This window comes from Citrobacter sp. W9, assembly GCF_026719375.1.
GTDB classification, from domain to species: Bacteria; Pseudomonadota; Gammaproteobacteria; order Enterobacterales; family Enterobacteriaceae; genus Citrobacter; species Citrobacter werkmanii.
Window position 1 is genome coordinate 57,672 of sequence record NZ_JAPPTE010000003.1, and the last position, 115,343, is coordinate 173,014.

General features: G+C 52.4%; 104 protein-coding genes, 1 tRNA gene, 1 other RNA gene and 2 pseudogenes (2 of these 108 cut by a window edge). 55 read left to right on the forward strand and 53 right to left on the reverse strand.

The features are described 5' to 3' along the window. The 6 genes in view from rfaQ to rfaD are tightly spaced (at most 16 nt apart) and all read right to left on the reverse strand, a layout consistent with a single transcriptional unit that may run on beyond the window. On the reverse strand, positions 1 to 789 hold the 5' portion of the coding sequence (gene rfaQ / locus OOJ59_RS06725; RefSeq protein WP_160956537.1) for a lipopolysaccharide core heptosyltransferase RfaQ. Its footprint begins 267 nt before the window's first position; 789 of the gene's 1,056 nt are visible here — the first part of the coding sequence; it begins with the start codon at positions 787 to 789; the stop codon falls past the left edge of the window. A gap of 1 nt (position 790) precedes the next feature. Then, positions 791 to 1,804, reverse strand: a complete 1,014-nt coding sequence (locus OOJ59_RS06730) for a glycosyltransferase family 2 protein (protein ID WP_159121616.1) — start codon at positions 1,802 to 1,804, stop codon at positions 791 to 793. After that, positions 1,801 to 3,081, reverse strand: coding sequence for an O-antigen ligase family protein (locus OOJ59_RS06735; protein WP_159121617.1), 1,281 nt, complete (start codon positions 3,079 to 3,081; stop codon positions 1,801 to 1,803). Before OOJ59_RS06735 ends, OOJ59_RS06730 begins: the two co-directional genes overlap by 4 nt. A gap of 16 nt (positions 3,082 to 3,097) precedes the next feature. Next, positions 3,098 to 4,066, reverse strand: coding sequence for a lipopolysaccharide heptosyltransferase RfaC (gene rfaC, locus OOJ59_RS06740; protein ID WP_137351238.1), 969 nt, complete (start codon positions 4,064 to 4,066; stop codon positions 3,098 to 3,100). Positions 4,067 to 4,069: 3 nt separating this feature from the next. Next, complete coding sequence (gene rfaF / locus OOJ59_RS06745) at positions 4,070 to 5,116, reverse strand: ADP-heptose--LPS heptosyltransferase RfaF (RefSeq protein ID WP_160955370.1); 1,047 nt, start codon at positions 5,114 to 5,116, stop codon at positions 4,070 to 4,072. Positions 5,117 to 5,125: 9 nt separating this feature from the next. Further along, positions 5,126 to 6,058 (reverse strand): ADP-glyceromanno-heptose 6-epimerase, encoded by a 933-nt coding sequence (gene rfaD, locus OOJ59_RS06750; RefSeq protein WP_160955369.1) that lies wholly within the window; start codon positions 6,056 to 6,058, stop codon positions 5,126 to 5,128. A gap of 214 nt (positions 6,059 to 6,272) precedes the next feature. Between rfaD and kbl the strand changes: the two genes are divergently transcribed. The 3 genes from kbl to OOJ59_RS06765 all read left to right on the forward strand — a co-directional run bounded on the left by kbl (position 6,273) and on the right by OOJ59_RS06765 (position 9,735). Further along, positions 6,273 to 7,469: a glycine C-acetyltransferase gene (gene kbl / locus OOJ59_RS06755; protein WP_160955368.1), complete on the forward strand. Its 1,197-nt coding sequence runs from the start codon at positions 6,273 to 6,275 to the stop codon at positions 7,467 to 7,469. A 9-nt stretch (positions 7,470 to 7,478) separates the two neighbouring features. Next, on the forward strand, positions 7,479 to 8,504 hold the full coding sequence (gene tdh, locus OOJ59_RS06760) for an L-threonine 3-dehydrogenase (RefSeq protein ID WP_110496513.1): 1,026 nt from the start codon (positions 7,479 to 7,481) through the stop codon (positions 8,502 to 8,504). Positions 8,505 to 8,697: 193 nt separating this feature from the next. Further along, positions 8,698 to 9,735, forward strand: coding sequence for a glycosyltransferase (locus tag OOJ59_RS06765; RefSeq protein ID WP_160955367.1), 1,038 nt, complete (start codon positions 8,698 to 8,700; stop codon positions 9,733 to 9,735). On the opposite strand, the gene OOJ59_RS06770 is transcribed toward OOJ59_RS06765, so the two are convergent. The 3 genes from OOJ59_RS06770 to gpmM are packed head-to-tail and all read right to left on the reverse strand — an operon-like array spanning position 9,736 to position 13,500. After that, entirely contained in the window at positions 9,736 to 10,659 is a 924-nt protein-coding gene (locus OOJ59_RS06770) for a divergent polysaccharide deacetylase family protein (protein WP_160955366.1), read from the reverse strand. Positions 10,660 to 10,662: 3 nt separating this feature from the next. After that, positions 10,663 to 11,922 (reverse strand): murein hydrolase activator EnvC, encoded by a 1,260-nt coding sequence (envC, locus tag OOJ59_RS06775; protein ID WP_233638112.1) that lies wholly within the window; start codon positions 11,920 to 11,922, stop codon positions 10,663 to 10,665. Between the two features lie 33 nt (positions 11,923 to 11,955). Next, complete coding sequence (gene gpmM, locus OOJ59_RS06780) at positions 11,956 to 13,500, reverse strand: 2,3-bisphosphoglycerate-independent phosphoglycerate mutase (protein WP_069323718.1); 1,545 nt, start codon at positions 13,498 to 13,500, stop codon at positions 11,956 to 11,958. Between the two features lie 247 nt (positions 13,501 to 13,747). On the opposite strand from gpmM, the gene OOJ59_RS06785 reads away from it, so the two are divergent. The 5 genes from OOJ59_RS06785 (at position 13,748) to cysE (ending at position 16,915) form a co-directional block, all read left to right on the forward strand. Continuing rightward, positions 13,748 to 14,179, forward strand: coding sequence for a rhodanese-like domain-containing protein (locus tag OOJ59_RS06785; RefSeq protein WP_003024148.1), 432 nt, complete (start codon positions 13,748 to 13,750; stop codon positions 14,177 to 14,179). A gap of 52 nt (positions 14,180 to 14,231) precedes the next feature. Continuing rightward, entirely contained in the window at positions 14,232 to 14,483 is a 252-nt protein-coding gene (gene grxC, locus OOJ59_RS06790) for a glutaredoxin 3 (RefSeq protein WP_003024152.1), read from the forward strand. Positions 14,484 to 14,529: 46 nt separating this feature from the next. Continuing rightward, positions 14,530 to 14,997: a protein-export chaperone SecB gene (gene secB, locus OOJ59_RS06795; RefSeq protein ID WP_038635313.1), complete on the forward strand. Its 468-nt coding sequence runs from the start codon at positions 14,530 to 14,532 to the stop codon at positions 14,995 to 14,997. Continuing rightward, positions 14,997 to 16,016 carry an NAD(P)H-dependent glycerol-3-phosphate dehydrogenase gene (gene gpsA, locus OOJ59_RS06800; protein ID WP_008786462.1) on the forward strand — a complete coding sequence of 340 codons (1,020 nt, stop codon included), beginning with the start codon at positions 14,997 to 14,999 and terminating at the stop codon, positions 16,014 to 16,016. The genes secB and gpsA overlap by 1 nt, the downstream gene beginning before the upstream one ends. A 77-nt stretch (positions 16,017 to 16,093) precedes the next feature. Next, positions 16,094 to 16,915: a serine O-acetyltransferase gene (gene cysE / locus OOJ59_RS06805; protein ID WP_016154965.1), complete on the forward strand. Its 822-nt coding sequence runs from the start codon at positions 16,094 to 16,096 to the stop codon at positions 16,913 to 16,915. 88 nt (positions 16,916 to 17,003) lie between these two features. Here cysE and trmL read toward each other — a convergent pair whose 3' ends face one another. From trmL to OOJ59_RS06835, 6 genes are all read right to left on the reverse strand, one after another. Continuing rightward, positions 17,004 to 17,477, reverse strand: a complete 474-nt coding sequence (trmL, locus tag OOJ59_RS06810; RefSeq protein ID WP_085049096.1) for a tRNA (uridine(34)/cytosine(34)/5-carboxymethylaminomethyluridine(34)-2'-O)-methyltransferase TrmL — start codon at positions 17,475 to 17,477, stop codon at positions 17,004 to 17,006. Positions 17,478 to 17,522: 45 nt separating this feature from the next. Then, positions 17,523 to 18,863, reverse strand: a complete 1,341-nt coding sequence (locus OOJ59_RS06815) for an MFS transporter (RefSeq protein ID WP_137351232.1) — start codon at positions 18,861 to 18,863, stop codon at positions 17,523 to 17,525. Positions 18,864 to 19,183: 320 nt separating this feature from the next. Then, entirely contained in the window at positions 19,184 to 20,374 is a 1,191-nt protein-coding gene (gene lldD / locus OOJ59_RS06820) for an FMN-dependent L-lactate dehydrogenase LldD (RefSeq protein WP_061380913.1), read from the reverse strand. Then, entirely contained in the window at positions 20,371 to 21,147 is a 777-nt protein-coding gene (lldR, locus tag OOJ59_RS06825; RefSeq protein WP_006687599.1) for a transcriptional regulator LldR, read from the reverse strand. The genes lldD and lldR overlap by 4 nt, the downstream gene beginning before the upstream one ends. Beyond that, positions 21,144 to 22,799, reverse strand: a complete 1,656-nt coding sequence (gene lldP, locus OOJ59_RS06830; protein WP_038635296.1) for an L-lactate permease — start codon at positions 22,797 to 22,799, stop codon at positions 21,144 to 21,146. The genes lldR and lldP overlap by 4 nt, the downstream gene beginning before the upstream one ends. A gap of 260 nt (positions 22,800 to 23,059) precedes the next feature. Continuing rightward, the gene (locus OOJ59_RS06835; RefSeq protein WP_038635293.1) at positions 23,060 to 23,422 is read right to left on the reverse strand and encodes a YibL family ribosome-associated protein; all 363 of its coding nucleotides are present in this window, start codon (positions 23,420 to 23,422) and stop codon (positions 23,060 to 23,062) included. A gap of 293 nt (positions 23,423 to 23,715) precedes the next feature. On the opposite strand from OOJ59_RS06835, the gene OOJ59_RS06840 reads away from it, so the two are divergent. Continuing rightward, positions 23,716 to 23,922 (forward strand): hypothetical protein, encoded by a 207-nt coding sequence (locus tag OOJ59_RS06840; RefSeq protein WP_003827334.1) that lies wholly within the window; start codon positions 23,716 to 23,718, stop codon positions 23,920 to 23,922. A 12-nt stretch (positions 23,923 to 23,934) separates the two neighbouring features. Here the strand turns inward: OOJ59_RS06840 and mtlR are convergent, their stop codons facing one another. The 3 genes from mtlR to mtlA form a co-directional block, all read right to left on the reverse strand. Beyond that, positions 23,935 to 24,525 (reverse strand): mannitol operon repressor MtlR, encoded by a 591-nt coding sequence (gene mtlR, locus OOJ59_RS06845; protein ID WP_005120486.1) that lies wholly within the window; start codon positions 24,523 to 24,525, stop codon positions 23,935 to 23,937. Beyond that, positions 24,522 to 25,670 (reverse strand): mannitol-1-phosphate 5-dehydrogenase, encoded by a 1,149-nt coding sequence (gene mtlD / locus OOJ59_RS06850; protein ID WP_121529697.1) that lies wholly within the window; start codon positions 25,668 to 25,670, stop codon positions 24,522 to 24,524. The genes mtlR and mtlD overlap by 4 nt, the downstream gene beginning before the upstream one ends. 138 nt (positions 25,671 to 25,808) lie before the next feature. Continuing rightward, the gene (gene mtlA, locus OOJ59_RS06855) at positions 25,809 to 27,722 is read right to left on the reverse strand and encodes a PTS mannitol transporter subunit IICBA (protein WP_079225822.1); all 1,914 of its coding nucleotides are present in this window, start codon (positions 27,720 to 27,722) and stop codon (positions 25,809 to 25,811) included. 530 nt (positions 27,723 to 28,252) lie between these two features. On the opposite strand from mtlA, the gene OOJ59_RS06860 reads away from it, so the two are divergent. The 9 genes from OOJ59_RS06860 (at position 28,253) to OOJ59_RS06900 (ending at position 38,560) form a co-directional block, all read left to right on the forward strand. Next, a complete protein-coding gene (locus OOJ59_RS06860; protein ID WP_069323722.1) occupies positions 28,253 to 28,615 on the forward strand; it encodes a DUF3302 domain-containing protein in 363 nt (120 codons plus the stop codon). 2 nt (positions 28,616 to 28,617) lie between these two features. Next, complete coding sequence (locus tag OOJ59_RS06865) at positions 28,618 to 29,754, forward strand: HlyD family secretion protein (RefSeq protein ID WP_038635278.1); 1,137 nt, start codon at positions 28,618 to 28,620, stop codon at positions 29,752 to 29,754. Between the two features lie 96 nt (positions 29,755 to 29,850). Next, positions 29,851 to 30,459, forward strand: a complete 609-nt coding sequence (locus tag OOJ59_RS06870) for a glutathione S-transferase (RefSeq protein ID WP_085049093.1) — start codon at positions 29,851 to 29,853, stop codon at positions 30,457 to 30,459. A gap of 98 nt (positions 30,460 to 30,557) precedes the next feature. Further along, positions 30,558 to 31,949, forward strand: a complete 1,392-nt coding sequence (gene selA, locus OOJ59_RS06875; RefSeq protein WP_159121622.1) for an L-seryl-tRNA(Sec) selenium transferase — start codon at positions 30,558 to 30,560, stop codon at positions 31,947 to 31,949. Then, positions 31,946 to 33,793, forward strand: a complete 1,848-nt coding sequence (gene selB / locus OOJ59_RS06880; RefSeq protein WP_085049091.1) for a selenocysteine-specific translation elongation factor — start codon at positions 31,946 to 31,948, stop codon at positions 33,791 to 33,793. The genes selA and selB overlap by 4 nt, the downstream gene beginning before the upstream one ends. Positions 33,794 to 33,978: 185 nt before the next feature. Continuing rightward, positions 33,979 to 35,130 (forward strand): L-threonine dehydrogenase, encoded by a 1,152-nt coding sequence (yiaY, locus tag OOJ59_RS06885; RefSeq protein ID WP_038635267.1) that lies wholly within the window; start codon positions 33,979 to 33,981, stop codon positions 35,128 to 35,130. A 92-nt stretch (positions 35,131 to 35,222) separates the two neighbouring features. Next, the gene (gene aldB / locus OOJ59_RS06890) at positions 35,223 to 36,761 is read left to right on the forward strand and encodes an aldehyde dehydrogenase AldB (protein ID WP_038635264.1); all 1,539 of its coding nucleotides are present in this window, start codon (positions 35,223 to 35,225) and stop codon (positions 36,759 to 36,761) included. A gap of 333 nt (positions 36,762 to 37,094) precedes the next feature. Then, positions 37,095 to 37,418, forward strand: a complete 324-nt coding sequence (locus tag OOJ59_RS06895; RefSeq protein ID WP_042311625.1) for a DUF3302 domain-containing protein — start codon at positions 37,095 to 37,097, stop codon at positions 37,416 to 37,418. A gap of 5 nt (positions 37,419 to 37,423) precedes the next feature. After that, positions 37,424 to 38,560: an HlyD family secretion protein gene (locus tag OOJ59_RS06900; RefSeq protein WP_038635258.1), complete on the forward strand. Its 1,137-nt coding sequence runs from the start codon at positions 37,424 to 37,426 to the stop codon at positions 38,558 to 38,560. 16 nt (positions 38,561 to 38,576) lie between these two features. Here the strand turns inward: OOJ59_RS06900 and OOJ59_RS06905 are convergent, their stop codons facing one another. Continuing rightward, positions 38,577 to 39,527 (reverse strand): LysR family transcriptional regulator, encoded by a 951-nt coding sequence (locus OOJ59_RS06905; protein WP_038635255.1) that lies wholly within the window; start codon positions 39,525 to 39,527, stop codon positions 38,577 to 38,579. A 121-nt stretch (positions 39,528 to 39,648) separates the two neighbouring features. Here OOJ59_RS06905 and OOJ59_RS06910 point away from each other — a divergent pair, with 121 nt between their 5' ends. Then, entirely contained in the window at positions 39,649 to 40,389 is a 741-nt protein-coding gene (locus OOJ59_RS06910) for a MipA/OmpV family protein (RefSeq protein WP_038635252.1), read from the forward strand. Positions 40,390 to 40,476: 87 nt separating this feature from the next. Here the strand turns inward: OOJ59_RS06910 and OOJ59_RS28190 are convergent. The 9 genes and pseudogenes from OOJ59_RS28190 to yiaK all read right to left on the reverse strand — a co-directional run. After that, positions 40,477 to 40,563, reverse strand: a pseudogene (locus OOJ59_RS28190) (hypothetical protein); the annotation flags it as partial. Between the two features lie 5 nt (positions 40,564 to 40,568). Continuing rightward, complete coding sequence (araD, locus tag OOJ59_RS06915) at positions 40,569 to 41,264, reverse strand: L-ribulose-5-phosphate 4-epimerase (RefSeq protein WP_160955365.1); 696 nt, start codon at positions 41,262 to 41,264, stop codon at positions 40,569 to 40,571. Beyond that, positions 41,258 to 42,118, reverse strand: a complete 861-nt coding sequence (locus OOJ59_RS06920) for an L-ribulose-5-phosphate 3-epimerase (protein WP_085049087.1) — start codon at positions 42,116 to 42,118, stop codon at positions 41,258 to 41,260. The genes araD and OOJ59_RS06920 overlap by 7 nt, the downstream gene beginning before the upstream one ends. After that, positions 42,111 to 42,773 carry a 3-keto-L-gulonate-6-phosphate decarboxylase UlaD gene (gene ulaD / locus OOJ59_RS06925; RefSeq protein WP_069323730.1) on the reverse strand — a complete coding sequence of 221 codons (663 nt, stop codon included), beginning with the start codon at positions 42,771 to 42,773 and terminating at the stop codon, positions 42,111 to 42,113. Before ulaD ends, OOJ59_RS06920 begins: the two co-directional genes overlap by 8 nt. After that, entirely contained in the window at positions 42,773 to 44,275 is a 1,503-nt protein-coding gene (locus OOJ59_RS06930) for an FGGY-family carbohydrate kinase (protein ID WP_160955364.1), read from the reverse strand. The genes ulaD and OOJ59_RS06930 overlap by 1 nt, the downstream gene beginning before the upstream one ends. A gap of 100 nt (positions 44,276 to 44,375) precedes the next feature. After that, positions 44,376 to 45,695 (reverse strand): MFS transporter, encoded by a 1,320-nt coding sequence (locus OOJ59_RS06935; protein ID WP_038635232.1) that lies wholly within the window; start codon positions 45,693 to 45,695, stop codon positions 44,376 to 44,378. Positions 45,696 to 45,726: 31 nt separating this feature from the next. Further along, positions 45,727 to 46,659, reverse strand: a complete 933-nt coding sequence (locus OOJ59_RS06940) for a DUF4862 family protein (protein ID WP_160955363.1) — start codon at positions 46,657 to 46,659, stop codon at positions 45,727 to 45,729. Between the two features lie 13 nt (positions 46,660 to 46,672). Next, positions 46,673 to 47,137: a YhcH/YjgK/YiaL family protein gene (locus tag OOJ59_RS06945; RefSeq protein ID WP_160955362.1), complete on the reverse strand. Its 465-nt coding sequence runs from the start codon at positions 47,135 to 47,137 to the stop codon at positions 46,673 to 46,675. Positions 47,138 to 47,148: 11 nt separating this feature from the next. Further along, the gene (gene yiaK, locus OOJ59_RS06950) at positions 47,149 to 48,147 is read right to left on the reverse strand and encodes a 3-dehydro-L-gulonate 2-dehydrogenase (protein WP_160955361.1); all 999 of its coding nucleotides are present in this window, start codon (positions 48,145 to 48,147) and stop codon (positions 47,149 to 47,151) included. 217 nt (positions 48,148 to 48,364) lie between these two features. Between yiaK and yiaJ the strand changes: the two genes are divergently transcribed. Together yiaJ and OOJ59_RS06960 are read left to right on the forward strand one after the other, a co-directional pair. Beyond that, complete coding sequence (yiaJ, locus tag OOJ59_RS06955; protein ID WP_038642923.1) at positions 48,365 to 49,180, forward strand: IclR family transcriptional regulator YiaJ; 816 nt, start codon at positions 48,365 to 48,367, stop codon at positions 49,178 to 49,180. 117 nt (positions 49,181 to 49,297) lie between these two features. After that, a complete protein-coding gene (locus tag OOJ59_RS06960) occupies positions 49,298 to 49,771 on the forward strand; it encodes a 4Fe-4S dicluster domain-containing protein (protein ID WP_160955360.1) in 474 nt (157 codons plus the stop codon). Positions 49,772 to 49,805: 34 nt separating this feature from the next. On the opposite strand, the gene avtA is transcribed toward OOJ59_RS06960, so the two are convergent. After that, positions 49,806 to 51,056 (reverse strand): valine--pyruvate transaminase, encoded by a 1,251-nt coding sequence (gene avtA / locus OOJ59_RS06965; protein ID WP_069323735.1) that lies wholly within the window; start codon positions 51,054 to 51,056, stop codon positions 49,806 to 49,808. A 176-nt stretch (positions 51,057 to 51,232) separates the two neighbouring features. Next, positions 51,233 to 53,263, reverse strand: a complete 2,031-nt coding sequence (gene malS, locus OOJ59_RS06970; RefSeq protein WP_087857198.1) for an alpha-amylase — start codon at positions 53,261 to 53,263, stop codon at positions 51,233 to 51,235. Between the two features lie 316 nt (positions 53,264 to 53,579). Between malS and OOJ59_RS06975 the strand changes: the two genes are divergently transcribed. Then, positions 53,580 to 54,404, forward strand: coding sequence for a protein bax (locus OOJ59_RS06975; protein WP_038635213.1), 825 nt, complete (start codon positions 53,580 to 53,582; stop codon positions 54,402 to 54,404). Between the two features lie 70 nt (positions 54,405 to 54,474). Here the strand turns inward: OOJ59_RS06975 and xylR are convergent, their stop codons facing one another. Further along, positions 54,475 to 55,653, reverse strand: coding sequence for a D-xylose utilization transcriptional activator XylR (gene xylR, locus OOJ59_RS06980; RefSeq protein WP_038635210.1), 1,179 nt, complete (start codon positions 55,651 to 55,653; stop codon positions 54,475 to 54,477). A 358-nt stretch (positions 55,654 to 56,011) separates the two neighbouring features. On the opposite strand from xylR, the gene xylA reads away from it, so the two are divergent. From xylA to yiaB, 3 genes are all read left to right on the forward strand, one after another. Next, a complete protein-coding gene (gene xylA, locus OOJ59_RS06985) occupies positions 56,012 to 57,334 on the forward strand; it encodes a xylose isomerase (RefSeq protein ID WP_038635208.1) in 1,323 nt (440 codons plus the stop codon). A 72-nt stretch (positions 57,335 to 57,406) separates the two neighbouring features. Beyond that, positions 57,407 to 58,861 (forward strand): xylulokinase, encoded by a 1,455-nt coding sequence (xylB, locus tag OOJ59_RS06990; RefSeq protein ID WP_137346668.1) that lies wholly within the window; start codon positions 57,407 to 57,409, stop codon positions 58,859 to 58,861. A gap of 166 nt (positions 58,862 to 59,027) precedes the next feature. Next, on the forward strand, positions 59,028 to 59,393 hold the full coding sequence (gene yiaB / locus OOJ59_RS06995) for an inner membrane protein YiaB (protein ID WP_087857195.1): 366 nt from the start codon (positions 59,028 to 59,030) through the stop codon (positions 59,391 to 59,393). Here yiaB and OOJ59_RS07000 read toward each other — a convergent pair. Continuing rightward, complete coding sequence (locus OOJ59_RS07000; RefSeq protein ID WP_069323830.1) at positions 59,390 to 60,385, reverse strand: acyltransferase; 996 nt, start codon at positions 60,383 to 60,385, stop codon at positions 59,390 to 59,392. The genes yiaB and OOJ59_RS07000 overlap by 4 nt on opposite strands. A gap of 172 nt (positions 60,386 to 60,557) precedes the next feature. Here OOJ59_RS07000 and OOJ59_RS07005 point away from each other — a divergent pair, with 172 nt between their 5' ends. From OOJ59_RS07005 to glyS, 3 genes are all read left to right on the forward strand, one after another. Then, positions 60,558 to 60,860, forward strand: coding sequence for a YsaB family lipoprotein (locus OOJ59_RS07005; RefSeq protein WP_038635204.1), 303 nt, complete (start codon positions 60,558 to 60,560; stop codon positions 60,858 to 60,860). Between the two features lie 95 nt (positions 60,861 to 60,955). Next, positions 60,956 to 61,867 (forward strand): glycine--tRNA ligase subunit alpha, encoded by a 912-nt coding sequence (gene glyQ / locus OOJ59_RS07010; RefSeq protein ID WP_001168552.1) that lies wholly within the window; start codon positions 60,956 to 60,958, stop codon positions 61,865 to 61,867. A 9-nt stretch (positions 61,868 to 61,876) separates the two neighbouring features. Continuing rightward, positions 61,877 to 63,946: a glycine--tRNA ligase subunit beta gene (gene glyS, locus OOJ59_RS07015; RefSeq protein ID WP_042311682.1), complete on the forward strand. Its 2,070-nt coding sequence runs from the start codon at positions 61,877 to 61,879 to the stop codon at positions 63,944 to 63,946. Between the two features lie 65 nt (positions 63,947 to 64,011). On the opposite strand, the gene cueP is transcribed toward glyS, so the two are convergent. From cueP to OOJ59_RS07030, 3 genes are all read right to left on the reverse strand, one after another. Beyond that, positions 64,012 to 64,551 (reverse strand): copper-binding periplasmic metallochaperone CueP, encoded by a 540-nt coding sequence (gene cueP, locus OOJ59_RS07020; RefSeq protein WP_001620860.1) that lies wholly within the window; start codon positions 64,549 to 64,551, stop codon positions 64,012 to 64,014. Positions 64,552 to 64,737: 186 nt separating this feature from the next. Beyond that, on the reverse strand, positions 64,738 to 64,950 hold the full coding sequence (gene cspE, locus OOJ59_RS07025) for a transcription antiterminator/RNA stability regulator CspE (protein WP_000014594.1): 213 nt from the start codon (positions 64,948 to 64,950) through the stop codon (positions 64,738 to 64,740). Positions 64,951 to 65,230: 280 nt separating this feature from the next. Further along, a complete protein-coding gene (locus tag OOJ59_RS07030) occupies positions 65,231 to 65,521 on the reverse strand; it encodes an HTH-type transcriptional regulator (RefSeq protein ID WP_003024273.1) in 291 nt (96 codons plus the stop codon). A gap of 380 nt (positions 65,522 to 65,901) precedes the next feature. Between OOJ59_RS07030 and OOJ59_RS07035 the strand changes: the two are divergent. Then, positions 65,902 to 66,611: pseudogene (locus tag OOJ59_RS07035) on the forward strand (DUF3053 domain-containing protein). Positions 66,612 to 66,668: 57 nt separating this feature from the next. Here the strand turns inward: OOJ59_RS07035 and ghrB are convergent. From ghrB to OOJ59_RS07065, 6 genes are all read right to left on the reverse strand, one after another. Then, complete coding sequence (ghrB, locus tag OOJ59_RS07040; protein WP_160955359.1) at positions 66,669 to 67,643, reverse strand: glyoxylate/hydroxypyruvate reductase GhrB; 975 nt, start codon at positions 67,641 to 67,643, stop codon at positions 66,669 to 66,671. A gap of 22 nt (positions 67,644 to 67,665) precedes the next feature. Continuing rightward, complete coding sequence (locus OOJ59_RS07045; RefSeq protein ID WP_137346670.1) at positions 67,666 to 68,946, reverse strand: MFS transporter; 1,281 nt, start codon at positions 68,944 to 68,946, stop codon at positions 67,666 to 67,668. A 64-nt stretch (positions 68,947 to 69,010) separates the two neighbouring features. Then, positions 69,011 to 69,949, reverse strand: coding sequence for a sugar kinase (locus tag OOJ59_RS07050; RefSeq protein WP_160955358.1), 939 nt, complete (start codon positions 69,947 to 69,949; stop codon positions 69,011 to 69,013). Between the two features lie 3 nt (positions 69,950 to 69,952). Then, entirely contained in the window at positions 69,953 to 70,702 is a 750-nt protein-coding gene (locus OOJ59_RS07055) for a sugar phosphate isomerase/epimerase family protein (RefSeq protein WP_160955357.1), read from the reverse strand. Between the two features lie 100 nt (positions 70,703 to 70,802). Further along, positions 70,803 to 71,819: a LacI family DNA-binding transcriptional regulator gene (locus OOJ59_RS07060; RefSeq protein ID WP_038635169.1), complete on the reverse strand. Its 1,017-nt coding sequence runs from the start codon at positions 71,817 to 71,819 to the stop codon at positions 70,803 to 70,805. 101 nt (positions 71,820 to 71,920) lie between these two features. Further along, positions 71,921 to 72,583 carry an OmpA family lipoprotein gene (locus tag OOJ59_RS07065; RefSeq protein ID WP_003827397.1) on the reverse strand — a complete coding sequence of 221 codons (663 nt, stop codon included), beginning with the start codon at positions 72,581 to 72,583 and terminating at the stop codon, positions 71,921 to 71,923. Positions 72,584 to 72,742: 159 nt separating this feature from the next. On the opposite strand from OOJ59_RS07065, the gene OOJ59_RS07070 reads away from it, so the two are divergent. Beyond that, the gene (locus tag OOJ59_RS07070; protein WP_160955356.1) at positions 72,743 to 75,076 is read left to right on the forward strand and encodes a molybdopterin guanine dinucleotide-containing S/N-oxide reductase; all 2,334 of its coding nucleotides are present in this window, start codon (positions 72,743 to 72,745) and stop codon (positions 75,074 to 75,076) included. On the opposite strand, the gene OOJ59_RS07075 is transcribed toward OOJ59_RS07070, so the two are convergent. Next, entirely contained in the window at positions 75,045 to 75,485 is a 441-nt protein-coding gene (locus OOJ59_RS07075; RefSeq protein WP_087857191.1) for an N-acetyltransferase, read from the reverse strand. The genes OOJ59_RS07070 and OOJ59_RS07075 overlap by 32 nt on opposite strands. Then, positions 75,475 to 76,044, reverse strand: coding sequence for a DNA-3-methyladenine glycosylase I (gene tag, locus OOJ59_RS07080; RefSeq protein WP_038635153.1), 570 nt, complete (start codon positions 76,042 to 76,044; stop codon positions 75,475 to 75,477). Before tag ends, OOJ59_RS07075 begins: the two co-directional genes overlap by 11 nt. A gap of 159 nt (positions 76,045 to 76,203) precedes the next feature. On the opposite strand from tag, the gene OOJ59_RS07085 reads away from it, so the two are divergent. Further along, the gene (locus tag OOJ59_RS07085; RefSeq protein ID WP_038635151.1) at positions 76,204 to 76,905 is read left to right on the forward strand and encodes an autotransporter outer membrane beta-barrel domain-containing protein; all 702 of its coding nucleotides are present in this window, start codon (positions 76,204 to 76,206) and stop codon (positions 76,903 to 76,905) included. Positions 76,906 to 76,981: 76 nt separating this feature from the next. On the opposite strand, the gene OOJ59_RS07090 is transcribed toward OOJ59_RS07085, so the two are convergent. Beyond that, the gene (locus tag OOJ59_RS07090; protein ID WP_159121630.1) at positions 76,982 to 77,158 is read right to left on the reverse strand and encodes a hypothetical protein; all 177 of its coding nucleotides are present in this window, start codon (positions 77,156 to 77,158) and stop codon (positions 76,982 to 76,984) included. On the opposite strand from OOJ59_RS07090, the gene OOJ59_RS07095 reads away from it, so the two are divergent. The 11 genes from OOJ59_RS07095 to OOJ59_RS07145 all read left to right on the forward strand — a co-directional run bounded on the left by OOJ59_RS07095 (position 77,157) and on the right by OOJ59_RS07145 (position 88,289). Then, positions 77,157 to 78,359, forward strand: a complete 1,203-nt coding sequence (locus OOJ59_RS07095; RefSeq protein ID WP_038635150.1) for an L-lactate MFS transporter — start codon at positions 77,157 to 77,159, stop codon at positions 78,357 to 78,359. The genes OOJ59_RS07090 and OOJ59_RS07095 overlap by 2 nt on opposite strands. A gap of 209 nt (positions 78,360 to 78,568) precedes the next feature. Then, positions 78,569 to 80,263, forward strand: coding sequence for a kdo(2)-lipid A phosphoethanolamine 7''-transferase (gene eptB, locus OOJ59_RS07100; RefSeq protein WP_085049073.1), 1,695 nt, complete (start codon positions 78,569 to 78,571; stop codon positions 80,261 to 80,263). 92 nt (positions 80,264 to 80,355) lie between these two features. Next, positions 80,356 to 80,432, forward strand: a tRNA-Pro gene (locus tag OOJ59_RS07105). Positions 80,433 to 80,464: 32 nt separating this feature from the next. After that, positions 80,465 to 80,598: non-coding RNA, RtT sRNA (locus tag OOJ59_RS07110), on the forward strand. A gap of 460 nt (positions 80,599 to 81,058) precedes the next feature. Then, positions 81,059 to 81,295 (forward strand): hypothetical protein, encoded by a 237-nt coding sequence (locus OOJ59_RS07115; protein ID WP_162267364.1) that lies wholly within the window; start codon positions 81,059 to 81,061, stop codon positions 81,293 to 81,295. After that, positions 81,210 to 82,817 (forward strand): dipeptide ABC transporter periplasmic-binding protein DppA, encoded by a 1,608-nt coding sequence (gene dppA, locus OOJ59_RS07120; protein ID WP_038635147.1) that lies wholly within the window; start codon positions 81,210 to 81,212, stop codon positions 82,815 to 82,817. Before OOJ59_RS07115 ends, dppA begins: the two co-directional genes overlap by 86 nt. A 166-nt stretch (positions 82,818 to 82,983) precedes the next feature. Further along, a complete protein-coding gene (gene dppB / locus OOJ59_RS07125; RefSeq protein ID WP_032940634.1) occupies positions 82,984 to 84,003 on the forward strand; it encodes a dipeptide ABC transporter permease DppB in 1,020 nt (339 codons plus the stop codon). Positions 84,004 to 84,012: 9 nt separating this feature from the next. Next, positions 84,013 to 84,915 (forward strand): dipeptide ABC transporter permease DppC, encoded by a 903-nt coding sequence (gene dppC / locus OOJ59_RS07130; protein WP_038635146.1) that lies wholly within the window; start codon positions 84,013 to 84,015, stop codon positions 84,913 to 84,915. A gap of 10 nt (positions 84,916 to 84,925) precedes the next feature. Next, positions 84,926 to 85,909, forward strand: a complete 984-nt coding sequence (gene dppD / locus OOJ59_RS07135) for a dipeptide ABC transporter ATP-binding protein (RefSeq protein WP_087857187.1) — start codon at positions 84,926 to 84,928, stop codon at positions 85,907 to 85,909. Next, positions 85,906 to 86,910 carry a dipeptide ABC transporter ATP-binding subunit DppF gene (gene dppF, locus OOJ59_RS07140; protein ID WP_038635143.1) on the forward strand — a complete coding sequence of 335 codons (1,005 nt, stop codon included), beginning with the start codon at positions 85,906 to 85,908 and terminating at the stop codon, positions 86,908 to 86,910. Before dppD ends, dppF begins: the two co-directional genes overlap by 4 nt. Before the next feature lie 176 nt (positions 86,911 to 87,086). Then, a complete protein-coding gene (locus OOJ59_RS07145; protein WP_085049071.1) occupies positions 87,087 to 88,289 on the forward strand; it encodes a sigma-54 interaction domain-containing protein in 1,203 nt (400 codons plus the stop codon). 33 nt (positions 88,290 to 88,322) lie between these two features. Here OOJ59_RS07145 and OOJ59_RS07150 read toward each other — a convergent pair whose 3' ends face one another. Together OOJ59_RS07150 and megL are read right to left on the reverse strand one after the other, a co-directional pair. Further along, entirely contained in the window at positions 88,323 to 89,621 is a 1,299-nt protein-coding gene (locus tag OOJ59_RS07150) for an aromatic amino acid transport family protein (protein WP_038635139.1), read from the reverse strand. Positions 89,622 to 89,738: 117 nt separating this feature from the next. Then, a complete protein-coding gene (gene megL / locus OOJ59_RS07155; protein WP_061380953.1) occupies positions 89,739 to 90,935 on the reverse strand; it encodes a methionine gamma-lyase in 1,197 nt (398 codons plus the stop codon). A 424-nt stretch (positions 90,936 to 91,359) separates the two neighbouring features. Here megL and OOJ59_RS07160 point away from each other — a divergent pair, with 424 nt between their 5' ends. The 4 genes from OOJ59_RS07160 to OOJ59_RS07175 all read left to right on the forward strand — a co-directional run bounded on the left by OOJ59_RS07160 (position 91,360) and on the right by OOJ59_RS07175 (position 96,859). Then, on the forward strand, positions 91,360 to 91,467 hold the full coding sequence (locus tag OOJ59_RS07160) for a type I toxin-antitoxin system toxin Ldr family protein (RefSeq protein ID WP_038635136.1): 108 nt from the start codon (positions 91,360 to 91,362) through the stop codon (positions 91,465 to 91,467). A gap of 225 nt (positions 91,468 to 91,692) precedes the next feature. Then, the gene (gene hmsP, locus OOJ59_RS07165) at positions 91,693 to 93,699 is read left to right on the forward strand and encodes a biofilm formation regulator HmsP (RefSeq protein ID WP_038635134.1); all 2,007 of its coding nucleotides are present in this window, start codon (positions 91,693 to 91,695) and stop codon (positions 93,697 to 93,699) included. Between the two features lie 157 nt (positions 93,700 to 93,856). Further along, positions 93,857 to 95,143: a C4-dicarboxylate transporter DctC gene (dctA, locus tag OOJ59_RS07170; protein WP_006687518.1), complete on the forward strand. Its 1,287-nt coding sequence runs from the start codon at positions 93,857 to 93,859 to the stop codon at positions 95,141 to 95,143. Between the two features lie 222 nt (positions 95,144 to 95,365). After that, positions 95,366 to 96,859, forward strand: coding sequence for a M16 family metallopeptidase (locus OOJ59_RS07175; RefSeq protein WP_038635132.1), 1,494 nt, complete (start codon positions 95,366 to 95,368; stop codon positions 96,857 to 96,859). A 92-nt stretch (positions 96,860 to 96,951) separates the two neighbouring features. On the opposite strand, the gene OOJ59_RS07180 is transcribed toward OOJ59_RS07175, so the two are convergent. Further along, on the reverse strand, positions 96,952 to 97,881 hold the full coding sequence (locus OOJ59_RS07180) for a sugar kinase (RefSeq protein ID WP_160955355.1): 930 nt from the start codon (positions 97,879 to 97,881) through the stop codon (positions 96,952 to 96,954). 230 nt (positions 97,882 to 98,111) lie between these two features. Between OOJ59_RS07180 and pdeH the strand changes: the two genes are divergently transcribed. Together pdeH and OOJ59_RS07190 are read left to right on the forward strand one after the other, a co-directional pair. Further along, the gene (gene pdeH, locus OOJ59_RS07185; protein ID WP_038635128.1) at positions 98,112 to 98,879 is read left to right on the forward strand and encodes a cyclic-guanylate-specific phosphodiesterase; all 768 of its coding nucleotides are present in this window, start codon (positions 98,112 to 98,114) and stop codon (positions 98,877 to 98,879) included. Between the two features lie 77 nt (positions 98,880 to 98,956). After that, a complete protein-coding gene (locus tag OOJ59_RS07190; protein ID WP_160955354.1) occupies positions 98,957 to 101,017 on the forward strand; it encodes an AsmA family protein in 2,061 nt (686 codons plus the stop codon). Positions 101,018 to 101,060: 43 nt separating this feature from the next. Here OOJ59_RS07190 and OOJ59_RS07195 read toward each other — a convergent pair whose 3' ends face one another. The 3 genes from OOJ59_RS07195 to OOJ59_RS07205 form a co-directional block, all read right to left on the reverse strand. Then, entirely contained in the window at positions 101,061 to 102,383 is a 1,323-nt protein-coding gene (locus OOJ59_RS07195; protein WP_069323751.1) for an MFS transporter, read from the reverse strand. A gap of 349 nt (positions 102,384 to 102,732) precedes the next feature. Beyond that, positions 102,733 to 103,758, reverse strand: coding sequence for an inner membrane protein YhjD (gene yhjD, locus OOJ59_RS07200; protein ID WP_121529674.1), 1,026 nt, complete (start codon positions 103,756 to 103,758; stop codon positions 102,733 to 102,735). 47 nt (positions 103,759 to 103,805) lie between these two features. Next, positions 103,806 to 104,705, reverse strand: coding sequence for a LysR family transcriptional regulator (locus OOJ59_RS07205; RefSeq protein ID WP_038635118.1), 900 nt, complete (start codon positions 104,703 to 104,705; stop codon positions 103,806 to 103,808). A gap of 119 nt (positions 104,706 to 104,824) precedes the next feature. Between OOJ59_RS07205 and OOJ59_RS07210 the strand changes: the two genes are divergently transcribed. After that, positions 104,825 to 105,583, forward strand: coding sequence for an SDR family NAD(P)-dependent oxidoreductase (locus tag OOJ59_RS07210; protein ID WP_159121634.1), 759 nt, complete (start codon positions 104,825 to 104,827; stop codon positions 105,581 to 105,583). A gap of 363 nt (positions 105,584 to 105,946) precedes the next feature. Next, positions 105,947 to 106,549 carry a helix-turn-helix transcriptional regulator gene (locus tag OOJ59_RS07215; RefSeq protein WP_160955353.1) on the forward strand — a complete coding sequence of 201 codons (603 nt, stop codon included), beginning with the start codon at positions 105,947 to 105,949 and terminating at the stop codon, positions 106,547 to 106,549. Positions 106,550 to 106,594: 45 nt separating this feature from the next. Here OOJ59_RS07215 and OOJ59_RS07220 read toward each other — a convergent pair whose 3' ends face one another. After that, positions 106,595 to 106,918 carry a glycoside hydrolase family protein gene (locus OOJ59_RS07220; RefSeq protein WP_069323754.1) on the reverse strand — a complete coding sequence of 108 codons (324 nt, stop codon included), beginning with the start codon at positions 106,916 to 106,918 and terminating at the stop codon, positions 106,595 to 106,597. Between the two features lie 86 nt (positions 106,919 to 107,004). Then, on the reverse strand, positions 107,005 to 107,544 hold the full coding sequence (locus OOJ59_RS07225; protein ID WP_121530041.1) for a GNAT family N-acetyltransferase: 540 nt from the start codon (positions 107,542 to 107,544) through the stop codon (positions 107,005 to 107,007). 167 nt (positions 107,545 to 107,711) lie between these two features. On the opposite strand from OOJ59_RS07225, the gene OOJ59_RS07230 reads away from it, so the two are divergent. After that, positions 107,712 to 109,301: an STY4199 family HEPN domain-containing protein gene (locus OOJ59_RS07230; protein WP_160955372.1), complete on the forward strand. Its 1,590-nt coding sequence runs from the start codon at positions 107,712 to 107,714 to the stop codon at positions 109,299 to 109,301. 27 nt (positions 109,302 to 109,328) lie between these two features. On the opposite strand, the gene OOJ59_RS07235 is transcribed toward OOJ59_RS07230, so the two are convergent. Continuing rightward, a complete protein-coding gene (locus tag OOJ59_RS07235) occupies positions 109,329 to 110,978 on the reverse strand; it encodes an alpha,alpha-trehalase (RefSeq protein ID WP_032940627.1) in 1,650 nt (549 codons plus the stop codon). A 428-nt stretch (positions 110,979 to 111,406) separates the two neighbouring features. On the opposite strand from OOJ59_RS07235, the gene OOJ59_RS07240 reads away from it, so the two are divergent. The 4 genes from OOJ59_RS07240 to OOJ59_RS07255 all read left to right on the forward strand — a co-directional run. Further along, positions 111,407 to 112,804: a cytochrome-c peroxidase gene (locus OOJ59_RS07240; RefSeq protein ID WP_085049061.1), complete on the forward strand. Its 1,398-nt coding sequence runs from the start codon at positions 111,407 to 111,409 to the stop codon at positions 112,802 to 112,804. 124 nt (positions 112,805 to 112,928) lie between these two features. After that, entirely contained in the window at positions 112,929 to 113,648 is a 720-nt protein-coding gene (locus tag OOJ59_RS07245; protein WP_087857176.1) for a GntR family transcriptional regulator, read from the forward strand. A gap of 176 nt (positions 113,649 to 113,824) precedes the next feature. Then, positions 113,825 to 114,802, forward strand: coding sequence for a 6-phosphofructose-aspartate deglycase (gene fraB / locus OOJ59_RS07250; protein ID WP_087857266.1), 978 nt, complete (start codon positions 113,825 to 113,827; stop codon positions 114,800 to 114,802). A gap of 63 nt (positions 114,803 to 114,865) precedes the next feature. Further along, a protein-coding gene (locus OOJ59_RS07255; RefSeq protein WP_038635106.1) for a fructoselysine 6-kinase crosses the window boundary here: on the forward strand, positions 114,866 to 115,343 show its 5' portion. 362 nt of this gene lie beyond the right edge of the window; the window shows 478 of its 840 coding nt (coding positions 1-478); the start codon lies at positions 114,866 to 114,868; its stop codon lies off the right edge, out of view.

Here is a 115,343-nt window from a genome sequence, read left to right on the forward strand (position 1 = left end):
GATGTAAAGAACCGCATGGTCGATCAACGCGGCCAATTGCAGGAAGGTTGTTTTGCCTGCCAGTGTCAGGTCAGGTGATGATTGACACTGTTCAGCAATACGCTGGACTTGCTGTTGTTCACTCAATGCTGGCCCACAGGTTAGGTAAACATGCAGGCCACGCTGATGCAGATAGTCAATCACATGGGCAAATTTATCATCATCCCAACATTTGAATTCTTGTCTGGCAGTAGGTTGAATAACGACATATTTTTGTGAAGGTAATGCCGGAAGTTGGGAAACCAAATAGTGGTAATCATCCCGGCGGTAGTGCAGTGACATCTCTCTTTTCAGATCGGTCTCGCTAAACCCAACACCTTTTAGAATGGAGAGATTTTGTTCAACTATGTGCGTACCGGTCAGCGGTGTAACCCGTGAAAAAAGCTTGTTCCATTGTTTCTTATCACGCTCAAATGCAATTGAGGGGCGACGTAATGAGGCAATAAGAGCGCCAATCGGCCACTGCTCGGTTAAATTAACGATCAGGTCGTAGTGGTTTTTTTTCAGCTGTTGGCGCACTGAAAGATAATTTTTTACTGTATCTAAAAGGCCTTTCTTTTTCTCAATGAGATAAAACTCATTAATACTTTCATTTGCTGCCAAAATTGATTTTGTATCTTTATAAAGAAGCAGATCGATTTTAGCATGAGGATAACGAGCCTGAATGCTGGCAATGACAGGTGTTGTTAATAGAACATCACCATAAAATTTGAGCTTGCAAATAAGAACACGGTCGACTTTATCAAACATGTTAAAATCCCTTTCGAAAAAATAAATTTTTGCATGCAGATAGTATCTTGTATCTTATTTCAGAAATTGAACGGTCGATATGCGGATATTTCATCTTAAGGATTATTTTGTTTTTAACGATTTTGGTATCGCAGCATGCAAGTGCATTCTGAATGTCATTTAACATACTTTCGTTATAACGATAGTAGCCTTTCTTTTTACGTAAAAGTTTGCGGCCTTCCAGAAAACAATTGATGATCATTAATGTGGCGACAGTACGTTTTTCTTTATTTTTATTCACATAGTTATACATTTTTCGCATAGCAAAGAAGATGCTGTCCGCATCGCTATCAATAATATTTTCGGTAATACTTTTTTCATTTACCCGATAGTAATATAATTTATTTTCTATCTTTAATATGCAATGACACTTAAAGTATTGAAAGGGACAAAAAATCATGTCTTCATATCGACGATGTTCTTCGAATCGATCGTTGCCAATAATGTCGCGGTGAAAGATTTTTGTCATAAGATGCCATTGCCCGGCACGGAAAGTTGGCAACAGGGGAGCATAGTTATCATCAGCCAAAATAATTTCGTGTTCGGCTAAAGCATGCTTTGCACCAGGTTTGTTCTGATACAGATTGTTGATATCCCTGGTTAAGTTGAATTCCACGATATCATATTTTTCCTCCCTCAGTTTAGGGAGGAGAATAGTGAAATAATCCTTACAGACAAGGTCATCGCTGTCGATAAAACCAATATACTTTCCCGTTGCATGGGCAAGCCCAACGTTACGGGTGATTGCAACCCCTTGATTCTTATGATTTATATATTTAACGTTGTTGCAGCTATGCTCACTATAAAATGCCTTGATACGCTCTTCCGTTAAATCTGTTGAGCCATCATTCACAATTATTACCTCCACTTCATCAGTAATGCTCTGATGGATAGACGCCAACGTCGCTGTGATGAGTTCAGCATTGTTATAAGTGGGAATAATTATGCTCAGCAAATAACCTGAAGCGTTAATCATGGCATTGTTCTCTCGTCGGAATTCGAACTCAGCATTACTGCTACGCATAACGCCAGTACGCTGCTCAAGGCTTCACCTTTGGCATATAATAATAAATCACTCAGGCCATAGATAGCGATAGCGCCTGAAATGACAAACAACAGAGGACTACGTTGCCAGTAAGCTCTTAAAAACATAGCGGTATAGAGCAAGAGTAGCACAACAACTCCGGGTATGCCCTTTAGCGAAAAGGTATCAACGATTTCGTTATGCAGGTGAACGTTAAGGAACTCAAGCGCCCCTTGTAGCGAGGTATCTTGCACAGCAAGTTGCTGAATTTCTGCACCACGTTGTTCAAGTGATTGCCCCTGGAGATGTACTTTCCCTGACTCAATACCTGCTCGTTGCATTGCAAGCCGCGCGCCAATAGAGGTATTACTATTGTTCTGACTGTAGGAATGCAAATCGACCATCATGTTCTGGTAACGATTTTCAATAATTGATTTAAGCGGAATTGACGCTAACCCAACCAGTATCACGAAGCCCAATAATGCTTTGATCAACATCGCCCGGTTATGACGATAGCGCATGAGAAACAGGCCGATACTCAGAATCGGGTATACCAAAATAGCCGCCCGAGTTTGCGTGGTTATGATCACCGCCAGCGATATCAAAAAATGTAACAGATACAGTGAAACGGTATGTTTTATACGCAGGTTGATGATGGCCTGAGATGCCAATAAGCCAATCAATGTTAGTGCATAAGCTGTACCAGTTTGGTGTTCAAATCCGAGTGCCAAACGATAGCTTAATAAATCAGGCTGATTCACAAGTTCATATCCCGCGAAAAGATACAAACCGATTGCCGTAAGAATCACCCAGATACTGGTTATGCGGGTTTTATTGGCACACGGTGCTCGCGATGTTAGCGCGGTCATCACCAGCGCGGCAAACAGCATCACTTTGCCACCGTTCTGATATGAGCGGTAGGCTCCGGTAAAGGACGAGCCTGGTTGTTTAAATATTTCTACCCAAATAATCTGGAGCAAACCGAAGAGCAGCAACATAAAAGGCAAAACCAGATTCTTTTTCTCACTGCATACATACTTTAAGTTTTTACCTATAAGAGGCAGAGACAGAGCCGTGGAGAAAATAAATATCTTCAGCGCTTCATCTGGATTGACCAGCACCATCCCGAGAGTAGCAAGTATCCCGGCATAAAATAAGCAGTATACAAAATCGAATGGATTATTTTTTATACTATATATAAAGCGAGAAAACATGTGTTGGTGAAGCATGGTTCATCTCTTAAAGTTAAAGCAAATTATTATCAACCAGCGATGCGTTGACTAAACTAGCATGCAGATCCTGCAATTTTCCGGAATGACTCTGTTGTGTATATTGGTTTTTCCCATATCCCCCAATCAGTCCCGGATCCGTTGGGCCATACAGCGTAATATTTGGGCGATCCAATGCGGCGGTTAAATGGCTTAGGCCTGTATCAACCGATACTACAAATTTGGCCCCTGCGAGGACACGGGCGACCTCTTCCAGACTCATTCGTGGCAGGACATCAACGTAAGGGAACCCTTCCGCCAGTCGCCTGGCACGCGCTTCTTCATGCGCGGCTCCCCAGGGCAGTTTAATGCGTATGCCTGCATTGTTTAACAGGCCAATCAGCTCCCGCCAGTTGGCTTCCGGCCAGTGCTTATCATCACGGGTCGTGGCATGCAGAAACACCGCATATTGCCCTGCATCAGCATTTACTTCTGTCAAAAAATGCTGAGCGATAGCGTAATCACCCTGCGATTGCGGTTTGTTATATCCCAGACTTTTCGCAAACAATTCACGCGTGCGTTCTACGGCATGCTGTTGTTTGGCAATATGATGCTTGCGATTATAAAACAGGCTCGCCAGCGGTTCACGGACCGTGCTCCAGTCCATACCATGCTTGATCCCGTGAGCCAGACGAGTAACCAGCGCTGCGCTTTTTACCAACCCCTGCGCATCAATTATCGCGTCATACTGCAGTAAACGGACCGCATCGCGGAACGTTTTACGCTCAGCTTTAATCGGCGCTGAAAACCACGCTTTACGCCAGCGGCGGATCGCTACCGGAATCACGCGGTCAACGGCCGAATGCCAGGAGGGGATCTGAGCGAACCCTTCTTCCACCACCCAGTCAAAGTGAATATCCGGTATGGCCTGCTGCGCATCGGTTAATGCGGGCAACGTATGCAGCACATCGCCCATAGACGATGTTTTAACGATCAGAACCCGCATCCGTCAGGCTTCCTCTTGTAACAACAGGTCATTAAGTTCTTCCAGTACGCGCTGAGGAGTAATGTCGATCAGGCTCTGATGATAGCCTTCTGCTGCATCGCCTTTACGCACTTTGTGGTAGCCCGTAATCAGGCGGACGACTCGCGCTTTGTGCGACAACGGCGGGGTAAAGTCCGGACTACTTGGGCCATATAATGCTACCAGAGGTCGATTCAACGCGGCGGCAACGTGCATTAATCCAGAATCATTGGTGACAACCGCTTTGCAGGCAGCGAGAAGAATGACTGCCTGCTCCAGCTGTGTCTCACCCGCCAGATTGCGGCACCAGGACTGCTGTTCAAGGCTCAGCGTAGCGAGGATCTCATTTCCGGCTTCGTGGTCTTTTGCAGAGCCAAACAACACAATCTGGTGGCCTTCATCGATTAATTGTTTCGCCAGTTCCGCATAGTGGTAATGCGGCCAGCGTTTCGCCGGACCAAATTCCGCACCAGGGCAAAAACCGATGATGGGGCGTTCGGCAGAAAGAGAGAACTGACTACAGGTCAGGGATTTTTCACCTTCGCTGACCTGCAACTGTGGCCATAGCAGAGGCTGCGGCAAATCTTTGGCCGTCAGCATCACACCTTTATCATAGGCCAGAGCCACATAGCGCTCGACCATCAACGGCCATGCTTCTTTATCCAGCACGCGCGCATCGTTTAGCAGGCCGTAGCGCATCTCGCCACGCCAGCCGGTACGATGGGGGATGCCAGCAAAAAACGGCACCAGAGCGGATTTAAAAGAATTCGGCAGCACCCAGGCGCGATCATAGCGTTTTTCACGCAGGCTATGACCGAGCTTACGGCGCTCGCCGATCTCCAGCGCGCCGTGTCCCAGCGGCATGGCGATGGCTTCGTTGACTTCAGGCATACGCGACAGCAGCGGACGGCACCACGCCGGTGCCATCACGTCGATTATCGCCTGGGGATAGCGCGCCTTGAGCGTGCGATAGAGACTTTGCGACATCATCATGTCGCCCACCCATGACGGGCCGATCACCAGTATTTTCATGCTAACTTCTTACGCGTCGCGGTTCAGCCAGGCCATATATTCCGTTACGCCTTCGGCAACGGTCTTAAACGGCTTGTCATAGCCCGCTGCGCGCAGGTTAGTCAGATCTGCCTGAGTAAATGCCTGGTAGCGGCCTTTCAGTTTTTCCGGGAATGGAATGTACTCAATGCTGCCTTTTTTATGGTACGCCAGCGTTGCATCGGCAACGGCCTGGAAAGATTCCGCGCGACCGGTGCCGAGGTTAAAGATGCCGGATACCCCGTTTTCGAGGAACCACAGATTTACCGCCGCCACATCACCAACGTAAACGAAATCACGTTTGAAGTTTTCACTGCCTTCGAACAGTTTTGGTGTTTCGCCATTGTTAAGCTGGGTATTGAGGTGGAAAGCGACGCTTGCCATGCTGCCTTTGTGGCCTTCACGCGGTCCGTAGACGTTGAAATAGCGGAAGCCAACAATCTGAGAGTTGGCTTCTGGCAGGAGCTGACGCACGTATTCGTCGAACAGGAATTTTGAGTAGCCATAGACGTTCAGCGGTTTCTCATATTCACGGGATTCGATGAAATCAGACGTACGACCGCCGTAAGTCGCGGCGGAAGAGGCGTACAGGAACGGAATTTCGCGCTCCAGGCAGTAGTGCAGCAGCTCTTTGGAGTATTGATAATTGTTATCCATCATATACTTGCCATCCCACTCGGTGGTGGAAGAGCATGCGCCTTCGTGGAAAATCGCTTCGATATCGCCGAAATCTTCGCCAGCCATAATCTGGATCAGGAAGTCTTCCTTATCCATGTAGTCAGCAATATTCAGGTCCACCAGGTTAACAAATTTAGTGCCGTCTTTCAGGTTGTCCACCACCAGAATATCGGTGATGCCTTTATCATTCAGGGACTTAACGATGTTGCTGCCGATAAAGCCCGCGCCGCCGGTAACGATGATCATAAATGTAACCTTCGAATTATGGAGTCAGAGACAATCTCAGACACGAATACTTCTATCATATCACTACATGGTCCAGGCTTCAGCCATTCACCGATAAGCTGTGCGGGTACGCGTGATTTATGCTTCATTTTGAAGAAGTGATGATGCGTCATCTCGTATCAATGTATAGCTTTGGGTAATATGTGCTGAAATTTGCCCAGTCTGGAGAATTGAAATGCGTGGGGATTTTTACAAACAGTTAACCAACGATCTCGAAACCGCACGTGCGGAAGGATTGTTTAAAGAAGAGCGCATTATTACATCTGCCCAGCAGGCGGATATCACCGTGGCAGATGGAAGCCACGTTATTAACTTTTGTGCGAACAACTATCTGGGACTGGCTAACCACCCGGAACTGATTGCCGCGGCAAAAGCGGGTATGGATTCTCACGGGTTTGGTATGGCTTCGGTACGCTTTATTTGCGGTACCCAGGCCAGCCATAAGCAACTGGAGCAAAAACTGGCGGCTTTCCTTGGTATGGAAGATGCCATCCTTTACTCTTCCTGCTTTGACGCCAACGGCGGTCTGTTTGAAACGCTGTTGGGCGCAGAAGACGCGATCATCTCCGATGCCCTGAACCATGCTTCAATCATTGATGGCGTTCGTCTGTGTAAAGCGAAGCGTTTCCGTTACGCCAACAACGACATGGTCGAGCTGGAAGCGCGTCTGAAAGAGGCGCGCGAAGCGGGGGCTCGTCATATCCTGATCGCCACCGATGGCGTGTTCTCTATGGATGGCGTGATTGCGAACCTGAAAGGCGTCTGCGATTTGGCGGACAAGTACGATGCGCTGGTCATGGTTGATGACTCCCATGCGGTCGGCTTTGTCGGCGAAAATGGTCGTGGCTCTCATGAATACTGTGACGTGATGGGCCGTGTGGACATCATTACCGGTACGCTGGGTAAAGCGCTCGGCGGCGCATCCGGTGGTTACACCGCGGCCCGTAAAGAGGTCGTTGAGTGGCTGCGTCAGCGTTCCCGCCCTTATCTGTTCTCCAACTCACTGGCTCCGGCGATTGTGGCTGCTTCCATTAAAGTGCTGGAAATGGTCGAGCAAGGTAGCGAACTACGCGATCGCCTGTGGGCGAACGCGCGCCAGTTCCGCGAGCAAATGTCTGCCGCAGGCTTTACCTTAGCCGGTGCGGACCACGCGATTATCCCGGTTATGCTGGGTGATGCGGTGGTGGCGCAGGAGTTTGCCCGTGAGCTGCAAAAAGAGGGGATTTACGTTACTGGATTCTTCTATCCAGTGGTTCCAAAAGGCCAGGCGCGTATCCGTACTCAGATGTCTGCAGCGCATACCCCTGAGCAGATTACGCGTGCTGTTGAGGCGTTCACACGCATTGGTAAACAACTGGGCGTTATTGCCTGAGGATGTGAAATGAAAGCGTTATCCAAACTGAAAGCGGAAGAGGGCATTTGGATGACCGACGTTCCTGAACCGGAAGTCGGCCATAACGATTTGCTGATTAAAATCCGTAAAACAGCCATCTGCGGGACTGACGTTCACATTTATAACTGGGATGACTGGTCGCAAAAAACCATCCCGGTTCCGATGGTCGTGGGGCATGAATATGTCGGCGAAGTTGTTGGCATTGGTCAGGAAGTTAAAGGCTTTAAAATCGGCGATCGCGTTTCTGGCGAAGGTCATATCACCTGCGGGCATTGCCGTAACTGCCGCGGTGGGCGTACACACCTGTGTCGCAATACGACCGGTGTCGGCGTAAATCGTCCTGGCTGCTTTGCAGAGTACCTGGTGATCCCGGCATTTAACGCGTTTAAAATCCCGGACAATATCTCCGATGATCTGGCGTCCATCTTCGATCCGTTCGGTAATGCGGTGCACACGGCGCTGTCGTTCGATCTGGTGGGAGAAGATGTGCTGGTATCCGGCGCGGGTCCAATCGGTATTATGGCGGCGGCGGTTGCGAAGCACGTTGGCGCACGCCACGTGGTGATCACCGACGTGAATGAGTATCGCCTTGAGCTGGCACGCAAAATGGGTATCACCCGCGCGGTCAACGTATCGAAAGAGAATCTGACCGACGTGATGGCTGAGCTGGGCATGACCGAAGGGTTTGATGTAGGCCTGGAGATGTCCGGTGCGCCGCCAGCGTTTCGCGCTATGCTGGATACCATGAACCACGGTGGCCGTATTGCTATGCTGGGTATTCCGCCATCTGATATGTCCATCGACTGGACTAAAGTTATCTTTAAGGGGCTGTTTATTAAAGGTATCTACGGTCGTGAGATGTTTGAAACCTGGTACAAAATGGCCGCTCTGATTCAGTCTGGTCTGGATTTGTCGCCAATTATCACCCATCGATTCTCCATCGATGAATTCCAGCAAGGCTTTGACGCGATGCGTTCAGGGCAGTCAGGGAAAGTGATCCTGAGCTGGGATTAACCGTATCCACGTAGTGGATTCTGCACGCCGTCCCCGGATGTTGACTATCGTTAACTCTCCGGGGATTTTTTTTGTTTGCTGCGCTCATTCGTCAGGCGCATTTTCCGCTAAAGGTTTGAGAAATTTTCTCTGAAGAATTACCGCTAAATATGTTAGAAATTGCCGTTAATTATACTGTTTGGCAGGATTTGATATGACCTATACCCCCGGCCTATTGAGCGTCATTATGCCGCTCTACAATACGGGTGAACCATTCATTGCGTGTATGGATTCGCTGATTGCGCAAACGTGGAAAAATCTGGAGATCATCATTGTTAATGATGGCTCTACGGATAACTCTGCGCAGCTCGCACAGGCGTATGCGGATCGTTATCCGCACGTTCATCTACTGCATCAGCAGAACGGGGGAGTCTCAGCGGCGCGTAATACCGGCATGGAAGTCGCCAGGGGCGAGTACATCGCTTATGTTGACGGTGATGATATTGCTTATCCGGAAATGTATGAAACGTTGATGAAGATGGCGTTGCAGGACAATCTGGATATTGCGCAATGCAACGCTGATTGGTGTATTGCCGAGACGGGTAAAACCTGGACATCTATTCCTACCGATCGAATTCGTTCTACCGGCGTGATGACCGGGCCAGATTGGTTACGCAAAGCGTTAGCCAGTCGTCGCTGGCGGCACGTTGTCTGGATGGGCGTTTACCGTCATCAGACCATCCGCGACGCAGGGCTGACCTTCCTGTCTGGCCTGCACCACCAGGATATCATCTGGACCACGGAATTTATGTTTAACGCCAAACGCGCGCGCTACACGGAAGTCCCGCTGTATAAATACTTTCTGCACGGCGCGTCCGTCAGCCGTCTGCCGCGTACCGGGCTGAAGAACCTCGCCTATCAGCGGCACTACATCAAGATTACCCGCCTGCTCGACAAAATGAATCATGAGTACGCCGGGCGCATTCCCATTTACCCGGAATTCAAACAGCAGGTGATTTACGAAGCGCTACGCGTTTGTCATTGCATACGTAAAGAGCCGGACGAAAAAATCCGCCAGCGTATGATTGCTGAAGTATTTGTGTCGGGTATGTTCAAACGGATGGTGAGTAATATCTGTAGCGTTAAGCTGGGTTATCAGGTGCTGCTGTGGGCCATCCGCTTTAGCCAGTGGCGCGATAAATCACTGACGCCGCGCCGCCTGGCCCATTTAACGTTGGATCTTAACGACTGATTATTGCCAGCCCTGCCACTGCAGGCGCATATATTGCACCAGCGTGCTTTGGGCGATGCTTTCACCGAGTACGGTGAAGTATCGACTGGCGTAAATGGGTTCTAACGGCTGTTTCGGTTTGCACAATTTCACACCGCGGAAAGGATTACGCGGTGCGCCGTTATTCGGTTGCGTGAGGTTAGGTCTGGAGGTATCGACCTGCGGTTCATTGAGCAGGCTGCTCGGACGAACCAGCGTAATATCGGCTGGCAGATTATAAAGCATCTGCTGTAATACTCGCACCGTGGAAGGATGAGGGTGTCCAATGGCGATCGCTGAGCCGTTGCGGCGCGCAAGATCGACGGCGCGAGTAAACTGACGACGAATGTCAGCTTCATTTTGCGTATCATCCAGGAAGACTTTGCGTTTGATGACCTTCACACCGGTTCCTGACGCTGCGCGCATGGCCTGGCTGTTGCCGATGGTCATGCTGTCCAGAAAGTAGAGATCGTAACGTTCCAGCGCCTGCATCACCTTCTGCATGCCAAACAAGCTGGAAGTCATCGCACTGCCCATATGGTTGTTCAGCCCCACGGCATTCGGCACTTTGCTTACCGCGTCGCGAATAATGCGTTCAATCTCTTCGCTGCTCATTTCCGGGCGCAAAGTATCTTTCTCTAACGGTTGTTTGCTCAGCGGCGCCATCGGCAGATGGATTAACACCTCATGTCCACTGTTATGCGCTTTAATCGCCATTTCTCGCGCATGTGGAGCATTGGGTAAAACGGCAACGGAGATAGTGGAAGGCATCGCCAGTACCTGATTTTCAGTTTGTGGACGATAGCCGAAATCATCAATAACGATGGCGAGTTTGCCAGCAAAAACAGGTGTTACGAAGGCCAGCACGCTGGCAAGAGAGAGTAATAGATGACGAAATTGAGGCAAAACTTATCTTCCCAACCACGGCTGTGGATTGACCGCCTGACCCTGGCGACGAATTTCGAAATAGAGTGCCGGCCTGCCCTGACCGCCGCTGCTACCCACAAGCGCAATAGGCTGCCCGGCGCGAACCTGCGTACCGACGCTGACCAACGCGCTCTGGTTATAACCGTACAGGCTCATATCGCCTTTACCGTGCTCAACCACGACGACCAGACCATAGCCCTGCAACCAGTCCGCCAGAATGACGCGACCATCGGCAATGGCTTTAACTTCGGTGCCTTCGGATGCGCCAATAACCATACCCTTCCAACGTAGCTCACCTTGCAGTTGTTCGCCATAACGATGCAGCGTTGGGCCGCGAACAGGCCAGAATGCCTGGCCGCGCGGCGATCCCAGGCCGCCGGTACGGGACATCAGTGATTTTTCACTTTCGGTCGGCTTGTAGGTCGAGCCTTTTCGTGACGCATCCTTCTGCTTATCACGTACGGCCTGCGCCTCGCGCGCTTCCCGTTCCGCGCGCGCTTTGGCCGCGGCTTCAGCGCGAGCAATGCTGTTGCGTAGACGGGATTCGTTAGCGCGCATTTCGCCCAGTTGCTGCTGGCCCTGTTGAATCGATGACTCCAGACCCGACAGTGTTTTCTGACGTTCGTTACGCGCCTGCTCCAGCTTAGCCTGCTGAGCGCGTTGTTCGTACAGCAGGGTCTGCTGTTCGCTCTGCTTATCTTCCAGCTCGGCTTTTTGTGAGTCGACCTCTTCGCGGGTTTGTTTCAACTGCGCGATAGTTTCTTGCCGCGCCTGGTTCAGGTAGCCGAAATAGGCCTGCAGACGCTGTCCGCGCTGGCTTTCTTCGCCGCTAAGGATGAGCTGAAGACCGGTGTGTTCACCCTGGCGAAACGCGGCGTCTAACTGGGCTGCCAGGCTGCGCTCTTGCGCTGCCCGCTGTTTTTCCAGCTTCGCGAGCGCGGCGTTCATCTCAGCGATTTGTGCGTTCAGCTGTGCCAGTGAGTTTTGCGTTTCGCGCAGTTGCCTTGCGGCAACGGCGATGGCCTGCTCCTGAGCTTTAAGCTGAGCGAGGAGAGTGGAACGTTGTTGTTGCTGTTGGCGTACCGCGCGTTCTTTTGCCGCGATATCAGCCTGAATAGATTTGAGCTGATCGCGTTCGTCCGCGTGGGCGGAAAAGGCGCACAGCAATACGCCAGCGCTAAGCGCGCTGGCGTAGAACAAGGGCCTGACTGAAAACTTTGGCAGTTTCACGGCCCGAGTGATGGTATTAATCGCCTTTCCCCTCATGGGGAGGGATTATTCCACGATGAACAGCGGCTTACCAGTCATCTCTTGCGGGATTTCCATACCCATCAGCGTCAGCATCGTTGGGGCGATATCTGAAAGTTTACCGCCTTCGACCGCTTTAACGTTTTTACCACCGACATAAATCAGCGGAACCGGCAGGTTGGTATGCGCGGTATGCGCCTGACCAGTAGATGGATCGCGCATTTGCTCTGCGTTACCGTGGTCTGCGGTGATCAGCAGCTGTCCGCCAACGGATTCAACGGCTTTCGCTACCTGCTCAACGCAATGGTCCAGCGCTTCAACCGCTTTAACCGCTGCTTCCATCACGCCGGTGTGGCCAACCATGTCGCCGTTCGGATAGTTACAAATGATGGTGTCGTATTTACCGCTCTCAATCGCTGCAACCAGCTTCTCGGTCAGTTCAGCAGAGCTCATTTCCGGCTGCAGATCGTAGGTCGCGACTTTCGGCGAGTTGATCAGAATACGGTCTTCGCCTGTGAACGGCTCTTCTACGCCGCCGTTGAAGAAGAAGGTTACGTGCGCATATTTTTCGGTTTCGGAAATACGCAGCTGCGTTTTTTCGTTCTTCGCCATCCACTCGCCGAAGGTGTTGGCCAAAGATGCTGGTGGGTAAGCCACCGCAGTTTTGATGTCGGCCGCGTATTCCGTCAGCATCACAAAGTTGAGGTTAACGACTTTCTTACGGGCGAAGCCATCGAAGTCAGCGTTAACGAATGCGCGAGTGATTTCACGCGCACGGTCAGCACGGAAGTTCATGAAAATCAGCGTATCGCCGTCTTCCATAGCAGCTTCTGCCTGACCTTCGGCACGGATCACGGTCGCTTTAACGAATTCGTCGTTCTCGTCGCGGGCATAAGCAGCCTGCAGGCCTTCAACCGCCGTAGCGAACTGGAACTCGCCCTTCGCCAGCGTCATCAGATCGTAAGCCTGTTCTACGCGATCCCAACGGTTGTCGCGGTCCATAGCGTAGTAACGACCGATGATGGAGGCTACGCGACCTTTGCCCAGCGCGGCAAATTTCTCTTCGAATTTCTGCAGTGAATGTTCAGCGCTGCGCGGCGGGGTATCACGACCATCAAGGAAAGCGTGCAGATAGATTTTTTCCGCACCGCGTTCAGCGGCCAGTTCTACCATCGCCATGATGTGATCTTCGTGGCTGTGAACGCCGCCAGCAGAAAGCAGACCCATGATGTGTACCGCTTTTCCGGCATTTTTTGCCTGGTCGACCGCGTGGGTCAGCACCGGGTTAGCGAAGAACGTACGCTCTTTGATTTCGACATCCAGACGGGTAAGGTCCTGATACACGATACGGCCCGCGCCCAGGTTGACGTGACCCACTTCGGAGTTGCCCATCTGGCGATCGGGCAGGCCGACTTCCAGACCAGACGCATCAATCAGGGTATGCGGACGTTTTGCCCACAGCGCATCCATTACCGGGGTTTTAGCAGTAAAAATGGCGTTATCCTGGCTGTCTTCGCGATAGCCGTAGCCATCCAGAATCACCAGTACCATAGGTTTTTTAGAAACCGACATTGCGACAACCTCACACTCATAGATAAAAAATAATTGCGTAATTTTACTACAGCTGAATCGATAAAGTAGCCCCCGAAGATCAAATAATGGGGGATCGCGTGCCAGGGGGAACACCGATTTACATTTTTTTTTCCGTAGCGCCCCGCAAAAATGCAATCCAATGCACGCTCTGGCTGTATTTGCGCCAACGCGCAGGTATACTCCTTTCCTGGTTTTTTTAATCACTAGTCGGGAGTTGTTACCCCCCATGCAAGAAATTATGCAATTTGTTAGTCGCCACCCTGTCTTGAGTATCGCCTGGATTGCGTTACTGGCGGCTGTATTATTTACCACGTTTAAGAGCCTGACCTCAAAAGTGAAGGTGATTACTCGCGGCGAAGCTACACGTCTCATCAATAAAGAAGACGCCGTTGTTGTGGATTTACGCCAGCGCGACGACTTCCGCAAAGGCCATATCGCAGGCTCCACTAACCTGCTGCCGAGCGAAATCAAAGCCAACAATTTTGGCGAGCTTGAAAAACACAAAAACAAACCTGTGATTGTGGTTGATGGTTCAGGCATGCAGTGCCAGGATTCAGCAACTGCGCTGATTAAAGCCGGTTTTGAGCAGGTATCCGTACTGAAAGACGGCGTAGCGGGCTGGAGTGGTGAGAATCTGCCACTGGTTCGCGGCAAGTAATTTACCCGTCTTCTTTCATGCCGCAGGGTAAAAAGAACACTGGAGATAAGTCATGGCCAATATTGAGATCTACACCAAAGCAACCTGCCCGTTTTGCCATCGCGCAAAAGCGCTGTTGAACAGCAAGGGTGTGAGTTTCCAGGAACTTCCGATTGACGGCGATGCCGTAAAGCGTGAAGAGATGATCAAACGCAGTGGCCGTACGACGGTTCCGCAGATTTTTATTGATGCACAGCACATTGGCGGTTGTGACGACTTGTATGCGTTGGATGCGCGTGGTGGACTGGATCCCCTGCTGCGATAAGGCGTACTGAAAGTATTTAAAGGACAACACTAAGGGTTTTCTAAACATGTCAGAACAAAATAACACTGAAATGGCTTTCCAGATCCAACGTATCTATACCAAGGATGTATCTTTCGAAGCGCCAAATGCACCACATGTTTTCCAGAAAGATTGGCAGCCAGAGGTTAAACTTGATCTTGATACCGCATCTACCCAACTGGCAGATGACGTGTATGAAGTCGTGCTGCGTGTCACCGTAACGGCTGCTCTTGGCGAAGAAACGGCGTTCCTGTGTGAAGTTCAGCAGGGCGGTATTTTCTCCATCAGCGGTATCGAAGGGACTCAGATGGCGCATTGCCTCGGCGCATACTGCCCGAACATTCTGTTCCCGTATGCCCGCGAATGCATCACTAGCCTGGTTTCACGCGGTACGTTCCCGCAACTGAACCTTGCGCCGGTCAACTTTGATGCGCTGTTCATGAACTATTTACAGCAGCAGGCTGGCGAAGGTACTGAAGAACATCAGGATGCCTGATGAACCAAAGTAATGCTTCAATGACTGTGATTGGTGCCGGCTCGTACGGCACCGCTCTTGCCATTACCCTGGCAAGAAATGGCCATCAGGTTGTCCTGTGGGGCCATGATCCAAAACATATCGCGACCCTTGAGCACGATCGCTGCAACGTCGCGTTCCTCCCTGATGTGCCTTTTCCCGACACGCTGCGCCTGGAAAGTGACTTAGCCACTGCGCTGGCCGCCAGCCGTAATATTCTGGTGGTGGTGCCGAGCCACGTCTTTGGCGAAGTGCTGCGTAACATCAAACCGCTGATGCGTCCTGATGCGCGTCTGGTCTGGGCGACAAAAGGTCTGGAAGCGGAAACGGGACGCCTGCTGCAGGATGTGGCGCGTGAAGCGCTGGGGGATTCTATTCCGCTGGCGGTCATCTCCGGCCCGACGTTCGCCAAAGAGCTGGCGGCGGGTATGCCGACGGCGATTTCTCTGGCCTCGACGGACGACACCTTTGCTGACGATCTCCAGCAGTTGCTGCACTGCGGCAAAAGCTTTCGCGTTTACAGCAACCCGGATTTCATTGGCGTGCAGCTTGGCGGCGCGGTGAAAAACGTCATTGCGATTGGCGCGGGGATGTCTGACGGCATCGGTTTTGGCGCCAATGCGCGAACCGCATTGATCACCCGTGGACTGACCGAAATGTCGCGTCTTGGCGCGGCGCTGGGTGCCGATCCTGCCACCTTTATGGGGATGGCGGGTTTAGGCGATCTGGTGCTGACCTGTACCGACAACCAGTCGCGCAACCGTCGATTTGGCATGATGCTCGGCCAGGGGATGGACGTGCAGGGTGCGCAGGACAAGATTGGTCAGGTGGTGGAAGGCTACCGCAATACGAAAGAAGTTCGTGAATTGGCGCACCGTTTTGGTGTTGAGATGCCAATAACCGAGGAAATTTATCAAGTATTGTATTGCGGAAAAAATGCGCGCGAGGCAGCATTAACGTTATTAGGCCGTGCACGCAAGGATGAGCTGAGCCGCCACTAGCTGTAAGGAACTGTTGAATATAACGACCCGACCCGCGAAGAACGGGTCGGTCGTTTTGCTACCTTCTGGAGTACGCAATGCCGTGTGAAGAACTGGATATCGTCTGGAAAAACATTAAAGCGGAAGCCCGGGCACTGGCGGAATGTGAGCCTATGCTGGCCAGTTTTTACCACGCAACGCTGCTCAAGCATGAAAACCTCGGTAGCGCGCTGAGCTATATGCTGGCGAATAAGCTCGCGTCTCCAATCATGCCTGCCATTGCGATTCGCGAAGTTGTGGAAGAGGCCTACGCGGCCGATCCCGAAATGATTGCTTCGGCGGCTTGTGATATCCAGGCGGTACGCACGCGCGACCCGGCCGTCGACAAATATTCCACCCCACTTCTGTATCTGAAGGGCTTTCATGCGCTTCAGGCCTACCGCATCGGCCACTGGCTATGGCATCAGGGGCGTCAGGCGCTGGCAATCTTCCTGCAAAATCAGGTATCTGTTTCTTTCCAGGTAGATATTCATCCGGCGGCAAAAATTGGCCGTGGGATTATGCTCGATCACGCCACCGGTATTGTGGTGGGTGAAACCGCCGTGATTGAAAATGACGTCTCTATTTTGCAATCCGTTACGCTTGGCGGGACCGGTAAAGCGGGCGGCGATCGTCATCCAAAAATTCGTGAAGGGGTGATGATTGGCGCGGGCGCGAAAATTCTCGGCAACATTGAAGTCGGGCGCGGCGCGAAGATTGGCGCGGGTTCCGTCGTTTTACAACCCGTACCGCCACATACTACCGCCGCAGGCGTCCCGGCACGCATCGTTGGCAAGCCTGACAGCGATAAGCCGTCCATGGATATGGATCAGCATTTCAACGGGATACATCATACGTTCGAATACGGCGATGGCATCTGATTTCGAGCCATGCCCGGTGGCGCTGCGTTTACCGGGCCTACGTGGTATTTGTAGGCCGGATAAGGCGTCAGCCGCCATCCGACACAAATTAACTGCGTAATACCGCGCCAGAATATCCCAGTTGGCGCCAGGCTTCATACACCACCACCGACACCGCATTTGACAGGTTCATGCTACGACTGTCCGGCATCATCGGAATACGAATTTTTTGTTCGGCCGGCAGAGCGTCGAGGATACTGGCTGGCAGACCGCGTGTTTCCGGGCCAAACATAAGATAATCCCCATCCTGATAACTTACTGCGCTGTGCGCTGGCGTACCTTTGGTGGTCAGGGCAAACAGACGCTGCGGGTTTTCTGCGGCGACGAAGGCGGCGTAATCAGGGTGGCGCAGCACGGCGGTAAATTCATGGTAATCCAGGCCTGCGCGACGCAGGCGCTTGTCGTCCCAGGTAAAGCCCATTGGCTCAATAATATGCAGACGAAAGCCGGTATTGGCGCAAAGACGGATAATATTGCCGGTATTTGGCGGGATTTCTGGTTCGAATAAAACGATGTTAAGCATACTGCCCCCTTAATAACGGGGGCAGAATAGCAGAAACAGCGGGTACTATGCGACGGTCAGCGCGCGCGGTTTATAGCGTTGCAGCTTGTAAATCGTGGCCGCAGCAGCCAGCAGCGCGGGAAGGCTAAGGAACATTAAGATACTATCAGCCTGCCATTGCAGGGAAAGCAACTGGGCGCTCATCATCGTTCCGGCCACACCGCCGAATCGACCCACGCCCTGCATCCACGCAATACCCGTCGCGCGGCAGTGGGTAGGATAGAACGTTGCGGCCAGCGTCTGCAGCCCGGACTGCGCACCGTTCATGGTAATCCCCATCAGGAAAATCAGTGCGCCGAACAGGATGATATGGTTATGCTCAAACCCGAGGGCGAGGGCAAACAGCATCGTCAGAATAAAGCCGAGTGATACCACTTTATGTGCTTCCCAGCGATCCATTAACCAACCGGCCAGCAGGATCCCGGCCGTACCGCCGAAGGTAAACAGCGAAGTTAACCAGGCCGATTCCGCCAGTGGATAGCCCATGCCCAACATCAGAGTGGGCATCCAGCTCAGCAGTACGTAATAGATAACCAGTCCCATAAAGTAGGTCAGCCACAGCATCAGCGTGCCAGGCAGCCAGGGCATACTGAACAACTGCGCTACGCTGCCTTTTTTGACCGTAACCTTGTCTTCATCCAGATAAAACTGGGTGACCTTTTCCAGACTGCCTGACATAAATCGTTGGGCAATACGTTTCACCTGCGCAACGCTTTTGCCACGGTGCACCAAATACTTAACCGACTCCGGCAGGAACAGCACCAACAGCACGGTGAGAGTCAGTGGGGCGATTGCGCCAGCGAGCAGCACGCTGTGCCAGCCGTAGTTGGGGATCAGCCAGGACGAGATGACGCCACCGCCCGCAGCCCCTAATGGAAAGCCGCAATACATGGTGTTTATTGCCATCGAACGGCAGCGTTTGGGCGCAAATTCTGACACCAGGGTAATGGCATTGGGCATTGCAGCGCCGAGTCCAAGCCCGGTGAGGAAGCGCCAGAACGTTAACATATTCAGCGTCTGTGCATAGGCGGTGCCGAGACTGGCGAGGCCAAAGAACAGGCAGGAAAAGACCAGTACGCGCTTACGGCCCATCCGATCGGAAATCGGTCCGGCCAATAATGCGCCAAATGAGAGACCCAATAATGCGGCGCTTAAAACAGGCCCGAGATCCTGCTTCTGGATGCCCCAGTCAGCAGAGAGCGTGGGCGCAATATAACCCATCGCCGCCGTATCGAAGCCGTCAATGGCTAACACCAGAAAGCCCAGGACAATAATCACCCAATGAAAGCGTGAAAAAGGACTGTCGTCTATCGCCTGCTGGATATTCACTTTACCGGAATAAGCCATGTCACCCTCGCCCGTTATGATGGTTGTTATCTACCCGTCATACTTCAAGCTGCATGTGCGTTGGCTTTCCTCGCTCACCCCGGTCACGTACTTATGTACGCTCCTGAGATTCGCTGCGTTGCCGCCTTCCTGCAGCTCGAATTATTTGGGTATCTGTATAAAATGCCCTTGTATTAGCTTGTATATACATTTGGCAGGTGGATAAAAAGTTGTCAAATATATTGGTTGCAAATGTTAACTAGTCGTTATTTTTGCATAAAAAATGGCCGGACTGAGAACAGGCCGACCATGCAGAAAACGCGATTTTACGGGGGAGAGTGTTACGCAGCGCTACCCTGGGCCAGAGGCGCTAATGCAGCAGGCAGGTTCTGACCCAGCTCCTGTACCAGCGAATCGCGGCTGATTTCGTTAATCGATTTCGCACCGGTCAGGGTCATCGCCACCTTCATCTCTTTCTCGATCAGGTTTAACAGGTTTGCCACACCGGCCTGGCCGTGGGTTGCGAGTGCGTACAGATAAGCACGCCCCAGCAGCACGCTATCCGCACCCAGTGCAATCATGCGCACAACGTCCAGACCGTTACGGATCCCGCTGTCTGCCAGAATGGTGATGTCGCCTTTCACCGCATCGGCAATGGCGGGTAGCGCGCGAGCAGAAGACAGCACGCCATCTAACTGGCGGCCACCGTGGTTAGAAACGACAATGCCATCCGCGCCGAAACGGACGGCATCGCGGGCATCTTCCGGATCGAGGATCCCTTTGATCACCATCGGGCCATCCCAGAATTCGCGGATCCACTCAAGGTCTTTCCACGAAATTGACGGATCGAAGTTATTCGCCAGCCAGCCAATGTAATCCTCAAGGCCGGTAGGTTTGCCAAGATAGGTTGAGATATTGCCTAAGTCATGTGGGCGACCATTCAGGCCCACGTCCCATGCCCACTGCGGATGCGTAACCGCTTGCCAGTAACGACGCAGCGCGGCGTTGGGACCGCTCATACCGGAATGGGCGTCACGGTAGCGTGCGCCCGGCGTAGGCATATCGACGGTAAAGACCAACGTGGAGCAGCCCGCCGCTTTGGCGCGTTCCAGCGCGTTGCGCATAAAACCACGATCGCGCAGAACATATAACTGGAACCACATCGGACGCTTGATGGTCGGAGCGACTTCTTCAATTGGACATACGGAAACCGTGGAAAGCGTAAACGGAATGCCTTTGGCGTCAGCGGCAGCGGCGGCCTGCACTTCTCCCCGACGCGCATACATTCCGCACAGGCCGACAGGCGCGAGGGCCACGGGCATGGAGAGCGTTTCGTTGAACAGCTTTGTCTCGAGGCTCAGATCGGACATATTCTTCAGCACACGCTGGCGCAGCGCCACTTCTGACAGGTCTTCGACGTTACGGCGCAGAGTGCGCTCGGCATATGCGCCGCCGTCAATGTAGTGGAACAAGAACGGGGGCAAAATACGTTGGGCGGCGGCGCGATAGTCGCTGGCGGCTGAAATAATCATGTGTTGTTCTCCCTGCTATTCTCACCAGGGTCACCGGGCAGGCGGGTGATACGCGCCTGGCGGGCCTGATCTTCATCAAATTGTTTAATCGTGGTGTGGACAAAGCTGAGGTGCGCCATCATGGCCTTACGTGCGCCATCGGCATCACCGGCGACAATGGCGTCCAGCACGGCCTGATGTTGTTCTGTAAGCTGTGAAAATACGGGCGGCACAAGGTACATACGTTGGCGGCTCTGTTTAACCGAAGACTGCAATACGTCGAAGAAACCGCGCATGGTCTGTAACAGCACCACGTTATGCGAGGCTTCCGCAATGGCGAGATGAAAGCGCACGTCCGCTTGCGAAGCGAGATCCGGATCTTCGCTCTGCGTGGCCTCGAAACAGAGTCTGATCTTCTCTTTGTCGGCGCTGGTGGCCCGCATGGCTGCGTGCCAGGCGGTACTGGCTTCAATGGCGTGGCGGGCTTCCAGAATATCGAAGCTGTAATCAGGATCGTCCGCCATCAAGGATTTCAGCGGCTGAACGATGTTTTGTTCAGACCAGGCTTCATGCTGCCAGCGAACAAACGTCCCGCCGCCGCGACGGCTGATTAACACGCCTTCACTCACCAGCTTTGCTAACGCCTCGCGCAGCGAGTTGCGCGATACGCCGAGCTGTACGGCCAACTGGCGCTCAGCGGGCAACTTCATGCCCGCCTCCAGCTGTTGTTCTTCAATCAGCGCCCGCACACGAGAAGCGACTTCGTCGGACAGGCGTCTGGGCATCACAATCATGGAATCATCCAGGTTAAGACATAGGCCTGCAGGGTGGTAATCACTCCCACCATGCAGGTGAAAATCAGGCTATGTTTCACGGTAAAGCGGAACAGATCAGACTCTTTCCCCACTAATCCCACTGCCGCGCAGGCGATAGCGATAGACTGTGGAGAGATCATCTTGCCGGTCACGCCGCCGGTGGTATTTGCCGCCACCATCAGCACATCCGAAACGCCGATTTGCTGAGCCGCGGTGGCCTGCAGGGCGGCAAACAGGGCGTTAGATGAGGTATCGGACCCGGTCAGGAATACCCCCAGCCAGCCGAGGAACGGCGAGAAGAAAGTAAACGCGCTGCCGGTGTGCGCCAGGGCCAACGCCAGGGTTGATGAAAGCCCCGAGTAGTTAGAGATAAATGCGAATGCCAGCACCATCCCGATGGAATAGATCGGTAGCGCCAGATCTTTCAGCGTGTTGCCAAAGGTCTGCAGCGCAGCGGACGGCTTCATCTTCAGCCAGACGATAGACAGCAGGGCGGCAAACAGAATCGCGGTACCGGTCGCGGAGAACCAGTCAAATTTGTACACTGCCGCGTAGGCTGTGGCTTCGTGTACGACTGGCGGCATGCGGGCTACCAGCTTGTCGAGGAACGGAACCGGAACATTCACTACCCAGTGGTACATTGCGCCACCCGGCGCAAACAGCGCTTTAAACGGTGGTATGCTCCACAGCGTGACGGTGGCTGTCAGGAACAGGAATGGGGACCAGGCGCGGATGATTTGCCCCGCAGTGTAGCGGGTGCGCGACAGGTCCATATCGACCTGCGAAGCGCCCATGTCGCCGAAGCGGAAGATACGTACCGGCTGCCAGCGTTTCAGGAACAGCGTCAGACACACCAGTGAGACCAGCGAAGAGATAATGTCCGGCAGTTCCGGCCCAATAAAGTTCGAGCTGAGGTATTGGGCGATAGCAAACGAGCCGCCAGCGACCATTACCGCAGGCCAGGTTTCTTTCACGCCGCGCCAGCCATCCATAATCGCCATAATCCAGAACAGCACGATAATCGTCAGGAACGGCAACTGACGACCGACCATCTGGCCAATCTCAAAGCTGTCCAGTCCGGTAACCTGGCCGGCAACCAGAATCGGAATGCCCATTGCGCCAAAGGCGACCGGCGCGGTATTCACGATCAGGCACAACCCCGCCGCATACAGCGGGTTAAAGCCAAGCCCCACCAGCAGCGCGGCGGTAATGGCGACCGGCGCGCCAAAGCCAGCTGCACCTTCAAGGAATGCCCCAAAGGAGAAACCAACGATCAGCATTTGCAGACGCTGGTCTGGGGTAATGGAGAGTATTGATGAACGGATGATGTCGAACTGCCCGGTTTTTACCGAGATTTTATAGACGAATACCGCTGCGATGATTATCCAGGCAATCGGCCACAGACCATAAAAGAAGCCGTACACCACCGAGGCCAGAGCGTGATCGACCGGCATTTTGTAGAACAGTAGGGCGACAGCCAGAGCAATCACCACCGTCCATGACGCCGCAACATAGCCTTTCAGCTTGAGCTTAATCAGGGCGAAGAAAAAGAACAGGATTGGGAGCGATGCGATCAGACTGGAAAGCCAGATGTTACCGGCTGGATCGTAGTTCTGTTGCCAGAGATTCATTGCAGGTCTCCTGGGGGCCTCAGACATAATGAAATGAGTCTTTGCTCATCTCTTCGTCACATTATGTGTAAAAGTGGCCCTGCCAATATTGTTGTGTAGGGGTAATGACAATGAATGGTTAATCAGATGTTATTTATTGGCAACGGTATTGTACGCGAATTTTAATGAAATGTGAGGTGATGGTAGGATCTGGTTATAATTGGTAGGGCCAATTGGCGGTGCGGGAAAGACCGGGCAAACGGATGTTGCCCGGCAGGAGATCAGAACTCGGTTTTTGCGAAGCCTGTCATCTCTTTCAGGCCCATTTCACGGCCAAGTTCGGTCATCGGGTGGACGACAATCAGACCACGCACGCTTTTCTTCAGCTTGCCCATGTCGGCCTGTTCTTTTTTGGTAATGGCGCGGCGAAAGGGAAGTTTCGTGAGCTTGTGCGCTTCTTTGCTCAGCTTCTGGCCGTGTACTTCACGCAGGCGCGCGATCTCGGCTTCCAGGGTTTCTTTCTCTTTTTCCAGCTCGGCATATTTGTCTGCGGCTTCAACCAGCGACAGGTCAGCCTGCTGGTGGCGGATAGCGTCCAGGCGATCGCTCAGGCGTTTAATTTCGTTTTTTTCGACTTCTTTCATAGGATAGCTTCTGATAAAAAATAGAATGTATATCCTATAGTATGCGCGCAGAGCGGGATTCTTCACAACAAATCGAAGATAAATAATCAAATGCCGCAAGTATTAATCAGCTAATGATAATATTACGCTTTTGATTAATAAGGAATTTTAAGCAATAAGATCGGCGATGGCGCTTTCTGTTGGCGGGTTGATAGCGAAGCACGTTTTCCTCAATATAATTGCCCAACCGATCCTAAACTTAAATGATCAACCGCGCAGGCTAAGCGTGGTTAATACATGGAGGAGGGAAGATTATGGCGAAAATAGGTGAGAATGTTTCGGTCCTTATTGATAAGACTGTTGATTTCATGGCCTCAAGCCAGGCTTTTCGTGAGTATCTGAATAAAACACCGCCGCGCAACGTTGTCCCTTCTGAAATACCGCAGGAGAATGCGCAGCTGTATCTGCAACGTCTGGCGTATTATCGACAGCTTTATCGACCGCAGCAGGAAGAGAAATAAGCCTGCATGGCCTTATTTTTGAAAGGCTTTTTTTAAGCTGATTTTAGAAATCAGCTCGGTCAGGGAAAGTACCATCGTGGAGCGTACCATTTGCTGGTAGCGCTGGATTTGCATGGCGTGCAAACCTGAGTCTGAGGTATCAAACTGTGGCGGTGGCGGGAGTGCCGTCACGCAGTGAAGCTCGCCAAACGGCCCAAGAATCTCGTCGTCGGTAAACGCATACTCATTGCCGTCGTGATTCAGCTCTTCCCGCAGCGCCATCAGAAGCTCCGCATCTTCATACTCCGGGCGGCTGAGTACGCCCAGACCGTAGATTAGCTTCAAACGAACCGAAAGATCGCCTAATGGACCGTCGCCGTCGAGCAACGGTTCTACGGCATATTTCACCGCATAGTCATCTTTGCGAAATACCTGAAGCACAAGGATATTCACCGCCTCGGTGAGCAGTTCTACGGCGGTGATGAGGAAGCTGCGTACGGTTTTGCCAGCATTCAGACGCTCAAGCACACGATTTTCAAAGGCCTGCGTTTGTTCCATTATTGCCTGCATATCTGACAATCTGTCATTCGGGCGCAGGCTGACCTGCGCCACATTCTCTATCATTTGGTCGCGTTATATGCGTTAACCGCCTCCGCCACCACATCACTGTTGGCATCCAGACCGGATACCTGCGCCAGCGCGGCCTGTGGACCTTTTTCGTCAATCAGCGCGGCCAGTTCCTGTGCCTGCGGATCTTCTTCACTGCGGTAATGCATTGCAGCAGCAATACCGGTAACCAGATTAACGTGCGGTAGACCATACTCCAGCGTGCCCAGCAGCGGTTTAATCAGACGGTCGCCTGCACTCAGTTTACGCAGCGGCTGACGTCCAACGCGCTCAACATCATCTTTCAGATACGGGTTTTCAAAACGACCGAGGATCTTCTGGATATAAGCCGCGTGTTTATCGGCATCAAAACCGTAGCGTTTGATCAGTACCGCGCCGCTCTCTTCCATTGCACCTTTTACCACTGCGCGGATTTTCTCGTCGAGAATCGCGTCACGGATGGTCTGATGACCGGTCAATTTTCCGAGGTACGCGGTTATAGCATGCCCGGTGTTCAGCGTGAAGAGTTTACGTTCGACAAATGCCATCAGGTTATCAGTTAATTCCATTCCCGGGATGTTTGGCAGCTCGCCTTTGAACTGCGTTTGGTCGACAATCCACTCGCTGAATGTTTCGACGGTAACTTCCAGCGGATCGTTGGTCGCAGAAGCAGATGGCGGCACGATGCGATCCACGGCGGAATCGACAAAGCCAACATGTTCTTCAACCCAGGCTTTGTCTTCATCTGCCAGCGCGTTCATGACGTGGCCTTTCAACTGCGTGGTTCCGCGCACCATGTTTTCACAGGCGATGATATTCAGCGGGGTAGAGATGCCCTGCGCTTTGCGTTTTACCAGCCCTTTAGCGATGGCCGGAGCGATACGCTCAAGCACAACCGGACCTACGGCAGTAGTGATTAAATCAACGTGGGCAATCAGATCGACGACATCATCGCCGATGCTGCTGACGGCGTTGACGCCGGAAACGGTATCAACCTGCTCGTTTTCACCCACAACATGAACCTGATAGCTATGACGGGCATTCAGGGCATCGAGCACGACCTGGTTTACATCTGCAAACGTCAGCTGTATCCCCGCGTCCGCCAGCAGTTTGCCGATAAAGCCACGACCGATATTACCTGCGCCAAAATGTAATGCTTTCATAGTATTAACCTTCATTAATGTTTTTACCCAAGAGGGCTGGGGTGAGGGACCGCATAGCTTTCCCCTCAACCTAACCCTCTCCACAAGGGAGAGGATTTTGTAGGCCCGGTAAGCGTGAGCGCCACCGGGCAATAACGCTTACTTACGACCTGCCAGCAGTTCCAGAACTTCATCCACGCTGGTGGTATGGGCCAGACGTTCGATCACGGATTCATCATCCAGCGCGTTGGTCAGGCTGGTGATGACCTGGATGTGCTCATTGTTACGTGCGGCGATACCAATGACCAGACGGGCAATATCGTCTTCTTCTTCACCAAAGCGTACGCCTTCCGGGTACTGGCAGAACACCACGCCGGTTTTCAGCACGCGGTCTTTGGCTTCTACCGTACCGTGCGGTACTGCGATGGATTCACCGAGGTAAGTCGGCGTCAGCTTTTCGCGGTCCAGCATGGCATCGACGTATTCCGGCTCAACATAGCCGCCTTTCACCAGTTGTTCACCGGCAAAGCGAATCGCTTCTTCTTTGTTAGAGGCTTTCCGGCCAAGGAAGATATTTTCCGCACCCAGTTTGAACAGATGGGTATCACCCTCATCAAAGCTGTCTTTCAGGTGATCGCGGACTTTCTCTTCGTTCACGTTGTGGCGCTGTGCAGCGACCAGACGTTCGGTCAGGCTTGTATACAGACCGCTGTCGAGGAAGTTAGTCAGCGAGATGTGCTGTGCCTGAGGCACCTGACGCATCGCACGTTCAGTCAGGTCGCGGTGGGTAATGACCAGATCCACATCCGGCGGCAGATTGTTAATCGCGCTGTTGGTGACGGAAATCTGAGACAGACCGGCATCCTGCACTTTCTTACGCAGTACGCCTGCGCCCATGGCGCTGGAACCCATACCGGCATCGCAAGCCACGATGATTTTACGTACATGGCTCAGGTCGTTGGTCACGTCGCCAGCCGCCAGCGGAGATGCGCCTTTAGATTCCGCTTTCATGTCCTGCATACGACGGGTCGCCGCATCAATATCGTCTTCTTCTTTCACTTTGCTGGTTTTCAGCAGGATAGCTGAGACCACAAAGGAGACCGCCATGGCGGCACAGATAGCAGCGATGTTTGCGAAGTAAGCGCCTTTTGGCGTCATCGCCAGCACGGCCAGAATCGAGCCAGGAGAAGCCGGAGAGACCAGACCGCCATTCAGGATGGTCAGGGTGAATACGCCAGTCATACCGCCAAGGATAACGGCCAGAATCAGACGTGGGTTCATCAGCACGTACGGGAAGTAAATTTCGTGGATACCGCCCAGGAAGTGGATGATAGCCGCGCCGCCCGCAGACTGCTTAGCGCTGCCGCGACCAAAGAACATGTACGCCAGCAGGACGCCCATACCCGGACCTGGGTTAGCTTCAATCAGGAAGAAGATGGATTTGCCCATCTCATGGGACTGCTGAATACCCAGCGGTGAGAAAATACCGTGGTTGATGGCGTTGTTGAGGAACAGAATTTTTGCCGGTTCAACGAAGATAGACGCCAGCGGCAGCATGTCATGGACAACCATGAAGTTAACGCCTGCCGCCAGAATTTTGGACAGACCTTCAACCAATGGACCAATGCCGAGGAAAGCCAGGATGGCGAGGATCATACCGATGATGCCTGCGGAGAAGTTATTCACCAGCATCTCAAAACCGGATTTGATCTTACCGTCTACCCAGTTATCGAATTTTTTGATGCAGTAGCCGCCCAGCGGGCCTGCGATCATGGAGCCAAGGAACATCGGCATATCCGCGCCGACGATAACGCCCATGGTGGTGATAGCACCAACCACGCCGCCACGCTCGCCGCCCACCAGCTTACCACCGGTATAACCGATCAGCAGCGGCAGCAGATAGGTGATCATCGGACCGACCAGCTTCGCCAGCGTTTCGTTCGGCAACCACCCTGTCGGAATGAATAATGCGGTGATAATACCCCACGCGATAAACGCGCCGATATTTGGCATCACCATATTGCTGAGGAATCGACCAAAGCTTTGCACCTTGATCTTAATATCGGATGACATAAAAACACCCCTTCTTATGTTTGCTATCGCGCAGGCTGAAAGCCCGAGGTTTGTTAATGTAGCGGCAGGAGGTAGCCGGACCCTGTAGATACTGCGAAATCTGGCACTGAATCGTTCAACTGTCCAGTCGACGGCCTTTAATGTGATGTTTGTCACGTAAATATAGGGTGTGTGGTGTCAGTTAATGTGATTTTCATCACAAAATAACGGTACAAAAAAACATCACAGTGCAAGTAATCGCTAAAAATGGCGGTTAAATGTGATATTGTTCACGTTTTTGTATTTGCTGTTTGTTGAATTTTTGTGATGTGATTCACAAAGTATTTTTGTCTCGGTTTAACCAAATGTGATCTGCAACGGGTTCTGGAGCTCACATTTTTCTTGCCAGATAAAGCAACTTAAAACCAGAAAAAATATTTTTTTTGTGGTATGGCGAAAACCGCAAACTGCGGTTATGTTCAAAGCATCAGCCAGGATGCGTACGGCTGCCGGCATAAAAAAACTCTAATTAGCGTGAATCCGAGGCAGGTATGTTTCTAAATTATTTCGCGTTAGGCGTGCTGATCTTCGTTTTTCTGGTTCTGTTTTACGGAATCATCGCCATCCATGACATTCCCTATAACATCGCTAAAAAGCGCAACCATCCGCATGCCGACGCTATCCATACGGCAGGGTGGGTAAGTCTTTTTACGTTGCATGTTATTTGGCCGTTCCTGTGGATTTGGGCCACGCTCTACCAGCCCGAAAAGGGGTGGGGGATGCAGTCGCACATCACGCCGACCGGAAAGGAACCTGACCCTGAAATCGCCGTGCTGGCCGCGCGCATAGCCCAGTTGGAAAAAAAACTGGATGGGGATAAAAAAATCGATAACTCCACCTTTCCGGAGATTTAATCATGGATTTGTTAATTGTCCTGACTTATGTGGCATTCGCCTGGGCCATCTTTAAAATATTCCGTATTCCGGTAAACCAGTGGACGCTTGCCACCGCAGCATTAGGTGGGGTGTTTATTGTGGCGGGACTCATCTTATTAATGAACTATAACCATCCGTATACCTTTACGGCGCAAAAAGCGGTTATTTCAATTCCCGTCACTCCACAGGTCACAGGAATTGTTAGTGAGGTAACAGATAAAAATAATCAGCTGATTAAAAAAGGCGAAGTGTTATTTAAACTTGATCCTGTGCGTTATCAGGCGCGAGTTGACCGGCTGCAGGCCGACCTGGTCACCGCGACCCACAACATCGACAATTTGAAAGCGCAACTGTCGGAAGCGGTCGCTAATACCACTCGCGTGTCTGCTGAACGTGACCGCCTGTATAAAGATTATCAGCGCTATTTGAAGGGTAGCCAGGCGAAGGTTAACCCGTTTTCCGAAAGTGATATCGACAATGCCCGCCAGAACTATCTGGCTCAGGATGCGCTGGTAAAAGGCTCAGTAGCGGAACAGACCCAGATTCAGAGCCAGTTAGACAGTATGGTCAACGGTGAGCAATCCCAGGTCGCCTCCCTGCGCGCCCAGCTCGCCGAAGCCAAATATAATCTTGAGCAGACCGTTGTGCGTGCGCCCAGCAACGGTTACGTGACGCAGGTGCTTATTCGCCCGGGGACTTACGCCGCCGCGTTGCCTCTGCGACCTGTGATGGTATTTATTCCTGAACAAAAACGGCAAATCGTGGCGCAATTCCGCCAGAATTCACTGCTGCGTCTTGAACCGGGCGATGAAGCCGAAGTGGTATTCAACGCGCTGCCAGGCCAGGTGTTTAGCGGCAAGCTGACCAGTATCCTTCCCGTTGTGCCGGGAGGTTCTTATCAGGCGCAGGGGGCATTACAATCCTTAACAGTAGTACCGGGTACCGATGGCGTAATGGCAACCATTGAACTGGATCCGAATGCCGAGGTAGATGCGCTGCCGGACGGTATCTATGCCCAGGTGGCGGTCTATTCCGACCATTTCGCTCATGTGTCGGTGATGCGTAAAGTGCTGCTGCGCATGACCAGCTGGATGCATTACCTTTATTTGGATCATTGAGACCGTCATCACCTGCCATTTGCGCTGACCTGAGCCATACTAAGCTGTGCCCCCCAATCGTTGGGCATAGCTTTTTGTTGGCAAAAAGGACCCGGCATGAAACTCATTGGCAGCTATACCAGCCCTTTTGTGCGTAAAATTTCTATTCTGTTACTGGAAAAGGGCATCACCTTCGAATTTGTAAATGAACTCCCCTACAACGCGGATAGCGGCGTGGCGCGCTATAACCCGTTAGGAAAAGTGCCCGCGCTGGTGACTGATGAAGGCGAGTATTGGTTTGATTCTCCAATCATCGCGGAATACATAGAGCTGCTGGAAATTGCGCCAGCTATGTTGCCGCGTGAACCGCTGGCGGCGCTGAAGGTGCGTCAGTTGGAAGCGCTGGCAGACGGCATTATGGATGCCGGTTTAGTCTCGGTACGAGAACAGGCTCGCCCCGCCGCACAGCAGTCAGAAACAGAGTTGTTACGCCAGCGGGAGAAAATCACCCGCAGTCTGGATGTGCTGGAAGGCTATCTGGCGGACGGTACGCTGAAAACGGATACGGTTAACCTGGCCACCATTGCGATTGCCTGCGCTGTCGGCTATCTCAATTTCCGTCGGGTCGCGCCCGGCTGGTGTGTGGACCGCCCGCGTCTGGTCAAACTGGTGGAAACGCTCTTTCAACGCGAAAGTTTTGCCCGTACGGAACCGCCAAAGGCTTGATACACGTTATGTCCGCCTGAGCAAAGTCACGATACAATCCTTCCTATATCGATAGCCCTCTCCGCGGTGGAGAGGGCCACCAACAGCCAGGCCCTTTCATGACAACCGACATGCGTTCACTCTACAGCCAGCTTCCTGCTATCGATCGTCTATTGCGCGATAGCGCTTTCTCCGCCTTACGTGAATCCCACGGTCATACCCGGGTAGTTGACCTGCTGCGTCACATGCTCGACGAAGCCAGAGAAGCCATTCGCGACGCCCACGCGCTCCCGGCATGGTGTGAGGACTGGGCGCAAGAAGCCAGAGCCCGGCTGGAACGTGAATCGCAAAGCGCGTTGCGCCCAGTGATTAATCTGACCGGAACGGTGCTGCATACTAACCTGGGTCGTGCGTCGCAGGCCGAGGAAGCCATCGATGCGGTGGTGCAGGCGATGCGCACGCCGGTGACGCTGGAATACAGCCTGGATGATGCCGGGCGCGGACATCGGGATCGGGCGCTGGCGGATTTACTCTGTCGCCTGACGGGGGCCGAAGACGCTTGTATCGTGAATAACAATGCGGCAGCGGTTCTGCTGATGCTGGCCGCCACGGCTAACGGCAAAGAGGTGGTCGTTTCGCGCGGTGAGCTGGTGGAAATTGGCGGCGCGTTTCGTATTCCTGATGTGATGTGTCAGGCCGGATGTACGCTACGCGAAGTGGGGACCACCAACCGGACCCACGCGAAGGATTACCGTCAGGCGGTGAATGAAAATACCGGCCTGCTGATGAAGGTGCATACCAGTAATTACAGCATTGAAGGCTTTACGAAGTCGGTGGATGAGGCAGAGTTGGCCGCCATTGGCCGGGAGCTGGATGTACCTGTGGTGGCGGATCTCGGCAGCGGTTCGCTGGTCGATCTCAGTCAGTATGGTTTGCCGCAGGAGCCAATGCCGCAGCAACTGATTGCCGCAGGCGTGAGTCTGGTGAGTTTCTCTGGCGATAAACTGCTGGGTGGGCCACAGGCCGGAATTATCGTCGGTAAAAAAGAGATGATCGCCCGCTTACAGAGCCATCCGCTGAAACGTGCGTTACGGGCAGATAAAATGACGCTGGCGGCGCTGGAAGCAACGCTGCGGCTCTATCTGCATCCGGAAGCGCTGGCGGCGAAGTTGCCGACGTTACGCCAGCTCACCCGCTCGCAAGAGGCGATCCACACGCAGGCCCAGCAATTACAGGCGCAGCTTGCCGATCGTTACTGCGACGAGTTTGCTTTGAATGTGATGCCTTGCCTGTCGCAGATTGGTAGCGGTTCGTTACCTGTTGACAGGTTACCCAGCGCGGCATTGACCTTTACCCCACATGACGGGCGCGGTAGTCGCCTCGACGCGCTGGCCGCCCGCTGGCGTGCGTTGCCCGTGCCGATCATTGGGCGAATTTATGATGGCCGCATGTGGCTGGATCTGCGCTGCCTTGAAGACGAGACCCGGTTTATGGAGATGATGCTGAAATGATTATTGCAACCGCCGGACACGTTGACCACGGAAAAACAACGTTATTACAGGCAATTACGGGTGTAAATGCCGACCGTCTGCCGGAGGAAAAAAAGCGTGGCATGACCATCGATCTCGGCTATGCCTACTGGCCGCAGCCGGATGGGCAGGTGCTGGGGTTTATTGATGTTCCCGGACATGAAAAGTTTTTGTCCAACATGCTGGCGGGTGTAGGCGGTATCGACCACGCGCTGCTGGTTGTCGCCTGTGATGATGGCGTGATGGCGCAAACGCGTGAACATTTGCAAATTCTGCAACTGACGGGCAATCCGCAAATCACCGTGGCGCTCACGAAAGCCGATCGCGTGGATGAGGACCGCATCAATACGGTGCGTGAAGAGGTTCACACCACGCTGGAAAACTATGGTTTTGCCGATGCGGCTCTGTTTGTGACTGCCGCCAGTGAAGGCCGTGGGATCGAAGAACTACGCGACCATTTATTGCAATTAACCTCGCGCGAGCATGCCCGCGATCACAGCTTCCGTCTGGCGATTGACCGTGCTTTTACGGTTAAAGGCGCAGGGCTGGTGGTGACCGGGACGGCGCTCAGCGGTGAAGTGAATGTCGGTGATACGCTGTGGCTGACGGGCGTCAACAAGCCAATGCGCGTACGTAGCTTGCATGCGCAAAATCAGGCTACTGAGCATGCTCATGCCGGGCAGCGTATTGCGCTGAATATTGCCGGCGATGCGCAAAAAGAAGCGCTAAATCGCGGCGACTGGCTGCTTTCAGATGTCCCGCCAGAGGCTTTTACCCGCGTGATTGTCTCTTTAGAGCATGCCGCGCCGCTGATGCAGTGGCAACCGCTACATATTCACCACGCGGCCAGCCATGTCACCGGGCGCATCTCATTGCTTGAAGGTACGCTGGCGGAACTGGTGTTTGATACACCGTTGTGGCTCGCCGATAACGACCGCCTGGTGCTGCGCGATATTTCTGCCCGCACGACGCTGGCTGGCGCACGCGTCGTCACGCTCAACCCACCGCGCCGCGGAAAGCGTAAACCGGAATATCTGCAGTGGTTGTCGGCGCTCGAAAATGCGCACACCGACGGCGACGCCCTGGCGCTGCATCTGTCGCGCGGGGCGGTGAATATTCCTGACTTCGCCTGGGCGCGTCAGCTCAATGGTAACGGTATGCGTCCGTTGATTGAGCAACATGGTTTTATTCAGGCGGGGTATAGCCTGTTGAATGCTCCCGTTGCCGCGCGTTGGCAGCGAAAAGTCCTCGATACGCTGGCGACCTATCACGAACAGCACCGTGATGAGCCAGGGCCAGGGCGCGAACGCCTGCGTCGTATGGCGTTGCCGATGGAAGATGAAGCGCTGGTATTGCTGCTGATTGAAAAGATGCGCGAGAGCGGCGCTATCCATAGCCATCACGGTTGGCTGCATTTGCCGGATCACAAGGCGGGTTTCAGCGATGAACAGCAGGCTATCTGGCAAAAAGCAGAACCGCTTTTTGGCGATGAGCCGTGGTGGGTGCGCGACCTGGCAAAACAGACCGGGACGGATGAGCAAATGATGCGCGTGGTATTACGACAAGCGGCGCAGCAAGGCATTATTACTGCGATCGTGAAAGATCGTTATTATCGTAACGATCGCATTGTGTCTTTCGCCAATATGATCCGCGAGCTGGACCAGGAGAAAGGATCGACCTGCGCCGCCGATTTTCGCGACAGGCTTAACGTGGGGCGTAAATTGGCTATCCAGATTCTGGAATATTTTGACCGCATTGGTTTTACGCGTCGTCGCGGGAATGATCATTTATTACGCGATGCATTACTGTTTCCTGAAAAACAATGAAACAATTAATTCAGAGATTAAATGAATTAATACAAAATATATATTGATTGCAATCAGCACATTAGATTATGAACCTAATGTGCTTTTTTATTTTGAATGTGATTAAAATAACAACCGCGATCATATTTTGCTGGAAAATGCACACGTATGCTTCCTGACTCTTTAGAGTAATTAAGGATCGTACAATGGCTGCTTCAACATTTTTTATTCCTTCTGTGAATATAATCGGCGCTGATTCATTAAAAGACGCGATGAATACCATGGCTGAATATGGTTTTCGCCGCACGCTGATTGTCACGGATGCCATGTTGACCAAATTAGGTATGGCTGGCGAGATTCAAAAAGCATTACAGGAACATGATATTTTCAGCGTAATTTACGATGGTACGCATCCTAACCCGACGACCAGTAACGTAGCTGCTGGCCTGAAAATGTTGAAAGAAAACGACTGTGATAGCGTTATTTCTCTCGGCGGCGGTTCGCCACACGATTGTGCGAAAGGCATTGCGCTGGTGGCCGCTAACGGTGGCTATATCGGCGATTACGAAGGCGTTGACCGCTCTGCAAAACCGCAGTTGCCGATGATTGCCATCAACACCACGGCGGGTACGGCATCTGAAATGACCCGTTTCTGCATCATTACCGATGAAGAACGCCATATCAAAATGGCGATTGTCGACAAGCACGTCACTCCGCTGCTGTCGGTCAATGACTCCTCGCTGATGGTCGGTATGCCGAAGTCTCTGACGGCGGCTACCGGTATGGATGCGCTGACCCACGCTATCGAAGCCTACGTTTCTATTGCTGCAACCCCGATTACCGATGCGTGTGCGCTGAAAGCGGTCACCATGATTGCGGAAAATCTGCCGGTTGCCGTTGAAGATGGCAGCAATGCTCAGGCACGTGAAGCCATGGCTTACGCGCAGTTCCTCGCAGGCATGGCATTTAACAACGCCTCTCTGGGTTACGTGCACGCCATGGCGCACCAGTTGGGTGGTTTCTACGATCTGCCACACGGTGTATGTAACGCCGTGCTGCTGCCGCATGTACAGGTTTTCAATAGCAAAGTGGCTGCCGCTCGTCTGCGTGATTGCGCGGCTGCGATGGGCGTTAACGTGGCTGGACTGAGTGAAGAGCAAGGGGCGGAAGCCTGTATCGCGGCGATCCGTGAACTGGCGCAGAAAGTGAATATTCCGGCCGGTCTGCGTGAGCTGAACGTGAAGGAAGAAGATTTTGCCGTTCTGGCGACCAATGCCCTGAAAGACGCCTGTGGTTTCACTAACCCGATTCAGGCGACTCATGACGAAATCATGGCGATTTATCGCGCTGCGATGTAATTCGTGATACCTGTCGTAAAGCAGTAAAAGGCTGGCGAATTATTCGCCAGCCCCGTCTACCCTTGTAGTACCCCTACAGCAAGGAGACGGTCATGACCAATAACCCCCCTTCAACGCGTATTTATCCCGGCGAGTATGGTTACCCTCTGAAGTTAAAGGCCCGATACGATAACTTTATCGGCGGTGACTGGGTCGCGCCGGTGGACGGCGAGTATTACCAAAACCTGACGCCGGTCACCGGGCAATTGCTGTGCGAAGTGGCCTCTTCCGGTAAGAAGGATATCGATCTGGCACTGGATGCCGCGCACAAAATAAAAGATAAATGGGCGCAGACATCCGTGCAGGACAGAGCGGCGATTCTGTTTAAAATCGCCGATCGTATGGAACAAAACCTGGAACTGCTGGCGACGGCAGAAACCTGGGATAACGGTAAACCCATCCGTGAAACCAGCGCGGCAGACGTGCCGCTGGCGATTGACCATTTCCGCTATTTCGCCTCCTGTATTCGTGCGCAGGAAGGGGGAATCAGCGAGGTTGATAGTGAGACCGTGGCTTATCATTTCCATGAGCCTCTTGGCGTGGTCGGGCAAATTATCCCGTGGAACTTCCCGCTGCTAATGGCCAGTTGGAAGATGGCGCCCGCACTGGCGGCGGGTAACTGCGTGGTGCTTAAACCTGCGCGCCTGACGCCGTTGTCCGTGCTGCTGCTGATGGAGGTCATTGGCGATCTGCTCCCGCCTGGTGTCGTGAACGTGGTAAACGGCGCGGGTGGGGAAATCGGTGAATATCTGGCGACGTCTAAACGTATTGCGAAAGTGGCGTTTACCGGCTCAACGGAAGTCGGCCAGCAGATCATGCAGTATGCTACGCAGAACATTATTCCCGTCACCCTGGAGCTGGGTGGGAAATCGCCCAATATCTTCTTCGCGGACGTGATGGATGAAGAAGATGCGTTCTTTGATAAGGCGCTGGAAGGCTTTGCGCTGTTTGCCTTCAACCAGGGCGAAGTGTGTACCTGTCCGAGCCGCGCGCTGGTACAGGAATCCATTTACGAACGCTTTATGGAAAGAGCCATTCGCCGGGTAGAGAGTATCCGTAGCGGCAACCCGTTAGACAGTGTGACGCAAATGGGTGCGCAGGTGTCGCATGGTCAACTGGAAACCATTCTGAATTACATCGATATTGGTAAGAAAGAAGGGGCGGATGTCCTGACCGGTGGACGGCGTAAGCAGTTGGATGGTGAGTTAAAAGAGGGTTACTACCTCGAACCGACCATTCTGTTTGGTAAGAACAACATGCGGGTTTTCCAGGAGGAGATCTTCGGCCCGGTGCTGGCTGTTACGACCTTTAAAACCATGGACGAAGCGCTGGAAATTGCCAATGACACCCAATATGGACTTGGCGCTGGCGTCTGGAGCCGTAACGGAAATCTCGCGTACAAGATGGGCCGCGGGATTCAGGCGGGGCGTGTCTGGACCAACTGCTACCATGCTTATCCGGCACATGCGGCGTTCGGCGGCTATAAGCAGTCGGGCATTGGGCGCGAGACACACAAAATGATGCTTGAGCACTATCAGCAAACCAAATGCCTGTTGGTGAGCTACTCTGATAAACCGCTGGGGCTGTTTTAATATCCCGTCACTTACCGCCCGGTCGCATTTAGCGTACCGGGCATCAAGTTATGTCCTGCAGTTCAAAGTATGACAAGGGTACCCTATGGATTTCGTGTTGCTTCGAGGCGGCAAGAGAGGGAATCCCCAGGAGCTTACTCCGGTAGATGACTGGGGTGAGTGAACGCAGCCAACAAAGAAGCAGCTCGAAAGACGACGGGTATATATAGAAACTCATATATCGTTATATAAATAACCCCATTGCACCCAATCTGGTCATTCCACTACTATTATCAACTCTATTTTTTAAATAAATAGCAGCCAAGTTCTTTAATTTAAATCCCTGAGGCAAATATGTTCCTTGATTATTTTGCATTAGGAGTGCTTATTTTTGTATTCCTGGTCATTTTTTACGGGATTATTATTCTGCATGATATTCCCTATCTTATTGCAAAGAAACGTAACCATCCTCATGCCGATGCAATACATGTTGCGGGCTGGGTTAGCTTGTTTACCTTACATGTTATTTGGCCCTTTTTATGGATCTGGGCAACGCTTTATCGCCCGGAGCGCGGGTGGGGTATGCAGAGCGCGGATTCTTCCCTGATCCAGCTTCAGGCGCGGGTTGCCGACCTGGAAAAGAAACTGGGTGAGGTTAAGACCTCTCCGGCGGAGTAATATCGATGGATTTACTGATTGTTCTGACCTATGTGGCATGCGCATGGTCGATATTTAAAATTTTTAAAATTCCTGTAAATAAATGGACGGTACCCACTGCAGCATTGGGTGGTATTTTCATTGTTTGCGGGCTTATATTACTGATGAATTATAACCATCCGTATACCTTTAAGGCGCAAAAAGCGGTAATTTCTATTCCCGTCGTGCCGCAGGTCACGGGGGTTGTAACGGAAGTGACGGATAAGAAGAATACGCTGATCAAAAAAGGCGAAGTTCTGTTTAAACTTAATCCTGGACGTTATCAGGCGCGGGTTGATCGCCTGAAAGCCGATATTGTCACCGCTCAGCATAAAGAGCAGGCGCTGGTTGCGCAGCTAGACGAAATGAAAGCCAACACGCAACAGGCAAAGGCCACGCGTGACAAGCTGGCAAAAGATTACCAGCGCTATGCGCAGGGGAGTCAGGCGAAGGTCAACCCTTTTTCTGAACGCGATATCGATGCGGCGCGCCAAAACTATCTGGCGCAGGAAGCATCGGTGAAATCGTCTATTGCGGAGCAACAGCAAATCCAGAGCCAGTTAGACAGCCTGGTACTGGGTGAAAATTCGCAAATTGCCAGCCTGAAGGCACAACTCGCCGAAGCGGAGTTTAACCTTGACCAGACCGTGGTTCGTGCGCCCAGCGATGGTTACGTTACGCAGGTGTTGATGCGCCCCGGAACCTATGCCGCCGCGCTGCCTATGCGTCCGGTGATGGTGTTTATCCCGGAACAGAAACGGCAAATTATCGCCCAGTTCCGTCAAAACTCACTGCTGCGACTGGAGCCAGGCGATGAAGCGGAAGTGGTGTTTAACGCCCTGCCGGGGAAGGTATTTAGCGGCAAACTGGCGGCTATCAGCCCGGCTGTACCGGGTGGTACATACCAGTCGAACGGGGCGTTGCAATCCTTAAACTCTACGCCCGGTTCAGAAGGGGTGATCGCCACGATTGAGCTGAACGACAATGCGGACGTGAGCGCGTTACCTGATGGGATTTACGCCCAGGTCGCCGTTTACTCTGATCACTTCGAACATGTGTCAATCATGCGCAAAGTCTTGTTGCGGATGACCAGCTGGGTGCATTACCTGTATCTCGACCACTAGGTGCAGGCTATTTAGCTTACTCAGACAGCTGTAGCGTCTGAGTAAGCTGCTGACGTATCTCCGCTAACATTGCGTCGAGAATAAACTGTACACGCCAGGGCTGGTATTCACGCTTGCGGAAAATCGCCACTAAATCCAGCCACCATTCGTGCTGTTCGGAGAAACAGGGAACCAACAATCCGGACTGAACGTCTTTTTGTATACTCGCATAAGGCGCAAAAACAATGCCCAGATGATTACGCGCCAGCGCCAGCGCGGATTGCGTATTGTCACAGACGTAGTTTCCGGTCACCCGATAATCATGCATTTCCTTGCCGCCGGCGGAGCTGAAGCGCCAGATATTGGCATCATCAATCATCATGGAGTCGATTAAAATACAGGAATGATTTTCCAGCTCATCAGGGCTGTTAATGGGATGCTGTTTGATATATTCAGGGCTGGCAAACGCCATCACTGCATATTTGGTAATAAAGCTGGCGACCAGTGATTCATCTTTGGGATGCGCATAGGTAATTAAAACGTCACAATCATCCGGGAAATCTACACCTTCATAAAATGCTTTCCGTTCAAGATTGCAGGTTTTCAGCGAGAGAGTAATACCACCGATATCCTGAATTTTTGCAATAACATGTTGCGATAAGTAAGCAATAATTCCGGTTGGTGCATATACCGTTACCTTGCCACGTTTTTCATGCTTATAATCAGCGATGAAACTATTTAGCTGATCGTTTCTGTCCAGCATGTCATTGATGTAAGGCAGCAGCGCTACACCAAAGGGCGTCAGGGTCAACTGGCGGGTGGTGCGATCAAAGACCTTTAGCCCAACTTTTGATTCAAAATCAGCAAGGTACTTGCTGACATTAGCCTGTGCGATGCCGAGAACCGTAGCGGCATGACTGATGTTTTCACTGGCAGCAATTACCGAAATAATCTTCAGTTCCCGGTGTTTGAGTTGTAATTTGTTCATCGCCAAACCCAATATATATATGTTTGTATATATTACTATATAAATATGGAAGTTGCATCGATGAAATTGTAAGCATTATTATGCACCCGCTTTGTGGCTTATTTTAAAATGGAATGTTGGCATGTTAATTAAACGCAATATTGTGGCGCTGTTCGCCTTTTCTTTTATGGCGAGTGCAACTGCCGCAGAGTTTTCTATTGGCGGTGGCGCTGTATATAATGAATCTCCCTATCGTGGATATAATGATAATGTTCATGCAGTACCGCTTATCAGTTATGAAAGTGAATCATTTTATTTTAGGCAAACAACGTTAGGCTATATTCTTTCAAAAAGTGAAAGTAATGAATTTAGCATTACTGCTTCTTACATGCCGCTTGAGTTTGATCCCGGTGATAACGACGATCATGCGATGAAGCAACTGGACAAGCGTGATGCAACCGCGATGGCGGGTGCCGCATGGTATCACCATGAAAAATGGGGCAGCGTGAAGGTCTCTGCCGCAGCGGATGTGCTGGATAACAGCAATGGCTGGGTGGCGGAAATGTCTATGTTCCGCCAAATGCCAATGGGCAAGCTGACGCTGACGCCGGCGATTGGCGTGCTCTACTATGACGAAAACTTCAACGAATATTACTACGGCATCTCTGGCAATGAATCCCGCCGTAGTGGGTTATCAAGCTACTCCCCTGGGGACAGCTGGACACCGTATGTTGGCCTGTCCGCTAAATACGCGTTGACCAGCAACCTGACGCTGCTGGCCAGCGCCAACTATAGCGTGCTGCCGGATGACATTAAAAATAGCCCGATGGTTGATCGCGATGACAGCTTTACCTTGATGTCCGGTCTGACCTGGCGTTTCTGATTCTCACCCGTTTGTCCTCAGGGAGGAGGGCAATCTTTTCATGATGCCTTGACGGATGGGGCTAACTGCCGCCATCCATCGTCATCATTACTGCTCGTTTATCCAGATTCGCATTTCGCCTTCACCACGGTTTGCCCAGCTAAACCACGGAATGAACGTCAGCGTATGCGCCTGACATGCTACTGTCCGTAATAGGCATTCGCGCCGTGTTTACGCAGATAGTGTTTATCCAGCAACTCAGGCTGCATATCCGGTAACTGTGGGGCCAACTGGCGTGAGAACAGTCCCATATAGGCGCACTCCTCTAGTACCACGGCGTTATGCACAGCATCCGCGGCGTTTTTACCCCAGGCGAACGGGCCGTGTGAATGCACCAGTACCGCCGGAACCTGCATCGGGTTCAGGTCCCGTTGCTCAAACGTTTTAATGATGACTTCGCCGGTCTGGTATTCATATTCACCGTTGATCTCTTCCACGGTCATCAGTCGGGTGCATGGGATAGTGCCGTAAAAGTAATCGGCATGCGTGGTACCCCATGCCGGGAGATCAAGACCTGCTTGCGACCAGATTGTCGCGTGGCGTGAGTGCGTGTGCACAATGCCGCCGATCTCAGGGTAACGGCGATACAGCGCCAGATGGGTTGGCGTGTCAGACGAGGGTTTTTTACTGCCTTCAACCACGTTGCCGCTGGCGATATCCACCACCACCATATCGTCGGCGGTCATCACGTCATATTCCACGCCGGATGGCTTGATAACCATCAGTTTGCGTGTTTCATCCACTGCGCTGACGTTACCCCAGGTAAAGGTGACTAAACCATGTGCCGGCAGCGCCATATTCGCTGCCAACACCTCGGCTTTCAGTTGTTCTAACATGGGAAACCTCCTTCCTGCATACGGTCTTCTATCCAGCGTCGGGCCTGGATAATTTCCAGCACCGGTTCTTTTGCTTTTTCCGTCCACATTTCAATCAGAAACGATCCGCGATAGTTCAGCTCATGCAGCGTTTTGAAGATGCCCACAAAGTCCACGCATCCTTCGCCAAAGGGTACATCGCGAAACTGGCCCGGATGAGTTTCGGTTACCGGCAGCGTGTCCTTCAGATGGATAGCGGCGATACGGTCGATGCCCAACGTCAATTCAGCTTTGACGTCGTTACCCCAGGCGCTGAGGTTGCCCACGTCCGGGTAGACGGTGAACCACGGCGATGAGAGCATTTCATCCCACTTTTTCCACTTGCTGATCGAGTTCATAAATGCGGTATCCATGATTTCTACCGCCAGCATCACCTGCGCGGCGGCGGCTTGCTCAACTGCCCATGCCAGCCCCTCGGCAAAGCGCTGCTGTGTACCTTCGTCATGTTCTTCGTAATAGACGTCGTAACCGGCCAGTTGAATGGTACGAATACCTAAATCCCGGGCCAGGCGGATGGCTTTGGTCATGATGTCGCTTGCCCGGGCGCGGACGGCTTCATCGCGACTGCCAAAGGGAAAGCGGCGGTGGGCTGACAGGCACATGGAGGGAATGGCCACGCCGGTTTCCAGCATCGCGCTCACCAGCGATGCACGCTGGGCAGGAGTCCAGTCAAGGCGAGACAGACGTTCATCGGTTTCATCTACCGACATTTCAACGAAATCAAAACCGCAGCTTTTCGCCAGCACCAGCCGTTCCGGCCAGGTGAGGTCTTTCGCCAGCGCTTTTTCATAGATACCTAACGGATGGTTACGCATACTGTGCTCCCCAGATGGCGTCGATTTGCGCATGGAATTCGGCGGCCACCTGCGCCGGGTTTTGTGCTCCCGCCAGCGCGCGTCCGGCGATAAAGGCTTTGACGTTGATGTCGCGAAACAGCGGCAGGTCGGCGGGCGTAATACCACCGGTAATCGACAGCTCCAGACCAATATCGGAAAGCGCCTTCATCCGCGCCAGATCTACTTCCCCCCACTGTTGACCGCTGGCCTGCGCATCGCGTCCACGGTGATAAATCGCCTGGCGAACCCCGACGCGATACCAGTCGCGGGCATCATCCAGGGTCCAGTTGCCGAACAGTTCCATCTGAATTTCACCGCCGCAGGACTGTGCGACGCTATGACCTTTTTCTACGGTAGCGAGGGGCGCGGCGCAGATGATGGTCATCCAGTTGGCGCCTGCGCCAAACGCTTGCTGGGCGAGGGTTTCACCTGCGTCGGCCACCTTCCAGTCGGCGACGATAATTTTATTTGGGCACTGAGCGCGTAGCGCTTTCACCGCGCCCAGACCTTCGGTTAAACAGAGAATCGTGCCGGCCTCAACGATATCGACACTTTCCTGTAACAGAGCGACATCGCGTTGGGCCGCTTGCAGATTCGTGTGGTCAAGCGCCAGTTGCAGTAATGGTCGACTCATTATTCGTGCTCCTTAATACGGGCGTGATAGCCCTGCAGTGCGGTAATTAAATTCTGGTATTGGCGGTATTTGCGCTGATAGTTCGCATGCGCCGCGGCGTCCGGCAACAGGGTGCGTACCGGATGCTGTAAGCTGCGCTGGGCATCGTTGAAATTGTGATAAACACCGGTGCCGACGCGGGCAGCGAGCGCTGCGCCAAAGCAGCCGGTCTCTTCAACCTGCGGCAGTTCGATACGTAAACCGCTGACGTCCGCCAGCATTTGCATCCAGACGTTGGAGTGCGCCGGACCACCGGTAACGCGCAGGGTATGCGCCTGCGTAAAACGTTCGCGCATGCGGTTGAGATGGGTCATATGGCTGAAAACCACGCCTTCGTAGATGGCTTGCAATAAGTGGGCGCGAGTGTGTAAAGCCTGCATGCCATAAAAACCGCTGGTCATCTCCAGCCCGGCGTTACTGCCATACAAAAAAGGCAGGAACAAAAGATTGCTACTGGCTTTCGGCAAGCTGGCAACGGCCTGGTTGACCTCATCAAAAGAGAGTTCGCCCCATTGGGCGGTAAACCACTCCAGATTGCCGGAAGAGGTCGGGCTGGCTTCGTGAACGATGTACTGCCCGTCATTGACATAGCGGCCATAGACGTAAGGATGCGCTTCGTGGTCGCGCAGGCCGTGAGCGATCCCGCTGGTGACAGCCCAGGTCCCCATCACCGCGTTGAGGGTGTGTTCATCTTCGATCCCGGCGCAGAGTGCGGTGGAAACCACATCAAACAGACCGCCGACGACGGGTGTACCCGCCGCCAGACCGGTTATGGCAGCCGTTTGAGCGGTGATTTCCCCGCATATTTCTGCTGAACCGACAATGGGCGGTAGCGCATTGTCGACTTCACTGATGCCCAGCCACTGGGTCAGACGCGGGTCGTACTGACCTGTCGTCATGTTGTAGAGATTTGACTCGGAGATGTTGCTCTCTTCGCAGCCTTTCACGCCGGTTAAACACCAGCGCAGGTAGTCATGGCCCATCATGACGCAGCCGATTTGCGCGTAGCGTTGCGGTTCATTTTCTTTCACCCAGCGCAGGAGGGATGCGGGATGTCCGGTCCACAATGTCTGGCGGGTGATCGGGTAAAGCTGTGCGGGGATCCCATCCTGCTGCCAGCGCTGAACGATGTCCATCGCCCGTCGGTCGGAAGAGAGAATGGCATTGCCCAGCGGCTCATCCTGTTTATCAAGAAGGAACAGTCCCTTGCCCTGAGCGGAGATACCGACGCCTTTGATTTGTTCACCGGATACGCCGGTGCGTTTCAACAGCCCGGCAATGGTGGCGATACACTGTTGCCACAGTTGGCGCATATCGCGTTCGGCGTAACCCGGTAATGGCGATACGGTCTGCAACGATTGACGGTTAATTCCATGCTCATGACCTTTGGCATCATACAAACCGGCTTTCAGATACGTACCGCCACAATCGATCCCCAGCCAAAAGGTCTCTCTATCACTCATCTTTGTTATCTCATTTTTGCCGGATGGCGCTGTGCGTATCCGGCCTTGGGTATTTATTGGTTTTGTAGGCCCGGTAAGCGCAGCGCCCCCGGGCATTGTTTCAGGCTGTGCGTTTATGTGGATTCAGTGTCTTTAGCGGAGCTGCGCCAGCATCACATTTCGCCGGCAGCAGCAGCGCCATCAGCGCGGCCAGAGCCAGTGAGACGGCCAGGCAGTAAACGCCAGCATCTTTGCTGTACAGGGTGATAAGTACGCCGACCGCGTAAGGACCGCAGAAACCGCCAAGGTTCCCCAACGCATTGATGACCCCACGTGCGCCACCGGCCATTTCCGCGCTGAACAAACGTGCCGGAATAGTCCAGAACACCCCCGCGGCTGATTGCAGGAAGAATCCGCAGCCAACCAGCGCGGCATAAGCCAGCCAGACGTTATTTTTCAGCGCTACAGAGAGGAACATGCACAGGGCAAAGCCAATCAGCGGCAGGCAGACGAACAGCTTGCGTTTACCAGTCCGGTCAGAGAGGGAAGAGAACAGGAACATCCCGGCAATCGCGCCGACGTACGGCAGAATAGCGAGCATGCCAACTTGCCCCATGCTGCTGTGGGTCAACTCTTTGAGGATGGTCGGCAGCCACAGGGTGTAACCATAAATCCCGGTCTGATAGAAGAAGTTCAGGGCGATAAGCTGCCACATGGTTTTGTCGGACAACACCGCGCCCAGAGAGGCATTTTTGACCTCTGTTCCAGCAATCGCTTTTTGCTCGGCGGCCAGGGTTTCTACCAGGTAATTTTTCTCCGCCTCAGAGATCCAGCGCGCTTCCTGCGGACGGTCGTAAACGGTATAGGCCCACAGCACCAGAACGACGACGGAGAGTAAACCTTCAATGATGAACAGCCAGCGCCAGTCGAGAACGGTGATTATCCAGCCCGAGAGCGGGGCGGTAATGATCCCGGCAATAGGCACAAACATAATCACAATCGCATTGGCGCGACCGCGTTCGGCGTCGGGGAACCAGTTACTGATCATCGTCAGCACCACCGGCAGCATGCCGCCTTCGGCCACGCCGAGTAAGAAACGCAAAACCAGCAGTTGATACTGATTAGTGATCAATCCCGTCAGAACGGAAATAACCGCCCAGGCAACCAGCGACCAGCCGATAAATTTCTTGCCGCTGCCGTGTACGGCAATTTTTCCGCCGGGAACCTGTAAAAACAGATAACCGATGAAGAAAATTCCCCCGGCCAGACCGGCCATGGTGGCGGAAATACCTAATTCCTCATCCATACCGCCGGGCATCGCAAATGCGATATTAACGCGGTCCATATAAGAGATAATACAAGCGATCAGAATCGGGGGAATAATCCGCAGCCAGCGCTGACGGGGTATATCTTTGAGTGTAGGGCGAGAGGTCATGTTCATATTAATATTCTCGTAGAGTAGTATGTTATTTTTATAGTTTTGCTTTGTTTAATGCAGCGATGCCGTCGCGTAATATCGCTACGCGATGGTTCACATCTGCATTGGCATTTATTTCCAGCAATTTAATACCGGCAAATTGCAATAGATCGGTTCCTGCACAGGTGAATAATTCGCGGGCATGATCGGCGGTCATCAGGCTCTGCGGGCAGAAAGGAGCAAACGGCGCGTGCAGGTCCTGCCACTCGCCGTATTCTCCTGTAATCGTCGTGCCGGAGAACATCAGCGCGCCCAGTTTCCCGGCCCGTTGGACCTGTTGCGTGTGGGCCAGCGGTAGGGCGAGGTCCTGTCCTTCAATCGCCGATCGCGCCCAGTTAATACACACGCTGATATCGTAACCGGCGATCGCGTCCAGTACGTTTTCTAACGGCAAAAATCCTTTGCGTGGCGCGGGGCCAGTCATAGCATCGCAATGTTCCAGCACCAGATCGCAGGACCAGTCCCAACGGGTAATTTCCTGGAGCGAACGGGCAAACGCGTCGGTGGCCTGAGCGACATTGGGGTTGCTTGCCAGCGGAGCGGCATGCAGTTCAAGGGCGATTATTTTCCCGGCGCTGGCCGCATTAATACGGTTGATTTTCTGGTGCAGATGGCGGTAATACGTCACACAGGCCTGACGCTGCTCTTCGTCGCTGGAGGCCAGCCCAAAACCGCTATTGATGCCGCGACGGCGCATGGTCTCCATAATCGCTGTGACCACGATTTGCCACTCGCCTGGCGTATGGCGCAATAACCACTCGTCACCTAACGGATGCAGATGCTCAAGGCAGGGCTGCTCCAGTCCGCGAATATCCGGGGTATCGGAGAGTTGACGCCAGAATTCCTTCTCTTCCTCTTCACTCTTTTGGTGAAATGAGGGTGCACAAGGGTACGCACCGATAATATAACCGGTAGTGTTAGCTTTCATTTTTGTGCTCCTTTTATAAAACTGAAATAGCAACCTTCACGACTATTTTGCGGATCGGCGTGGCGACAGTTTTATGACATGCGGGGCGATGAACATCCTGCGGGAAAAATATGGCGTAACTTCCCGGAATCATTTCAATAAAAGATTCATGTTCGCTGGTGTGATAAAAAATAATATCGCGCTGTGCTAATAACGATTCGCTGATTTCGTTATTTCCGGTATCAATGGCGATACCGATTTTTTCTTCACCCCAGGCTAAAAACTGAATATCCAGATAGCGACGATGTACTTCAGGGCGATTTTCGGCAGCGTCACGCGTGGTTAAATCGATAATCTGCGCGAAGATATTTTTACCCTCGATCTCCACCACGCCCGGCTCAAGTTTGCGGAAATCCGTGGTGCGCAGGAAGTCGAGCGCTCTTTCAATCGCCTCGGGCAAACGACACGGATTAGGCTGTGAGATATGTCCAAAGATCATGGGGTTGCTCCTTACAGCGTCTGAATTTTTGCCCAGACGCTGTCATCAACGGTGATGCCGTTACGGCGATTTTCTTCCAGTAGCTTTGTAAACTCGTGGCCAGGCAGACGAACAGGCGTGTTTTCATCAGCGCGTTCGGCGGTGGTGATGAAATCCATAATCCGCTGGAGTTTCGCATCGCGCGTGGCGCCATCGATCAACTTATCCACTTCAATGGCGATGAAAATCTGCGAAACGCCATATTCGTCGCTGTTATCCTGAGTGACCTCCGCAACAGAAGAGCCGTCAGAAAGCAGGGTGGCGATCATATCCAGCACAATCGACAGACCTGAACCTTTCCAGTAACCCATTGGCAGAATGCGACGATTTTTTTCGATAACGCCAGGCTCTTTGGTGAGATTACCTTCATCGTCAAAGCCACCGTCTACCGGCAGTTCGCGACCGGCCAGGCGATTCACTTCCAGCATGCCGTAGGAGAACATCGACATCGACATATCAACCATGGTGATTGGCGTGGAGGGGATCGCGACAATCAGCGGGTTAGTACCAATGCGGCACTCCTTCGAACCCCACGGCGGCATGACGGCAATTGAGTTGGTCCAGCAGATACCAATGTACCCTTTCTCCGCGGCCTGCCAGCCATAGCTGCCGCCACGCATCCAGTGGTTGGCGTTACGCAGCGCCACCAGACCAATACCGTGATCGGAGGCCAATTCAATGGCTCGGTCCATCATCTTTTTCGCCGTCAGGTTGCCGATCGAACGCCGGGCATCCCATTGCTCAATCGCCCCCAGGCTGGTGATGCGCTGTGGTTTGGCTTCAGGAATGATGTCGCCGTTATCCAGTTGCTGAATGAAGCGGGGAAAACGGTTGACGCCATGCGAATAGACGCCGGATTCGGTGGTGCGCGCGAACATTTCTGCACAGGCATCGGCGGTTTCAACGGCGATACCGCGTGCCAGCAGTACCCGATTGAACGCATCTTTTAACTGTTCAAAGGTGACTTTCATTCCTGTTTCCTTGTTTAAATTTGATCGCTTTTTTATCTCTAAATTTCACTATGCGAAATCTGATTTCAAATATAGCGATCAAAATTTAACAGATCAACGGGGTGGCCTGTTTTTTAAAATCTGCAAAATCAAACAGTTGTGTTTTTTCGGTTCAGATCGTGAACTGAAACACACTTTGCGCTACCATCAGAGCGCGACGAAAAGGGGAGCGGAAAAAATGGGCACAAAAGAGAGTGAAATGACGCAAGACAAAGAGAGGCCAGCCGGAAGTCAGAGCCTGTTCCGTGGTTTGATGTTGATTGAGATCCTGAGCAACTATCCGAATGGGTGCCCGCTGGCCCACCTGTCTGAACTGGCGGGGCTGAACAAAAGTACCGTGCATCGACTCTTGCAAGGATTGCAATCCTGCGGCTATGTCACACCCGCACCCGCTGCGGGCAGCTATCGGCTGACCACTAAATTTATCGCCGTTGGGCAGAAGGCGCTGTCGTCACTGAATATCATCCATGTCGCCGCGCCGCACCTTGAAGCGCTGAATATTGCCACCGGCGAAACCATCAACTTCTCCAGCCGTGAAGATGACCACGCTATTTTGATCTATAAGCTCGAGCCGACGACGGGCATGCTGCGTACCCGCGCCTATATCGGCCAGCATATGCCGCTGTACTGCTCCGCGATGGGCAAAATCTATATGGCGTTTGGACATGCGGATTACGTGGCGTCCTACTGGGAGAGTCATCAGGATCTGATTCAGCCGCTGACCCGCAATACCATCACTGGTTTACCGGCGATGTACGATGAACTGGCGCAAATCCGCGAAAGCAGTATGGCGATGGATCGGGAAGAGAACGAGTTGGGGGTTTCCTGTATTGCCGTACCGGTGTTTGATATTCACGGTCGGGTGCCATATTCGGTGTCGATTTCACTTTCTACCTCGCGTCTGAAGCAGGTAGGGGAAAAGAATTTACTCAAGCCGCTACGCGAAACGGCTCAGGCAATTTCCAATGAGCTGGGCTTTACCGTTCGCGATTAGGCGCATGCCCGGCGTCGTTCAGTCACCTGACAAAATTTAACCGTTTCCCCTGTCCGATCAAGGCAGCAGGGAGTCTCTCTCTGGCAATCTGTGGTTTTCACTCTGACGGAGGGGGCAATGAACGAGTTTATTATGGCGGATGCGGCAAAATGTATTGGGTGTCGTACCTGCGAAGTTGCCTGCGTTGTCGCACATCAGGAAAATCAGGATTGCGCATCGGTCTCCTCTGAGGCGTTTATCCCGCGGATTCGGGTGATTAAAGACGACGCCTTTACGACGGCAGTTGCCTGTCATCAGTGCGAAGATGCTCCCTGCGCTAACGTGTGCCCAACCCACGCAATTCGTCGTGAACATGGACATATCTTCGTTGAACAGGCGCAGTGTATTGGCTGTAAAAGCTGCATGATCGCGTGTCCGTTTGGGGCGATGAACATTGTCGCACGAATGTCACGGGCGCAGGCGATAAAATGTGATTTGTGCTGGCATCGCGAGACGGGACCCGCATGTGTAGAAGCCTGCCCGACCAGTGCCTTGCAGTGTATTGATGCTGTCAGTATGCAGCGACAGCGTCTGCGTTCGCTGCCGCTGTGAAGCGACCCGACCCGCGCTCGGGTCGGGATTTGCGTTAGCCTTCCAGCCAGGCGCGCTCGATCTCTTCCGCCAGAATCTTCACGCCAGCCTCGATTTTCTCGGGCTCCGGAACGTAATTCATGCGCATGCACTGATGGGTATGCGGCCAGGGTTTATCCAGCCCCGGGAAGAAGTAGTCACCGGGAACCATCAGTACGCCGCGCGCTTTCAGGCGCTGATACAGCAGCTCGGTGGTGATCGGCAAATCTTTAAACCATAACCACAGGAAAATCGCCCCTTCTGGTTTGTGAATGAGGCAGCGATCTTCAGGTAAATAGCGGCGAATGATCGCAATTGTCTGCTGAACGCGCTGGTAATAAAACGGTTTGATCACCGTCTCAGAAAGGCGCAGAAGATCATTACGTTTAATCATTTCGCACATCATCGCCGGTCCCATTCCGCCGGGCGCAAGGCTGATAATGCCATTCATATTGGTGATGGCGGTGATGATCTTTTCATTGGCGATAATGATGCCGCAGCGGGAGCCTGGCAGACCCAGCTTAGAAAGGCTCATGCACAGCACAATGTTTGGGTTCCACAGCGGCCGGGCTTCGCTAAAAATGATGCCTGGGAACGGTACGCCATACGCGTTATCGATCACCAACGGGATACCGTGCTGGTTGGCCAGCCGATCCAGCTTCATCAGTTCTTCGTCGGTGATCACGTTGCCTGTCGGGTTAGTCGGGCGCGACACGCAGATCATCCCCGTTTCTTCACCGATGTGCAGATGTTCAAAATCAACGTGATACTTAAACTGGCCTTCTGGTAACAGCTCGATGTTTGGGCGTGCAGAGACAAAGAGTTCTTCTTCCAGCCCGGCATCGGCATAGCCAATATATTCCGGTGCTAACGGGAACAACACTTTCTGGGTTGTTCCGTCGGCGCGGCGTCCGGCGAAGAGATTGAATAAGTAGAAAAATGCGCTCTGACTGCCATTTGTCAGTGCAATATTTTGTGGCTCGATATCCCAACCCTGCTTCTCACGTAGCAGTTTCGCCAGCTCGGCCAGTAGCTCGGTTTTACCTTGTGGACCGTCATAATTGCAAAGCGCATCAGCGGCTTTGCCGTTTTCCAGCATATCTGCCAGCAGAGACTGAAAGTAATTTTTCATCTCTGGAATTTGCGCCGGATTACCGCCGCCGAGCATGATGGCGCCTGGTGTGCGTAAGCCATCGTTGAGGTCCTCCATCAGGCGTGTGATGCCTGAATGGCGGGTAAATTTGTCGCCAAAAAGTGAGAATGTCATAGCAGGTGGTCTGTCGAACTGAGTAGTAAAGTGGCTAACCATAGCGCTACCTATGGCGGGGTGCAAATCAGGGGCATCAGGCTGGATTGATGTTTTGTGCTGCAAATTTTTGTCGAGCTGGTGTTTTATCGTGAATTTGGCTTCTCGCATCAGCGAGTACGAGAAGCCCGTCAGGATCAGGGCTGACCGGCCCACACCACCATAACTTTATCGTTGCCATGTTCACGGACGAATCCGTACCCCTGCTTCAATGTCAGTGTGGTTTGTTTACCGGCGCCAATGGCGGGATGTCTGGCCCTGAACTGGCTGATACGTTGCCAGTGCGCGACGCTGGCGGCAGATTTCCCGGTCACGTCCTGCCAGTTCATCTCTGAGCGCGTACCCTGTAAGGGATCGGACCCCGTGGGGCCGAAAGGCCGGGCCGACTCGTCACCGTAAAACAGTTGTACTGCCCCAGGCGCCAGCAGCAATAGCTCGGCGGCTTTGTCTCCACCCTCGCGAAACAGCCGGGTATCATGGGAGGAGAGATAGCTCAGGACATTGAAATCCTGCAGTTTTTCCGCCATCTGTTGCCAGGTGAGATCCATATTTGCCAGACAATCAACGGCTTTCGCCGCCTGCTCCTGATAGTCGAAATTGATCATCGCGTCGAAACCGTGACGATAATAGTCGCTTTGCATGACGCCGTGACCCCAGGCTTCACCGGTCATCCAGAAGGGGTTATCATCCAGGGCTTTGTCCGGGTGGGCTTTCTTCCATTCGACCAGCGCCGCGCTGGCCTGTGTTTTGAGCTGCTGCCAGGCGGGAAGCTCGACGTGTTTGGCGGTATCGACCCGAAAGCCGTCAATTCCGTAATCGCGCACCCACTGACTGAGCCAGTGGGTCAGATAATCGCGGGGCGTGTAGCCGGCGATCGCTTTGGCGTGAGTATCCGGTTTGTGCTGATAAAAATTAGGCAGGCCGGAAGGCGTGGTGGATTCGGTTTTCAGATCGGGCAGGAAAGCCAGCGACATGGTCAGGTCGTCAAAACCAGGGTTGTCGTAATCGCCAATATCGGTGCGGATCCAGTTTTTGCCCCACCATTTTTCCCAACCGGCTTTATCGCTGAAGTTGATGTAATCATTAAAGCTATGCCAGCTCTGCCCGGCAGCTGGCTTCCAGTCCGTCCAGCGTTCGCCGAGCGTGTTTTTCAGCTCATCGCCTGATAAGTACAGCGCCCCAAACTGATATTCCTGCATATCCGCCAGCGTGGCGTAGCCAGTATGGTTCATCACGACATCAAACAGGACACGGATGCCGCGCTGGTGAGCGCCGTCAACCAGCGCGCGCAGATCGTTTTCGTTGCCCATATTGGCGTCGAGCGTGGTCCAGTCCTGAGTGTAGTAGCCATGGTAGGCGTAGTGGGGGAAATCGCCTTTGGTGCCACCGCCGACCCAGCCGTGGATTTGCTCAAACGGCGCGCTGATCCATAACGCATTGACGCCCAGTTGTTGCAGATAGTCGAGTTTGCTGGCAAGACCGCGTAAATCGCCGCCGTGGAAGGTGCCAATTTCCTGCATACCGTCGTTGCGCCGACCGTAGCTGTGGTCGTTGCCCGGATCGCCATTCACAAAGCGGTCCGTCAGGACGAAATACACCGTCGCGTTATGCCAGTCGAAAGCGGCGGGGGCGTCGGTTTCCGCTCGTTCCAGCAGCAACAACCCGTTACTGGTTGCGGCGGGCTGCAGGGTAATCGACCCGTTTTTTACCGTCGCCGTTTGGTTGCTGTAGTAGTCGCGCACCACGGCGCCTTCCGGGAAGGTCTGACTGACGTCCAGCGTTAATGGCGAACCATCCCATTTCGGACACTGGCGAATTTGGCTACTGACGGGGTCTGCGGCGCTTTTGACTGAGAGCATCAGCGTTGGCGTGCCGGAGCGGGTATCGACTTCAAGCGTGTAATCGCCGTCCTTGAATAAACGCCACTGCGGCGGCGCGCCTTCACAAGGTTTAAGCGACAGCATCTGGTTGAGTTTTATCGCGTCAGCTGGCTGCCAGCACTGTTGGTCAAAATTCAGAATTAAAGGACGAGTACCCTTCGTCAACGCTGCATGGCTGACGAATTTACCCGTACCTTCCGCTTCGAAGGCGGGAAGTCCCTGAGAAGTCCATGTTGAGGCGATGGCAATGCCGGGCATTAGCGCCAGCGCAACGGCGGCAAGTTTCATAATGCTGTCCTTGATGCTGCGATTTTAGCCAGTTTGCCAGTGAAATCAGGCCGGAAACTCCTCCTTTGAGGTGATTCCGCCAGGAGGAGAAGTGAGGGTGAGCTAATGCGCGCAAAAAATGAACTAATTTTGCGATAACCCCCACATTTTCATCAAATTAATGGCAGCCCGAATCGTTAACGCGTGACATAGTTTCAGAATTGGACTATTCCTTTGGGTGCTCTTGACCGTTATTTTTGATATGATTTGAGATTCATCTCTCATTTTTTTGAAAAATATAAGGTGTTGGAATGTATAAATCCGACCAGGAGACCTAATGATATTGACTCCCATTCGACGATATGGGGCAATGATTCTTATGTTACTCACCGTTGCATTTTCGGGTGAGGCGCTGGCAAAGACACACACGGCGACAACGAGTCACAAGCCCCAGGTAATCAAGGCAAGTAATAAACAGGTTAGCAGTAAACAAGAGTATTCTCGCAATAGTGCAAAGAGTAGTTCACTTCCTGATTTGCGAAAATACCCTTCCGGAACACCAAGGAAAAAAGCGTTTCTCCGGACGGTTATGCCTTATATTACCAGTCAAAATGCTGCCATTACGGCGGATCGTAACTGGCTGATTTCAAAACAGTACCAGAATCGCTGGTCACCTACAGAGCGTACGCGGATGAAAGACATCGCTAAGCGCTATAAGGTGAGCTGGTCTGGCAACACGCGTAAAATTCCGTGGAACACGCTGCTTGAGCGTGTAGACATTATCCCGACCAGTATGGTGGCAACCATGGCTGCGGCTGAAAGCGGCTGGGGGACGTCGAAGCTGGCGCGGAGCAACAACAACCTGTTTGGCATGAAATGTGGCAAAGGGCGTTGTAATAATGCCCCTGGTAAGGTGAAAGGCTACTCACAGTTTGAATCAGTGAAAGAGTCAGTCAATGCCTATGTCATTAACCTGAATACGCACCCAGCTTACTCTTCTTTCCGGAAGTCACGTGCGCAACTGCGTAAAGCCGATCAGGAAGTCACCGCTACTGCGATGATCCATAAGCTGAAGGGTTATTCCACTAAGGGACAGAGCTACAACAACTATCTGTTCGCAATGTATCAGGATAACCAGCGCTTAATTGCCGCGCATATGTAACGTGTGCTAATCCGGTCTACAAGTCATCTCGTAGGCCGGATCAGACGAAGCCGCCATCCGGCAATTCCCTCTATAGCAACACTTCACTATTCACATCGCGATACTCTTTTGGCGTCGTGTCGTACTCTTTCTTGAAGACGGAATAGAAGTACTGCAGTGATGGATAGCCGCACATTTGTGAAATTTCGTTGATCGACAGCGTGGTGGAAATCAACAGGCTGCGCGCTTTTTCCAGCTTCTCGGCATGAATCACCGCATGGATAGTTTCTCCGACCTCTTCTTTAAAACGTTTCTCCAGATTCGACCGCGAAATCCCCACTGAATCCAGCACCTGTTCGACTTTAATGCCTTTGCAGGCATGGTTGCGGATAAAGTGCATCGCCTGAATCACCGCCGGATCGGTCAATGAACGGTAGTCAGTTGAACGGCGTTCAATGACGCGCACTGGCGGGACCAGTATGCGTTGCAGCGGTAGTTCTTCATTCGCCAGTAACCGGTGCAGAAGCTTAGCGGCCTGATACCCCATCTGCCTGGCCCCCTGAGCAACGGATGACAGCGCCACCCGCGACAGGTAACGGGTCAGTTCTTCGTTGTCGATTCCAATCACGCACAGTTTTTCCGGGACCGGAATATGCAGGTGTTCGCAAGCTTGCAGAATGTGCCGCGCTCGCGCGTCGGTGACGGCGATAATGCCGGTTTGCGGCGGCAGAGTTTGCAGCCAGTCCGCCAGACGATTTTGCGCGTGCTGCCAGTTTTCCGGCGCGGTTTCCAGTCCCTGATAGACAACTCCACGGTACTTTTCTTTAGCGACCAGTTGGCAAAACGCATATTCACGTTCAGCCGCCCAGCGTTTGCCGCTTGAAGCGGGCAGTCCGTAGAACGCGAACCGGTTGATCCCTTTTTCTTTCAGATGCAGGAAAGCGCTTTCTACCAGCGCGTGGTTATCGGTGGCAATGTAATGCACCGGCGGATAATCCTGTTCCGCATGGTAGGAACCCCCGACGCCGATGATAGGAACATCCACATCGGCAAGTAATTGTGCAATGTCATCATCGTCATAATCGGCAATAACACCATCGCCTAACCAGTCTTTGATATTATCAATGCGGGCGCGGAAATCTTCCTCAATGAATATATCCCACTCTGATTGTGATGCCTGTAAATATTCACCCACCCCTTCTACCACCTGGCGGTCGTAGGCTTTATTGGCATTAAATAATAGAGTGATGCGGTGACGTTTATCAAACATAAGAATCTGTCCTGGAAGGTTAACGTGGCCTGTCGATACTAGCAAAACCGCAGGGACGACTGCTTGATGAAGCGTGACAAATTTTTATTTTCTTAATGCTACGCAAAATTCACATACTGAACGCGGGATGACAATTGCCATTTTTTATCTGCGCATTACGGTTTTTTGTTTAATGATTAACCTTCGATCGCGATCGCTTTTTTAATTCTCTTTTCAATGCGCTTTTTTGGGAGCCAGCGCACGTTTGGGTATTCTCTTAATGGCGGTGTGAAATAACGTAATTGAGCAATAAATCAGGAAATTCCAGTATAGCTATATCGCAGTTTACTTGCCGTATTACCTGATTATGGAGCTTATTATGCAGGCTTATTTCGACCAACTCGATCGTGTTCGTTTTGAAGGGACTAAAACTACTAACCCGCTCGCATTTCGCCATTACAACCCTGACGAAATCGTGTTGGGCAAACGCATGGAAGATCATCTGCGTTTTGCCGCCTGCTATTGGCATACATTCTGCTGGAACGGTGCGGACATGTTCGGCATGGGCGCTTTCGATCGTCCGTGGCAGCAGCCCGGAGAAGCACTGGAGCTGGCGAAACGCAAAGCGGATGTCGCATTTGAGTTCTTTCACAAGCTGAACGTCCCTTACTACTGCTTCCATGACGTGGATGTCTCGCCGGAAGGCGCGTCGCTAAAAGAGTACAAAAACAACTTTGCGCAGATGGTTGATGTGCTGGCGGCAAAACAGGAACAAAGTGGGGTCAAGCTGTTGTGGGGAACGGCAAACTGCTTCACCAATCCACGCTACGGCGCGGGCGCGGCCACGAATCCGGACCCGGAAGTGTTCAGCTGGGCTGCCACACAGGTAGTTACGGCGATGGATGCCACACACAAGCTAGGCGGTGAAAACTACGTTCTGTGGGGCGGCCGTGAAGGCTATGAAACGCTGCTGAATACCGATCTGCGTCAGGAACGTGAGCAGATTGGCCGCTTTATGCAACTGGTGGTAGAGCACAAACACAAAACGGGTTTCCAGGGCACTTTGCTTATCGAACCGAAGCCGCAGGAACCGACCAAGCACCAGTACGACTACGATGCGGCGACCGTTTACGGGTTCCTCAAGCAGTTCGGCCTGGAAAAAGAGATCAAACTGAATATCGAAGCCAACCACGCCACGCTGGCGGGTCACTCATTCCATCATGAAATCGCCACTGCTATCGCGCTGGGTCTGTTTGGTTCTGTCGATGCCAACCGCGGTGACGCACAGTTGGGATGGGATACTGACCAGTTCCCAAATAGCGTAGAAGAGAATGCGTTGGTGATGTACGAAATCCTCAAAGCGGGCGGCTTCACCACCGGCGGTCTGAACTTTGACGCCAAAGTTCGTCGTCAGAGCACCGATAAATACGATCTGTTCTATGGTCATATTGGCGCAATGGATACCATGGCGCTGTCGCTGAAAATTGCGGCCCGTATGATTGAGGACGGTGGTTTGGATCAGCGTGTGGCCAAGCGTTACGCTGGTTGGAATGGTGAGCTGGGCCAGCAAATTCTGAAAGGGCAGATGACGCTGACGGAAATTGCGCAGTACGCTGAACAACATAATCTGGCGCCAGTGCATCAGAGCGGCCATCAGGAACTGCTGGAAAATCTGGTAAACCATTATTTGTTCGACAAATAACAGGTTTCTGAGAACGTCCGTAAGCCCGGAAAGCCACGCGCTGCCGGGCCTTTCTTTAAGGAACGATACGCTATGTATATCGGGATAGATCTTGGCACCTCAGGCGTAAAGGCCATTCTGCTGAATGAGCAGGGCGATGTGATCGCTTCGCAAACGGAGAAACTCACGGTCTCGCGTCCGCATCCGTTATGGTCAGAGCAGGACCCTGAACAATGGTGGCTGGCAACGGATCGCGCCGTAAAAGCGCTGGGCCAGCAGCATTCGCTCAGTGAGGTGAAAGCGTTAGGGATTGCCGGCCAGATGCACGGCGCGACGTTACTGGACAAGCAACAGAAAGTATTACGTCCCGCAATCCTGTGGAACGATGGTCGCTGCGCTGAAGAGTGCGTAATGCTGGAGAACCTGGTTCCGCAGTCTCGTGCTATCACCGGCAACCTGATGATGCCTGGCTTTACCGCGCCAAAGTTGCTGTGGGTGCAACGTCACGAGCCGGAGATTTTCAGCCGGGTAGATAAAGTGCTGCTACCGAAAGATTACCTGCGTCTGCGTATGACCGGCGATTTTGCCAGCGATATGTCTGATGCGGCAGGTACGATGTGGCTGGATGTCGCCAAACGTGACTGGAGTGATGTCATGCTGGCGGCCTGTAAGCTGTCTCGTGCGCATATGCCTGCGCTATACGAAGGTTGTGCGGTTACCGGAACATTGCTGCCAGAAGTCGCCCAGGACTGGGGAATGAATGAGGTTGCGGTCGTTGCCGGGGGCGGTGATAACGCGGCGGGAGCGGTCGGCGTAGGCATGATGAATGCCGGTCAGGCGATGCTTTCGTTGGGTACATCCGGCGTCTATTTTGCGGTAAGCGACGGCTTCCTCAGTAAGCCGGAAAGCGCGGTCCACAGTTTTTGTCATGCTTTGCCGGAGCGATGGCACCTGATGTCCGTGATGCTGAGCGCGGCATCCTGCCTGGATTGGGCGGCGAAATTAACCGGACTGGCGAGCGTACCGGCATTGATCGCCGCAGCGCAACAAGCGAATGCAGACGCCGAGCCGGTCTGGTTTTTACCTTACCTGTCCGGTGAACGTACGCCGCATAATAACCCGCAGGCGAAGGGCGTATTTTTCGGTCTGACGCATCAGCATGGTCCGGCAGAACTGGCGCGGGCGGTACTGGAAGGTGTGGGTTTTGCGCTGGCCGACGGCATGGATGTTGTGCATGCGTGCGGTGTACAGCCAGCCAGCATTACGCTCATTGGCGGCGGGGCTCGCAGCGAATACTGGCGTCAGATGCTGTCTGATATCAGCGGGTTACAGCTGGATTATCGTACCGGCGGCGATGTCGGTCCTGCACTCGGTGCGGCGCGCCTGGCGCAAATTGCCATGAACCCGCAAAAGCCGTTATCAGACATACTGCCTCAGCTTACGCTGGAACAGGCGCATTATCCTGATGCTGAGCGCCATGCGCTCTACCAACAGCGTCGGGAAACCTTCCGTCGAATTTATCAGCAATTACAGCCGCTGATGTCCTGACGACCTTCCCCTCTGGATAACAGAGGGGATTGATAAAATATATATTTCAATCTAATAAATAATTGATACGCATGGATTTATTCTGAAAATCCAGTGTGGTGGCATATTTCTGTGTTGTCTTTAGCGGGTTATTCATATTGTACCCATGATGGATAAGGAGATCCCAATGAAGACGACCAGGCTGTTGCCATGGATATTATTCTTCTCTGGCATACTGATTTACGTTGTTGGCTTATGGCATGCCTGCCCGTTATTGAGTGGCAAAGGCTATTTTTTGGGTGCGCTGATGACGGGAATGTTCGTGACGTATGCTTATCAGCGTGCTGTAAATCTTAATCAGAATGACGAATGCTTCACCTCCATATGCAAGATGGTGGCGTTGATAACGCTTGGACTACTGCTGGTAGGGATATGGAATATTCCGTTAGCGCCCATCGAAAAGGGGCTATACCCGGCAGCATTCTTCGTGTGTTTGGTCGGACAAGTTTTACTGCTGCGTCCAGGGCAGAATGAACAAAACGGTGAGGCTTAACTCACCAGCCTGCGTGTATCAATGCGCTGCAACAGTATGGATAACAGCAGGCTACCCGCCAGCGTGGCGCTAAAAATCCATAGCATATCCAGCGGTGGCCAGTTCTTGAGTTCTAAACCGTTGGTGCGCAGCGCGTGAATGATCAGCGCATGAAAGCCATAAATACCCAACGAGTGACGGGAAATAAGGCCCAATACCGGCAGAGTGCGCGTGCTGAGCGTGTTTTTGACCAGCGTCAGGAGCGAGACGGCGCAAATAAATACTGCCGGGCCGCAGTAGAGGTACCAGGTATCGGCAAAATTGCCTCGCCAGCGCAGTTCATGCAACGTGCCTCGAGAGATAACAAACACGGCGACGATGAACAACGCTGCACAGAGCCAGGTGAGCGAACGTTTCTGTGTATCCATCATGCCAATCGCCCTTCCCAGCATGCCGTACAGGATGTAATAGAAAGTGTCGCCACTGATGTACAGGTTGATGGGAAGCCACTCAAAACCGCCGATTTTTTGCGAGACGGTGTTGGGATTGGCAATCACCCCAGTCACTACCATGAGAGCCAGCAGCATCTTGCCGCTGATATTTTTCACCTGTATCAGCGGGGAAACCAGGTAGATGACGGCGATGGCGAAGAAAAACCACAGGTGATAGAACACCGGCTTTTGCAGCAGGTTTTTCAGCGACAGCTCAGCGTTGATCGAGGTAAACAACAGGATATAGGCCAGCGACACGCTGCTGTAAAAAAGAATGCACAGCGCGATGCGCGTGAAATGGCGCGGTTTGGCGCTGCGTTCGCCAAAAAACAGATAACCCGAAATCATAAAGAACAACGGTACGCTGACGCGAGAGGCGGAATTGAGCACATTGGCCAGATCCCAATTAAACGGGCTGACGCTGTGCGCATTGGTGATGTACCAGGTTGTGGTGTGGATCATCACGACCATTAAACAAGCTATTCCGCGCAGGTTATCAATCCAGAAAATTTTGGGCTGCATCAGTTCCTCTGTCTCCATTAAAAAAAGTCTGACCGATTTTTTGCGAGCGTAACTCACTGGAATAATCTGAGTTTTTACGCTAAAGCTTGAGATGGTCTGATGAGATTCTCAAAATAAGATCCGTTTCCAGACACTAATAATAAGACTGACCAGCAAACCAGGCGGTAATAAAATGATGATGAAGTATTTCTTTCCCGCGCTCGCTATCTTTTTGTTGGCGGCGTGCGCCGACACACAGCCGCCTGCACCTGCGCAGAAGGCGCAAAAGGTGAATGCCGCACGTTCGCTCGATATGGCGGCATTGTGCAAAAGTGAAGCGGCAGAGCTTTATAACACCGGCGCGCAGAAAATTGATATCGCCGGCCTGGAACAATTCCAGGGCAGCTATGAAATGCGCGGTTCGACCTTCCGTAAAGAGAGTTTTGTCTGCTCTTTTGATGCAGACGGGCAGTTTTTGCACCTTTCCATGCGCTAAGTTCCCCCTTTTTCCCGTTTCGTACTGTATATCTTGCAGCCAGCGGGTATACTGACCGCTTCCTTTAAATCCACACGTATCCAGCACGAAATAATATGCAAAAGTTTGATACCAGGACCTTCCAGGGCTTGATCCTGACCTTACAGGATTACTGGGCTCGCCAGGGCTGCACCATCGTTCAACCATTGGACATGGAAGTCGGCGCGGGGACATCTCACCCAATGACCTGCCTGCGTGCGCTGGGGCCGGAACCGATGGCGACTGCGTATGTGCAGCCTTCTCGTCGTCCGACCGACGGCCGCTATGGCGAAAACCCGAACCGCTTACAGCACTACTATCAGTTCCAGGTAGTGATTAAGCCGTCTCCGGACAATATTCAGGAGCTGTACCTGGGTTCTCTGAAAGAGCTGGGTATGGACCCGACCATTCACGACATCCGTTTCGTGGAAGATAACTGGGAGAACCCGACGCTGGGTGCCTGGGGGCTGGGTTGGGAAGTGTGGCTGAACGGTATGGAAGTCACGCAGTTCACCTACTTCCAGCAGGTTGGTGGTCTGGAATGTAAACCTGTGACCGGGGAAATTACCTACGGTCTGGAACGTCTGGCCATGTACATTCAGGGCGTAGACAGCGTTTACGACCTGGTCTGGAGCGACGGCCCGCTGGGTAAAACCACTTACGGCGACGTGTTCCATCAGAACGAAGTGGAGCAATCCACCTATAACTTCGAATACGCCGACGTGGACTTCCTGTTCACCTGCTTCGAGCAGTACGAGAAAGAAGCGCAGCAGCTGCTGGCGCTGGAAAATCCACTGCCGCTGCCTGCGTATGAACGTATTCTGAAAGCCGCCCATAGCTTCAACCTGCTGGATGCGCGTAAAGCCATCTCCGTCACCGAGCGTCAGCGCTATATCCTGCGCATTCGCACCCTGACTAAAGCTGTGGCAGAAGCTTACTACGCTTCCCGTGAAGCCCTTGGCTTCCCGATGTGCAACAAAGAGAAATAAGAGGCGGCCATGTCTGAGAAAACTTTTCTGGTGGAAATCGGCACTGAAGAGCTGCCACCAAAAGCACTGCGCAGCCTGGCTGAGTCCTTTGCTGCGAACTTTACCGCGGAGCTGGATAACGCTGGCATCGCGCACGGCAACGTTGAGTGGTTCGCCGCACCGCGTCGTCTGGCGCTGAAAGTCGCGAACCTGGCTGAAGCGCAACCTGACCGTGAAGTTGAAAAACGCGGCCCGGCAATTGCTCAGGCGTTTGACGCCGAAGGCAAACCGAGTAAAGCGGCAGAAGGTTGGGCGCGTGGCTGCGGTATCACCGTTGACCAGGCCGAGCGTCTGACCACCGATAAAGGCGAGTGGTTGTTGTACCGCGCGCATGTGAAAGGCGAAAGCGCTGAAACGCTGCTGCCGAACATGATCGCCACCTCGCTGGCTAAGCTGCCGATCCCGAAACTGATGCGCTGGGGCGCGTCTGACGTCCATTTCGTGCGTCCGGTTCACACCGTGACTCTGCTGCTGGGTGACAAAGTGATTCCGGCAACGATTCTGGGCATTCAGTCCGATCGCGTGATTCGCGGCCATCGCTTTATGGGCGAAGCGGAGTTCACCATCGATTCTGCCGATCAATACCCAGAAATCCTGCGTGAGCGCGGTAAAGTGATTGCGGATTACGCTGAGCGTAAAGCGAAAATCAAAGCCGATGCTGAAGAAGCGGCGCGCAAGATTGGCGGTAACGCCGATCTGAGCGAAAGCCTGCTGGAAGAAGTCACCTCGCTGGTGGAATGGCCAGTAGTGCTGACCGCGAAGTTCGAAGATAAATTCCTCGCGGTTCCGTCAGAAGCGCTGGTTCACACCATGAAAGGCGACCAGAAGTACTTCCCGGTTTACGCCAACGACGGCAAACTGCTGCCGAACTTTATCTTCGTTGCCAACATCGAATCGAAAGATCCGAGCCAGATTATTTCCGGTAACGAGAAAGTGGTTCGCCCGCGTCTGGCGGATGCCGAGTTCTTCTTCAATACCGACCGTAAAAAACGTCTGGAAGATCATCTGCCGCGTCTGCAAACCGTGCTGTTCCAACAGCAACTGGGTACGCTGCGCGACAAGACCGATCGTATCCAGGCGCTGGCGGGCTGGATTGCTGGCCAGATTGGCGCTGACGTTAACCACGCAACGCGTGCGGGCCTGCTGTCCAAGTGTGACCTGATGACCAACATGGTCTTTGAGTTCACCGACACCCAGGGCGTGATGGGCATGCACTATGCGCGTCATGATGGCGAAGCGGAAGATGTGGCCGTGGCGCTAAACGAGCAGTATCAGCCGCGCTTTGCCGGCGATGACCTGCCGTCTAACCCGGTAGCCTGTGCCGTGGCGATTGCCGACAAGATGGATACCCTGGCGGGTATCTTCGGTATCGGCCAGCATCCGAAAGGCGACAAAGACCCGTTTGCGCTGCGTCGTGCCGCGCTGGGGGTGCTGCGTATTATCGTTGAGAAGAACCTGAATCTCGATCTGCAAACGCTGACCGAGGAAGCGGTTCGTCTGTATGGTGACAAGCTGACCAACGCGAAAGTCGTGGATGACGTTATCGACTTTATGCTCGGTCGCTTCCGCGCCTGGTATCAGGATGAAGGTTACACCGTTGATACCATTCAGGCCGTGCTGGCGCGTCGTCCGACTCGTCCGGCTGATTTCGACGCACGTATGAAGGCGGTATCGCACTTCCGTACGCTGGAAGCCGCGTCCGCGCTGGCTGCGGCGAACAAGCGTGTATCGAACATCCTGGCGAAGTCTGAAGAAACGCTGAACGACCGCGTGAATGCGGCAACGCTGAAAGAGCCGGAAGAAATTGCGCTGGCGATGCAGGTTGTGGTGCTGCGCGACAAGCTGGAGCCAGTCTTTGCAGCCGGGCATTACCAGGAAGCGCTGGTTGAGCTATCGGCACTGCGTGAACCGGTCGATGCCTTCTTCGAGAAAGTCATGGTTAACGTAGAAGATAAAGAACTGCGTATTAACCGTCTGTCTATGCTCGAAAAACTGCGCGAGCTGTTCCTGCGCGTGGCGGATATTTCGCTGCTACAGTAACGGTCCTGAGCTGACTTAGAAAATGCCGGATGGCGTCTCCGCCTTATCCGGCATTTTTTTATGTGTTAGCGCAACTGCAACTTAGTCAGGCAGGTCTGGCTGTCTTCCATAGTCTTAATGGGATACTCGGCTGATTTACCGTTGTAGCTTACTGCGATGGTGCCTTCCATATTGCGCGGTAGCCATACCCCGACGAAGCCGTTTCGACCGCTCTTCATCGCTTTTTGTACCACGACCTCTCCCTTACTGTCCGTCACCTTGACATTGAATGTCTTCTCCGGCATTTCGCCCTGGCAGCCAGACAGACTATGGTTGAAGCAAGGGTGTGTTTGCCATTCATAGGGGGCAAATGACAGGTAGAATTTGTCACCGAGCGGCAGGGTATAAACCTGATCGCCAGAAGAGAGTTTCAGCGCGGTGCTGGTGACAGACGCTGAGTAAGGCAACGGGCGACTCTGCGGCGACTGGTCAATAGTCTCTACGATTTGCTCAACGGATTTACCGCTGAGTCCATGTTCCGCCAGAAAAGTGGCCTCCGGGGTCGCCGCGAATGCAGTACCCGTTGTGAGCAAACCTAAAACCAGCAGCAGTGAGGATTTCGACATAGCTTCAATTCCTTGTGAACATTATGGAATACAGACTGGCTCACTATAAAGCTTGCCCTTAGGGAAAGGTCAAAGGTACGGCGGGTAAAGTAATGCAAAGACGCGTTTCGGTGGGATGCATTGCGGAATACAGATAAAAAAATCCCCGCCGTTTGGCAGGGATTCAGAATTTTGAGCTTTTTAAGCTTACAGGCTGGTTACGTTGCCAGCTGCCGGGCCTTTAGCGCCGCTTTCGATGGTGAAGGAAACTTTCTGACCTTCGTCCAGAGATTTGTAGCCATCGTTCTGGATAGCAGAGAAGTGTACGAACACGTCTTTAGAGCCATCGTCAGGAGTGATGAAGCCGAAACCTTTATCAGCGTTGAACCATTTTACGATACCAGTCATTTTACCGGACATAGTGTATTACCTTTTAAAAAATAAGTGTGCCTTTCGGCGATATGGCGTGCTCTACAGATTTTTTAACAGTAAAGGAAATGCTCACTACGAGGGGTATCAATGATAACTCTTGAAGGGACTTGCCTTACTAAACTGCTGTAATGGTCTGTACGTCAAACCGTTGAGAGCATTAACTCATTTTACGCCTGTGGATGCAACTACTATTTTCTTATTTGTGGATACCCTCCGTAAGGGAACGGCCCTTTTACCGGACCGTTCTTCAGCAAAATTAAAAAATAGTTCAATCCATCAACTGCTTACTTAATCTCGGATCGGCCTGGATCAGGCGCATCAACTTCAATTCGGTAGTGGAAGGCTTAACGCGTTTAGACTCCCATTCATGCACCATCGCGACCGTCACGCCCATCACTCGGGCAAAATCATCTGTTTTTAAACCTGTCCCTCGTCGTAGCTGTTCAAATTCGGTGAAAGGGTTGGTTTTTTGCGTCAGAGTAACTGTCTGCGATACATCTTTAAAAACAATCTGCTCCAGACTGCTCAGCAGTTCAAACATTGGATCTTTGTATTCCATTGAGAACTCCTATAAATCACACAGCGGGATCGTGAATTTCATCGAAGCTCCTTAAGAGTAGTCGGAAAAAATGAAGTCGGATCTAAGGTTTGCGTGATGGATCCGTTTCAGCAGAGTATGAGCGACAAGCCTTTACAGGCTAACAAACTGATTAAGGTCGCGATCTCCGAACGATCGCTCCCAATTGTAAAGATGACGAAAATATGGCCCTGGGTACTGAATGGCGCATTGTTTAGCAAAAAAAAGGGGGGCGGGAGCGGTTATTTTCCCTCACAAGATTACGCGGAAAGGGTATCTTGCGAGCCTGACCTGGACTATCCTTGTCAACGTCTGGCACGCGGGTGTCGTTGTGCGCATTTTTGGGTGAAAGGAGTATTAAAATGGCGACAGGTAAGTCCTGCTCTCGCTGGTTTGCGCCTGTTTTGGCGCTCTTAATGGTAGTTGGCCTGAGTGGGTGTTTTGATAAAGAAGGCGATCAGCGCAAAGCGTTTATCGATTTTCTGCAGAATACTGCAATGCGTAGCGGGGAGCGTTTACCAACGCTGACCGCCGATCAGAAAAAACAGTTTGGCCCGTTTGTGTCCGATTACGCGATTCTGTATGGCTATTCTCAACAGATTAATCAGGCGATGGACTCCGGTCTGCGCCGGTCGTTGATAGCGTAAATGCGATTCGTGTTCCTCAGGATTATGTGACTCAGCGTGAACCGCTGCGTCAGGCAAATGGCGCACTGGGTGTGTTAGGGCAACAGTTGCAGAATGCGAAACTGCAGGCAGATGCTGCGCATGGCGCGCTGAAACAGGGCGAGGATCTCAAGCCGGTCTTTGATCAGGTCTACAATAAAGTCGTCACTGCGCCTTCAGAGGCGTTACAGCCGCTGATCCCTGCCGCGCAAATCTTCACGCAGCAACTGGTGCAGGTCGGTGATTTTGTGGCGCAACAGGATACGCAGGTGAGCTTTGTCGCCAACGGTATCCAGTTCCCAACCTCACAACAGGCAAGTCAGTACAACACGTTGATTGGCCCGTTGGCTGCTCAGCATCAGGCGTTTACTCAAGCCTGGACTGCTGCGGTGAATGCCACTCAGTAAAAGAGTACTGTAATACATGCAAGGCCGGGTAAGCGTGAGCGCTACCCGGCCTTTTGTTTATTGCGCGACCTGCGGGTTGACGCAGTTCTTCTCCACTCTTCCTTGCAGCGCATCGATTAAGTTATCCACCGCGCAGGCCGCCATGTTATAGCGCGTTTCGTGCGTGGCGGAACCGATGTGCGGCACGGCCACCACATTGGGCAGTGACAGCAGCGGAGAGTCTGTCGCTACTGGCTCCTGCTCAAACACATCCAGACCTGCGGCATGAATGTCGCCGTTTTGCAGAGCGCTAATCAACGCTTTTTCATCGACCACCGGACCACGTCCGGCATTAATGAAAATGGCGGAAGACTTCATTTTGGCAAACTGCTCGGTACTGAACAGATGATGTGTTTCGTTGGTTAATGGCAGGATCAGGCAGACAAAATCAGACTCCTGCAACAGTGTGTCGAGATCGCAGTAACGCGCGTTGAAGCGTTCTTCCGCTTCGTGATGATGACGGCGGGCGTTATAGAGAATCGGCATGCTAAAGCCGAAATGCGCACGCTGCGCCAGCGCGAGCCCAATACGACCCATGCCGACAATTCCCAGCGTTTTGTGGTGGACATCGGTACCAAACCAGTCCGGCCCGATACTTTTGGTCCATTCGCCAGACTTAACCCGTTCAGCAACTTCCACCACACGGCGAGCGGTGCTTAACATCAGCGCCATCACCGTGTCGGCGACGGTTTCCGTTAGTACGGTTGGCGTATGCATCAACAGCACCTTACGCGCATTAAGGGCATCGACATCGAAGTTGTCATAGCCTACGGAAATTGTGGATGTCGCTCGCAGCCTGGGCATTTTCTCCAACAACGCGGTATTGACGGCTTCACTGGAGCCCAGCAGGCCTTCGGCGTTGGCAAAGGCTTCGGCGTGCTGTGCGACCGTTTCCGGGCGCAGGTTCGGTACAGAAGTCACAGTAAAATGCTCTTCCAGGCGATGCAGTAATTCGTCAGGTAACGCTTTATAGAGAATAATGGACGGCTTCATGCGGATCTCCGTAAGTTAAAATTTAAGCGTGGCGTGCGCCAACAGGTAGCTGTTGATTATTAGCAGGCTTAACAATAAGAGTTAGCCATACTGAGGCAAAAAGCGCTACCCCCATAAAAATGTACGAGGCGGATGGGCTGCCGGTTGCGCCATTGAGGTAGCCGACAAACCAGGAACCAAAGAATGAGCCTAATGCGCCCATGCTGTTAATCAGCGCCATGGCGCCACCGGCCACGTTGCGCGGCAGCATTTCAGGAATGATGGCGAAGAAGGGACCATATGGGGCGTACATTGCCGCGCCCGCGATAACCAGCAGCGTGTAGGACACCCAGAAGTGATCTGCGCCAACGGCCCAGGAGCCGATAAAGGCGAAAGCGGCAATCAGTAACAGCGGCCAGACAAACAGCTTACGGTTTTGCAGTTTATCAGAGGCCCAGGAGACGAGAATCATCGCTGCCGTCGCCGCCAGATACGGTACGGATGACAGCCAGCCAACTTCCACCATCCCCAGATTTGCACCACCGTTGCGAATGATGGACGGCAGCCACAGCACAAAACCGTAGACGCCAATACTCCAGGCGAAATACTGCATACACAGCAGGATGACGTTACGTGAGCGGAAGGCCTCACCGTAGTTACGCACGGCTTTGATCCCTTGTTGCTCTTGTTCCAGTTGGGCCTGAAGCGCAGCTTTTTCGGATTCCGACAGCCAGCCGACCTGAGACGGTTTGTCTTTTACCAGTACCCACCAGCAGAACGCCCAGATGATGGCCGGGAAGCCCTCGATGATGAACATTTCCCGCCAGCCCAGCGCCTGAATGAGATAACCGGAAACGACGGACATCCATAAGACAGTAACCGGGTTACCGAGGATTAAGAAGGTGTTAGCGCGTGAACGCTCGGATTTCGTAAACCAGTTGCTGATGTAAATCAGCATTGCGGGCATCACGGCAGCTTCAACGACACCAAGAATAAAGCGGATAGCGGCCAGCATCGGAATATTGCTGACCATCCCGGTTAACGAGGCGCAAGCCCCCCACAGGATCAGGCAGATAAAAATCAATTTTCGTACGCTGCGACGCTCGGCGTAAATTGCGCCCGGGATCTGGAAGAAGAAATAGCCAAGGAAAAACAGAGCGCCCAGCAGGGAAGAGATCCCTTTGGTAATGCCGAGATCCTCGTTAATGCCTGCGGCGGAGGCGAAGCTGAAGTTCGCGCGGTCAAGGTACGCCAGGCTATACGTGATAAACACGATTGGCATGATGTACCACCAGCGTTTTGCTGCATTGGTTGAGCTATTCATAGACTGCCCTCTGGTTATGCTGATACGCCGTCTCTGTATGTAGGGTACAGAGTTGGCCGGGGGGTTATTCCCCTAATTGTTCACGTGTGGGTAATCCTTCGCTGTCGCCCTGAACCTGAATGGCCAGTGCGCCAATTTTATTGCCGCGGGTCGCCGCCTGATGCAGCGAGCGGCCTTCCAGCAGAGCGCTGATCACGCCCACGGCAAAGCCATCTCCTGCGCCGACCGTATCAACCACGTTGTCGACTTTTACCGGTGCGACGCAGCCGTGCTCGCCGCTGGCGGTTTTGTACCAGGCGCCATCTGCCCCGGTTTTGATAATGACTGCCTTCACCCCATGGCGCAGATAAAAGTCGGCGATGGCTTCAGGCGTTTGTTGTCCGGTGAGAATCATTCCCTCTTTTAGACCAGGCAAAACCCAGTCAGCCTGGAATGCCAGCCGGTTCAGTTTTTCCACCATCTCGGCTTCGCTTTTCCACAGCACCGGACGCAAATTCGGGTCAAAGGAGATGGTTTTCCCTTGGGCTTTCAGCGTGCGGGCGGTATGCGCCAGAAGTTCATAGGAGCTGGCGGAAAGCGCGGCTGCCACGCCGCTCAGGTGCAAGTGACGTGCGCTGGCAAAATAGTTCTCGTGGTAATCCTCAATACTGAGATGGCTGGCTGCGGACCCTTTGCGGAAGTACTCCACAATGGGATCGGTTCCATTTTCGACCTTAGATTTAAGCTGAAAGCCGGTAGCGAAGCGCTCATCCTGGGTGACTCCCTGCGCATCAATCCCTTCTTTTTCCAGCGACTTAATAATAAAACGGCCAAAACTGTCGTTACCTACGCGGCTTACCCAGCCGACATTCAGACCCAAACGAGCAAGACCGGTCGCCACGTTGAGTTCAGCGCCTGCCACGCGCTTGATAAATTGCTCTACATCCGCCAGGTCGCCGGTTTGCGTGGCGACAAACATCGCCATCGCTTCACCAATGGTGACCACATCCAGTGAATTCTTCATGCGTTACTCCTCGCGTAACAGCTCGACGTAATGGCGGGTAACCGCCGTCAAATCCTGCCCTTCCAGGGGAAACTCGATGCCGCGCGGAACATCGTCAGGCAGCGTTTTTAACAGTGCCAGCCAGCGCGGTTCGGTAGCATCAGGCGGCACTGCGCGGTAGCTGTCGTGATGCGTAACTGCGGCTTTGACATGGATGTATCCCACGGTTGGCGCCAGGTTTTTCGCCGCCTCTTCCGGGGAGTCGCCAACCCACAGCCAGTTGCCCATATCAAAGGTCAGAGAGATCGGCAGGTTTTGCGCCTGACAGGTTTCGTTAAAGCACTGCATCGACTGCAGGCGTCCGCAGGCGGTCTGATCGTTTTCGACAACCAGCTCCATCCCGCTGTCAGCCAGCCATGTACGTAAAACGTCGAACTGGCCGGTATGGGAAAAATGACCAAGAGAGACTTTTAACCACAGCGCTTGCAGGGCCTGCGCTTCTGCGAGTAACGCCGGAAGACGGGGATTGAGGTTACCGTCCTCAAGGAACAGCGGCTCAGGCGCTGAATAACAGGCCAGCAGGCCGAAGATTTCGATCGCTGAGGCCATCGTTGACAGTGTGGTGAGTTCGGTGTCAGTTAACATCTCGCGGCGAATTTCGACGCCGTCAGCACCAGCTTCGGCAATAATGGGCAGCATGGCGGTTTGTCCACCCGCAGCGCGGACCCGCTCGTAGCCGTAGGCGGCGGTGACCACCATAATTTTTCTTTTCATGGAAACTCCATAACCAGCGTTCTTGCTATAACGCTAGATGGAACCGGTTCCAAAGAAAAGCCCATGATGCTGAATTTATGATCACCATCACGAAGGAAATTTAACGGGCGGTAGATCCGCGCACGATCAATTCACCAGAGAAAACCTGCTCCTGAATGGCATCAGAACCGCCATCGATCCGGCGTACAACCTGTTCCACGGCGGTGTAGCCAATCTGCCAGGTGGGTTGTTTCAGCGTGGTAATGCCGACACCCGCCAGCTCGGCCCATTCCAGCTCGTCAAACCCGAGCAGGCCGATATCGCTGCCCCAGTTGAGGCCAATGCGTTTCAGGGCGCGGGCAACCTGTAGCGTGAGGGCGCCGTTGGCGGAGATAACGGCTTTGCGCATGCCTCGATGCTGCTGGTGGAACTGGCGCAGCGTGTCATCCAGTTGCGCATTGTCCGTTAGCGGAACTTCGGCATTTTGCGCGATAACGCCGGGGTAGCGTGCGAGCGTGGCGCGAAAGGCGCTCAAACGTTCGCGGCGGGTATTCACCATGCCGAGTGGTTCGCTGAGAAACAGAATGGCTTCAAAGCCTTGTTCAAGCAGGTGTTCCGTGGCAATCGTTGCGGCCTGGGTGTTATCCAGTCCGACCATATCACAGGCGAAATCGGGTATTTTACGATCAATCAGTACCATCGGTAGCGCAGACTGTTGCAGGCGGTTCAGCCCCTCTTCACGCATCCCAACGGCGTTGACCACAATCCCTTCGACCTGGTAACTGCGCAACAGGTCAAGATAGTGCAACTCCTGATCCACTTCGTTGTTGGTGTTACATACCAGCGGGGTAAAGCCTTTATCGCGACAGGCGGCTTCAATTCCGCTTAATACGTTGACAGAGTAGGGATTGGTAATATCTGCGATGATCAGGCCAATCAGGCGGGTGCGACCGTGTTTCAGGCCGCGTGCCATCAGGCTGGGTCGGTAGTCGAGATCGGCAATGGCTTGTTCAATGCGGGCCAGCAGCGCGTCGGAAAGCAGGTGCTTTTCACCGTTGAGGTAGCGTGAAATGCTGGTCTTGCCGGTTTTTGCGGCCTTTGCCACATCGCTGATGGTTGCCCGTGTTGATTTGCTCATCGCTGATTTCCCTGAATTTGGTGACAACACCTTAACGCGAAAATCAACGATGGCAAGTGCTTCATGCCGGACCGGGCGCACCCTGTCTCCGGCTCAAAACGTTACTGGATCGGGCTTAAGGTGATCTCTACGCGGCGGTTCTGCGCCTTACCTTCCGCCGTGCTGTTGCTGGCGATTGGGTTTGCCGGACCCATACCCTGAGTGCGGATACGGTTAGCTGCGACCCCTTGAGTGATCAAGGCGCTGGCGACGGAGTCCGCACGCTGCTGCGACAGACGCATATTCAGATCCTGGCTGCCGGTGCTGTCGGTGAAGCCCAGCACGTTAACCGCGGTTTTATTGTACTCTTTCAGGACCATGGCCACGCCGGTCAGGGTGTTAGCCCCGGCAGGTTTCAGGTTAGCGCTACTGCTGTCGAAGGTGACGTTGTTTGGCATGTTCAGAATGATGTTATCGCCACTACGCGTCACGCTGACGCCGGTTCCCTGCATTTTTTCGCGCAGTTTTGCTTCCTGCACATCCATGTAATAGCCGATACCACCGCCAACGGCCGCGCCAGCCGCTGCGCCAATCAGTGCGCCCTTGCCGCGATCTTTCTTCGAAGACGAGAGTGCGCCAATACCTGCGCCGACCAGAGAGCCAATGCCTGCGCCAATGCCGGATTTACCCGCTTCGCGTTCGCCGGTGTAAGGGTTTGTTGTGCAGCCAGAAACCGCCAGGGCGCCGCTCACGATGGCAGCAATAACAAAAACACGTTTCTTCATCTCAATTCCTTAATGACTTATTCTTCTTTGCCACAGCGACGGTGGCGGTTGATTATGACGTGTGAACATGAAGAAAATTCCAGGGAAGACTCTGAAATTTGTAAGTAACATTGAACGGCAGAATAAATAAGCCGCCACATCGTATTCAGGAGCGCCATCTTGGCTAATTCACCCGCACACTACTCAGTGTTAACCGCCGCCCACTGGGGACCTATTCTCGTCGAAACCGATGGCGAGACCGTTTTCTCCTCCCGTGGCGCATTGCCCACCACTTATCCCAACTCTTTGCAAACTGTGGTGCGTGACCAGGTACACAGTAAAACGCGGGTACGTTTTCCGATGGTACGTAAAGGCTTCCTCGTCTCGCCGGAAAGCCCACAAGGCGTGCGCGGGCAGGATGAGTTTGTTCGCGTCAGTTGGGATGACGCGCTGACGCTTATCCATACGCAGCATAAACGCATCCGTGACAGCTATGGCCCGGCCTCGATTTTCGCTGGTTCCTACGGCTGGCGCTCCAACGGTGTGTTACATAAAGCCGCGACCCTGTTACAGCGCTACATGGCGTTGGCGGGGGGTTATACCGGGCATCTGGGGGATTACTCCACGGGCGCCGCGCAGGCCATCATGCCGTACGTGGTGGGCGGTAACGAAGTTTACCAGCAACAGACCAGCTGGCCTGTCGTGCTGGAACACAGCGATGTGGTGGTGTTATGGAGCGCCAATCCGCTGAATACCCTGAAGATTGCCTGGAATGCTTCCGACGAACAGGGTCTCGCTTACTTCGAGGCATTGCGTGATAGCGGCAAGCGTTTGATCTGTATCGATCCGATGCGATCGGAAAGCGTGGACTTCTTTGGCGATAAGATGGAATGGATCGCCCCGCATATGGGAACCGACGTGGCGCTGATGCTGGGCATCGCGCATACGCTGGTGGAAAACGGCTGGCACGACGCGGACTTTCTCGCCCGCTGTACCACCGGTTATGACCGCTTTGCCGACTATCTGCTGGGTAAAACTGATAATGTCGCAAAAACGGCAGAGTGGGCTGCTGAAATTTGTGGGATAACAGCGGAAAAAATACGCGAACTGGCGGCGATATTTCACCAAAACACCACCATGCTGATGGCGGGGTGGGGGATGCAGCGCCAACAGTATGGCGAGCAGAAACACTGGATGATTGTCACCCTGGCCGCCATGCTCGGGCAAATCGGCACGCCTGGCGGTGGCTTTGGGCTGTCGTACCATTTTGCCAACGGCGGTAACCCAACGCGTCGTGCCGCTGTATTGGCTTCAATGCAGGCCAGCGTTAAAGGCGGCACCGACGCGGTGGATAAAATCCCGGTGGCGCGAATTGTCGAAGCGCTGGAGAACCCCGGGGGTTTTTACCAGCACAATGGAATGGACCGGCATTTCCCGGACATCCGCATGTTGTGGTGGGCCGGCGGGGCCAACTTTACTCATCACCAGGACACCAACCGTCTGATTCGCGCCTGGCAAAAACCGGAGCTGGTGGTTATCTCGGAGTGTTTCTGGACCGCCGCAGCAAAGCATGCCGATATCGTATTACCGGCGACCACCTCGTTTGAGCGCAACGACCTCACCATGACGGGTGATTACAGCAACCAGCACCTGGTGCCGATGAAGCAGGTTGTGCCGCCGCAGTATGAGGCGCGCAATGATTTTGATGTTTTTGCCGAACTGAGCGAGCGCTGGGAAAAGGGCGGGTATGAACGCTTCACCGAAGGTAAAAGCGAGCTGGCGTGGCTGGAGACCTTTTATAATATTGCCGGGCAGCGCGGGGCCAGCCAGCAGGTTACACTGCCGCCCTTCACCGAGTTTTGGCAGCGCAACGCCCTGATCGAAATGCCGGAAAACCCCGCCAGCGCGCAATTTATTCGGTTTGCGGATTTTCGCCGCGACCCACAGGCGCATCCGCTGAAAACGGACAGCGGAAAAATTGAAATCTACTCCGCAAGGATTGCGGGTTACGGCTATGCGGATTGTACGGGACACCCGATGTGGCTGGCGCCTGATGAGTGGTTTGGTAACGCCGAGCCGGGTCAGTTACAGCTGCTTTCCGCCCATCCGGCGCACCGTTTGCACAGCCAGTTGAATTACAGTGCGTTGCGTGAGCAGTATGCGGTGGCGGATCGTGAGCCCGTTACGATCCATCCGCAGGACGCGAACGCTCGTGGTATTAAGCATGGCGACACGGTGAGGGTGTGGAACCCGCGTGGGCAAATTCTGGCGGGTGCAGTCGTGACGACAGGGATCAAACCTGGCGTCATCTGCATTCATGAAGGCGCCTGGCCTGATTTGGATCTTACTGCCGGTGGTCTTTGTAAAAATGGCGCCGTCAATGTGCTGACCAAAGATCTCCCCAGCTCGAAGCTGGGGAATGGCTGCGCGGGCAACACTGCGCTGGCGTGGCTCGAAAAATACAATGGACCCGCCCTGACGCTTACGGCGTTTGATCCGCCTGCCAGCCCATAATCCACGTGGGGTGGTGAGTCTCTTCCTGCCATGCGCCGTCTTCAATGCGAAAACCCAGCGCATGGTAGAAGTTTACCGCTGACTGATTCTTCTGGTAGACCTCCAGGCTGAGCAGGGAAAAGCGCTGCTGGACATGCTGCACCAGCGCTGTGCCAATTCCGCTTCTGATGGCCGCTGGCGCGACAAACAACGCGCCAAGAAAGCGTTCGTCAATCACGCTGGCAAAGCCTTTGAGTACACCTTCCTCTTCCCACACCCAGGTTTGCGCGGCGGGCAGGTATACATCACGCACGACGGGTTCACTTTCGCGCCAGTAGCGTTCGTCGATAAACGGATGGGCATGGATCGTGCTTTCCATCCACAGCGCCAGAATTGACGGCAGATCGTCAGCTTTAGATTCACGAATCATGTTGTGCCCCTGGGTAACAGATGCAACTGGTGATATGGTCGTTGACCAGACCACAGGCCTGCATAAAGGAGTAACAGATGGTGGTGCCGACAAACTTAAACCCGCGTTTTTTTAATGCCTTAGACAGAGCATCTGACGCAGGCGTTGAGGTGGGGATATCGCTCAGGTTGGCGGCGCAGGTCACTTGCGGTTGGTTATCAACAAATGACCAGACGAACTCGCTAAACGGTTCACCGTTTTGCGCCATGGTCAGAAAGGCGCGAGCGTTACCGATAATGGCCTGAATTTTTCCGCGATGGCGAATAATGCCGGCATCCTGTACCAGCCTTTCCACATCCTCTTCGGTCATGGCTGCCACTTTTTCCGGATCAAAATGGTGGAAGGCGTGGCGATAATTTTCCCGTTTCTTCAGTACGGTAATCCATGATAATCCCGCCTGCTGGCCTTCCAGGCAGATCATTTCGAACAGCTTCTTGCCATCGGTTTCGGGGACGCCCCATTCCTTGTCGTGATAGGCAATGTAAAGTGGGTCCTGGCTGACCCATCCGCAACGCTGCATATTCTTCCTCGCTGTTTTTACTGGCGTAAAAATTTCATTCGGCCCGCCTTGACGCGCCAGCTAAAAAGACAATATTTAATACAGGGCCTGATGGGCCCGATTTCCTACACACAATGACAATAATATCGCCGAATTCGGCTCTTTTCTGGAGTCGCGTTGATGATTATAAGAAACAGTAGTGGTCGCCAAAGGTTAACTCTGGCGAGCGTCGTAGTTTGTGCGCTGTCCATCAATACAGCATATGGCTGGCAACAAGAATATATCGTTGATGCGATGTCAGGGCATACGGCTGAACGTTATACATGGGACAGCGATCACCAACCACGTTATAACGACATTCTGGAGGAACGTATTCGTTCTACGCAGAACGTGGCGGGTCCGGTGGTGAATCTGGCCGATCAGACGCTGATGGATACGACCAGCGGCATGAGTATGGGCTGGAACTTTCCGCTTTCCAGACAGGTAACGACCGGACCGGTCGCCGCCTTACATTATGACGGCTCGACCACGTCTACCTACAACGAGTTTGGTGATAGCGCGACCTCGATAACACCGACCGATCCGTTGTGGCATGCCAGCGTCAGCACGTTAGGCTGGCGAGTCAATTCGCAGTTCGGTGATGTGCGTCCATGGGCGCAAATCAGCTATAACCAACAGTTTGGCGAGAATATCTGGAAGGCGCAGTCGGGCCTCAGCCGCATGACGACAGCAGGACAGGACGGTAACTGGCTGGATGTTACCGTCGGTGCGGATATGCTGTTGAACCCGCATATGGCGGCTTACGCCGCACTTTCTCAGGCAGAAAACAGTACCAACAATAGCGACTATATGTACACCATGGGGGTTAGCGCTAAATTTTAACGAAAGAAATCATTGGTTATACATCTTAGTTACATATCAGGATCAATAATCACACGCCTTCCAGCGATAGTGTGTACTAACTCTTGCGATAAAATTCAGTATCCCGACTTTTTGTCTCGTCATTCATTCCGCAATCCAGGCATTTCATTCCGTCCTGGCGGCATTTCATGCCGTTTTTTCCTGGTATAAATGGCGCTTCGGTATGGTTGTTGGCAGAGAATTTCCCATTTTGCTTATGCAGGAAGACTGCCATGAAAACTTCTGATTATCAGCGTACCCGTTGGCTGACACTGATCGGCACCATCATTACCCAATTTGCCTTAGGTTCTGTTTATACCTGGAGCCTGTTTAATGGCGCGCTCTCTTCTAAACTGGACGCGCCGGTGAGTCAGGTTGCATTTTCCTTTGGTTTGCTGAGCCTGGGGTTGGCGATTTCTTCTTCCGTCGCCGGAAAACTGCAAGAACGTTTTGGCGTGAAACGCGTCACCATGGCCTCCGGTATCTTACTGGGCGTCGGCTTCTTCTTAACCGCCCACTCTGACAGCCTGATTATGCTGTGGTTGAGCGCTGGTGTACTGGTCGGCCTGGCGGATGGCGCAGGATACCTGTTAACCCTTTCCAACTGCGTAAAATGGTTCCCTGAGCGTAAGGGGCTGATTTCCGCCTTTGCCATCGGCTCTTATGGCCTGGGTAGCCTCGGTTTTAAATTTATCGACAGCCAACTGCTCAGCACCGTGGGCCTGGAAAAAACCTTTATGATCTGGGGCGCAATTGTGCTGGTGATGATCGTCTTTGGCTCCATGCTGATGAAAGATGCGCCGAATCAGGAAGTGAAGGCGAAAAATGGCGTGGTCGAGAACGACTACACTCTGGCGCAGTCCATGCGTAAACCACAGTACTGGATGCTGGCCGTGATGTTCCTGACTGCATGTATGAGCGGGCTGTATGTAATTGGCGTGGCGAAAGATATTGCACAGAGCCTGGCGCATATGGACGTAGCCACGGCGGCAAATGCAGTGACCGTCATCTCCATCGCTAACCTGTCAGGCCGTCTGGTACTGGGTATTCTGTCCGACAAAATCTCTCGTATTCGTGTTATCACCATTGGTCAGGTTGTTTCGCTGGTCGGTATGGCGGCACTGCTGTTCGCCCCGCTCAATGACGTTACGTTCTTTGCGGCGATTGCCTGCGTGGCATTTAACTTTGGCGGCACCATCACCGTGTTCCCGTCACTGGTGAGTGAGTTCTTTGGTCTCAATAACCTGGCTAAAAACTACGGGGTTATTTACCTGGGCTTCGGTATCGGCAGTATTTGTGGTTCCATTATCGCCTCGCTGTTTGGCGGATTCTATGTGACCTTCTGCGTTATCTTTGCGCTGTTAATCATCTCGCTGGCACTTTCCACCACTATTCGCCAGCCGCAACGTAGCGTATATACTGAGGCGCACGCCTAAATCTATTAGTAGCCTGATTAATACCTGGCGCATATATTTACAAAAATATATGCGTCATTTGCATTCTCTATAAGCACTTTTCTTCCCTCCTGTGGTCTACTTACCCGCGCCCGTAGATTTCACCTCTGCTGTTGTCGCATTTTTCCCCTGTTAGGTCTGTTTGGCCGCTGCACAGGGAGTTTTTATCCCGATCCCCAGGGTTTGTTTGCATGAGATACATTAAGTCGATGACGCAGCAGAAACTCAGTTTCTTGCTGGCAATCTATATCGGTTTGTTTATGAACTGTGCTGTATTTTTCCGTCGCTTTAGCGGATATGCGCACGAATTCACCGTCTGGAAAGGACTCTCTGCGGTTGTTGAATTAGCTGGCACTGTGCTGGTGACCTTCTTTTTATTACGTCTTCTCTCTTTATTCGGCCGCCGGGTCTGGCGTGTGCTGGCAACCTTTGTGGTGCTGTGTTCTGCCGGCGCCAGTTATTATATGACCTTCCTGAACGTGGTAATTGGCTACGGTATTATTGCCTCCGTCATGACCACGGATATTGATTTATCTAAAGAAGTCGTCGGCTGGCATTTTATCGTGTGGCTGGTTTCAGTCAGTATTGTGCCGTTGGTTCTTATTTGGAGTAACCGCTGCCGCTATACGCTAATGAGACAGATTCGTACCCCGGGCATGAGATGGCGTAGCGTGGCGGTGGTGTTACTGGCAGGCCTGATGGTGTGGGTGCCGATTCGCCTGTTGAGCATGCAACAGAGAAGCGTTGAACGGGAAACCGGCATCGATCTACCCAGCTATGGCGGGGTTGTGGCGAACTCTTATTTGCCGTCAAACTGGCTCTCAGCGTTGGGCCTGTACGCCTGGGCGCAGGTGGATGAGTCTTCAGATAACAAATCGCTGATGAACCCGGCCAAAAAGTTTACCTATGTCGCGCCGAAGAACCTCGACGACACCTATGTGGTCTTTATTATCGGGGAAACGACCCGCTGGGATCATATGGGAATTTTTGGCTATGAGCGAAATACCACGCCAAGGCTCGCCCAGGAGAAAAATCTGGCCGCATTCCGCGGATATTCCTGCGATACGGCAACCAAACTTTCTCTGCGCTGCATGTTTGTCCGTGAGGGTGGGGCGGAAGAAAATCCGCAGCGTACGCTGAAAGAACAAAACGTTTTCGCCGTGCTTACTCAGCTAGGGTTCAAGACAGATCTCTACGCCATGCAAAGCGAGATGTGGTTTTACAGTAATACCATGGCGGAGAATATCTCCTACCGTGAGCAGATCGGCGCTGAGCCGCGTAACCGTGGCAAAAACGTTGATGACATGCTGTTGATTCCCGAGATGCAGCAGTCACTGCAGCAGAACGATGACGGTAGTAATCACCTGATTATTCTGCATACCAAAGGATCGCATTTTAACTATACGCAGCGCTACACCCGTGAATATGCACAGTGGAAGCCGGAATGCGTCAATGTTGATAGCGGCTGCTCAAAAGCGGAGATGATCAACTCATTCGATAACTCGGTAACTTATGTTGATCACTTTATCACTCAAGTATTTGATCAACTGCGCGATAAGAAAGCGATAGTGTTCTACGCTGCCGATCACGGTGAGTCAATTAACGAGCGTGAGCACCTGCACGGGACGCCGCGTAAAATGGCGCCGCCTGAGCAGTTCCGCGTTCCTATGCTGGTGTGGATGTCTGACAAGTATCTGGAAGACCCCGATCATGCGAAGGCGTTCGCCCATCTGAAGCAAGAAGCGGATATGAAGGTGCCGCGTCGTCACGTGGAGCTGTACGACACTATTTTAGGTTGCCTTGGTTATACCTCGCCAAATGGCGGTATTAACGAGAATAACAACTGGTGCCGTATCCCGGACGCGAAGAAGGTTGCAGCCCAGTAACGGCGGCTGCTGACTTTCTCGCCGATCAAATGCCATTTTGATGCTAAGGGATTGACGGGCGCGCTGCTGAGCAGTAAGATGCGCCCCGCATTCGGTGATTGGCGCAGCCTGGTAGCGCACTTCGTTCGGGACGAAGGGGTCGGAGGTTCGAATCCTCTATCACCGACCAAATTCAAAACCCTGCTCAACGAGCAGGGTTTTTTGCATTATGGCCCGTGAGGATGAGAACCTCCGGGGGCAAGAGGTTCGACTCGAGCGTAGCGAGAGAACGTTGCGCCAGCAACGGCCCGCAGGGCGAGCCACGCAGTGGCGAGTAATCCTCTATCCGGCCTACAGGCTCAGTTTCACCCCGGCGTGTATGGCGTTTCCAACCCCATCTTTGACCTTCATTTTGTCTACAAAAATTGTGCGCCACTTCCCACTGACTGTTAACGATTCTGTGACATATTCCATTGCCTTTTTTTATATTTGCATGAAACTTTTTTTGCGCTACTTATGGCTGAACCTGGCATTTTCCGCTGTGCGTTTTAACGTTCATGGTATTAATCGCTCAGATATGCAGCATTAATTTAGAAAGTTTTAAGAATTTGCATAAATGTTAATCACCAAATGTTGCTAAATATTAAGATATTTATTCTGGTACAGAGCGCGTAGCACAAATTTCCCTGCTGAAAATAGCCGTCTGCACTTTTTTTAATCTTTGTTTGTCAATTCTCACCGTTGGTGTAAATCACGGTTACCTGTATTGACGTTTTCACATTCTGTTGACAGATTGTAGGGCATGAGGGGCATTTCATGGAGAATCCGCACTGCAACTCAGTCGCTTATGTGAACGGAATCCCCATCCTCTTAACGCCGACCCGGCCGGGTAAAAAACAAAAAAGGCCAGGCGGTGCAAACCCACTGCAAAGGGTAAAACAACAAACATCACATTTGGAGCAGAAGAATGAGTATTTCCTTGAAGAAGTCAGGGATGCTGAAGCTTGGTCTGAGCCTGGTGGCCATGACCGTCGCAGCAAGCGTACAGGCTAAAACTCTGGTTTATTGTTCAGAAGGATCTCCTGAAGGCTTTAACCCGCAGCTTTTCACCTCTGGCACCACCTATGATGCCAGCTCCGTACCGATCTATAACCGCCTGGTTGAATTCAAAATCGGTACCACCGAAGTGATCCCGGGCCTTGCTGAGAAGTGGGAAATCAGCGAAGACGGTAAAACCTACACCTTCCACCTGCGCCAGGGCGTGAAGTGGCAGGACAATAAAGATTTCAAACCGACGCGCGATTTTAACGCCGATGACGTGGTGTTCTCGTTCGATCGTCAGAAAAATGCCCAGAACCCGTACCACAAAGTCTCTGGCGGCAGTTATGAATACTTCGAAGGGATGGGTCTGCCAGATCTGATCTCCGAAGTGAAAAAAGTGGACGATAAAACCGTTCAGTTCGTACTGACGCGTCCGGAAGCTCCTTTCCTGGCCGATCTGGCGATGGACTTCGCTTCTATTCTTTCTAAAGAATACGCAGATAACATGCTGAAAGCCGGTTCCCCGGAGAAAGTAGACCTCAACCCAATTGGTACCGGTCCGTTCCAGCTGCAGCAATACCAGAAAGACTCCCGTATTCTGTATAAAGCTTTCCCAGGCTACTGGGGTACTAAGCCGCAGATCGACCGTCTGGTCTTCTCTATTACGCCTGATGCTTCCGTACGTTACGCCAAACTGCAGAAGAATGAGTGCCAGGTGATGCCGTATCCAAACCCGGCAGACATCGCGCGCATGAAGCAGGATAAAAACATCAACCTGATGGAGCAGGCTGGTCTGAACGTGGGCTACCTCTCTTACAACACCGAGAAGAAACCGTTTGATGACGTCAAAGTTCGTCAGGCGCTGACTTACGCGGTAAACAAAGAAGCGATCATCAAAGCCGTTTATCAGGGCGCTGGCGTGGCCGCGAAGAACCTGATCCCACCGACTATGTGGGGCTATAACGATGACATTAAAGACTACAGTTACGATCCTGAGAAAGCGAAAGCGCTGCTAAAAGAAGCCGGTCAGGACAAAGGCTTTACCGTTGAGCTGTGGGCAATGCCGGTACAGCGTCCGTACAACCCGAACGCACGCCGTATGGCGGAGATGGTTCAGGCTGACTGGGCGAAAATTGGCGTTCAGGCCAAGATTGTGACCTACGAGTGGGGCGAGTATCTGAAACGCGCCAAAGCGGGTGAGCATCAGGCCGTCATGATGGGCTGGACCGGTGACAACGGGGATCCGGATAACTTCTTCGCCACCCTGTTCAGCTGTGCGGCAGCGAAAGACGGTTCCAACTACTCTCGCTGGTGCTACAAGCCGTTTGAAGACTTGATCCAGCCGGCGCGTGCCACCGACGATCACAACAAGCGTATCGAACTGTACAAACAAGCTCAGGTTGTTATGCACGATCAGGCTCCGGCTCTGATTGTTGCTCACTCCACCGTGTACGAGCCAGTGCGTAAAGAAGTTAAAGGCTATGTGGTTGATCCATTAGGCAAACATCACTTCGAAAACGTCTCTGTCGAATAATTAAAAGCAATCAAGGAAGCGCTGCGCCCCGGTGTTGTGTAGGCCGGATAAGCGCAGCGCCATCCGGCGTAATGCTTTACCCGCGATGCAGTTTGCGTGGGATAAGATTTGTGAGCAATACAGACTCACGGTTCCAGGCCGTGCGTCATTAGAGAGAATCCGGGTTATGTTGCAGTTCATTCTCCGACGTTTGGGACTCGTCATCCCCACGTTTATCGGTATCACTCTTCTCACTTTTGCCTTCGTCCATATGATCCCCGGCGATCCGGTAATGATCATGGCGGGTGAGCGTGGGATCTCCCCTGAGCGTCATGCTCAACTGCTGGCCGAACTTGGTTTGGATAAACCGATGTGGCAGCAGTACCTCCATTATATCTGGGGGGTTATGCATGGTGACTTAGGTATCTCGCTGAAAAGCCGTTTACCTGTGTGGGATGAGTTCGTGCCTCGTTTTAAAGCCACGCTGGAACTCGGCGTCTGCGCGATGATTTTCGCCGTCGCAGTAGGTATTCCGGTGGGGGTACTTGCTGCCGTGAAGCGCGGCTCCATTTTCGATCACACCGCCGTTGGCCTGGCGCTGACCGGTTACTCTATGCCGATTTTCTGGTGGGGCATGATGCTGATCATGCTGGTTTCCGTGCAGTTAAACCTGACCCCGGTTTCCGGCCGGGTGAGCGACATGGTATTCCTTGATGACTCCAACCCGCTGACCGGTTTTATGCTGATAGATACCGCCATCTGGGGCGAAGAGGGTAACTTTATTGATGCGCTGGCGCATATGATCCTGCCCGCGATGGTGCTGGGTACCATTCCTCTGGCGGTAATTGTGCGTATGACTCGTTCATCAATGCTGGAAGTACTGGGTGAAGATTACATTCGTACCGCCCGTGCCAAAGGTCTGACCCGGATGCGCGTCATCATTATTCACGCTTTGCGTAACGCCATGCTGCCCGTCGTGACCGTTATCGGCCTGCAGGTTGGGACATTGCTTGCCGGGGCGATCCTGACTGAGACTATCTTCTCATGGCCTGGGCTGGGACGCTGGCTGATCGATGCGCTACAGCGCCGCGATTATCCGGTAGTGCAGGGCGGGGTGTTACTGGTCGCGACGATGATTATTCTCGTCAACCTGCTGGTAGACCTGCTGTACGGCGTGGTGAACCCGCGTATTCGTCATAAGAAGTAAGGGGCCATCATGTCACAGGTTACTGAAAATAAAGTTATTGCCGCACCGGTGCCAATGACCCCGATGCAGGAGTTCTGGCACTATTTCAAGCGTAATAAAGGCGCGGTTGTCGGGCTAGTTTATGTTGTCATCATGATTCTGATTGCGGTCTTTGCGAATGTTCTCGCCCCGTATAATCCGGCTGAGCAGTTCCGTGATGCGCTGCTGGCGCCGCCTGCGTGGCAGGAAGGCGGCACGATGGCGCACCTGTTTGGTACTGACGATGTGGGCCGTGATGTGCTCTCGCGTCTGATGTACGGCGCGCGTCTGTCGCTGTTGGTCGGCTGTCTGGTCGTGGTGCTCTCCCTGCTGATGGGCGTAATTCTCGGGCTGGTCGCCGGTTATTTTGGCGGGATTATCGATAACGTCATCATGCGCGTGGTCGATATCATGCTGGCGCTGCCGAGCCTGTTACTGGCGCTGGTGCTGGTGGCGGTATTTGGTCCTTCGATTGGCAACGCCGCGTTGGCGCTGACGTTCGTGGCGTTACCGCACTATGTGCGTCTGACGCGCGCCGCCGTGCTGGTGGAAGTCAACCGCGACTACGTTACCGCTTCGCGCGTGGCGGGTGCCGGTGCGATGCGCCAGATGTTCGTCAATATTTTGCCTAACTGTCTTGCGCCGCTGATTGTTCAGGCATCGCTTGGTTTCTCTAACGCCATTCTCGATATGGCTGCCCTCGGCTTTCTGGGGATGGGCGCACAGCCGCCTACGCCGGAATGGGGCACCATGCTCTCTGACGTTCTGCAGTTTGCCCAAAGCGCCTGGTGGGTCGTGACCTTCCCGGGGCTGGCGATCCTGCTGACGGTGCTGGCATTTAACCTGATGGGTGACGGTCTGCGTGACGCGCTCGATCCCAAACTGAAGCAGTAAGAGGTTCGAGATGGCGTTATTAAATGTAGATAAATTATCGGTGCACTTCGGCGACGTAGGCTCCGAGTTCCGCGCCGTAGACCGCATTAGCTACAGTGTGAACCAGGGGGAAGTGGTTGGCATTGTGGGTGAATCCGGCTCTGGTAAGTCTGTCAGTTCGCTGGCGATTATGGGGTTGATTGATTACCCTGGCCGCGTGATGGCCGAAAATCTGGAGTTTAACGGTCGTGACCTGAAGCGCATCTCTGAGAAAGAGCGTCGTCAGTTAGTCGGTGCAGAAGTGGCGATGATTTTCCAGGATCCGATGACCAGCCTTAACCCGTGCTACACCGTCGGCTATCAGATTATGGAAGCCATCAAGGTGCATCAGGGCGGCAATAAAAAAACGCGCGTTCAGCGGGCGATTGACCTGCTGACGTTGGTGGGGATCCCCGATCCGGCCTCGCGTCTGGACGTGTATCCGCACCAGTTGTCCGGTGGGATGAGCCAGCGCGTGATGATCGCGATGGCGATTGCCTGTCGTCCGAAGCTGCTAATTGCCGACGAACCGACGACGGCGCTGGACGTGACCATTCAGGCGCAGATCATTGAGCTGCTGCTGGAGTTGCAGCAAAAAGAGAATATGGCGCTGGTTTTGATTACCCACGACCTGGCGCTGGTGGCGGAAGCGGCACACAAAATCATCGTGATGTACGCCGGGCAGGTCGTGGAAACCGGCGCTGCGCAGGATATTTTCCGCGCGCCGCGTCATCCGTATACCCAGGCATTGCTACGTGCGCTACCGGAGTTTGCGCAGGATAAAGCGCGTCTGGCTTCGTTGCCAGGCGTGGTCCCAGGTAAATATGACCGTCCGAACGGCTGTTTGCTGAACCCGCGCTGTCCGTATGCAACCGACAAATGCCGCGCTGAAGAACCTGAACTGAATCTGCTGGAAGGCGGTCGTCAGTCGAAATGCCACTACCCACTTGATGATGCCGGGAGGCCCACACTATGAGTACGCATGAGGCCACCTTGCAACAGCCACTGTTGCAGGCTATCGATCTGAAAAAACACTACCCGGTAAAGAAGGGATTATTTTCCCCTGAGCGCCTGGTGAAGGCGCTGGACGGCGTCTCCTTTACTCTTGAACGCGGTAAAACGCTGGCGGTAGTAGGTGAGTCCGGCTGTGGAAAATCCACGCTTGGCCGCCTGTTGACGATGATTGAAGTTCCAACTGGCGGTGAGCTGTATTACCAGGGGCAGGATCTGCTCAAGCACGATCCGCAAGCGCAGAAGCTGCGTCGGCAGAAAATCCAGATTGTGTTCCAGAACCCGTACGGCTCCCTGAATCCCCGTAAGAAAGTGGGGCAGATTCTGGAAGAGCCGTTGCTGATCAACTCCACGCTCAGCAAAGAGCAGCGGCGTGAAAAAGCGCTGGCGATGATGGCGAAAGTGGGGCTAAAAACTGAGCACTACGATCGTTACCCGCATATGTTCTCCGGCGGCCAGCGTCAGCGTATCGCCATTGCCCGTGGTCTGATGCTGGACCCGGACGTGGTGATAGCCGACGAACCGGTCTCGGCGCTCGATGTTTCGGTGCGTGCGCAGGTCCTGAATCTGATGATGGATTTACAACAGGATCTTGGACTGTCCTACGTTTTTATCTCGCACGACCTGTCGGTGGTGGAGCACATTGCCGATGAAGTGATGGTGATGTATTTAGGCCGCTGTGTGGAAAAAGGGACCAAGGATCAGATCTTCAATAATCCGCGTCATCCGTATACCCAGGCGCTACTTTCAGCCACGCCACGTCTGAATCCGGACGACCGCCGCGAACGTATCAAGCTGACCGGTGAGCTGCCAAGCCCGCTGAATCCGCCGCCGGGCTGCGCGTTCAACGCCCGCTGCCGCCGTCGTTTTGGTCCGTGTACCCAGCTTCAGCCGCAGTTGAAAGATTATGGCGGTCAACTGGTGGCCTGTTTCGCCGTGGACCAGGATGAAAACCCACAGCGATAAACGTGGGTTATGACCTAATAACCGGAGCCTTGTGCTCCGGTTTTTTTATATTTTGTTTTTACGTCCACAATGTGAGTCCTCTGGCAGAACATTATTCCATAGCGTCTAAAATGTAGTCAGATACCCTTTTGTCACAGAAATAGCGATTTCGCAGTTGCTAACGATCAGGAGCAAATGTGGTCACGATACGCTGGGATATTAAAACAATTGATCGACTATCGATGGTTGAGGATGTCCTGAAGGAATTTTCCTGCTGTGATATCAATATCATCTCAATGAAAGTCACACCGGGACGGATCCTGATTAAATCCTGGTGCCGCCAGCTGCAGGATATTTCCTACGTGCAAACGTGTTTGAGCCAGCGAGCCGATATTATTAATGTCGCTTACCTGTGTGAAGAGATAAGCGAACTGTCAACGTCCGAGCCGGAACGCCCGCGCTATTTCTCTGACATTATTTGCACTAGCCAGAGCATGCGCTTGCTTATCGAAAAGGCGATCAGAATTGCCGACAGCAAATATACCGTTCTGATCCGCGGTGACACCGGAACCGGCAAGGAGCTACTGGCTCGGGCTATCCATAATTCCGGGAAGCGGCGGTTTTATCCGTTTATTCCGGTCAACTGCTCTGCATTGCCTGAGTCGCTGATGGAGAGTGAATTCTTTGGCTATGAGAAAGGAGCCTTTAGCGGCGCAGATTGTAAAGGCAAAAAAGGGCTGTTTGAAATGGCCGATAAAGGCACCCTTTTTCTTGATGAGTTTGGTGAAATGTCGCTGAGCTTACAGGCTAAATTACTGCGCGTGCTTCAGGATGGTGGGATTCGTCGCGTTGGCGGCGCACAAATTATACCGGTTAATGTACGTATTATTGTGGCAACCAACGCTAATCTGGAAGAGATGGTGGAACAACGTCTGTTGCGCGCCGATCTCTATTATCGGATCAACGTACTTTCACTCACCATTCCTCCCTTACGGGAGCGCCCGCAGGATATTAGTCTGCTTATTCGCCACTTTGTGCAGAAGTATGCGAAGGAGTTCCAGCGCCGGATAATCCTGGATAAAGCCTGTTTTGCGGCCTTGCATCATCACGCCTGGCCGGGAAACGTTCGTGAACTGGAAAATACCATTATTCGTCTGATGCTGATGGCGGAATCGGATGTCATTACCCTGGACGAACTGGGAATGGTGAATTTACCTGCGGTTGAACAAGCCCCAACGGAACGCCCTTTTAAAGAACAAGTGCTTAGTGCTGAGCGCCAACTCATCGAACAAATGGTAGAAGATAATGTGTCGTCGCGGCATATCGCTAAAGCGTTGGGGGTGTCGCATACCACGGTGTTGAATAAAATTCGCAGCTATCAGTTGGAGAGTGTGAGTTAAGCGCCGCCAGTGGCTGACGGCGCGTTAGACGGGTTATTCAATCAGCTTCAATAATGGCGACAGGCACAGCAGAATTCCGTACAGCAGAATCAGCCAGGTTTTAACACCGCGCAATTTCTCTAACTGCGTCACTTTATAGATCAGGAAAAACGGAATAATACACGACACAATCCCGTACAGTGGGCTCCCCAATTGGAAGAATACCAGCACCGATACGCGGAACGACACCCAAATAACCAGAGTAATCACAATAAATGTGCAAATACCCAGCGTGAGCACCAGCGGATTAATTTTCTCAACGTCAATGACGCGACTCAGGATGTTAAGAATAATACCCTTAATGGCCTCATGGAATCCCAGGTAAATACCAAAAAACGCCGTTAATACGGCGAAGATATTCAGTACCGTTGAGGTGATATGAATAATTTGTCCTGGAATAACCTGCGCTGCCAGCGCCAGGGCGGAAATATTTTGCTCAAAGGCCGAAACGGCCTCTTCATGGCTAATAGAAAAGGTAAAAGAGAAGGAGAAAAACAGAATAACCGCAATCAGCGTAATGTAACTGATGCGATGCGTGCGAATCGCCATGCGCGTCGCCAGTACCCGGTCAGCCACCCGTTTGCGATAAGCGATGTTCATTGGGTTTAATACCTGAATAAACACCGCTGAGAAGAAGCAGAACGGGATGGTCAACAGCACGTTGCGAAAGAAAACCGAGGCTTCAGGAAACGCGCTGATATTGCTAAAGTTCCAGTGCGGGATCATCGCAAAACCAAACACGATGATGATACCCACTTTTACTACTACCATCGGACCCGAGATTTTGAACAGCAGCTTTTCTCCCCCGGATGCAATGGCGACCAGCACGGCAAAAATGGCTACTTTGTAGATTATTGACTGCGAAAGGTCGGCCTCGGTCAAGCCAAAAGTTTTGATATAAGAGGCACTGTCAAATACTACTGATAGGGAATAAATAAATATGCCGTGAATAATCATCAGGAAATAGATGACGCCAAGAAATACGCCCCAGTTTTTCCCCAGATAATGACTTATAATATCGGTATAGTCATTACAGGTTTCACTCTCTGATAATGTTTTTAAATAAATGTCCTGCACAATATAAGTTGCGGGATAAGCAATAATAAAGGCGACAATAAATACCCAAATACCTGTTAAGCCAATTTGTACCGGCATCAGTACTGTTCCGGCGCCAATTGCCATGCCGATACAGAGTAATACCCAGCCAAAATCGTATTTCGTAAACGGTATCTTTTTTGAGATTGGTACGGCGGTTGCTGTATTGTTGCTTAATTGTAATGTGTTGTCCTGCATAGAACCCCCTGCCCAAAATACACGCTCTCCCCGGAAAAGGATTGCGCGTATAGCCAGACTGTTGTGCCTTGATTCTCAACAGTCTGAACCGATCGGCGTCGGTTCAGACTGTAGTGGTCAGAATGTTGCCTTTCTGATGGCGTGTTCAAGGTCGTTAATAATATCTTCTGGATCTTCAAGACCCACAGAAAGACGGATAAGCCCGTCGGTAATACCTGCTTTAAGCCGTTCCTCTGGCGCAACGGGCGAATGTGTCATAGACGCTGGGTGCTGAATGAGGGTTTCGGTATCACCGAGACTGACCGCGAGGAGGCACAATTCTACAGAATTGATCATCCGTCTGCCAGCCTCGAGGCCGCCGGCGATTTCGAAGCTGATAATTCCTCCTGGCAGACTCATCTGCCGTTGGCCAAGCTCATACTGCGGATGTGAAGAGAGGCCGGGATAATAAACGTGGGTGATGGATGGATGCCCTTCCAGGAAGCGGGCGATTTTCATCGCATTTTCGCAGTGGCGCTCCATTCGAATGCCCAGTGTTTTAACGCCGCGCAGCGTTAACCAGGCGTTGAACGGACTCATGCAGCCGCCGGTGATATCTTTCAGCCCCACAAACCGCGCCTGGTCAATAAACTCCTGCTTGCCGACGATAATGCCGCCAATCACATCCCCGTGACCGTTGATATATTTGGTGACGCTGTGCACCACGATGTCTGCGCCCAGTTGCAAAGGCTGCTGACAGTACGGCGACATAAAGGTGTTATCCACCACCAACACTGCGCCTTGCTGATGGGCAATACCGGCCACCGTTTCAATATCAACCAATGAGAGCGTCGGGTTGGCGGGCGTTTCGATATACACCACTTTGGTTTCCGGGCGCATGGCGGCGCGAATTTCTTCAGGATTCGCCGCATCGACAAAGCTGACGTTAATCCCGAACTTCGGCATGCTGTGCGACAGAAACGCGTGGGTGCAGCCGTAAATTGCGCTGGCGGAAACGATATGGTCACCCTGCTGGCACAATGTCAGCAGCGTTGTGGTGATGGCAGAAATACCGGACGCGGTTGCCAGTCCGGCTTCACCTCTTTCCAGCACCGCCAGCTTTTTCTCCAGCGCATCGGTGGTGGGGTTACCCAAACGAGTATAAATGTACCCGGACTCCTCAAGCGCAAAGCGGGCGGCACCTTGTTCGGCGCTGTCAAATACAAATGTTGAAGTCTGGAAAATAGGCGTACTGAGCGCGCCAGTTGAAGGGTCGGGTTGTTGCCCCGCGTGAACGATCTGGGTGTTGAATCCGTAAGTACGACAGTCAGACATGATATCTCCTTTAATTCGGAACAGAACAGCTCACACTCAAATAGCAATCGCTGTGCCAGAAAATGAATTAATAGATATCAATGGGTTATGTGTTTTCCTTGATTGATGGTCGGCAGGAATGTTGCCAACTGGCAAGAATCTTTCCAGCGTACTGGCGAGAAAAGGGTGAAGTGCGAGGCGCTACGCAGAGCGGAATATTGCGCAGTGATATGGCGAATGGGCTACCGTAGAATCAGCGGCAAGCCGGGAATTCCCGGTGAGGCGCAATGTTGCGGGGGCTTGATCCCCGGCGGCATCGGTTGCTGGAAAGAGAAAACCCCCGCACGTTGTTCAGTATAAACCTGGCAACAAAACGGGGGCTAACTTGACTCCAGACAAGTTAAGGATAGCCGCGAACAGTTGCCATTGCAACACAGGCGGCTATATGACGCTCGTACAGTTAGGCGTGGCCTTCTGGCACGATTTAGCGGCTCCAATCATCGCTGGTATTATTGCCAGTCTGATTGTGAGCTGGCTACGTAACAGGAAGTAATGCGCTTAGTGGGCGTCTGCCTGCCGTGATGGCAATATGCGCCCGAACCAGGCCGCAGGGGTGACCTTGCGGCCTTTTTCGGCTTAAATGCAGATAAATCTCGTCGTCAGGTGCCTATCCTGTCGCGATAATGCACGCTGGGAAGTTTTCAGATACCGTCTCTCTTAATACCGCTACGATCGGGTATACTCTGACGGCAGTTTCGTCTATCCGTGGAGAGTCAGTTTGCGTGTCAGTCGCTCGTTAACAATTAAGCAGATGGCAATGGTCGCGGCCGTTGTCATGGTGTTTGTTTTCATTTTTTGCACCGTTTTGTTGTTCCATCTGGTACAGCAGAACCGCTATAACACGGCTACACAACTGGAAAGTATCGCTCGCTCCGTCCGTGAACCTCTTTCCGACACTATCCTGAAAGGGGATATTCCCGAAGCGGAAGCCATTTTACGCAGCATTCGGCCAGCGGGCGTGGTCAGCCGCGCTGATGTGGTGCTGCCTAATCAGTTTCAGGCGCTGCGGATGAGCTTTATTCCCGAACGCCCGGTTCCCGTTACGGTGACCCGCCTGTTTGAGCTTCCGGTGCAAATTTCGCTGCCGGTCTATTCACTTGAGCGCTCAGCGAACCCACAGCCGCTGGCGTATCTGGTGCTGCAGGCGGATTCGTACCGCATGTACAAGTTTGTGATGAGCACGCTCTCAACGTTAGTGACCATTTACTTACTTTTATCGTTAATACTCACGGTAGCCATCTCATGGTGTATTAACCGTTTGATTGTGCACCCATTGCGCAAAATCGCTCGCGAGCTGAACGACATTCAACAGCAGGATCTGATTGGCTATCAACTGGCATTACCACGTCTGCATCAGGATGATGAGATTGGTATGCTGGTGCGTAGCTACAACCTTAATCAGCAGCTCATCAAACGCCATAGCGAAGAGCAAAGCGACCATTCGATGCGCTTCCCGGTTTCCGAATTGCCCAACAAGTCGTTTTTAATGGGATTGCTGGAGCAGGTGGTGACGCGTCAGCAAACGACGGCACTGATGATTGTCACCTGTGAAACCCTGCGTGATACCGCGGGCGTGTTAACCGAAACTCAGCGAGAAATCTTGCTGCTGACGTTAGTCGAAAAACTGAAATCCGTATTGGCCCCCAGAATGGTGCTTACCCAGGTGAGCGGCTATGACTTCGCCATCATCGCGCATGGTGTAAAAGAACCCTGGCATGCTATTACTCTAGGTCAGCAAGTACTCACTATCGTTAATGAGCGGTTACCGATTCAGGGCATTCAACTACGTCCGAACTGCAACATCGGGGTGGCGATGTTTTATGGTGATTTAACCGCAGAGCAGCTCTACCGCCGCGCCCTTTCCGCCGTGTTAACGTCGCGTCATAAAGGTAAAAACCAAATTCAGTTCTTTGATCCGTTGCAAATGGAAGAGGCGCAGCAGCGTTTAACCCAGGAGAACGATATTTTAACCGCCATGGATAACCAGCAGTTTGCGCTCTGGATGCAGCCCCAGGTAGAGATGTCCAGCGGCAAGGTATTGAGCGCAGAAGCATTATTGCGGATGCAGCAGCCGGACGGTAGCTGGGAGCTGCCAGAAGGGTTAATCGACAGAATTGAGTCTTGTGGTCTGATGGTGACAGTCGGTTATTGGGTGCTGGAAGAAACATGCCGCCAGCTGTCAGCCTGGCAAGAACGCGGTCTGATGCTGCCGCTCTCGGTGAATTTATCCGCTCTCCAGTTGATGCACCCCAATATGGTGTCTGATCTGCTGGAGTTGTTAACGCGCTATCGCATTAAGCCTGGCACATTGATCCTCGAAGTGACTGAAAGCCGACATATTGACGATCCCAATGCCGCGGTGGCCATTTTGCGACCGCTGCGCAACGCGGGCGTGCGCATCGCGCTGGACGATTTTGGCATGGGGTATGCGGGTCTGCGACAGCTACAGCATATGAAGTCGCTACCGGTGGATGTACTCAAAATTGATAAGATGTTTGTCGATGGCGTGCCCGAAGATTGCAGCATGATCTCCGCCATCATTCAATTGGCACACAGTCTCAACTTGCAGATGATCGCCGAAGGCGTTGAAACGGAAGCGCAACGCGAATGGTTATCACAAGCAGGGGTGGAAGTGGCGCAAGGCTTCCTGTTTGCCCGACCAGTTCCGGCAAATATCTTTGAAGAACGCTATCTGGCACCGGAAGGCGCTGATTACAAAAGTTAAAAAAGGTCTCGCTTGTGCGAGCCAGCTCAAAATTTTTAACATTTTTGTATCAATTATGATCCAGGTGCATTTCTGTCATGTTGAGTGGGTGTTACTTTAAGGCCGCAGGTTAAACAAAACCTTACAAGACCTGTGGTTTTTACTTTAAGGACACCCTATGAAGACCTCTATATTCAAAAGCCTTTACTTTCAGGTCCTGACAGCAATTGCCATTGGTATTCTCCTTGGCCATTACTACCCTGAATTAGGCGCCCAAATGAAGCCGCTTGGTGATGCTTTCGTTAAGCTCATCAAGATGGTCATCGCACCTGTCATCTTCTGTACTGTCGTGACCGGCATTGCAGGCATGGAAAGTATGAAAGCAGTAGGCCGCACCGGTGCGGTTGCACTGCTCTATTTTGAAATTGTCAGTACGATTGCGCTGATCATCGGCCTCATCATCGTCAACGTGGTGCAACCCGGTGCCGGGATGAACGTCGATCCGGCAACGCTGGATGCCAAAGCGGTAGCGATTTACGCCGAACAGGCAAAAGACCAGGGGATCGTAGGTTTCCTGATGGACATTATCCCTGCGAGCGTCATTGGCGCGTTTGCCAGCGGTAACATCCTGCAGGTATTACTGTTTGCGGTAATGTTTGGTTTTGCTCTGCATCGTCTGGGCAGCAAAGGCCAGATGATTTTCAACGTAATTGAAAGCTTCTCGCAGGTTATTTTCGGCATCATCAATATGATCATGCGCCTGGCACCGATCGGTGCTTTCGGTGCCATGGCTTTTACCATCGGTAAATATGGCGTCGGAACGCTGGTGCAACTGGGGCAGCTGATAATCTGCTTCTACATCACCTGTATTCTGTTTGTGGTTCTGGTACTGGGTTCCATTGCTCGCGCGACTGGCTTCAGCATCTTCAAATTCATCCGCTATATCCGTGAAGAGCTGCTGATCGTACTGGGTACGTCTTCATCTGAATCCGCACTGCCGCGTATGCTCGATAAAATGGAGAAACTGGGCTGTCGGAAGTCGGTTGTCGGGTTGGTTATACCCACGGGGTACTCGTTTAACCTTGATGGGACATCCATCTATCTGACGATGGCGGCGGTGTTTATCGCTCAGGCCACCAACAGTCATATGGATATTTTCCATCAGATAACCCTGCTGGTCGTGCTCCTGCTCTCCTCAAAAGGGGCTGCGGGTGTAACCGGGAGTGGCTTCATTGTTCTGGCCGCGACTATCTCTGCGGTGGGGCATTTACCGGTCGCTGGCCTGGCGCTGATTCTCGGTATTGACCGCTTTATGTCTGAAGCCCGTGCGCTGACCAACCTGATTGGTAACGGTGTGGCAACTGTCGTTGTGGCTAAATGGGTGAAAGAATTGGATACCAAAAAGCTGGATGACACGCTGAATAATCGTGCGCCGGATGGCAAAACGCACGATTTATCCTCTTAATCTCGTCACTTATGCCCGTAGTCCCTTCCAGGACTGCGGGTGTTTGCGCATAATTACCCCCTGTGCCTGAAACCGTCGATTCGGCGGCGTCGGGATTTTTTCACTTCCTCCGTGACATTTTCATGTTCTTGCGGTCTAACACGAAGTGTTTTTAACGTCATATTCAGAGAGTCCTTTCGCGGGCTGTCTTTTTATTACCAGGATAGTTGATCAGGGGTTCACATGCAGGGCACAAAAATTCGACTTTTAGCGGGCGGCTTGCTGATGATGGCCACTGCCGGCTATGTGCAGGCAGATGCGCTCCAGCCTGACCCGGCGTGGCAACAGGGCACGCTGGCAAATGGTCTACAGTGGCAAGTGCTAGCCACTCCCCAGCGCCCCAGCGACCGTATTGAGGTTCGCCTGCTGGTCAATACCGGTTCACTCACCGAAAGTACGCAACAGAGTGGTTTCAGCCATGCGATCCCGCGTATCGCGCTGACGCAAAGCGGTGGCCTTGATGCCACGCAAGCCCGTTCACTGTGGCAGCAGGGGTTCGATCCCAAACGTCCCATGCCGCCCGTTATCGTTTCTTATGATTCCACGCTATATAACCTCAGTCTGCCTAACAGCCGTAACGACTTGCTGAAAGAGTCACTTACTTACCTGGCGAATATTTCCGGCAATCTGAGCATCACTCCTGAAACGGTTAATCATGCGCTGAGTAGCGAAGATATGGTCGCAACCTGGCCGTCCGATACCAAAGAGGGGTGGTGGCGTTACCGTCTGAAGGGATCAACCCTGCTGGGGCACGATCCAGCCGATCCCCTGAAAACGCCTGTCGATGCCGCGAAAATCCACTCCTTCTACCAGAAATGGTATACCCCGGACGCGATGACGCTGATTATCGTGGGTAACGTAGATGCGCGCAGCGTGGCTGAACAAATCAATAAAACCTTTGGCGAGTTAAAAGGAAAACGGGAAACCCCAGCGCCGGTGCCGACGCTTTCGCCGCTGCGTGCGGAAGCCGTGAGCATTATGACCGATGCTGTACGTCAGGATCGCCTTTCCATCATGTGGGACACGCCGTGGCAGCCAATCCGTGAATCCGCTGCGCTGTTGCGCTACTGGCGCGCTGATTTAGCCCGTGAAGCGCTGTTCTGGCATATTCAGCAGGAACTGACCAAAAACAATGCCAAAGATATCGGCCTTGGATTTGATTGTCGGGTGCTGTTCCTGCGTGCCCAGTGCGCTATCAACGTGGAATCGCCGAACGGTAAGCTCAATGCGAACCTCGGTACGGTTGCGCGTGAGCTGGCGAAAGTGCGTGATAAGGGCCTGCCGGAAGAAGAGTTCAATGCGCTGGTGGCGCAAAAAAATCTGGAACTGCAGAAACTGTTTGCCACCTATGGCCGTACCGATACCGACATTTTGATCAGCCAGCGTTTGCGCTCGCTGCAAAATCAGGTGGTGGATATCGCGCCTGAACAGTATCAGCGTTTACGCCAGAGCTTCCTCAACAGTCTGAACGTTGAGATGCTGAATCAGGATCTGCGCCAGCAATTGTCGCAAGATATGGCGTTAATTCTGCTGCAGCCGAAGGGGGAGCCTGAATTCAATATGAAGGAACTGCAGGCGACGTGGGATAGCATTATGGCGCCCGTTACCGCGGCGGCAACGCCGGTAGAAACGGATGAATCACATCCTGAAGTGACGGATATCCCGCCGGTACAGTAACCTCCAGGCCGGATAAGGCGATTACGCTGCCATCCGGCCTTGGGTGGGTAGGCCGGGGGCGCTTCGCTTGCCCGGCCTACAAGAACAACACGTTATTGCGGCATAGCGTCGCGTGGGATAATCGCCCCGCGATGCTGAATCACCGTGCTTGCCGTCAGGTGACCGCGTTTTGCGGCATCGGCGGCATTGCCACCGGTCAGACGTACCGCCAGATACCCGGCGCTGAAGGAGTCTCCCGCTGCGGTGGTATCAATCACTTTCTCTTTCGGTAATTTAACGGCCGGGACGTCGATCAGCGTTTCACCCTCGATAGAAACCAGACAAGAGTCTGCTCCGCGCTTCACCACGACTTCCTGAACGCCAGCCGCGTGAGTACGGGTAATCACCTCGGCTACAGGTTTTTCACCCCACAATGCGTCTTCATCATCCAGCGTCAGGAACGCGATATTGGTGCATTCCAGCATCTGCTGATAAACCTGCTGCGTTTCTTCTTTGCTGCTCCACAGGCGTGGGCGGTAGTTATTGTCAAAAATGACTTTTCCACCGTTAGCGCGGCATTCACGCAGTAACGTCAGCAGTTTGTCACGGCTGGCCGGGCTTAGAATCGCCAGGCTGATTCCGCTCAGATACAGATAATCAAATGTCGCCAGCTCTTCGCAAATCGCGGCGGACTGTTCGCTCTCCAGCCAGAATTTTGCGGCAGCTTCATTACGCCAGTAGTAGAAGGTGCGCTCGCCGGTGCTGTCGGTCTCAATGTAGTAGAGTCCCGGCAGGCGGTTTTCCATACGCTGGGTTAATGAGGTGTCAACATTTTCACCCTGCCAGGAGTCCAGCATTTGTTGGCTGAAACTGTCAGTACCCAGTGCAGTCACATAGTGTACCGAAAGCGCCGCCGCATCGACCTGGCGGGCGATATAAACGGATGTATTCAACGTGTCGCCACCGAATCCGCGCTGAACGTCGGCGCCTTTCTGTGACAGCTCAATCATGCATTCGCCAATCACGGCAATCTTTCTGGACATAGTCGTAACCTGCTCTGAAAAAAATTAGCGTTAGTGTGCGCTGTGGGTGTTAAGTGGTCAACTATATTAAAACAACGTTCCATTATTTTTTTGAGCCAGCACGTGTTCTGCGTTGTTTTTTGCCGCCTGGTTTTTATTTTGCCTGCGGCGGAACGTAAAGTTCTGCGCCTGAGCGCCGATAACCTTTGACGAGTCCGGTCAGTCACACTCTTATTTACAGGACATCTTTGATGATAAAGCAGGTTACCCAGCAGCTCATTACGCCCGATGCGAGTATCGAAAGCTTGCAGGCGAGACGCTATTGGCTGCAGTGCGAGCGTGCTTACACCTATCAGCCGATTTACCAGACCGACGGACGGCTGATGGCCGTTGAACTGCTGACCGTCGTGACCCATCCTGATAATCCTGCCCAACGTATTGCGCCAGATCGCTATTTTGCTGAAGTGGCCGTCCGACACCGTATAGAGGTCGTGAAAGAGCAGCTCCTGCAGCTTGAGCTGAAAAAGGACTTTTTCAGAGCCAATAACCTGCTGGCTTCAGTGAATGTCGATGGCCCAACGCTGATTGCGATGCGCCAGGATCCTGAAATCCTGAAAATCATCGAATGCCTGCCGTGGCTGCGTTTTGAGCTGGTGGAGCATATCCGCCTGCCGAAGGGGTCGTCGTTCGCCTCAATGTGCGAGTTTGGTCCCCTCTGGCTGGATGATTTTGGTACCGGAATGGCGAACTTCTCGGCCCTGAGCGAAGTGAGTTACGACTATATTAAAGTGGCGCGGGATCTGTTTGTCATGCTGCGCCAGACGCCGGAAGGCCGCAATCTCTTCACGCTGTTGTTACAGCTGATGAACCGCTATTGCCGCGGGGTGATTGTTGAAGGTGTTGAAACACTTGAAGAGTGGCGTGATGTGCAAAACTCACCGGCTTTCGCGGCGCAAGGCTATTTTCTTTCTCGTCCAGTACCTCTGCACACCCTCGAAGAGGTGATCCTGTCGCTTTGATTCGGATGTAGCGTCCCTCATTTTGCCCTGCTGGACTATCTTTAGGACAGGCAAGGAAGGAAGTGAGGACGCTAACTATGACAAAAGCAGGCAAAATAACCGTATCGGTATTAGGGGTTTTCTTGTTGTTGATCGTCGTATTCATCATTGTGATTGCGACATTTGACTGGAACCGGCTCAAACCGACCATCAACCAGAAAGTCTCTACAGAACTCAACCGGCCCTTCGCCATACGGGGCGATCTGGGCGTGGTTTGGGAGCGCCAGAAGCAGGAAACCGGCTGGCGTAGCTGGGTTCCGTGGCCGCACGTTCATGCCGAGGATATTATCCTTGGCAACCCGCCGGACATTCCCGACGTCACCATGGTGCATCTTCCCCGTGTGGAAGCCACGCTCGCGCCGCTGGCATTGCTGACAAAAACCGTCTGGCTACCGTGGGTCAAGCTGGTAAAGCCTGATGCGCGCCTTATTCGCCTGTCGGAAAAAAACAATAACTGGACCTTTACCCTCGCAGAAGATGAAAACCGCGATCCTAATGCGTCGCCCTCTGCGTGGTCTTTCCGGCTGGATAATATTCTCTTCGATCAAGGACGCATCGCTATTAACGATAAGGTGACCCGCTCGGAGCTTGAGATCCTGGTCGATCCGCTGGGTAAGCCATTGCCTTTTAGCGAAGTGACGGGCGCAAAAAGTAAAGAGAGTCAAACCCGCGTTGAGGATTACGTATTTGGTTTGCAGGCCAAAGGACGCTATAACGACGAACCGCTAAGCGGTAGCGGAAAAATAGGCGGGATGCTGGCGCTGAGGGGCGAAGGAACCCCTTTCCCGGTGCAGGCTGATTTCCGCTCGGGCAATACGCGCGTAGCATTTACCGGTACGGTAAATGACCCGATGAATATGGGCGGCGTGGATCTGCGGCTTAAATTCTCGGGTGATTCGCTAGGGGATTTGTACGATTTGACGGGGGTGCTGCTCCCGGATACGCCGCCGTTTGAAACCGACGGGCGTCTGGTGGCGAAAATCGACCCGGAAAAATCCTCCGTTTTTGATTACCGCGATTTTAATGGCCGCATTGGCGACAGCGATATTCATGGGACGCTAACTTATACGACCGGTAAGCCGCGTCCGAAACTGGAAGGGGACGTCGAATCACGCCAGCTGAGACTGGCTGATTTGGGACCGCTGATTGGTGTGGATTCGGGGAAAGGCGCGGAAAAGGCCAAACAGTCTGAACAGCGCAAAGGTGAGAAGAGCGTCCAGCCTGCCGATAAAGTCTTACCGTATGACCGTTTCGAAACTGACAAATGGAATGTGATGGATGCTGACGTACGTTTCAAAGGTCGGCGCATTGAACACGGCAGCAGCCTACCGATTAGCGATCTCTCCACCCATATCATCCTGAAAAATGCCGACCTGCGCCTGCAGCCGCTGAAATTTGGCCTGGCGGGAGGCAGCATTGTTTCCAGAATCCATCTGGAAGGGGATAAAAAGCCGATGCGTGGGCAGGCGGATATTCAGGCTCGCCGCCTGAAGCTAAAAGAGCTCATGCCGGATGTAGAACTGATGCAGAAAACGCTCGGTGAAATGAACGGTGACGCTAAATTTAGCGGCAGCGGAAACTCGGTGGCCGCGCTGTTGGGAAACAGCAATGGCAACCTGAAGCTGCTGATGAACGACGGCTTAATCAGCCGGAATCTGATGGAAATTGTGGGATTAAATCTGGGTAACTATCTCGTTGGTCAGATATTTGGTGACGATGAGGTCCGGGTGAACTGCGCGGCGGCGAATCTGGATATCGTTAACGGCGTGGCGCGTCCTCAAATCTTTGCTTTTGATACGGAAAATGCGGTGATCAATGTGACCGGGACCGCGAGTTTTGCCTCTGAGCAACTGGATTTAACCATCGATCCAGAGAGCAAAGGTATTCGTATTATTACGCTGCGTTCGCCGTTGTATGTTCGCGGGACCTTCAAGAACCCGCAGGCAGGTGTAAAAGCTGGGCCATTGATTGCGCGTGGTGCGGTTGCCGCCGCATTAGCCACGTTAGTCACTCCAGCGGCGGCACTGTTGGCGCTGATTTCTCCTTCCGAAGGGGAAGCCAACCAGTGCCGGGCGATACTGTCGCAAATGAAGAAGTGATGTCAGGCCGGATGCGATGGTTACACCGCATCCGGCAAAAGAATCATAATGACTGATGACGGGTCTCATGGGTTAACAGCAGCGCGATCAATGTCAACGCCGCCATCGATGCCAGATACGTTCCTACCGCTGCCAGACCGTAGTTAGCCTGCAGCCATGCGGCAATATACGGGGCAACGGAAGCGCCAAGAATCGACGAAACGTTATATGAGAATGATGCGCCCGTGTAGCGAACCTCGGTTGGGAACAGCTCCGGCAGCAACGCGCCCATCGGACCAAATGTCAGTCCCATCAGGCTTAAACCCAGCAGCAGGAAAGCGAACACCAGCGCCGGATTGCCAGATCCGAGCAGCGGTTTAAAGGCAAACAGCGCAAACAGAATGATAAGCGTGGTGATGATGAGCATGCTCTTGCGGCGACCAAACGCGTCGGCCAGCAGACCCGCCACAGGCACCATAACGCCAAAGCCAATTACCGCCATCATCAGCATCCACAACACTTCATTACGTGGCAGGCCAAGCCCTACAGGCGCGGCGGCTGTACTGAACGTCATCGAATAGACGGTCATGATATAGAACAGTGTATAGGTCGCCAGCATGATGAACGTGCCGAGGATCGTTACGCGAATATGCTTTGTCAGTAAGGTACCCAGCGGGATTTTCACCTGTTTTTTCGCTGCAGCGACTTTGGCGAAGACCGGGGACTCATGCAATGAAACGCGAACGTACAGGCCGATGATCACCAGTACCGCAGAGAAGATGAACGGTACGCGCCAGCCCCAGCTCATAAACTGTTCATCGGTCAGCAGCCAGGAGAGCAGCAGAAAAGTGCCGTTGGCGAAGAAAAAGCCGATAGGCGCGCCCAGTTGCGGGAATGATCCGTACAGCGCGCGTTTACGCGGCGGCGCGTTTTCCGTTGCCAGCAACGCCGCGCCGCCCCACTCACCGCCCAGACCTAAACCCTGACCAAAACGCGCCAGTGCCAGCAGCAACGGGGCGAAAATGCCGATAGTTTCATAGCCCGGCAGCAGGCCAATGACAACCGTTGAAATCCCCATGGTAAGCAGTGAAGCAACCAGCGTGACTTTACGGCCTACGCGATCGCCGAAATGGCCGAACACCGCGGAGCCGATTGGCCGGGCCACAAAAGCGATAGCGAAGGTGGCGAGGGACTGCAGCGTAGCCGCGGTCGGATCTCCCTGCGGGAAGAAAATATGGGGAAACACGATCACCGCGGCGGTCGCGTAGATATAGAAGTCGAAGAACTCAATGGCGGTACCAATGAGTGAGGCGACGACAACTTTATTGCGCGAGTTGACCGGGGTGTGTTCCTGTTCGTTGTCGAGTGTTGTGGCTGTTGCTTGCATAATATTTTCTTATTTTTGGCCGAACGAAAGGCCATATTACGCACAGCAAAAGCGATATTTCAATCTGTAACAAACCCTGCAATTGGTCAAAAAAAGAGCAAAAAGGGGATAATATTCAGGCTGAAGATTTCACTTCCATGAAATGCTTCACATAATTTAAAACTTGGATGATAAAACTGGTTTTTGGTTAAATAAAAGTTACGGGTTGGATTTATTCACTAAATCAGTAAGAACAGGCGGCATTATAATTGCCGGATGGCGACGCACGCGTCTTATCCGGCCTACGGGTGAGTTTGTAGGCCGGATAAGCGCAGCGCCATCCGGCAATTGACAACTATTCCGGCGGTGGCTATTGCGTTTTCCCCGGCATTCGCGGGTCATCTTTGTATTCCGCCGTGGCTATCCAGGCGGCGCAAAACAGCGTCAGACGAGCGAAGAAGTAGAAGAACGCCATCAGTCCAAGCACGGAACCAAACGCCGCGCCTGACGGCGATTGCACCAGTGACGGCAGCGTGTAGGTCATGATCATTTTGATAACTTCAAACCCCAGCGCCGCGATAAATGTGCCGCGAATGAGTGCTTTCTTACGTGGTCGGTGACGCGGCAGTCGCCAGAAAATCCAGAAGAAAAGCAAATAGTTGGCGAAAATAGAGATGGTCAGGCCGATCAGGCGCCAGGCGGGCTTCAGCCATTCGATGCCGTCGAGATATAGCGCAGAGATAATCATCTGCTGGGCGGAACCGGCGATAGAAGTAATGGACAGAGTGACAATCAGCGCAATCAACAAACCAATCAATGAAACAAAATCGCGCAGGTATTTAACCCAAATTTTTTCCTGATCCTGCGGCGTACGCTCCCAGACATCTCGCGACTGGGCACGAATCGCTTCGCGCAGATTACCCATCCAGTTAATCCCGGAATAAAGGGCGATCCCAAGCCCGACCAGACCCACGGTGGTTCGCTGCTGAACGGCAGTGTTAATGGTGTTTTTTAACGTGGAGGCGAGCGTCGGGTCGCTGACGTTAAGCAGTATTTTGCTGAAGATATCCTGCAACAGCGTAGGGTGGGAGGCGAGAATAAAACCGGCGGCGGCAAATGACACCATCAGGATAGGGATCATCGACAGGAACGAGAAGTAGGTGATAGCGGCGCCAAACTGGTTTCCCATGCGGTCATTAAAACGCTCTGCGGCTCGAATCATATGGGCGATGACGGGCTGGCGTTGAATTTTATCGGCGAGGGTCAGGGCTGTTTGCAATGCCTGGTTGGTCGTACCGTTGGTTTCTGTTTTTTCACGCTCCTGGGTCTCAATTTTTGGGATCGGTGCGTGCTCGAGTTCCTGAATGGGGCGTTTTATCTCTTTTTCCTGCGTCATCAGGCCAGTATTCCTTGTTCTGTTCATTCTCAAGACAGTATAGCTTGTCAGTCCACATAATCTTTCATTACGCCGGTCAGCCATTCCATAAACAGATGAACCCGGCGGGAGAGGTTGCGGCGATGCGGATACAACAGAGAAACCGGCATCGGCTCGGCACGATACTGCCCTAACACCTCGACCAGCGTACCGGCGCGCAGGGCGTCGCGTACGCCGACGCGTGGCACCTGAATAATGCCCAGGCCGGCAAGGCACGCTGCATGATAGGTTTCCGTGCTGTTCACCGTCAGCATGCCGCCGGTTTTAACCCATTGAGTACCGTTGCCTGTCGCCACCTCGAAACCTTGTGCACGCGTTCCCAGGTTCACCGAGTAATGCACCACCGCATGCGAGGCTAAATCTTCCAGGCTTTCCGGGTAGCCAAAGCGGGCCAGATATTCTGGGCTGGCGCAGTTAATCTGCGTGAGTTTACCCAGCGGACGGGCAATCAGCCCTGAATCTTTCAGCGTACCTACGCGTACGACGCAGTCGAAACCTTCGCGGATCAAGTCCACCAGCCGATCGCTGCTGCTGAGTTCGAGTTCAAGTCCCGGATATTGATGCAAGAAGGCTGCCAGGCGAGGCATCACCAAATTTCTCGCGACGCCCACCGGCATATCCACGCGCAGCTTGCCGCTGATACTGGCCGAATCGTGATGGAATAGTCCATCAAGTTCATCCAGATTGCTTAGCAGATCTTTCGCGCGTTCATAATAGATCATGCCGTCTTGTGTGAGCTGGACGCGTCGGGTGGTGCGGTGCAACAGCTGCGTGCCCAGATGATTTTCCAGGGCCTGGATTTGTCGCGATACGCTACCTTTAGGTAGTCCAAGGGTGTCCGCTGCACGCGAAAAACTCTCCAGTTCTGCGACGCGGATGAACAACTGCATTGCGTGAATTTTATCCATTCTCATGCCCTATTGTTGTTCTGTATGAAACAGTAATGCGCAATCAGCGATATTTATTGTTTTTCTACCACCTAATAAGCTTTGTCTCAATCTTCACTACACATGAAATGAGGTTTCTTATGACGCAACGTATCGCATTGGTGACCGGCGGTGGTCGTGGACTCGGTAAAAACGCGGCGCTTAAGCTGGCAAGCAAAGGAATCGGTATCATCCTGACGTGGAACAGCAATGAAAAAGAAGCGCTGCAGGTTGTGGATGAAATTCGCCAATCTGGCGGTAAAGCAGCGGCATTACCGTTGAATGTCGGGGATATTTCAACATTCCCTCAGTTTATAAAACAGGTGCGGGAAACCTTACAGACCCAGTGGCAAAGCGACACCTTTGATTATTTATTGAACAATGCCGGGATTGGTATTAACGCGCCGTATCCGGCGTTCACCGAAGCGCAATTTGATCAACTTTTGAATATCCATTTTAAAGGTCCTTTTTTCCTGACGCAGAACCTTTTACCGCTGATGAACAGAGGCGGCAGGATCCTCAATGTTTCAACCGGACTTGCGCGCTTTGCGCTGCCGGGTTACAGCGCATACGCGGCTATGAAAGGGGCGATGGAAGTGTTAACCCGTTATCAGGCAAAAGAACTGGGGGAGCGCGGAATTACGGCCAATATTATTGCCCCCGGCGCGATAGAAACCGATTTTAGCGGTGGAAATGTGCGGGATAACGCGCAACTGAATGCGTACATTGCTTCGCAAACAGCGTTGGGGCGAGTTGGTTTGCCGGATGATATCGGTGACGCGATTGCCGCGTTGCTCAGCGATGAGCTGGCGTGGATGACGGCGCAGCGTATTGAGGTCTCCGGCGGAATGTTCCTGTAACCCGTCGTGTCTTATTCAGCCAGATATTGGCTGAATAAGCATTTAATGCGATTTTTTATTTTGTAACATATTTGAATGATGGTTTGCATTCCTTATTTTTCGACAAAAATATAGACTGCATATAATTAATATTAATTAATATACATGAGCGTCAAAATATAAGAATTTACTTAATATATTTCTCTGTTTTTGTTTCTTTGTGTGATTCTGTTGATTGAGCTGTAACTAATCATAATTTCTGCTTCTTTCTTCTACGACTATCGGTACAATGGCCCCCCGCCAAATGGTGACTTCTTATTTTACCCTATGGGTAATACCCTTCCGCGCGCTAAGGCTAATATCTTATTCAGACGGAGATAAATAATGCAGTTAATAATGTTTGACAGGCAGTCAATATTTATTCATGGAATGAATGTAAGTTTACAGCAACGTATTCCAGGAGTGGATGTTCAGGGTGTCAGTCAGACAGATGACCTGTGGCAGAAGCTGGAAGACAACCCTGATGCAATGGTAATGCTGGATGGCGATCTTGATGCTGAGTTCTGCCGCAACTTGCTGCAACAGATCGCGCAACGCTATTCGGCGGTAAAAGTGCTGGTAACAGCAACGGATTGCCGGAAAAGATGGCTACAGGAGGTCACGCATTTAAACGTGCTGGCCATTGTTCCACGTGACTCTGACGCGGAAACCTTCACACTGGCGCTCAATAGTGTCGCGATGGGCATGATGTTTATCCCCAGAGACTGTATTACAGTGACTGAGAGTAGCCGCCAAAATATAAGATCGCTCAGTGCGCGTCAGCGAGAAATTCTGACTATGCTGGCCGCGGGCGAGTCGAATAAACAAATTGGCCGACTGTTAAATATCAGTACCGGAACGGTAAAAGCCCATCTTGAGTCGCTTTACCAGCGTCTGGAGGTAAAAAATCGTACGCAGGCGGCAATGATGTTAAACGACGCTATTTAATTGACGTAAATTTCACAGTCAGAAAATTTCTGGCTGTGAAATAGCTTAAGGCCAAATTTCTGTCATGTTAAATCGGGTTATTCCCACGCTGAATATCCACGCAATTAACGTCTCTTGTTGAAACCGATCTTTTATTTGCGGTTTTTTTTCATATAGTAACGCCTCACAGAGATGCAGATCGGCGAGCAGAAGGGCTTCTGCCTGCATTAGCGTAATTGGGGTATCAAAGGTTTCGTCTGCGGCAATTTCATGCCCGTAACCTATCACCCAAATTCCATGTTTATCCTGATACTTTTCCAGCGACAGGCCTTGCCATTGCTTAATAAATGCGACACAGGCGGGTGTGAAGTGCGTTGAACGGAGCGGCATAATACTCTCTGAGTAAAGAGATATATTTTAAGAAATCCACTCCGTTACGCCAGTTGCCATGTAGCCAGTTTTTACAGCAAAACGCCTTATGGCATTGGCGGCTGATATTCACGTTTTAACAGGCCGAAAAGCCAGTCATCGCGCCAGGTTTGTTGTAGCCAATAGCTTTCCCGCAGCGTACCTTCGTGAATGAACCCAATCTTTTCCAGCAGACGTCTTGAGGCTTCGTTTCCTGCGGTGACGCAGGCCGTCAGCCGGCGGAGTCCGCCGTGGGTAAATGCGTAATCGCAAACGGCATGCAGGGATTCAGTGCCATAACCTTTACCCTGTGCCTCGGGAGTAAGCAAAAAACCGACCTCGGCACATTCATTGTTTTCATGAATATATCCAGTCACCCCCAGCGGCATTCCCGTTGCCTTATCGCACAGCACCAGGCAAAGCCAGTGCGGGCTGCCGGGGGCCCACTCTGGTAAGCGTGAATGAAAGGCTGCCTGTATCTCTTGTTCTGTGCGCGTATCAGCGACAAAGCGCATCACATCAGCGTTCTGCTGTAACGTTAAAAAGAACGCCCAATCTTCAATATTCAATGGACGACAGATCAGGCGCGATGTTTTCAATACGGGCACGGACATATCTCCTGAATAATTTTCCATGATTGTGCGGAAGTCACTGTAAAACAGATTTATTTGCTATATGAATGTGTTTTAGTCTACGTCGATACACATCTGCTTTTATAGAAAATAACGACATACCATTGTGAGGCCGCACGTTTTGGGTCCTGTTAGGGAAGATGATGACCAATAGCGCATTACAAGCGACATGTACACCCTTTGAACGTTGTCTGGCGATCATCCGTCAGGCATCGGTAGAAATATTGCTGCTGTTAGGCGTGCATGTCGCAGAGGGTAAAGAGCCGCGATGGTTCCTTGAGCAGCTTGACCAGGCCAGATTGAATCTGGGCGGCTGGGGAGCTGTCGCCAGACGTTTGCAGATGAATGATGCGCAATTGAGCCAGTTCACTCTGCGGCTGCGTCATCTGCAGCAGAGCGTGCCGCAGTATGAAAATGGCCAGGACGTCAGTGAAAACCAGCTGATTTCTGCGCTACGCTTCGTGGCGTCTCTGGAACAATTGCGTCAGCAACAGCCCATCCTGAAGTATGAAACTGAGATTGAACGTGCAGAGCCGGAAGCACAGATCCACGCGCAGCGTCAGCTTCGTGCAATAGAATTAACGCTCAAATCGCTTATCGCACGGGTATGGCCGGATCAACATCCACTCAACAGCTTCCTGAAACAGCACTTCGGTGGGGAACGCCTGCGCCGTTGGTTAAAACTGGGTGACAGTCGGGATGCGCTGGACGGCATGATGTTTAGCGAGCTGGCGCTTATGGTCGTGGATAAGAAATTGTTTGTACGCCACTTTACCCAGATTTTTAACGACACCTCGGTGCTGACGTTGTTTGTCGAACCACGTCTTACGTTGCGTATGTTTCTGGATGATTGCCGGCTGGCCCGCAACGGCGTCATCGTGCAGCAGCCGCTGACCTCAGTACAACTAATGCTGCTGGATTGTCAGTACCGACAGATTACTCACCCTGTACAACGGGCATTTGCAGAAAGGCGTACGCGTGTTAATCCCGCGTCATATCTGGAGTCTGATGAGACGACCGTCCGCCAGTTCTGGGAAATGGCAAAGCAAAAGGATGAGCAGGCGGGGGGCGACAAACAGGAAATCGCCGACAGTATTGATCCGCCGGAGAAGCGAGCAAAGCGCACCGCGGAGGAGCGTGAACAGCTGATTTCAGGCATGTTGTGGGTCGCGGTCGGCGTGATGGTGCTGGTGATTTCGCTGGGTGCGTTCTGGTTATTCACTTCGCCAGCGCCACAGGCGTCATCCGGACAATCCGTTGAAATCGTGCAGGAGGAACCGCGCCGTGATGCACCTTCCGCACGGGAATCTGTGACCCGAATGGGTATCACCTGGGATGCCTTTAACATGCGCGCGGCTATCGATCGCAACGATACCCGTGTGACGTCACTGTTCCTGCAGGGCGGGATGGACTGGAAGCTGGCGTGGACGGAACAAGCATTCGCTGCGGGCAATACCGAGGTGTTGAGACTGCTGCTGCGTTATCCTGCGCAGATGAACGAGAGCAAACCTTGCAGACAGTTTATGAGTACGCTCAGTCATGCCATGTCGAATGGGGCGTCACTCACTTCCTTGCACAAAAGCTACCTGCAAAGTTTTTGTTCGGTTCCGGCGGTTATCGCACGTCAACAGTATGATCTTGAGCAGGCTCAGCTCCGCGCTCGCGCAGAACCCAGCCCGGAGAACAAGAAATGGCAAAAAATTCATACTGAACTCTACGATGCGATTAACTAACGGCCTGAGGAGTCAGGCCGCCAGCGGCTAAGGTTCGCCATACAGCCCGATGAGTCGGCGCACCACGCCGTTTGTCCAGCCAAAGCCGTCCTGCAGCGGATATTCCCCGCCGCCGCCTTCGCGCGGCATGCCGTCGGCAATATGGTATTTTTCGATAAGCTTGTGGTGTTCCTGGTAAAAGAGATTCACCGTTTTCAACCAGTTACGGGCAATTTCATCCCCGAGATGGTCGTCGCCATACAATTTGAAACCTTGAATAGCCATCCATTGCAGCGGCGCCCAGCCGTTGGGTTTATCCCACTGCTCACCGGTTTCATGTTCTGTGGCTAAAATACCCCCTGGCGTTAGCAGGCGGCTGCGTACCGCATTGGCCAGCCGGTCGGCTTGTTCATGCGTTGCCATGCCGACATACAGCGGTACGATACTGGCCGCAGAGAAGAGGGCCATTTGTTCACGTCGCCAGTCATAATCGCGATAGCAGCCGTTTTCATCATCCCATAAGTAGCGATTCACCGCATCGCGGCGGTCATTGGCTTTCTGGCGAAACAGCGCTTCAGCTTCTTTGTCACCTTTCAGCGCCGAAATATTGGCGATGGCGCTCTCCAGCTTGTAGAGGAACGCGTTCAGATCAATTGGGATGAATTGTGTCGTGCGTATGCTGGCAAGGCGGCCTGCATCGCGTAGCCAGCGTGAGGAGTAATCCCATCCCGATGCCGCGCCTGCACGCAAATCGCGATACACCTCATTGGGCGGTCGACCTGAATGCTTGGCGGTCTCGACGTCTTCAAGCCACGATTCATCGCGCGGCGTATCACGATCGTCCCAATAGCGGTTGAGCAAGGATCCGTCCGACATTCTGATTACGTGGCGGTAGGCCTGGTTGAGCACCAGCGAATCGGCGCCATCCATCCAGAACGCGTACTCCATTTTTAGATGATCAAGATAACGGCGCGCGCCACGTACGCCATCCTCTTCAAACAGTTCCACCATCAGCGCAAAGACCGGCGGCTGCGAGCGGCTCAGGTAGTACGTTCGATTACCGTTTGGGATGTGACCATAATTTTCGATCATCCAGGCAAAGTTATCCGCCATACATTTCAGCAGATCTTCGCGCCCGCTCTCCGCCAGACCCAGCATGGTGAAATAGGAATCCCAGTAGTAGGTTTCGCTAAAACGTCCGCCAGGCACAATATATGACTGCGGTAACGGCAGCAACGAGGACCAGGGAATGTGGTCCTGCGGTTCGCGCGTCAGCACTGGCCACAATTGATCGATATGCTCTTTCAGCGAATTTGCCGGGTCAGAAACGTATTCGCTGGAGGGCGTTTCCGGGAGCCAGAAATGGTTCTCAACAAAGCGCTTCAGGTCAAAGTCCCGATGGCGTTTGACCTTGCGATAACGGATCAAAATGTCCAGCGGGTCCATTTTGGGTGCACAGTCGGGGAAGGTTTTGCTATCGGCAAACAGTTTCGACGACTGGACATGTTCGAACAGCTCAAGGTAACGATCGGCCGGGGTTAACGCATCTGAGGCGGGCAGCCCTTCAATCATCTCCGGCTCAGGCTCTGCCTCAATCATTTCATCCAGCTTTAACTCGCACGGATCCATTTCATAAAGCAGATCGATGTCGATCGTCAGTTCTTCAGAAGGGGCGTGGGGTAGTTTCTGGTTGAGCATAATGAGAAAGACCTCCGATGGACGTTGAAATAGTAAGGCTGTTGCCCGGTCGTCAGTTAAGCGTAGACATTCGCTTCGGTATTGGCTGAGTAAAGCGTGCGGTTGATCACGTTTTAGTGTTGAGCATTATTTAAAAAAATAAACTATCCCAATGATAATAATGAATAATTCAGAATCGTGCGCGACCTGAAGATATTCCATTTTCAGAACATTCGATTGCAACGAGGTGTGAACGAAACCTGCTAATGGCTTAACGCTATAATAGGCACAGGCTATTCTATTGATAGTTCTCCTCCATGTAATTGCTTGATACTTATCAAAATAGTAATCCCCTCATTTCCTATGATGGTCAAGTCTGACAAAGACTGTGCATTAATTATTCTAATTTTTCTGGGTCACAATAACTCACAACGGTGAGGGTAAAAATAATGAAAATCATTACCCGTCTTACCGCGATTGCCATAGCTGGCATCGTGATTTGTTATTTTGGATTATCCGGTTATGTGTGGTATCACGATAATCAACGGAGCAAACAGGCTGATGTTCAGGCCTCTTCGCTGGAAGCAAATAATAAAGTTTTAGGATTCTTGCGCGAAAAAGGATGTGATTATTGTCACACCCCTTCGGCTGAATTACCTTTCTATTCTTCTTTTCCTGTCGCTAAGCAGTTGATGAATTACGACATTCAACTGGGATATAAATCTTTCAATCTTGAGGCCGTTCGTGCGGCGCTGGTCGCGGATAAACCCGTTTCGCAAAGCGACCTGAATAAAATTGAATGGGTGATGCAGTACGAAACCATGCCGCCGACGCGTTATACCGCGCTGCACTGGGCCGGTAAGGTGAGCGATGCGGAGCGCGAAGACATTTTGGGCTGGGTCGCCAAACAGCGTGAGCAGTATTACGCCAGTAAAGATACCGCCGCGCAGCATCGTAATGAACCCGTACAGCCAATACCAGAAAGCATCCCGACTGATGCCCGGAAGGTGGCGCTTGGCTTTACGCTTTATCACGATCCGCGTATTTCCGGCGACAGCACGATCTCTTGCGCGCACTGTCATGCCCTGAATGCGGGTGGTGTGGATGGCCGGAAAACGTCAATTGGCGTAGGCGGAGCGGTCGGGCCGATCAACGCGCCAACGGTGTTTAACTCAGTCTTTAACGTGGAACAGTTCTGGGATGGCCGTGCGCCGACATTACAGGCGCAGGCAGGTGGTCCGCCGTTGAACCCGATTGAAATGGCATCTAAATCCTGGGATGAAATTATCCAGAAGCTGGATAAAGATCCGCTCTTGAAGCAAGAATTTATTGCGGTTTATCCACAGGGATTCAGCGGAGATAATATTACCGATGCGATTGCTGAATTTGAGAAAACGCTGATCACGCCAAATTCACCGTTTGATAAGTGGTTACGTGGTGATGAGGAGGCGTTAACAGCTCAGCAAAAACATGGCTATCAGTTGTTTAAGGAAAATAAGTGCGCGACCTGTCATGGCGGTATTATTTTAGGCGGACGCTCATTTGAACCATTAGGTTTGAAAAAGGACTTTAATTTCGGCGAAGTCACTGCCGCAGATATTGGCCGGATGAACGTTACCAATGAGCTACGTGACAAGCTACGTCAGAAAGTCCCTGGATTACGTAACGTTGCGCTGACTGCGCCTTATTTCCATCGCGGTGATGTGCCTACGCTCGATGGTGCGGTCAAACTGATGCTGCGTTATCAGGTGGGTAAGGAACTGCCGCAGGAAGATATCGACGATATCGTGGCGTTTCTCGAAAGTTTGAACGGGATTTATACGCCGTATATGCAGAACCATCAGTAATTTAAATATGATAAATCGGCCACCAGACTGATTTTGTGGCCGATTTTCTTTTTTTATGCCAGCAAATGTCAGGTAAATAGTTATAATACATGTCATGGTATTCTAATAATACAAACGGATACAAATGATGGAGCAACCTGACAGCAATAGCGCAAAACCTCTCTATAAACAGCTTGAGGCATCCTTGAAAGAGGCGATTTTGCGCGGTGAATACAAGCCCGGTCAGCAGATCCCCACAGAAAATGAACTCAGTAGCCAGTGGCAGGTTAGTCGTGTAACGGTGCGTAAAGCTCTGGATGCTCTAACGCGTGAAAATCTTCTGACGCGTGTTTCTGGCAAGGGAACGTTTGTCAGCAATGAAAAGTTTCAGCGCAGCATGACCGGGATTATGAGCTTTAGCGAGTTGTGTCAGTCCCAGGGGCGGCGGCCCGGCTCCCGGACTATCAAATCGGTTTTTGAATCGGTGGATAACGAGACCAGCGCCTCGCTGGGAATGGCTGAAAAAGAGAAAGCGGTAGTCATTGAACGTATTCGTTATGCTGACGATATTCCCGTTTCGCTGGAAACCATCCAGTTACCTCCTCGTTTTGCCTTTCTGCTGCAAGAGGACCTCAATAATCATTCGTTATACGCTTGCTTACGTGAAAAATATGGGCTGTGGTTTACCCATTCGCGCAAAATGATTGAGCTAGTGTATGCAAGCTTTGAGGTTGCTCACTATCTTGGGGTGAGTGAAAATTATCCTCTGATATTAATTAAGAGTGAAATGATTGATAACAAAGGAGAATTATCTTGTGTGTCCCGTCAGTTGATCGTTGGCGACAAGATTCGATTCACCGTATAGGTCCTCCTCTTACATCTTTGATACTGGCTAAAATCGGGATCCGTGTCGCGGATCCCGATTTTTTATGGTTCTTACGTTGATCAAATGTCTTTAAATGTATTATAAAAATACCAATACATTAAGAGTCATTTTGTAGGCGATATCCGCCTGTATGATTGATTGAACCAGAGGGAACCATAATGAGCATTAAAGAAATTGTGAACGATATTGTGGCCAGCCAGGCGGAAAAAGGGGGGACTAAACATGTTTACTATGTTGCCTGTGGTGGGTCTTATGCCGCGTTCTACCCGGCAAAAGCATTCTTAGAAAAAGAGTCAAAAACGCTGAGCGTGGGCCTTTACAACAGTGGGGAATTTATCAGTAACCCGCCTGTTGCGCTGGGTGAAAATGCCGTCGTTGTTGTTGCTTCGCATAAAGGCAATACCCCTGAAACCACGAAGGCGGCAGAAATTGCACGCCTGCATGGCGCGACCGTTATTGGGCTTACCTGGGTTATGGATTCACCTTTGGTTGCGCATTGTGATTATGTTGAGACCTATACCTTCGGCGAGGGAAAAGATGTCGCTGAAGAGAAGACGATACAATGTTTGCTTACCGCGGTAGAGCTTCTTCAGCAAACAGAAGGCTATGTTCACTATGACGATTTCCTGGATGGCGTCAGTAAAATTAACCGTATTGTATATCGTGCTTGCGAGCATGTGGCTGAACGGGCACAAGCATTTGCTCAAGAATATAAAGACGATAAAGTTATTTATACTGTTGCCAGTGGGGCGGGCTATGGCGCGTCATATTTACAAAGTATCTGCATATTTATGGAAATGCAGTGGATTCATTCAGCCTGTATTCACAGCGGTGAATTCTTCCACGGACCGTTCGAAATTACGGATGCTAATACACCATTTTTCGTACAGCTTTCTGAAGGTAGTACCCGCCCGGTCGATGAGCGTGCATTAGATTTTCTGAAAAAATATGGTCAGCGAATTGAAGTGATAGACGCGAAAGAGTTAGGGTTGTCGACTATCAAAACTACGGTTATTGATTACTTTAACCATTCTCTCTTCAATAATGTTTACCCTGTCTACAACCGAGCGCTTGCTGAAGCTCGCCAGCATCCGCTCACTACACGTCGTTATATGTGGAAAGTAGCATACTGATTACTAAAGGATTAAGGTAAAAGCAGGGACGCTTTTTAAGATTTTATAGAGCAGGGTATTATTATGAGTATTCGCGTAATAGGTATAGGTGACAATGTCGTCGATAAATACCTTCATTCTGGAATGATGTATCCAGGTGGCAATGCCTTAAATTTTTCTGTCTACGCAAAGCAAGCCGGTGCTTCAAGCGCCTTCATGGGGGCGTTTGGGAATGATGACGCGGCAAAACATATACAAGATGTATTGCATAAGTTACAGATAGATATTACCCATAGTCGGCATTATGAGGGGGAGAACGGTTACGCCTGTATTCGCCTCAATAATGGCGATCGTGAGTTTGTCACCAGTAATAAAAATGGTGTTTTACGCGAACATCCCTTCATGCTGACGGTGGATGATCTGCGATACATTGCCAGTTTTGACTTAGTTCACACCAGTATTAATGGTTATCTTGAAAGTGAGCTGGAAAAAATAAAACAGAAAAATATCATGATATCATTCGATTTTTCTGGACGTGGCACCGATGATTATTTCGCAAGAG

Bases quoted from the DNA above. Each gene is read 5' to 3' on its own strand.
- xylB (WP_137346668.1), top strand. From the start codon at position 57,407: ATGTATATCGGGATAGATCTTGGCACCTCAGGCGTAAAGGCCATTCTG.
- OOJ59_RS06785 (WP_003024148.1), top strand. From the start codon at position 13,748: ATGCAAGAAATTATGCAATTTGTTAGTCGCCACCCTGTCTTGAGTATC.
- OOJ59_RS07245 (WP_087857176.1), top strand. From the start codon at position 112,929: ATGATGGAGCAACCTGACAGCAATAGCGCAAAACCTCTCTATAAACAG.
- OOJ59_RS07150 (WP_038635139.1), bottom strand. From the start codon at position 89,621: ATGCAGGACAACACATTACAATTAAGCAACAATACAGCAACCGCCGTA.
- rfaD (WP_160955369.1), bottom strand. From the start codon at position 6,058: ATGATCATCGTTACCGGCGGCGCGGGCTTTATCGGCAGCAACATCGTT.
- mtlA (WP_079225822.1), bottom strand. From the start codon at position 27,722: ATGTCATCCGATATTAAGATCAAGGTGCAAAGCTTTGGTCGATTCCTC.
- ghrB (WP_160955359.1), bottom strand. From the start codon at position 67,643: ATGAAGCCGTCCATTATTCTCTATAAAGCGTTACCTGACGAATTACTG.
- OOJ59_RS06815 (WP_137351232.1), bottom strand. From the start codon at position 18,863: ATGGCTTATTCCGGTAAAGTGAATATCCAGCAGGCGATAGACGACAGT.
- lldD (WP_061380913.1), bottom strand. From the start codon at position 20,374: ATGATTATTTCAGCCGCCAGCGACTATCGCGCCGCCGCCCAACGTATT.
- OOJ59_RS06910 (WP_038635252.1), top strand. From the start codon at position 39,649: ATGTTAATTAAACGCAATATTGTGGCGCTGTTCGCCTTTTCTTTTATG.
- gpmM (WP_069323718.1), bottom strand. From the start codon at position 13,500: ATGTCGGTTTCTAAAAAACCTATGGTACTGGTGATTCTGGATGGCTAC.
- OOJ59_RS06765 (WP_160955367.1), top strand. From the start codon at position 8,698: ATGACCTATACCCCCGGCCTATTGAGCGTCATTATGCCGCTCTACAAT.
- gpsA (WP_008786462.1), top strand. From the start codon at position 14,997: ATGAACCAAAGTAATGCTTCAATGACTGTGATTGGTGCCGGCTCGTAC.
- glyQ (WP_001168552.1), top strand. From the start codon at position 60,956: ATGCAAAAGTTTGATACCAGGACCTTCCAGGGCTTGATCCTGACCTTA.
- OOJ59_RS07205 (WP_038635118.1), bottom strand. From the start codon at position 104,705: ATGGATAAAATTCACGCAATGCAGTTGTTCATCCGCGTCGCAGAACTG.
- yiaJ (WP_038642923.1), top strand. From the start codon at position 48,365: ATGGGCACAAAAGAGAGTGAAATGACGCAAGACAAAGAGAGGCCAGCC.
- lldP (WP_038635296.1), bottom strand. From the start codon at position 22,799: ATGAATCTCTGGCAACAGAACTACGATCCAGCCGGTAACATCTGGCTT.
- OOJ59_RS06900 (WP_038635258.1), top strand. From the start codon at position 37,424: ATGGATTTACTGATTGTTCTGACCTATGTGGCATGCGCATGGTCGATA.
- secB (WP_038635313.1), top strand. From the start codon at position 14,530: ATGTCAGAACAAAATAACACTGAAATGGCTTTCCAGATCCAACGTATC.
- OOJ59_RS06905 (WP_038635255.1), bottom strand. From the start codon at position 39,527: ATGAACAAATTACAACTCAAACACCGGGAACTGAAGATTATTTCGGTA.
- OOJ59_RS06835 (WP_038635293.1), bottom strand. From the start codon at position 23,422: ATGAAAGAAGTCGAAAAAAACGAAATTAAACGCCTGAGCGATCGCCTG.
- OOJ59_RS07085 (WP_038635151.1), top strand. From the start codon at position 76,204: ATGATTATAAGAAACAGTAGTGGTCGCCAAAGGTTAACTCTGGCGAGC.
- avtA (WP_069323735.1), bottom strand. From the start codon at position 51,056: ATGACATTCTCACTTTTTGGCGACAAATTTACCCGCCATTCAGGCATC.
- cueP (WP_001620860.1), bottom strand. From the start codon at position 64,551: ATGTCGAAATCCTCACTGCTGCTGGTTTTAGGTTTGCTCACAACGGGT.
- selB (WP_085049091.1), top strand. From the start codon at position 31,946: ATGATTATTGCAACCGCCGGACACGTTGACCACGGAAAAACAACGTTA.
- araD (WP_160955365.1), bottom strand. From the start codon at position 41,264: ATGTTAGAACAACTGAAAGCCGAGGTGTTGGCAGCGAATATGGCGCTG.
- OOJ59_RS07055 (WP_160955357.1), bottom strand. From the start codon at position 70,702: ATGAAAAGAAAAATTATGGTGGTCACCGCCGCCTACGGCTACGAGCGG.
- OOJ59_RS07210 (WP_159121634.1), top strand. From the start codon at position 104,825: ATGACGCAACGTATCGCATTGGTGACCGGCGGTGGTCGTGGACTCGGT.
- OOJ59_RS06975 (WP_038635213.1), top strand. From the start codon at position 53,580: ATGATATTGACTCCCATTCGACGATATGGGGCAATGATTCTTATGTTA.
- OOJ59_RS06735 (WP_159121617.1), bottom strand. From the start codon at position 3,081: ATGCTTCACCAACACATGTTTTCTCGCTTTATATATAGTATAAAAAAT.
- dppA (WP_038635147.1), top strand. From the start codon at position 81,210: ATGAGTATTTCCTTGAAGAAGTCAGGGATGCTGAAGCTTGGTCTGAGC.
- glyS (WP_042311682.1), top strand. From the start codon at position 61,877: ATGTCTGAGAAAACTTTTCTGGTGGAAATCGGCACTGAAGAGCTGCCA.
- dppB (WP_032940634.1), top strand. From the start codon at position 82,984: ATGTTGCAGTTCATTCTCCGACGTTTGGGACTCGTCATCCCCACGTTT.
- tag (WP_038635153.1), bottom strand. From the start codon at position 76,044: ATGCAGCGTTGCGGATGGGTCAGCCAGGACCCACTTTACATTGCCTAT.
- OOJ59_RS07075 (WP_087857191.1), bottom strand. From the start codon at position 75,485: ATGATTCGTGAATCTAAAGCTGACGATCTGCCGTCAATTCTGGCGCTG.
- OOJ59_RS06940 (WP_160955363.1), bottom strand. From the start codon at position 46,659: ATGAAAGCTAACACTACCGGTTATATTATCGGTGCGTACCCTTGTGCA.
- OOJ59_RS06960 (WP_160955360.1), top strand. From the start codon at position 49,298: ATGAACGAGTTTATTATGGCGGATGCGGCAAAATGTATTGGGTGTCGT.
- xylR (WP_038635210.1), bottom strand. From the start codon at position 55,653: ATGTTTGATAAACGTCACCGCATCACTCTATTATTTAATGCCAATAAA.
- yiaY (WP_038635267.1), top strand. From the start codon at position 33,979: ATGGCTGCTTCAACATTTTTTATTCCTTCTGTGAATATAATCGGCGCT.
- OOJ59_RS07045 (WP_137346670.1), bottom strand. From the start codon at position 68,946: ATGAATAGCTCAACCAATGCAGCAAAACGCTGGTGGTACATCATGCCA.
- OOJ59_RS07065 (WP_003827397.1), bottom strand. From the start codon at position 72,583: ATGAAGAAACGTGTTTTTGTTATTGCTGCCATCGTGAGCGGCGCCCTG.
- rfaF (WP_160955370.1), bottom strand. From the start codon at position 5,116: ATGAAAATACTGGTGATCGGCCCGTCATGGGTGGGCGACATGATGATG.
- yhjD (WP_121529674.1), bottom strand. From the start codon at position 103,758: ATGACGCAGGAAAAAGAGATAAAACGCCCCATTCAGGAACTCGAGCAC.
- OOJ59_RS07175 (WP_038635132.1), top strand. From the start codon at position 95,366: ATGCAGGGCACAAAAATTCGACTTTTAGCGGGCGGCTTGCTGATGATG.
- OOJ59_RS07230 (WP_160955372.1), top strand. From the start codon at position 107,712: ATGACCAATAGCGCATTACAAGCGACATGTACACCCTTTGAACGTTGT.
- OOJ59_RS07095 (WP_038635150.1), top strand. From the start codon at position 77,157: ATGAAAACTTCTGATTATCAGCGTACCCGTTGGCTGACACTGATCGGC.
- kbl (WP_160955368.1), top strand. From the start codon at position 6,273: ATGCGTGGGGATTTTTACAAACAGTTAACCAACGATCTCGAAACCGCA.
- OOJ59_RS06840 (WP_003827334.1), top strand. From the start codon at position 23,716: ATGGCGAAAATAGGTGAGAATGTTTCGGTCCTTATTGATAAGACTGTT.
- dppC (WP_038635146.1), top strand. From the start codon at position 84,013: ATGTCACAGGTTACTGAAAATAAAGTTATTGCCGCACCGGTGCCAATG.
- rfaC (WP_137351238.1), bottom strand. From the start codon at position 4,066: ATGCGGGTTCTGATCGTTAAAACATCGTCTATGGGCGATGTGCTGCAT.
- OOJ59_RS07115 (WP_162267364.1), top strand. From the start codon at position 81,059: ATGGAGAATCCGCACTGCAACTCAGTCGCTTATGTGAACGGAATCCCC.
- OOJ59_RS07240 (WP_085049061.1), top strand. From the start codon at position 111,407: ATGAAAATCATTACCCGTCTTACCGCGATTGCCATAGCTGGCATCGTG.
- OOJ59_RS06935 (WP_038635232.1), bottom strand. From the start codon at position 45,695: ATGAACATGACCTCTCGCCCTACACTCAAAGATATACCCCGTCAGCGC.
- lldR (WP_006687599.1), bottom strand. From the start codon at position 21,147: ATGATTGTGATGCCCAGACGCCTGTCCGACGAAGTCGCTTCTCGTGTG.
- mtlR (WP_005120486.1), bottom strand. From the start codon at position 24,525: ATGATAGAGAATGTGGCGCAGGTCAGCCTGCGCCCGAATGACAGATTG.
- OOJ59_RS07235 (WP_032940627.1), bottom strand. From the start codon at position 110,978: ATGCTCAACCAGAAACTACCCCACGCCCCTTCTGAAGAACTGACGATC.
- dppD (WP_087857187.1), top strand. From the start codon at position 84,926: ATGGCGTTATTAAATGTAGATAAATTATCGGTGCACTTCGGCGACGTA.
- cspE (WP_000014594.1), bottom strand. From the start codon at position 64,950: ATGTCCGGTAAAATGACTGGTATCGTAAAATGGTTCAACGCTGATAAA.
- yiaB (WP_087857195.1), top strand. From the start codon at position 59,028: ATGAAGACGACCAGGCTGTTGCCATGGATATTATTCTTCTCTGGCATA.
- OOJ59_RS06945 (WP_160955362.1), bottom strand. From the start codon at position 47,137: ATGATCTTTGGACATATCTCACAGCCTAATCCGTGTCGTTTGCCCGAG.
- OOJ59_RS07090 (WP_159121630.1), bottom strand. From the start codon at position 77,158: ATGGCAGTCTTCCTGCATAAGCAAAATGGGAAATTCTCTGCCAACAAC.
- xylA (WP_038635208.1), top strand. From the start codon at position 56,012: ATGCAGGCTTATTTCGACCAACTCGATCGTGTTCGTTTTGAAGGGACT.
- OOJ59_RS07000 (WP_069323830.1), bottom strand. From the start codon at position 60,385: ATGCAGCCCAAAATTTTCTGGATTGATAACCTGCGCGGAATAGCTTGT.
- OOJ59_RS07005 (WP_038635204.1), top strand. From the start codon at position 60,558: ATGATGATGAAGTATTTCTTTCCCGCGCTCGCTATCTTTTTGTTGGCG.
- OOJ59_RS06860 (WP_069323722.1), top strand. From the start codon at position 28,253: ATGTTTCTAAATTATTTCGCGTTAGGCGTGCTGATCTTCGTTTTTCTG.
- OOJ59_RS07160 (WP_038635136.1), top strand. From the start codon at position 91,360: ATGACGCTCGTACAGTTAGGCGTGGCCTTCTGGCACGATTTAGCGGCT.
- grxC (WP_003024152.1), top strand. From the start codon at position 14,232: ATGGCCAATATTGAGATCTACACCAAAGCAACCTGCCCGTTTTGCCAT.
- cysE (WP_016154965.1), top strand. From the start codon at position 16,094: ATGCCGTGTGAAGAACTGGATATCGTCTGGAAAAACATTAAAGCGGAA.
- megL (WP_061380953.1), bottom strand. From the start codon at position 90,935: ATGTCTGACTGTCGTACTTACGGATTCAACACCCAGATCGTTCACGCG.
- OOJ59_RS06870 (WP_085049093.1), top strand. From the start codon at position 29,851: ATGAAACTCATTGGCAGCTATACCAGCCCTTTTGTGCGTAAAATTTCT.
- OOJ59_RS06930 (WP_160955364.1), bottom strand. From the start codon at position 44,275: ATGAGTGATAGAGAGACCTTTTGGCTGGGGATCGATTGTGGCGGTACG.
- eptB (WP_085049073.1), top strand. From the start codon at position 78,569: ATGAGATACATTAAGTCGATGACGCAGCAGAAACTCAGTTTCTTGCTG.
- OOJ59_RS07195 (WP_069323751.1), bottom strand. From the start codon at position 102,383: ATGCAAGCAACAGCCACAACACTCGACAACGAACAGGAACACACCCCG.
- aldB (WP_038635264.1), top strand. From the start codon at position 35,223: ATGACCAATAACCCCCCTTCAACGCGTATTTATCCCGGCGAGTATGGT.
- OOJ59_RS06730 (WP_159121616.1), bottom strand. From the start codon at position 1,804: ATGATTAACGCTTCAGGTTATTTGCTGAGCATAATTATTCCCACTTAT.
- mtlD (WP_121529697.1), bottom strand. From the start codon at position 25,670: ATGAAAGCATTACATTTTGGCGCAGGTAATATCGGTCGTGGCTTTATC.
- OOJ59_RS07220 (WP_069323754.1), bottom strand. From the start codon at position 106,918: ATGCCGCTCCGTTCAACGCACTTCACACCCGCCTGTGTCGCATTTATT.
- pdeH (WP_038635128.1), top strand. From the start codon at position 98,112: ATGATAAAGCAGGTTACCCAGCAGCTCATTACGCCCGATGCGAGTATC.
- OOJ59_RS06865 (WP_038635278.1), top strand. From the start codon at position 28,618: ATGGATTTGTTAATTGTCCTGACTTATGTGGCATTCGCCTGGGCCATC.
- selA (WP_159121622.1), top strand. From the start codon at position 30,558: ATGACAACCGACATGCGTTCACTCTACAGCCAGCTTCCTGCTATCGAT.
- dppF (WP_038635143.1), top strand. From the start codon at position 85,906: ATGAGTACGCATGAGGCCACCTTGCAACAGCCACTGTTGCAGGCTATC.
- OOJ59_RS06920 (WP_085049087.1), bottom strand. From the start codon at position 42,118: ATGCGTAACCATCCGTTAGGTATCTATGAAAAAGCGCTGGCGAAAGAC.
- OOJ59_RS07190 (WP_160955354.1), top strand. From the start codon at position 98,957: ATGACAAAAGCAGGCAAAATAACCGTATCGGTATTAGGGGTTTTCTTG.
- OOJ59_RS07030 (WP_003024273.1), bottom strand. From the start codon at position 65,521: ATGGAATACAAAGATCCAATGTTTGAACTGCTGAGCAGTCTGGAGCAG.
- OOJ59_RS07050 (WP_160955358.1), bottom strand. From the start codon at position 69,949: ATGAAGAATTCACTGGATGTGGTCACCATTGGTGAAGCGATGGCGATG.
- dctA (WP_006687518.1), top strand. From the start codon at position 93,857: ATGAAGACCTCTATATTCAAAAGCCTTTACTTTCAGGTCCTGACAGCA.
- OOJ59_RS07060 (WP_038635169.1), bottom strand. From the start codon at position 71,819: ATGAGCAAATCAACACGGGCAACCATCAGCGATGTGGCAAAGGCCGCA.
- malS (WP_087857198.1), bottom strand. From the start codon at position 53,263: ATGAAACTTGCCGCCGTTGCGCTGGCGCTAATGCCCGGCATTGCCATC.
- OOJ59_RS07215 (WP_160955353.1), top strand. From the start codon at position 105,947: ATGCAGTTAATAATGTTTGACAGGCAGTCAATATTTATTCATGGAATG.
- trmL (WP_085049096.1), bottom strand. From the start codon at position 17,477: ATGCTTAACATCGTTTTATTCGAACCAGAAATCCCGCCAAATACCGGC.
- OOJ59_RS06895 (WP_042311625.1), top strand. From the start codon at position 37,095: ATGTTCCTTGATTATTTTGCATTAGGAGTGCTTATTTTTGTATTCCTG.
- tdh (WP_110496513.1), top strand. From the start codon at position 7,479: ATGAAAGCGTTATCCAAACTGAAAGCGGAAGAGGGCATTTGGATGACC.
- ulaD (WP_069323730.1), bottom strand. From the start codon at position 42,773: ATGAGTCGACCATTACTGCAACTGGCGCTTGACCACACGAATCTGCAA.
- OOJ59_RS07180 (WP_160955355.1), bottom strand. From the start codon at position 97,881: ATGTCCAGAAAGATTGCCGTGATTGGCGAATGCATGATTGAGCTGTCA.
- yiaK (WP_160955361.1), bottom strand. From the start codon at position 48,147: ATGAAAGTCACCTTTGAACAGTTAAAAGATGCGTTCAATCGGGTACTG.